This window comes from Lysobacter sp. SCRH-1R, from assembly GCF_057747855.1.
Genome location: NZ_CM173227.1, coordinates 1129974 through 1245066, shown reverse-complemented (window position 1 = coordinate 1245066; position 115093 = coordinate 1129974). Strand labels below are relative to the sequence as shown.

Annotated in this window: 94 protein-coding genes, 1 tRNA gene and 1 pseudogene (2 of these 96 only partly in view); 46 read left to right on the top strand and 50 right to left on the bottom strand. The window is 68.6% G+C overall.

Annotated features, from left to right (window positions below):
* The 4 genes and pseudogenes from AC3ANK_RS05680 to AC3ANK_RS05665 form a co-directional block, all read right to left on the bottom strand.
* Positions 1-223 carry the beginning of a substrate-binding domain-containing protein gene (locus tag AC3ANK_RS05680; protein WP_484172354.1) on the bottom strand. 1082 nt of this gene lie to the left of the window's left edge, so only the first 223 of its 1305 coding nucleotides appear in the window; the start codon lies at positions 221-223; its stop codon lies beyond the left edge, outside the window.
* A gap of 143 nt (positions 224-366) precedes the next feature.
* Complete coding sequence (locus AC3ANK_RS05675) at positions 367-1230, bottom strand: sulfurtransferase (protein ID WP_484172353.1); 864 nt, start codon at positions 1228-1230, stop codon at positions 367-369.
* Positions 1227-2047 (bottom strand): annotated as a pseudogene (locus AC3ANK_RS05670) (CoA pyrophosphatase). The gene AC3ANK_RS05675 and the pseudogene AC3ANK_RS05670 overlap by 4 nt, the downstream one beginning before the upstream one ends.
* Before the next feature lie 317 nt (positions 2048-2364).
* Positions 2365-3048: an FKBP-type peptidyl-prolyl cis-trans isomerase N-terminal domain-containing protein gene (locus AC3ANK_RS05665; protein WP_206859486.1), complete on the bottom strand. Its 684-nt coding sequence runs from the start codon at positions 3046-3048 to the stop codon at positions 2365-2367.
* 219 nt (positions 3049-3267) lie between these two features.
* Here AC3ANK_RS05665 and AC3ANK_RS05660 point away from each other — a divergent pair, with 219 nt between their 5' ends.
* From AC3ANK_RS05660 to AC3ANK_RS05645, 4 genes are all read left to right on the top strand, one after another.
* Positions 3268-4050 (top strand): enoyl-CoA hydratase/isomerase family protein, encoded by a 783-nt coding sequence (locus AC3ANK_RS05660; RefSeq protein WP_484172352.1) that lies wholly within the window; start codon positions 3268-3270, stop codon positions 4048-4050.
* The gene (locus AC3ANK_RS05655) at positions 4050-4442 is read left to right on the top strand and encodes a hypothetical protein (protein WP_484172351.1); all 393 of its coding nucleotides are present in this window, start codon (positions 4050-4052) and stop codon (positions 4440-4442) included. The genes AC3ANK_RS05660 and AC3ANK_RS05655 overlap by 1 nt, the downstream gene beginning before the upstream one ends.
* Entirely contained in the window at positions 4439-5155 is a 717-nt protein-coding gene (gene nth, locus AC3ANK_RS05650) for an endonuclease III (protein WP_484172350.1), read from the top strand. The genes AC3ANK_RS05655 and nth overlap by 4 nt, the downstream gene beginning before the upstream one ends.
* Before the next feature lie 235 nt (positions 5156-5390).
* On the top strand, positions 5391-6551 hold the full coding sequence (locus AC3ANK_RS05645; RefSeq protein ID WP_206859491.1) for an OprO/OprP family phosphate-selective porin: 1161 nt from the start codon (positions 5391-5393) through the stop codon (positions 6549-6551).
* A gap of 84 nt (positions 6552-6635) precedes the next feature.
* Here the strand turns inward: AC3ANK_RS05645 and AC3ANK_RS05640 are convergent, their stop codons facing one another.
* Positions 6636-7679 carry an acyltransferase family protein gene (locus tag AC3ANK_RS05640; protein WP_484172349.1) on the bottom strand — a complete coding sequence of 348 codons (1044 nt, stop codon included), beginning with the start codon at positions 7677-7679 and terminating at the stop codon, positions 6636-6638.
* A gap of 228 nt (positions 7680-7907) precedes the next feature.
* Here AC3ANK_RS05640 and pstS (AC3ANK_RS05635) point away from each other — a divergent pair, with 228 nt between their 5' ends.
* The 12 genes from pstS (AC3ANK_RS05635) (at position 7908) to AC3ANK_RS05580 (ending at position 19374) form a co-directional block, all read left to right on the top strand.
* Positions 7908-8927 carry a phosphate ABC transporter substrate-binding protein PstS gene (gene pstS, locus AC3ANK_RS05635; RefSeq protein ID WP_484172348.1) on the top strand — a complete coding sequence of 340 codons (1020 nt, stop codon included), beginning with the start codon at positions 7908-7910 and terminating at the stop codon, positions 8925-8927.
* Positions 8928-9250: 323 nt separating this feature from the next.
* Positions 9251-10345, top strand: a complete 1095-nt coding sequence (pstS, locus tag AC3ANK_RS05630; RefSeq protein ID WP_484172347.1) for a phosphate ABC transporter substrate-binding protein PstS — start codon at positions 9251-9253, stop codon at positions 10343-10345.
* Positions 10346-10649: 304 nt separating this feature from the next.
* Positions 10650-11621 carry a phosphate ABC transporter permease subunit PstC gene (pstC, locus tag AC3ANK_RS05625; RefSeq protein WP_206859496.1) on the top strand — a complete coding sequence of 324 codons (972 nt, stop codon included), beginning with the start codon at positions 10650-10652 and terminating at the stop codon, positions 11619-11621.
* Entirely contained in the window at positions 11621-12520 is a 900-nt protein-coding gene (pstA, locus tag AC3ANK_RS05620; protein WP_484172346.1) for a phosphate ABC transporter permease PstA, read from the top strand. The genes pstC and pstA overlap by 1 nt, the downstream gene beginning before the upstream one ends.
* Positions 12521-12560: 40 nt before the next feature.
* Positions 12561-13376: a phosphate ABC transporter ATP-binding protein PstB gene (gene pstB / locus AC3ANK_RS05615; RefSeq protein WP_484172345.1), complete on the top strand. Its 816-nt coding sequence runs from the start codon at positions 12561-12563 to the stop codon at positions 13374-13376.
* Positions 13377-13493: 117 nt separating this feature from the next.
* Positions 13494-14198, top strand: a complete 705-nt coding sequence (gene phoU, locus AC3ANK_RS05610) for a phosphate signaling complex protein PhoU (RefSeq protein WP_206859499.1) — start codon at positions 13494-13496, stop codon at positions 14196-14198.
* Positions 14199-14703: 505 nt separating this feature from the next.
* A complete protein-coding gene (locus AC3ANK_RS05605; protein WP_206860382.1) occupies positions 14704-15060 on the top strand; it encodes an EF-hand domain-containing protein in 357 nt (118 codons plus the stop codon).
* A 72-nt stretch (positions 15061-15132) separates the two neighbouring features.
* Entirely contained in the window at positions 15133-15996 is an 864-nt protein-coding gene (locus AC3ANK_RS05600; RefSeq protein WP_484172344.1) for an HvfB family MNIO-type RiPP peptide maturase, read from the top strand.
* The gene (locus AC3ANK_RS05595) at positions 15983-16756 is read left to right on the top strand and encodes an HvfC family RiPP maturation protein (RefSeq protein ID WP_484172343.1); all 774 of its coding nucleotides are present in this window, start codon (positions 15983-15985) and stop codon (positions 16754-16756) included. The genes AC3ANK_RS05600 and AC3ANK_RS05595 overlap by 14 nt, the downstream gene beginning before the upstream one ends.
* An 83-nt stretch (positions 16757-16839) precedes the next feature.
* Positions 16840-17484, top strand: coding sequence for a ribonuclease T (gene rnt, locus AC3ANK_RS05590; RefSeq protein WP_206859511.1), 645 nt, complete (start codon positions 16840-16842; stop codon positions 17482-17484).
* Positions 17481-18041, top strand: a complete 561-nt coding sequence (locus tag AC3ANK_RS05585) for a sugar O-acetyltransferase (protein WP_206859514.1) — start codon at positions 17481-17483, stop codon at positions 18039-18041. Before rnt ends, AC3ANK_RS05585 begins: the two co-directional genes overlap by 4 nt.
* 274 nt (positions 18042-18315) lie before the next feature.
* Positions 18316-19374, top strand: a complete 1059-nt coding sequence (locus AC3ANK_RS05580; protein ID WP_484172342.1) for a lipid A deacylase LpxR family protein — start codon at positions 18316-18318, stop codon at positions 19372-19374.
* A gap of 8 nt (positions 19375-19382) precedes the next feature.
* Here the strand turns inward: AC3ANK_RS05580 and AC3ANK_RS05575 are convergent, their stop codons facing one another.
* The 20 genes from AC3ANK_RS05575 to AC3ANK_RS05480 all read right to left on the bottom strand — a co-directional run bounded on the left by AC3ANK_RS05575 (position 19383) and on the right by AC3ANK_RS05480 (position 43031).
* On the bottom strand, positions 19383-20279 hold the full coding sequence (locus tag AC3ANK_RS05575) for a DUF6999 family protein (protein ID WP_484172341.1): 897 nt from the start codon (positions 20277-20279) through the stop codon (positions 19383-19385).
* A complete protein-coding gene (locus AC3ANK_RS05570; RefSeq protein ID WP_484172340.1) occupies positions 20276-22168 on the bottom strand; it encodes an iron-containing redox enzyme family protein in 1893 nt (630 codons plus the stop codon). The genes AC3ANK_RS05575 and AC3ANK_RS05570 overlap by 4 nt, the downstream gene beginning before the upstream one ends.
* Entirely contained in the window at positions 22168-23070 is a 903-nt protein-coding gene (locus tag AC3ANK_RS05565; RefSeq protein ID WP_484172339.1) for a fatty acid desaturase, read from the bottom strand. The genes AC3ANK_RS05570 and AC3ANK_RS05565 overlap by 1 nt, the downstream gene beginning before the upstream one ends.
* Entirely contained in the window at positions 23067-23822 is a 756-nt protein-coding gene (locus tag AC3ANK_RS05560) for a sterol desaturase family protein (RefSeq protein ID WP_484172338.1), read from the bottom strand. The genes AC3ANK_RS05565 and AC3ANK_RS05560 overlap by 4 nt, the downstream gene beginning before the upstream one ends.
* A gap of 98 nt (positions 23823-23920) precedes the next feature.
* Positions 23921-24238 (bottom strand): quaternary ammonium compound efflux SMR transporter SugE, encoded by a 318-nt coding sequence (sugE, locus tag AC3ANK_RS05555; protein ID WP_206859533.1) that lies wholly within the window; start codon positions 24236-24238, stop codon positions 23921-23923.
* A 120-nt stretch (positions 24239-24358) separates the two neighbouring features.
* Positions 24359-27373: a diguanylate cyclase gene (locus AC3ANK_RS05550; RefSeq protein ID WP_484172337.1), complete on the bottom strand. Its 3015-nt coding sequence runs from the start codon at positions 27371-27373 to the stop codon at positions 24359-24361.
* A 53-nt stretch (positions 27374-27426) separates the two neighbouring features.
* Positions 27427-28173, bottom strand: coding sequence for a 23S rRNA (guanosine(2251)-2'-O)-methyltransferase RlmB (gene rlmB, locus AC3ANK_RS05545; protein WP_206859536.1), 747 nt, complete (start codon positions 28171-28173; stop codon positions 27427-27429).
* A gap of 313 nt (positions 28174-28486) precedes the next feature.
* Positions 28487-30946, bottom strand: coding sequence for a ribonuclease R (gene rnr / locus AC3ANK_RS05540; protein WP_484172336.1), 2460 nt, complete (start codon positions 30944-30946; stop codon positions 28487-28489).
* 137 nt (positions 30947-31083) lie between these two features.
* The gene (locus AC3ANK_RS05535) at positions 31084-31851 is read right to left on the bottom strand and encodes a TIGR04290 family methyltransferase (protein WP_484172335.1); all 768 of its coding nucleotides are present in this window, start codon (positions 31849-31851) and stop codon (positions 31084-31086) included.
* A 2-nt stretch (positions 31852-31853) separates the two neighbouring features.
* A complete protein-coding gene (locus tag AC3ANK_RS05530) occupies positions 31854-32132 on the bottom strand; it encodes a hypothetical protein (protein ID WP_206859547.1) in 279 nt (92 codons plus the stop codon).
* Entirely contained in the window at positions 32129-33289 is a 1161-nt protein-coding gene (locus AC3ANK_RS05525; protein ID WP_484172334.1) for a CgeB family protein, read from the bottom strand. The genes AC3ANK_RS05530 and AC3ANK_RS05525 overlap by 4 nt, the downstream gene beginning before the upstream one ends.
* Positions 33286-34380 carry a CgeB family protein gene (locus AC3ANK_RS05520; RefSeq protein WP_484172333.1) on the bottom strand — a complete coding sequence of 365 codons (1095 nt, stop codon included), beginning with the start codon at positions 34378-34380 and terminating at the stop codon, positions 33286-33288. The genes AC3ANK_RS05525 and AC3ANK_RS05520 overlap by 4 nt, the downstream gene beginning before the upstream one ends.
* Positions 34373-35509 carry a CgeB family protein gene (locus AC3ANK_RS05515; RefSeq protein WP_484172332.1) on the bottom strand — a complete coding sequence of 379 codons (1137 nt, stop codon included), beginning with the start codon at positions 35507-35509 and terminating at the stop codon, positions 34373-34375. The genes AC3ANK_RS05520 and AC3ANK_RS05515 overlap by 8 nt, the downstream gene beginning before the upstream one ends.
* A complete protein-coding gene (locus AC3ANK_RS05510; RefSeq protein ID WP_484172331.1) occupies positions 35506-36645 on the bottom strand; it encodes a glycosyltransferase family 4 protein in 1140 nt (379 codons plus the stop codon). Before AC3ANK_RS05510 ends, AC3ANK_RS05515 begins: the two co-directional genes overlap by 4 nt.
* On the bottom strand, positions 36635-37648 hold the full coding sequence (locus tag AC3ANK_RS05505) for a Gfo/Idh/MocA family protein (RefSeq protein ID WP_484172330.1): 1014 nt from the start codon (positions 37646-37648) through the stop codon (positions 36635-36637). The genes AC3ANK_RS05510 and AC3ANK_RS05505 overlap by 11 nt, the downstream gene beginning before the upstream one ends.
* The gene (locus AC3ANK_RS05500) at positions 37645-38604 is read right to left on the bottom strand and encodes an MDR/zinc-dependent alcohol dehydrogenase-like family protein (protein ID WP_484172329.1); all 960 of its coding nucleotides are present in this window, start codon (positions 38602-38604) and stop codon (positions 37645-37647) included. The genes AC3ANK_RS05505 and AC3ANK_RS05500 overlap by 4 nt, the downstream gene beginning before the upstream one ends.
* On the bottom strand, positions 38601-39704 hold the full coding sequence (locus AC3ANK_RS05495; RefSeq protein ID WP_484172328.1) for an SDR family NAD(P)-dependent oxidoreductase: 1104 nt from the start codon (positions 39702-39704) through the stop codon (positions 38601-38603). The genes AC3ANK_RS05500 and AC3ANK_RS05495 overlap by 4 nt, the downstream gene beginning before the upstream one ends.
* Positions 39701-40858 carry an NAD-dependent epimerase/dehydratase family protein gene (locus AC3ANK_RS05490; RefSeq protein WP_320415135.1) on the bottom strand — a complete coding sequence of 386 codons (1158 nt, stop codon included), beginning with the start codon at positions 40856-40858 and terminating at the stop codon, positions 39701-39703. Before AC3ANK_RS05490 ends, AC3ANK_RS05495 begins: the two co-directional genes overlap by 4 nt.
* Complete coding sequence (locus tag AC3ANK_RS05485; RefSeq protein ID WP_484172327.1) at positions 40845-41882, bottom strand: UDP-glucuronic acid decarboxylase family protein; 1038 nt, start codon at positions 41880-41882, stop codon at positions 40845-40847. Before AC3ANK_RS05485 ends, AC3ANK_RS05490 begins: the two co-directional genes overlap by 14 nt.
* Positions 41883-42431: 549 nt before the next feature.
* The gene (locus tag AC3ANK_RS05480) at positions 42432-43031 is read right to left on the bottom strand and encodes a histidine phosphatase family protein (RefSeq protein WP_484172326.1); all 600 of its coding nucleotides are present in this window, start codon (positions 43029-43031) and stop codon (positions 42432-42434) included.
* 55 nt (positions 43032-43086) lie between these two features.
* Here AC3ANK_RS05480 and AC3ANK_RS05475 point away from each other — a divergent pair, with 55 nt between their 5' ends.
* Complete coding sequence (locus AC3ANK_RS05475) at positions 43087-44157, top strand: polysaccharide pyruvyl transferase family protein (RefSeq protein ID WP_484172325.1); 1071 nt, start codon at positions 43087-43089, stop codon at positions 44155-44157.
* Positions 44158-44216: 59 nt separating this feature from the next.
* On the top strand, positions 44217-45524 hold the full coding sequence (locus AC3ANK_RS05470) for a Coenzyme F420 hydrogenase/dehydrogenase, beta subunit C-terminal domain (RefSeq protein ID WP_484172324.1): 1308 nt from the start codon (positions 44217-44219) through the stop codon (positions 45522-45524).
* Here AC3ANK_RS05470 and AC3ANK_RS05465 read toward each other — a convergent pair.
* From AC3ANK_RS05465 to AC3ANK_RS05455, 3 genes are read right to left on the bottom strand one after another with little or no spacing between them, the layout of a single operon-like run.
* Positions 45502-46434: a glycosyltransferase family protein gene (locus tag AC3ANK_RS05465; RefSeq protein ID WP_484172323.1), complete on the bottom strand. Its 933-nt coding sequence runs from the start codon at positions 46432-46434 to the stop codon at positions 45502-45504. The genes AC3ANK_RS05470 and AC3ANK_RS05465 overlap by 23 nt on opposite strands.
* A gap of 9 nt (positions 46435-46443) precedes the next feature.
* Positions 46444-47328: a glycosyl hydrolase gene (locus AC3ANK_RS05460; RefSeq protein ID WP_484172322.1), complete on the bottom strand. Its 885-nt coding sequence runs from the start codon at positions 47326-47328 to the stop codon at positions 46444-46446.
* Positions 47329-47348: 20 nt separating this feature from the next.
* Complete coding sequence (locus AC3ANK_RS05455) at positions 47349-48674, bottom strand: inositol-3-phosphate synthase (protein WP_484172321.1); 1326 nt, start codon at positions 48672-48674, stop codon at positions 47349-47351.
* A gap of 118 nt (positions 48675-48792) precedes the next feature.
* Between AC3ANK_RS05455 and AC3ANK_RS05450 the strand changes: the two genes are divergently transcribed.
* The gene (locus tag AC3ANK_RS05450) at positions 48793-48954 is read left to right on the top strand and encodes a hypothetical protein (protein ID WP_206859570.1); all 162 of its coding nucleotides are present in this window, start codon (positions 48793-48795) and stop codon (positions 48952-48954) included.
* 264 nt (positions 48955-49218) lie between these two features.
* On the opposite strand, the gene AC3ANK_RS05445 is transcribed toward AC3ANK_RS05450, so the two are convergent.
* Positions 49219-49303: transfer RNA gene (locus AC3ANK_RS05445), tRNA-Leu, on the bottom strand.
* 253 nt (positions 49304-49556) lie between these two features.
* Between AC3ANK_RS05445 and rnk the strand changes: the two genes are divergently transcribed.
* The 3 genes from rnk (at position 49557) to AC3ANK_RS05430 (ending at position 53148) form a co-directional block, all read left to right on the top strand.
* Complete coding sequence (rnk, locus tag AC3ANK_RS05440; RefSeq protein ID WP_484172320.1) at positions 49557-49970, top strand: nucleoside diphosphate kinase regulator; 414 nt, start codon at positions 49557-49559, stop codon at positions 49968-49970.
* 81 nt (positions 49971-50051) lie between these two features.
* On the top strand, positions 50052-52295 hold the full coding sequence (parC, locus tag AC3ANK_RS05435) for a DNA topoisomerase IV subunit A (protein ID WP_484172319.1): 2244 nt from the start codon (positions 50052-50054) through the stop codon (positions 52293-52295).
* Between the two features lie 193 nt (positions 52296-52488).
* Positions 52489-53148, top strand: a complete 660-nt coding sequence (locus AC3ANK_RS05430; RefSeq protein WP_484172318.1) for a thiopurine S-methyltransferase — start codon at positions 52489-52491, stop codon at positions 53146-53148.
* Between the two features lie 202 nt (positions 53149-53350).
* Here the strand turns inward: AC3ANK_RS05430 and bfr are convergent, their stop codons facing one another.
* The 3 genes from bfr to asnB all read right to left on the bottom strand — a co-directional run bounded on the left by bfr (position 53351) and on the right by asnB (position 56864).
* A complete protein-coding gene (bfr, locus tag AC3ANK_RS05425; RefSeq protein ID WP_206859578.1) occupies positions 53351-53839 on the bottom strand; it encodes a bacterioferritin in 489 nt (162 codons plus the stop codon).
* 96 nt (positions 53840-53935) lie between these two features.
* Positions 53936-55105: a threonine aldolase family protein gene (locus AC3ANK_RS05420; protein WP_484172317.1), complete on the bottom strand. Its 1170-nt coding sequence runs from the start codon at positions 55103-55105 to the stop codon at positions 53936-53938.
* A 67-nt stretch (positions 55106-55172) separates the two neighbouring features.
* Positions 55173-56864: an asparagine synthase B gene (gene asnB / locus AC3ANK_RS05415; protein WP_484172316.1), complete on the bottom strand. Its 1692-nt coding sequence runs from the start codon at positions 56862-56864 to the stop codon at positions 55173-55175.
* A gap of 331 nt (positions 56865-57195) precedes the next feature.
* Here asnB and AC3ANK_RS05410 point away from each other — a divergent pair, with 331 nt between their 5' ends.
* On the top strand, positions 57196-59544 hold the full coding sequence (locus AC3ANK_RS05410) for a penicillin acylase family protein (protein ID WP_484172315.1): 2349 nt from the start codon (positions 57196-57198) through the stop codon (positions 59542-59544).
* Between the two features lie 211 nt (positions 59545-59755).
* On the opposite strand, the gene dapE is transcribed toward AC3ANK_RS05410, so the two are convergent.
* The 5 genes from dapE to map form a co-directional block, all read right to left on the bottom strand.
* Complete coding sequence (dapE, locus tag AC3ANK_RS05405) at positions 59756-60904, bottom strand: succinyl-diaminopimelate desuccinylase (protein WP_484172314.1); 1149 nt, start codon at positions 60902-60904, stop codon at positions 59756-59758.
* Positions 60897-61262 carry a Spx/MgsR family RNA polymerase-binding regulatory protein gene (locus AC3ANK_RS05400; protein ID WP_484172313.1) on the bottom strand — a complete coding sequence of 122 codons (366 nt, stop codon included), beginning with the start codon at positions 61260-61262 and terminating at the stop codon, positions 60897-60899. Before AC3ANK_RS05400 ends, dapE begins: the two co-directional genes overlap by 8 nt.
* 98 nt (positions 61263-61360) lie before the next feature.
* The gene (dapD, locus tag AC3ANK_RS05395) at positions 61361-62257 is read right to left on the bottom strand and encodes a 2,3,4,5-tetrahydropyridine-2,6-dicarboxylate N-succinyltransferase (RefSeq protein ID WP_484172312.1); all 897 of its coding nucleotides are present in this window, start codon (positions 62255-62257) and stop codon (positions 61361-61363) included.
* A complete protein-coding gene (gene glnD, locus AC3ANK_RS05390) occupies positions 62258-64894 on the bottom strand; it encodes a [protein-PII] uridylyltransferase (protein ID WP_484172311.1) in 2637 nt (878 codons plus the stop codon). It abuts the gene before it with no gap.
* The gene (map, locus tag AC3ANK_RS05385; RefSeq protein WP_425492461.1) at positions 64891-65685 is read right to left on the bottom strand and encodes a type I methionyl aminopeptidase; all 795 of its coding nucleotides are present in this window, start codon (positions 65683-65685) and stop codon (positions 64891-64893) included. Before map ends, glnD begins: the two co-directional genes overlap by 4 nt.
* A gap of 335 nt (positions 65686-66020) precedes the next feature.
* Here map and rpsB point away from each other — a divergent pair, with 335 nt between their 5' ends.
* On the top strand, positions 66021-66827 hold the full coding sequence (gene rpsB, locus AC3ANK_RS05380; RefSeq protein WP_206859594.1) for a 30S ribosomal protein S2: 807 nt from the start codon (positions 66021-66023) through the stop codon (positions 66825-66827).
* Between the two features lie 135 nt (positions 66828-66962).
* Positions 66963-67844 (top strand): translation elongation factor Ts, encoded by an 882-nt coding sequence (gene tsf, locus AC3ANK_RS05375; protein ID WP_206859595.1) that lies wholly within the window; start codon positions 66963-66965, stop codon positions 67842-67844.
* Between the two features lie 618 nt (positions 67845-68462).
* Here tsf and AC3ANK_RS05370 read toward each other — a convergent pair.
* From AC3ANK_RS05370 to AC3ANK_RS05350, 5 genes are all read right to left on the bottom strand, one after another.
* A complete protein-coding gene (locus AC3ANK_RS05370; protein WP_484172310.1) occupies positions 68463-71303 on the bottom strand; it encodes a TonB-dependent receptor domain-containing protein in 2841 nt (946 codons plus the stop codon).
* A 144-nt stretch (positions 71304-71447) separates the two neighbouring features.
* Entirely contained in the window at positions 71448-72425 is a 978-nt protein-coding gene (locus AC3ANK_RS05365; protein ID WP_206859598.1) for a FecR family protein, read from the bottom strand.
* Positions 72422-73291 carry an RNA polymerase sigma factor gene (locus AC3ANK_RS05360; protein ID WP_484172309.1) on the bottom strand — a complete coding sequence of 290 codons (870 nt, stop codon included), beginning with the start codon at positions 73289-73291 and terminating at the stop codon, positions 72422-72424. The genes AC3ANK_RS05365 and AC3ANK_RS05360 overlap by 4 nt, the downstream gene beginning before the upstream one ends.
* 54 nt (positions 73292-73345) lie before the next feature.
* On the bottom strand, positions 73346-74893 hold the full coding sequence (locus tag AC3ANK_RS05355; protein WP_484172308.1) for a sulfotransferase family protein: 1548 nt from the start codon (positions 74891-74893) through the stop codon (positions 73346-73348).
* A gap of 64 nt (positions 74894-74957) precedes the next feature.
* On the bottom strand, positions 74958-77897 hold the full coding sequence (locus tag AC3ANK_RS05350; RefSeq protein ID WP_484172307.1) for a TonB-dependent receptor: 2940 nt from the start codon (positions 77895-77897) through the stop codon (positions 74958-74960).
* A gap of 422 nt (positions 77898-78319) precedes the next feature.
* Here AC3ANK_RS05350 and pyrH point away from each other — a divergent pair, with 422 nt between their 5' ends.
* The 13 genes from pyrH (at position 78320) to rnhB (ending at position 92103) form a co-directional block, all read left to right on the top strand.
* Positions 78320-79045, top strand: coding sequence for a UMP kinase (pyrH, locus tag AC3ANK_RS05345; protein WP_206859603.1), 726 nt, complete (start codon positions 78320-78322; stop codon positions 79043-79045).
* A gap of 141 nt (positions 79046-79186) precedes the next feature.
* Positions 79187-80146 (top strand): cation diffusion facilitator family transporter, encoded by a 960-nt coding sequence (locus AC3ANK_RS05340; RefSeq protein ID WP_206859605.1) that lies wholly within the window; start codon positions 79187-79189, stop codon positions 80144-80146.
* Between the two features lie 105 nt (positions 80147-80251).
* A complete protein-coding gene (gene frr, locus AC3ANK_RS05335) occupies positions 80252-80809 on the top strand; it encodes a ribosome recycling factor (protein ID WP_484172306.1) in 558 nt (185 codons plus the stop codon).
* A gap of 21 nt (positions 80810-80830) precedes the next feature.
* Positions 80831-81598 carry a polyprenyl diphosphate synthase gene (gene uppS / locus AC3ANK_RS05330; RefSeq protein ID WP_206859612.1) on the top strand — a complete coding sequence of 256 codons (768 nt, stop codon included), beginning with the start codon at positions 80831-80833 and terminating at the stop codon, positions 81596-81598.
* Positions 81595-82446, top strand: coding sequence for a phosphatidate cytidylyltransferase (locus AC3ANK_RS05325; protein ID WP_206859613.1), 852 nt, complete (start codon positions 81595-81597; stop codon positions 82444-82446). The genes uppS and AC3ANK_RS05325 overlap by 4 nt, the downstream gene beginning before the upstream one ends.
* A gap of 47 nt (positions 82447-82493) precedes the next feature.
* A complete protein-coding gene (locus AC3ANK_RS05320) occupies positions 82494-83660 on the top strand; it encodes a 1-deoxy-D-xylulose-5-phosphate reductoisomerase (RefSeq protein ID WP_206859616.1) in 1167 nt (388 codons plus the stop codon).
* Positions 83661-83687: 27 nt separating this feature from the next.
* Positions 83688-85052 carry an RIP metalloprotease RseP gene (rseP, locus tag AC3ANK_RS05315; RefSeq protein WP_484172305.1) on the top strand — a complete coding sequence of 455 codons (1365 nt, stop codon included), beginning with the start codon at positions 83688-83690 and terminating at the stop codon, positions 85050-85052.
* Between the two features lie 86 nt (positions 85053-85138).
* Entirely contained in the window at positions 85139-87622 is a 2484-nt protein-coding gene (bamA, locus tag AC3ANK_RS05310) for an outer membrane protein assembly factor BamA (protein ID WP_206859622.1), read from the top strand.
* Positions 87623-87633: 11 nt separating this feature from the next.
* A complete protein-coding gene (lpxD, locus tag AC3ANK_RS05305; RefSeq protein ID WP_206859624.1) occupies positions 87634-88650 on the top strand; it encodes a UDP-3-O-(3-hydroxymyristoyl)glucosamine N-acyltransferase in 1017 nt (338 codons plus the stop codon).
* A 138-nt stretch (positions 88651-88788) separates the two neighbouring features.
* Positions 88789-89244, top strand: coding sequence for a 3-hydroxyacyl-ACP dehydratase FabZ (fabZ, locus tag AC3ANK_RS05300; protein WP_484172304.1), 456 nt, complete (start codon positions 88789-88791; stop codon positions 89242-89244).
* Between the two features lie 4 nt (positions 89245-89248).
* The gene (gene lpxA / locus AC3ANK_RS05295; RefSeq protein WP_484172303.1) at positions 89249-90034 is read left to right on the top strand and encodes an acyl-ACP--UDP-N-acetylglucosamine O-acyltransferase; all 786 of its coding nucleotides are present in this window, start codon (positions 89249-89251) and stop codon (positions 90032-90034) included.
* A gap of 187 nt (positions 90035-90221) precedes the next feature.
* Positions 90222-91424, top strand: a complete 1203-nt coding sequence (gene lpxB / locus AC3ANK_RS05290) for a lipid-A-disaccharide synthase (protein ID WP_484172302.1) — start codon at positions 90222-90224, stop codon at positions 91422-91424.
* 25 nt (positions 91425-91449) lie between these two features.
* The gene (gene rnhB / locus AC3ANK_RS05285; RefSeq protein ID WP_206860384.1) at positions 91450-92103 is read left to right on the top strand and encodes a ribonuclease HII; all 654 of its coding nucleotides are present in this window, start codon (positions 91450-91452) and stop codon (positions 92101-92103) included.
* 7 nt (positions 92104-92110) lie between these two features.
* Here the strand turns inward: rnhB and AC3ANK_RS05280 are convergent, their stop codons facing one another.
* Together AC3ANK_RS05280 and AC3ANK_RS05275 are read right to left on the bottom strand one after the other, a co-directional pair.
* Entirely contained in the window at positions 92111-92572 is a 462-nt protein-coding gene (locus AC3ANK_RS05280) for a hypothetical protein (RefSeq protein WP_206859632.1), read from the bottom strand.
* A 55-nt stretch (positions 92573-92627) separates the two neighbouring features.
* Positions 92628-94853 (bottom strand): tetratricopeptide repeat protein, encoded by a 2226-nt coding sequence (locus AC3ANK_RS05275; RefSeq protein WP_484172301.1) that lies wholly within the window; start codon positions 94851-94853, stop codon positions 92628-92630.
* 141 nt (positions 94854-94994) lie between these two features.
* On the opposite strand from AC3ANK_RS05275, the gene AC3ANK_RS05270 reads away from it, so the two are divergent.
* The 3 genes from AC3ANK_RS05270 to dnaE all read left to right on the top strand — a co-directional run bounded on the left by AC3ANK_RS05270 (position 94995) and on the right by dnaE (position 100350).
* The gene (locus AC3ANK_RS05270; RefSeq protein WP_206859636.1) at positions 94995-95633 is read left to right on the top strand and encodes a DUF1232 domain-containing protein; all 639 of its coding nucleotides are present in this window, start codon (positions 94995-94997) and stop codon (positions 95631-95633) included.
* 363 nt (positions 95634-95996) lie between these two features.
* Positions 95997-96623, top strand: a complete 627-nt coding sequence (locus tag AC3ANK_RS05265) for a YkvA family protein (RefSeq protein WP_206859638.1) — start codon at positions 95997-95999, stop codon at positions 96621-96623.
* A 148-nt stretch (positions 96624-96771) separates the two neighbouring features.
* A complete protein-coding gene (dnaE, locus tag AC3ANK_RS05260; RefSeq protein ID WP_206859639.1) occupies positions 96772-100350 on the top strand; it encodes a DNA polymerase III subunit alpha in 3579 nt (1192 codons plus the stop codon).
* Positions 100351-100520: 170 nt separating this feature from the next.
* Here the strand turns inward: dnaE and AC3ANK_RS05255 are convergent, their stop codons facing one another.
* Positions 100521-102977, bottom strand: a complete 2457-nt coding sequence (locus tag AC3ANK_RS05255) for a glycoside hydrolase family 31 protein (RefSeq protein WP_484172300.1) — start codon at positions 102975-102977, stop codon at positions 100521-100523.
* A gap of 180 nt (positions 102978-103157) precedes the next feature.
* On the opposite strand from AC3ANK_RS05255, the gene AC3ANK_RS05250 reads away from it, so the two are divergent.
* Positions 103158-104117 carry an acetyl-CoA carboxylase carboxyltransferase subunit alpha gene (locus tag AC3ANK_RS05250; RefSeq protein ID WP_484172299.1) on the top strand — a complete coding sequence of 320 codons (960 nt, stop codon included), beginning with the start codon at positions 103158-103160 and terminating at the stop codon, positions 104115-104117.
* Positions 104118-104241: 124 nt separating this feature from the next.
* Here AC3ANK_RS05250 and AC3ANK_RS05245 read toward each other — a convergent pair whose 3' ends face one another.
* Positions 104242-105303: an NADH:flavin oxidoreductase/NADH oxidase gene (locus AC3ANK_RS05245; RefSeq protein WP_484172298.1), complete on the bottom strand. Its 1062-nt coding sequence runs from the start codon at positions 105301-105303 to the stop codon at positions 104242-104244.
* Between the two features lie 115 nt (positions 105304-105418).
* Here AC3ANK_RS05245 and tilS point away from each other — a divergent pair, with 115 nt between their 5' ends.
* The 3 genes from tilS to AC3ANK_RS05230 are packed head-to-tail and all read left to right on the top strand — an operon-like array spanning position 105419 to position 107937.
* The gene (gene tilS, locus AC3ANK_RS05240; protein WP_484172297.1) at positions 105419-106738 is read left to right on the top strand and encodes a tRNA lysidine(34) synthetase TilS; all 1320 of its coding nucleotides are present in this window, start codon (positions 105419-105421) and stop codon (positions 106736-106738) included.
* A gap of 31 nt (positions 106739-106769) precedes the next feature.
* On the top strand, positions 106770-107069 hold the full coding sequence (locus AC3ANK_RS05235) for an exodeoxyribonuclease VII small subunit (protein ID WP_206859650.1): 300 nt from the start codon (positions 106770-106772) through the stop codon (positions 107067-107069).
* Entirely contained in the window at positions 107062-107937 is an 876-nt protein-coding gene (locus tag AC3ANK_RS05230) for a polyprenyl synthetase family protein (protein WP_206859651.1), read from the top strand. Before AC3ANK_RS05235 ends, AC3ANK_RS05230 begins: the two co-directional genes overlap by 8 nt.
* Before the next feature lie 427 nt (positions 107938-108364).
* Here AC3ANK_RS05230 and AC3ANK_RS05225 read toward each other — a convergent pair whose 3' ends face one another.
* Positions 108365-108709, bottom strand: coding sequence for a DUF4870 domain-containing protein (locus AC3ANK_RS05225; RefSeq protein ID WP_206860385.1), 345 nt, complete (start codon positions 108707-108709; stop codon positions 108365-108367).
* Positions 108710-108899: 190 nt separating this feature from the next.
* Complete coding sequence (gene pmbA / locus AC3ANK_RS05220; protein ID WP_206860386.1) at positions 108900-110285, bottom strand: metalloprotease PmbA; 1386 nt, start codon at positions 110283-110285, stop codon at positions 108900-108902.
* 154 nt (positions 110286-110439) lie between these two features.
* On the opposite strand from pmbA, the gene yjgA reads away from it, so the two are divergent.
* Positions 110440-111015: a ribosome biogenesis factor YjgA gene (gene yjgA, locus AC3ANK_RS05215; protein WP_206859652.1), complete on the top strand. Its 576-nt coding sequence runs from the start codon at positions 110440-110442 to the stop codon at positions 111013-111015.
* A 149-nt stretch (positions 111016-111164) separates the two neighbouring features.
* Here yjgA and tldD read toward each other — a convergent pair whose 3' ends face one another.
* Positions 111165-112607 carry a metalloprotease TldD gene (gene tldD / locus AC3ANK_RS05210; protein ID WP_484172296.1) on the bottom strand — a complete coding sequence of 481 codons (1443 nt, stop codon included), beginning with the start codon at positions 112605-112607 and terminating at the stop codon, positions 111165-111167.
* A gap of 189 nt (positions 112608-112796) precedes the next feature.
* Positions 112797-115093, bottom strand: partial view of a YhdP family protein gene (locus tag AC3ANK_RS05205; RefSeq protein ID WP_484172295.1) — the 3' portion only. 1564 nt of this gene lie beyond the right edge of the window; 2297 of the gene's 3861 nt are visible here — the last part of the coding sequence; the start codon falls outside the window, past its right edge — the gene reads right to left on this strand; the stop codon is at positions 112797-112799.

The following is a 115093-nucleotide window of genomic DNA, read 5'->3' as shown; positions in this document are numbered from 1 at the left end:
TCGCCTGGATTTCCACGATCAGCGGCATGCCGTCGCGCTGCGCGTGGATCTCCGTCAGCGTGGGGCTCGGCTGCTGGCGACGGATGTCCTGGTAGCCGATATCGCGCAGCCACGACTCCGCCACGGCCGGCACCAGCCGCGCGGCGATGCTCTGCGATCCGTGGATGCGGACGCGTTCGGCATCCACCTGGGCGTGCGCGTGCGCGCTCGCGACGAACAACACAACTGCAACAAACCAACTAGCGACGCGTGACATCGCGCACGCCCCCTGTGCGAAATCGCGCAAGGATCGGGGACGTAAATGACGCGCAGGTTACCGCCCGCGCTTCATGGCGGCCGGAGCGTCGAACCGGCCGGATCGGAACATCAGGACCCGCGCGCGACCGGTCGCGACGGATCGTCGATCCAACCGCTCCACGAACCGGTGAACAGTCGCGCACCCTCCAGGCCCGCATGCTCCAGCGCGAGCAGCAGGTGGCACGCGGTCACGCCGGAGCCGCACATCGCCACGACGTCGCGCGGGTCGCGCCCCTTGAGGACGTCGGCGAACTCGCGTGCGAGTTCCTGCGCGGGACGGAAACGGCCGTCGCGCATCGTCATCGCATAAGGACGGTTGATCGCGCCGGGCACGTGGCCGGCGACGCGGTCGATCGGCTCGACGTCGCCCCGGAAACGTTCGGCGGCGCGCGCATCGACCAGCACGCCGCCGGCATCGAGATGCGCCTGCACCTGCGCGGCATCGAGCAGTCGATTTTCGTCGAACGTCGCCGGATACGGCGGCGCGGGTTTCGCGACCGGCCGGTTCGCATCGACCGGCAGGCCGAGCGTCTGCCAGCGCTGCAGGCCACCGTCGAGCACGGCGACACGCCGGTGCCCCAGCGCGCGCAGCAGGAACCACATGCGCGCGGCGGCGAGCGCGCCGTCGGCGGCGTCGTACACCACGACCTGCGTTTGCGGAGTCACGCCCCAGCGGCCGAGCGCGGCGGCGAAGTCCTGCAGTTCCGGCCATGGATGACGTCCCGCATGCGCCTTGCGGTGATCCGACAGCTCGCGATCGAGGTGCGCATAGAACGCGCCCGGAACATGCGCGGCGTCGTAAGCGGCTTCGCCCGCTTCGGGTTCGGCCAGGCTGTGCCGCGTGTCGAAGATCGCCAGGTCTTCGCGGCCGAGCGCGGCGGCCAGGTCCTCGGCGGACACCAGCGTGGTCCACGTTGCATTCGGATCGCTCATCGGATCGCCTCCAGGCGTTGGCGCAGGTTGTAGAGCATCGAGGCGGTCGCGCCCCAGATGCGCTGCGCGGGATAGCGGTACTCGAAGACCTGGCGCGGTCGGCCGCGGAAATCGAGCGTGTGCGTGGCGAGATTGGCCGGATCGAGCAGGAAGGCCAGCGGCACCTCGAACACGTCGGCGACTTCGTTCGGATCGGGTCGCGCGACGTAGTCGTTCGCGAGCACCGCGACGACCGGCTGCACGCGGTAGCCGGTGATCGTCGCAAGCGGGTCGAGATAGCCCAGCGGCTGGATCTGCCCCGCGCCGACGCCGATCTCCTCGTGCGTTTCGCGCAGTGCGGCGGCGACGGCGTCGGCGTCGTCGGGTTCGACGCGACCGCCGGGGAAGCTCACCTGCCCCGCATGCTGGCGCAGCGCGTCGGTGCGGCGCGTGAGCAGCACCTGCGTGCCGGCGTCGCGCGGAACCAGGCCGACCAGCACGGCGGCTTCGATGCTGACCGCATCGTCGGGCACCAGGTCGTGCAGTTCGGCGAGGTTCCAGCCGGGACCGGGCGGCGGTTCGGCCAGCGGATGCAGCGCGGACGCGAGGCCGGGCCAGTCGGGAAGCACGATGGGCATGGCGGCCGTCCGGTTCACCGGCGGCGCGACTCGCGTTCGGGCAGGACGGTTTCCATCAGGCGCAGGCGTTCGTCGTCGTTCATCTGCGACCAGCGTGCGATTTCCGCGGTCGTGCGATGGCAACCGGTGCAGAGGCCGTCGTCGTCGAGCGAGCAGATGCCGATGCAGGGACTCAGCACGGCGCGGAAGAAGGTGTTCATGGATCGATCAACGTAAGGCGGGAGTGCGTGGGATTCAACCTGTCTCGGTGCGGCGCTTCGCAAGCGCTTCCCGTCATCGCGGCGAAGGCCGGGATCCTGGCCGATGCCGTTTCAGCGGTGATGTTGGACGTACGCGATCGCGATCACTCGGACGTACAAGCCAAGTCTCTGGTGATCGGGTCGCAAAACACATCGAGCCGGCAGTGCCGGCTCGATGGGTGATACACGTCTTCAGGCGTTACGGCCCCGGATCCCCGCCTTCGCGGGGATGACGGTCCGGCAAAGCCGCTCGCGCCATGCGCGAGCGGGCCGGAACGTCACTTCACGCTGACCAGCTTGACTTCGAACTGCACGGCGACGTTCGGCGGGAACGGCGTGCGCGGGTCGGCGCCATAGGCCTTGTCGGCCGGCAGGGTGATTTCCCACTTCGAACCGGCCGGCATCTGCAGCAGCGCTTCGCGCATGGCGGCCATCTCGATGTCGCTGACCTTGATCGACGGGATCTGCTGCGCCGGACGCGCCTGCTGCGGACGCTCGCCCCACGCGTAGGGACCGGCGACTTCCAGCTGCACGGTGCTGGCCTGGGTCGGCTTGGCGCCGGTGCCCTTCTCGATCTCGCGGTACTGCACGCCGCTCGGCAGCGACTTCACGCCGGCCTTGGAACGGTTGGCGGCGATGAACTGGTCGCTCTTCGTCTTGTTCTCGGAAGCGGCCTTGTCCCACGCGGCCTTCGCCTTGGCCTGCTGGCGCTGCTGCATGTTCTGCACGGCGGTGCGCAGCTGGTCGACCGGCACCGACGGCTGCTTCTTGCCGTAACCGTCCTGCAGGCCCTTGATGATGGTGTTGACGTCGACCTGCTCGCCGCTTTCGATGGCGTTGCGGCCCAGGTCGTAACCGAGCGCGTAGCTCAGCTTGCCCTGCTCGGTCGAAGTGTTCTGCGCGGCGGCAGTGCCGGTCAGGGCCAGGGCCGCGACGGCGGCAGCGATCAAACGCAACTTCATTCGAATGGATCTCCGTAATGGATCGGGGCGGGACTACCGCTCCTTAGTGATAAGGCCCGCACCGGTCGAATGGACCCGGATGGACGCGCTAGGATACCGGCGCCCGTGCTTAATCGCCACTGACGCCGACCGGCTCAGACACCGCCTCCCGGCCGAAGTTCCGCGCCTGCCGGGACGACAAATTCCACCCTTTTTCCCGTCTCCTGGACCGCCCCTTTCATGTCCGAAACGCCCGTCATCACCGCCGACCGCGGCGCCGTCCGCGTCATCACCGTCAACCGCCCCGACAAGCTGAACGCGCTCAACGCCGCGACCCTGGACGCCCTGCTGGCGGCGTTCGAGGCGGCTGCGGCCGATCCGGCGGTCCGCTGCGTGGTCCTGACCGGCGCCGGCCCGAAGGCCTTCGTGGCCGGCGCGGACATCGCCGAGATGAACGGGCTGACGCCGGTCCAGGGTCGCGACTTTTCGTTGCGAGGCCAGAAGCTGATGCGGCGGGTCGAGAAAATGCCCAAGCCGGTCGTCGGAATGATCAACGGCTTCGCGCTCGGCGGCGGGCTGGAGCTGGCGATGGGCTGCCACCTGCGCATCGCGGCCGACACCGCCAAGGTCGGCCAGCCGGAGATCAACCTCGGCCTGATCCCCGGCTTCGGCGGCACCCAGCGCCTGCTGCGGCTGGCCGGCCGTGCGGCGACGCTGGAGCTGTGCCTGGTCGGCGCACCCATCGACGCCGGCCGCGCGCGCGAACTGGGCATCGTCAACCGCGTGGTCCCCGCAGCGGAGCTGGAAGCCGAAACGATGAAGCTGGCCGACCAGCTCGCGAACTCCGCGCCGCTCGCGCTGCGCGGCGTGCTCGACTGCGTCAACGTCGGCGGCGAATGCGGTATCGAGGAAGGGCTGGAATACGAGACCGCGCAGTTCGGCCTGATGTTCGCCACGCAGGACATGCGCGAAGGCACGAGCGCGTTCCTCGAACGCCGCAAGCCGGCCTTCAGCGGTCAGTGATGCACGGCGCGCCCGACGCCTGCGTGTGCGGTTGCGCCGATCCGCGCGGCGACGCGGCACACGCGATCAACGCCGCGCTGGCCGTCGGCGACGTGGACGCCGCGATCGGGCTGGGCCTGCTCGAACGCGCCATCGAATGCGCCTCGTGCGATGAAGCATGCCGCGCGCGACTGTCGGACGCGCGACGCGAACGGGAAACCGCGCTCGCCGCGCGCGAACGCTACCGCGCGCGCAATGCCCGCCTCGAACGCCGCGCGCGCGAACGCGCGGAAACGCGCATGCCGCCTCCGCCGAGCGACGTCGCCGCGCCTCCGCCTTCCGCCCTGCCCTCCGCCGCCGCCGCCGCGCTCGCACGCGCGCGCGAAAAGGCCGCGCAACGCCACAAGCCATGACGCCCGCCGCAACGAAGAAGAAGGCCGCGAGCAAGCGCGCGCGGCGCGTGAGCCGCCTGTCCGCGGTGGAAATCGAGACGATGTTCGCGCGCTTGAAGGCGCTCAATCCCAAGCCTTCGACCGAACTGGAATTCTCCACGCCCTACGAGTTGCTGGTGGCGGTGACGCTGTCGGCGCAGGCCACCGACGTGGGCGTCAACAAGGCCACGCGCAAGCTGTTCCCGGTGGCGAACACGCCGCAGGCGATCGCGAAGCTCGGCGTCGAAGGCCTCAAGCCGTACATCTCCACCATCGGCCTGTACAACACCAAGGCGGCCAATGTCGTCGCGATGGCGCAGCAGTTGATCGAACAGCACGGCGGCGAGGTGCCGCGCGATCGCCAGGCGCTGGAAGCGTTGCCGGGCGTCGGGCGCAAGACCGCGAACGTGGTCCTCAACACCGCGTTCGGCGAACCGACGATGGCGGTGGACACGCACATCTTCCGTGTCGCCAACCGCACGGGCCTGGCGCCGGGGAAGACGGTGCGCGCGGTCGAGGACGGCCTGCTCGAGGTCGTCCCGCCCGGATACCTGCACGATGCGCACCACTGGCTGATCCTGCACGGCCGCTACGTGTGCAAGGCGCGTCGGCCGGACTGCCCGCACTGCGTCATCCGCGACATCTGCCGCTTCCCCGACAAGACGCGGGGCGAGCCGGACGCGATCGCGACCTGAGCGTTCGCCAGCCGTCGCGACCGGCCCTTGTAGCCCGGGTAAGCCAAGCGCACCCGGGGTGAGAGGTCGTCGGGTTCCCCGGGTGCGCTTCGCTTACCCGGGCTACAAAGGCGGATGCGAACACCGTCATCGCCCGGTCATCGCAGCGAAATAAGTCAGCGCTGTCACATTTACGCAACTTTCACACCCTAGCCTGCGCAGCGTTCCTTCACCAACGCCTCCAAGGGCTACGTCCATGAAACTGTCCCGCAGCACCCTGTCCGTCGCGCTGCTCGCCGCCCTCGTCGCGCCGGCCGCGCACGCCGAAATCACCCTCGACGTGATCGGCGGTTCGGAAGTCTCCTTCGAAGGCCTGGTCCAGGCCGACTTCTACAAGTTCGACACCGACACCATCGACTACGGCGCGGACTCCTCGTCCGACCTCGACGGCGACGACTACCTGAACGAACTGCGCCGCGCCGAACTGGTGCTCAAGGGCAAGGGCCCGGGCAACGTCGAGTGGGTGCTGGGCTACGACGCCAAGGACGACAAGTTCCTCGACGTGAACGCCAAGTACAAGTTCGGCAACAACTCCAACCACTTCATCCAGCTCGGCCAGTTCAAGCAGCCGGGCGCGACGATGGAAGAGCTGTCGTCGACCAAGAACAACGACTTCATTTCCAAGTCGTCGATCACCAACTCGATCGGTACCGCGCGCCGCCTGGGCATGCAGTACAACGTCGGCGATTCGAACTGGGGCCTGACCGGCAGCTACTTCACCCGCGAACTGACCCGCAACCGCGAGCACGGAAACGGCTACAGCGTGCGCGGCTACTGGGCGCCGATCAACGAGCAGGGCAACATCTTCCACATCGGCGCGTCCTACACCGACAAGGACACCGATGGCGATGCGATCCGCCTGCGCGCGCGCCCGATGGCCGACATGGTCTCCACCCGCTTCGTCGACACGCGCACCCTCGAAGATGCCGACCGCAACAGCGTGATCGGCGCCGAGGCCCTGTGGGTGACCGGCCCGGTCAAGCTGCAGGCCGAGTACATGACCACCGACGTCAAGCGCTACGGCACCTCCGACGATTTCAGCGGCGACGGCTTCTACGTCTCGGGCCTGTGGAACATCACCGGCGAGACCTGGGGCTACAAGGGCGGCGTGCCGACCACCGGCCTGCCGGACAACCCCGGCGTCGGCATGTGGCAGCTGGGCCTGCGCTACGACACGATCGACCTGACCGACGGCGACGTCGTCGGCGGCGAGATGGACAGCTGGACCGCCGGCGTCAACTGGTACTGGCGTTCCAACTTCAAGTTCATGCTGAACTACGTCGCGGTGAAGCAGGAGAAGGGCGAGCTGAAGGACGACCCGAACATCCTCGAAGCCCGCATGCAGTTCTTCTGGTAATCGCAACGCGACACCGCTTCTGTTTCCTCCCCCTCCGGGCGCGACGCGAGTCGCGCCCTTTTTTTGCCCGACGCGGACGCAACGCTAGGCGGCGGCGCCCTCTTCCGTCGCACGCGAAGGAGCGCGCGAGAGGAACAGCGAACGCAGCCAGGCCGTCATCGGCAATTCCAGCAGGCGGTACAGCACGACCGCCACCGTGCAGCACAGCGCGACCTTCAGCAGCGCGACGGCGTACGTCTCGTGCACGCCGATGGCGCGGAGCACGCGGTTCGCGACGTTCAGCACGTAGGGATGGAACAGGTACAGCGAATAGCTCGCATCGCCGACGAGCACCGCCAGCCGCGGCAGGCGCCGGTTCGACAGCGCGCGCACCAGCAGCAGGAACGCCAATGCCGCCGGCAGTCCCCAGGCGACGAGCCTTCCGAGGTCCTTCGCGTCATCGGCCAGCACCGGCATGCATGCGATCAGCGCGATCCCCACCACGCCCATGACCGTTCGCGCGATCCTCCCCGGGCCCTGCGGTCGCGATTGCCGGAGCAGCGCGTGGATCCGGTAGCAGGCCATGCCGAACGCGAACTCCACCAGGATCGGCGCGGTATAGAACTCGAACACCACCGACGTGGAATCCACCGCCCACCCGATCAGCGCCAGCGCCACCAGCAGCGCCGAACAGATCGCCGCCCGATACGCATGGCTGATCGCCATGGACAGGGCGAACAGCAGGTAGAAGAACATCTCGTAGTTCAGCGTCCAGCCCAGGAACATGATGGGAAAGACGTTGTCGCCGTTCCGGTACGGGATGAAGAACAGCGACTTCAGCAGCTGCAGCAGGTCCGGTCGCGTCTCGCGCAGGAAGCCGGGCAGGAACACCGCCACGCAGAACAGGCCGATCGTCCCCGCCCAGTAGAGCGGCACCACGCGGATCACGCGCTTGGCGAAGAAGTGCCGGCCGGAGTTCTCCGTGACGAAGCACATGATGAAGCCGCTGATCACGAAGAACAGGTCGACGCCCCATGCCCCATTGCCGAACAGGCTGATGTGGTGCGTCACCACCGCGACCGCGGCCAGCGCGCGGAGCACCTGCACGCTGTCGAGCTTCTCGACGGGACAGAACGGCGCTGCGGGCACGGTTCGGCTCCTTCATGGGGCGATCCGTCGCCAGTCGGAAAGCAAACGCAACAGCCGGGCTCAGGCGGCCATACACGCCTTGCGCCGTGAGGGCCGCGTGACGATCGCGTGCCACGCCGGCGGAAGCCACGTCATGGCACTGACACATGAACGACGCGGCGCTGTCATCCAACGGTTATCAAATGCGCCACGCACGGGCACGGCCCGTCGTCACTCCAGGAGAGCATCGTGTTCAAGTCCATCCAGTTCCGCATCGCCGCGCTCGCGGTCGCCGGCACCTTCGCGATCAACGCGCAGGCGGCCGACGTCACCGGCGCCGGCGCGTCGTTCGTCTACCCCGTGATGTCGAAGTGGTCGGCCGACTACGCCAAGGCCAACGGCAAGAAGGTCAACTACCAGTCGATCGGTTCCGGCGGCGGCATCGCGCAGATCAAGGCCGCGACGGTCGACTTCGGTTCCTCCGACGCGCCGCTGAAGCCGGAAGAACTCGCGCAGCACGGCCTTGCGCAGTTCCCGTCGGTGATCGGCGGCGTGGTGCCGGTCATCAACGTCCCGGGCGTCGCCTCCGGCGCGCTTAAGCTGGACGGCGAAACGCTGGCCAACATCTTCCTGGGCAAGATCAAGATGTGGAACGACCCGGCGATCGTCGCGCTGAACGGCGGCGTGCAGCTGCCGGAGCGCAAGATCACCGTCGTGCACCGCTCCGACGGTTCGGGCACCACGTTCAACTTCGTCAATTACCTCTCGAAGGTGTCGCCGGACTGGAAGAGCACGGTCGGCGAAGGCACGGCCGTGAAGTGGCCGGTCGGCATCGGCGGCAAGGGCAACGAGGGCGTGGCCGCGTACGTGAAGCAGATCGTCGGCGGCATCGGCTACGTCGAGCTGTCGTACGCGCTGCAGAACAAGATGGCCTACTCGCGCCTGAAGAACGCCGCCGGCAACTACGTGCTGCCGTCGGACGAGACCTTCTCGGCCGCCGCCGCCAGCGCCGAATGGGGCAACGCGAAGGACTTCTACCTGGTGATGACCAACGCCCCGGGCGCGAACTCCTGGCCGATCACCGCGACCAACTTCATCCTGATGTACAAGCAGCCCAAGAACGCCGACGGCGCGAAGAACGCCAAGGAATTCTTCCGCTGGGCCTACGCCAACGGCGACCAGCAGGCCAAGGCGCTGGACTACGTCCCGCTGCCGGACACGCTGGTGCAGCAGATCGAGACCTACTGGTCGACGAACATGAACTACTGATCCGCCCGCGGATTCAGGTGCCACGAAAGGCGGGCCGCGAGGCCCGTCTTTCGCTTTTGGGGAGGGGCGCCGCGCATTTGCAGCCCGGGTAAGCGGAGCGCACCCGGGGTGCCGCAAGCTCCGGAGAAGTCGCATCCCCCCGGGGTGCGCTTCGCTTCCCCGGGCTACAACAGCTTAGCCGCACCACAACAGCCTCGACAGCTCCCGCCCGCCCACGCCCCATTGCAGAAATGTGACGACTGGATGTCATAGCGCTGTAACAAAAAGATCATCAAATGGCGCAGCCCGGCACGCAGCCGGATCCACCACACCTGGAGTTGCGCATGAACCCGTCGTCGGCCCGCATTGCCGCCCTCGCCTTCGCCATCGCCCTGACCGTCGCCGCGTGCAAGCCGGCCGGCGAGAACAACGCACCGGCCAGCGCCGCCGACGCGGGCGCGGGCGCCGCCACGCAGGCCGGCGACAAGGTCGCCGCGCAGATCACCGGCGCCGGCGCGACCTTCATCTACCCGCTGATCTCGAAGTGGTCGGACGACTACAACAAGGCCACCGGCGCGAAGGTCAACTACCAGTCCATCGGTTCCGGCGGCGGCATCGCGCAGATCAAGGCCGGCACGGTGGACTTCGGTTCGTCCGACAAGCCGCTGCCGTCCGACGAGCTCGCCACCGCGGGCCTCGGCCAGTTCCCGTCGGCGATCGGCGGCGTCGTGCCGGTGGTGAACATCGAAGGCATCGAGCCCGGCAAGCTGCGCCTCACCGGCCCGCTGCTGGCCGACATCTTCAGTGGCAAGGTCGCGACCTGGAACGATCCGGCGATCGCCGCGGTGAACCCGGGCCTGGCGCTGCCGTCGACCAAGATCAACATCGTCCACCGCTCCGACGGTTCGGGCACCACGTTCAACTTCACCAACTACCTCTCCAAGGTCTCGCCGGAGTGGAAGTCGAAGGTCGGCGAAGGCACCTCGGTGCAGTGGCCGGGCGGCGTGGGCGGCAAGGGCAACGAAGGCGTCGCCTCCTACGTGAAGCAGATCAAGGGCTCGATCGGCTACGTCGAACTCGCCTACGCGCTGCAGAACAAGATGGCCTTCGCCTCGCTGCAGAACGCCGCGGGCAACTGGGTGCAGCCGAGCGCCGAAACCTTCCAGGCCGCCGCCGCGGGTGCCGACTGGGCGAGCGCCAAGGACTTCAACCTGGTGATCACCAACGCGCCGGGCGACCAGGCGTGGCCGATCACCGCGACCAATTTCATCCTGATGTACAAGACGCCGAAGGACGCCAAGCGTGCGGCCGACACGCGCGAGTTCTTCAAGTGGGCCTTCGAGAACGGCCAGTCGCAGGCGCAGGCGCTGGACTACGTCCCGCTGCCGCCGGCGCTGGTGCAGCAGGTCGAGGCTTACTGGGCGGCTGAGTTCAAGTGACGATTTGCGCCTGCGCGCTTCGCGCGCAGGCCTTTGCCAAATCGTCATCCCCCCGAACGCGGGGCTCCACCGTTCCGGCACTTCAAGCTCCACCCACGCGCAAGCGAAGCAACGATCACCCGCGTCACCGTCATCCCGCGAAGCGGCGAACCCATGAACGCAGCACCGGCCCGCACTCCCTCTCTCCCGGCGAGTCGGCGAAACGTCCATGGATTCCCGCCTTCGCGGGAATGACGAGCCACACCGGACCCGCTCCGGTTCACGAATCCCCAACGCGGCACCACCACGCGGCCACGACCTCCGGATGAACGCCACCACCCTCCCCGCCGTCGAAGTCCCCGCATCGCGCGACCACAAGGACGCGCGCAACGACCGGCTGTTCCGCTACGTCCTCACCGGCACCGTGGTCTTCGTGCTCGTCGCGCTCGCCAGCGCGGCGCTGTCGATGCTGTGGGGCGGGCGCCACGTCCTCGAGAGCGAGGGCCTGAGCTTCTTCTTCAGCGCGCAATGGAACCCCGTCGAGGACCAGTACGGCGCGCTCGTTCCGATCTATGGCACCGTCGTCACCGCGCTCATCGCGATGCTGATCGCGGTACCGGTGAGCTTCGGCATCGCCTTCTTCCTCACCGAAGTCGCGCCGCGCTGGGCGCGCGGCCCGATCGGCACGGCGATCGAACTGCTCGCCGGCATTCCCTCGATCATCTACGGCATGTGGGGCCTGTTCGTGCTCGTGCCGGTGATGACCGAATACGTCACGCCGTGGCTCAACGACCACGCCGGCACGCTGCCGGTGATCGGCGCCCTGTTCCAGGGCCCGCCGCTGGGCATCGGCATGCTCACCGCCGGCATCGTGCTGGCGATCATGGTGATCCCGTTCATCTCGTCGGTGATGCGCGAGGTCTTCCTCACCGTGCCCACGCGCCTGAAGGAATCGGCCTACGCGCTGGGTTCGACCAAGTGGGAAGTGAGCTGGGACATCGTCCTGCCGTACACGCGCTCGGCGGTGATCGGCGGCATCTTCCTGGGCCTGGGCCGCGCGCTGGGCGAGACGATGGCGGTCGCCTTTGTCATCGGCAACAGCGTGAACTTCTCCGCGTCGCTGCTCGAACCCGGCACGACCATCGCCGCGCTGATCGCCAACGACTTCGGCGAGGCGACCGAAACCTACCGTTCCGCGCTGCTGCTGCTGGGCTTCGTGCTGTTCATCGTCACCTTCGTGGTGCTCGCGATCGCGCGCTTCATGCTGCTCAAGCTCGCGCGCAAGGAGGGCAACTGATGAGCGCCCCCACCGTGTCCGTGAAGACCGAACGCGAATTCAAGGTCGCCGACGCGCTGTACCGCCGCCGTCGCATCATCAACGTCGTATCCCTCGTGCTGGCCTGCGCGGCGGCGCTGTTCGGCCTGTTCTTCCTGGGCTGGATCCTGTGGACGCTGATCGCCAAGGGCATCGGCGGCATCAATTGGGCGCTGTTCACGCAGAACACGCCGCCGCCGATGCAGGAAGGCGGCCTGATGAACGCCTTCTTCGGCAGCGCCGTGATGTGCGTCATTGCCATCCTGATCGGCACGCCGCTGGGCATCGCCGCCGGCACGTGGCTCGCCGAATACGGCCACGCACGCAGGTTCGGCACGGTGGTGCGTTTCGTCAACGACATCCTGCTGTCGGCGCCGTCGATCGTGCTGGGCCTGTTCGTCTACACGCTCGTGGTGATGCAGACCGGCGGCAACTTCTCCGCGCTCGCCGGCGCGATCTCGCTGGCCTTCATCGTGCTGCCCGTGGTGGTGCGCACCACCGACGAGATGCTGCGCCTGGTGCCGGCGCAGATGCGCGAAGCCGCGCTGTCGCTCGGCGTGCCGCAGTGGAAGGTGATCGTGCAGGTGCTCTACCGCAGCGCGTCGGCGGGCATCGTCACCGGCGTGCTGCTCGCGCTGGCCCGCATCTCAGGCGAAACCGCGCCGCTGCTGTTCACCGCGTTCGGCAACCAGTACTGGTCCACCAACGTGCTGCAGCCGATGGCTTCGGTGCCGGTGGTGATGAACCAGTTCGCCGGCAGCCCGTACGAGTCGTGGCAGGTGCTGGCCTGGGCCGGCGCACTGGTGCTGACCGTCTTCGTCCTCCTCATCAGTCTCGTCGCGCGCGCCATCGTGCTGCGCAACCGGATCAGCCATGACTGACCTTTCGAACCTCTCGGGCCTTTCGCCCCGGACCACCGCCATGAACGACGCCCGCATCGCCCTCGCCACGCCGGAGCGCAACACCGTCGCCGCTGCCGCGTCGCCGGTGAAGCTCGCCGCACGCGGTCTGAACTTCTACTACGACAAGTTCCACGCGTTGAAGGACATCAACCTGGAGGTCCCCGAGAAGCGCGTGACCGCGCTGATCGGCCCCTCCGGCTGCGGCAAGTCCACGCTGCTGCGCATCTTCAACCGCATCTATGCGCTGTATCCGAAGCTGGAAGCGCGCGGCGAGGTGCTGCTGGACGGCGAGAACATCCTCGATGCGCGCTATCCGATGAACCGCCTGCGCAGCAAGGTCGGCATGGTGTTCCAGAAGCCGGTGCCGTTCCCGATGACGATCTACGAGAACGTCGCTTACGGCATCCGCCACCACGAGAAGCTGTCGAAGTCCGAGATGGACGCGCGCGTCGAGCACGCGCTGCGCCAGGGCGCGCTGTGGGACGAGGTGAAGGACAAGCTCAACGCGAGCGCGCTCGGCCTGTCCGGCGGCCAGCAGCAGCGTCTGTGCATCGCGCGCGCCGTCGCGCTGCGCCCCGACGTGCTGCTGCTCGACGAACCGACCTCGGCGCTCGATCCGATCTCCACCAGCCGCATCGAGCAGCTGGTCGAGGAGCTGAAGAAGGACTACACGATCGTCATCGTGACCCACAACATGCAGCAGGCCGCGCGCGTGTCGGACTTCACCGCCTTCATGTACCTGGGCGATCTGATCGAACACGGCACGACGGACACGATCTTCTCGAATCCGACGAAGCAGCAGACCGAGGATTACATCACCGGCAGGTTCGGATAAGCCGGGAACGGGGAATGGGGAATCGAGAGTCGGAAGAGCTCGTCTCCTCACTCCCTCCCGCCCTGCCGCTTCTGCGATTCCCCATTCCCCATTCCCCATTCCCGGTTCCCAAGACAGATGACCATGCACGACCACATCGTCAAGAGCTACGACGACGAGCAGCGCCGGCTGCTCAACGAGACCCTGCGCATGGGCGAGATGGCCGCCTCGCAGCTGGAGGCCGCGCTCGACGTGGTCCAGCGCCGCGACGACAAGGCCGCCGAACGCATCATCGCCAACGATGAAGCCATCGACGCGCTGGAGCAGGAAGTCAGCCACGACGTGATGAAGCTCGCGCTGCGCGGACCGATGGCGCGCGACCTGCGCGAGATCCTCGCGGCGATCCGCATCGCCTCCGACATCGAACGCGTCGGCGACTACGCGGCCAACGTCGCCAAGCGCTCGCTCGCGCTGAACCTGTCGCCGCCGCTGCCGCACGTGAGCGGGCTGCATGCGATCGGCACGCTGGCCGTGCAGCAGGTGCGCGACGTGCTGGTGGCGTATCGCGACAACAACGTCGAACTCGCCCAGCGCGTGCGCGCGCGCGACGCCGACCTGGACGTCGCCTACACCGCGCTGTTCCGCGAACTGCTCACCTACATGATGGAAGACGCGCGCGCCATCACGCCGTGCACGCATCTTCTGTTCATGGCGAAGAACATCGAGCGCATCGGCGACCACGCCACCAACATCGCCGAGAACGTGTGGTTCCTCGTGCGCGGCGAGGAAGCCCTCCCGCCGCGCGAGAAGCGCGACGGCAGCAGCACGACGGCGGCGCCGTAACGCTTCTGTAGCCCGGGTAAGCGAAGCGCACCCGGGGCGAACGAAGCAGCAAGCGTCAACGACGCGGCAAGTTCACAAACACCGTCATCCCCGCGCAGGCGGGGATCCAATCCTGCGAACTTCATGCGCTCCAGATGAGGTGACGCGTTCACGGTCGGATTCCCGCCTGCGCGGGGATGACAGGCTGCGCTTGGGCCAAACCGCCCCGGGTGCGCTTCGCTTACCCGGGCGACAAACGCCCGGCATTCATTTCACCGCGTATCCCGCCCGCCTCGGCGCATTCACCGCCGCGGCCCACGACTCATGGCCTATGACGCGACGCGCCGGATTGCGCAAAGTCGCGCTGCGCGGATGCGTTCGCGCGGAAACCGCTTCCATCACGTGCTGCACTGCGTCACGTGAAGCGGATTTCACCGGTCGCTATCCTTTGCCCTGTCATCGTTCCCAGGCCTGAAACCGGGCCATCCTCCGCGGGGTCCCCCGCATCGCGCACAGGAGTTCACTCATGTCCAGCAAGACCAGCAAGACCGTCGTCCTCGTCGCCGGCGCCGCCCTGGCCGGTGGGATCGCCCTTTCCGGCTCGGCGTTCGCCATGACCGACCTGGCCTCGGGCTACATGCTCAGCGCCGGCGAAGGCAAGAAGGCCGGCGAAGGCAAGTGCGGCATGGAAAAGATGGACGCCGACAAGGACGGCAAGGTGTCGCAGGCCGAATTCGGCGCAGCGCACAACGGCGACACCAGCAAGTTCGCCACGCACGACGCGAACCAGGACGGCTTCCTCTCCGCCGACGAACTGAAGGCGAAGAAGGGCGACAAGATGGAAGGCAAGTGCGGCGAGGGCAAGTGCGGCGGCATGCATTGAATGCGAGTCCCTCGCAAAAGCCCGCACATCCATGTGCGGGCTCTTCAATAGTGCGTCGCTCATGGACAGGCAATGAGCAGCCTGGCTGACACTTCGGTCGGACTCGGACTGCGGCGGGCCCTGCTGGGCCCGCTGCGGGACGCCGCCGCGGGCGACTTCGATTTCCTCGAATGCGCCCCGGAAAACTGGATCAGCGTCGGCGGCAAGCTCGGCGAAGCGCTCGACGAACTCGCCGCGCGCCATGCGATCACCTGCCACGGCCTCTCGCTTTCGTTGGGAGGTTTCGCGCCGCTGGATGAAACCTTCCTCGCGCGGGTGCGCCGGTTCCTCGACCGCCACCGCGTCGCGCTGTACAGCGAACACCTGAGCTACTGCGCCGACGACGGCCAGCTCTACGACCTGCTGCCGCTGCCCTTCACCGACGAAGCGGTGCACCACGTCGCCGCGCGCATCCGCCAGACGCAGGACATCGTCGGCCGCCGCATCGCGGTGGAGAACGTCTCCTACTACGCGACGATGCCGGTGGATCGCGATCAAACCGCGCTCGACGAGGCGGCCTTCATCAACGCGGTGCTGGACGAGGCCGACTGCGACCTGCTGCTCGACGTCAACAACGTCTACGTCAACGCGATCAACCATCGCTACGACCCGCACGACTTCCTCGCCGCGATGCCGGCGCAACGCATCGCCTGTTTCCATGTCGCCGGCCATTACGACGAAGCCGACGACCTGAAGGTCGACACCCACGGCGCGCCGGTGAAGGACGCCGTGTGGTCGCTGCTCGGCGAGGCGTATCGGCGTTTCGGCGCGCGCCCGACGCTGCTGGAGCGCGATTTCAACATCCCGCCCTACGCCGAACTGCTCGGCGAACTCGACATCGTGCGTCGCCTCATGCGCGAACACGCGCCCGCATCGATCACGCATGCGCACGCCTGACGCACCGCCGCGCCTGCGCGTGCAGCAACTCGCGCTGACGCGCCACCTGCGCGATCCGCAGGCCGCGCCCGCGCCGGACGGGGTGGAAGACCGGCGCCTGTCGATCTATCGCGACCTGGTCTACAACAACGTCGAAAGCCTGCTGGCCGGCAATTTCCCGGTGCTGAAGCAGGTGCTCGGCGATGCGGACTGGCGCGCGCTGGTGCGCGGTTTCTTCCGCGTGCATCGCGCGCAGACGCCGCTGTTTCCCGAGCTCGGCCGCGAATTCCTGCGCTTCCTCGACGCGCGCGAAGACCTCGCGCCCACGCTGCCTCCGTTCGCCGGCGAACTGGCGCATTACGAATGGGTCGAACTCGCGCTGCAGATCAGCGACGCCGAACTGCCTTCGTCCGACGCGCGCGGCGACCTGCTCGACGGCGTGCCGGTGCTGTCGCCGCTGGCCTGGCCGCTGGCGTACGCATGGCCGGTGCATCGCATCGGGCCGGATCATCGCCCCGCCATGCCGCCGCCGGAACCAACGCTGCTGCTGGTGCGCCGCGTCGCCGATGGCGAAGTGCGGTTCTCGCAGCTGAGCCCGCTGGCGTTCCGGTTGTTGCAGCGGCTGGACGAGTCGCCCGACCTGACCGGCCGCGCGCAGCTGGAGGCCTTGGCGTCGGAAGCCGGACACGCGGATGCCGCCGCGTTCGTCGAACAGGGCCGCGCGTTGTTCGAGCAGATGCGCGGCGCCGGCGTGGTGCTGGGGACGCGCACCGCTGCATAGCGCACGCAGCGGCTTCCAGGCAGACCGCGGACGAGCCCGCCAACGCGCAGGCCGCACTGGCCCCGTCTGCTACCCTTTCCCGCATGCAGAACGCCGACGCACCCGCCCCGCCCACCCGCCTTTGCAACCGGTTCCGGGGCTTCCTGCCCGTGGTGGTGGACGTGGAAACCGGCGGCTTCGACTGGAACCGCCACGCCCTGCTCGAAATCGCCGTGGCGCCGATCGACATGGACGAGAACGGCCTGCTCGTCGTCGGCGAGATCACCAGCAGCCACGTCGTGCCGGCCGAAGGACTGGACATCGATCCCAAGTCGCTGGAAGTGACCGGCATCGTCATCGACCACCCGTTCCGCGATGCGAAACCCGAGCGCGTGGCGCTGGAAACCGTGTTCGCCCCGGTGCGCGCGGCGCTGAAGAAGCACGGCTGCCAGCGCGCGATCCTGGTCGGACACAACGCGCACTTCGACCTGAATTTCCTCAACGCGGCCGTCGCGCGCAGCGGGCACAAGCGCAATCCGTTCCATCCCTTCAGCGTGTTCGACACGGTCAGCCTGGCGGGCGTCGCCTACGGGCAGACCGTGCTGGCGCGCGCCGTGCAGGCCGCCGGCCTGCAGTGGAACAGCGAGGAACAGCACTCGGCCGTGTACGACACCGAGCGCACGGCGCAGCTGTTCTGCCGCATCGTCAACGCGTGGCCGTCGCCGGTGCCGCCGGTGGTGGCGCCATGAGCGCGACGCCGATGCAGCGCATGCTCGCCGGCGAGCTGTATCGCGCCGACGACGCGGAAATCCAGGCTGCCCAAGCCGCGACCCGCGAATGGCTGGTGCGCTACAACGCGGCGCTGGGGATGACGCCGGCGCAGCGCCATTCGCTGTTGGCCGAACGCCTGGGCGCGGCCGGCGAAGGCAGCGAGATCCGCCCGCCGTTCCATTGCGACTACGGCTTCAACGTGCATCTCGGTCGCGGCGTGTTCCTCAACTTCGACTGCGTGATCCTGGACGTGGTCCGCGTGGAGATCGGCGACGGCACGCAGATCGGCCCGGCGGTGCAGATCTACACCGCCGACCACCCGCGCGATCCGGCGGTGCGCCGCGAAGGCTGGGAGTTCGGCAAGCCGGTGGTCATCGGCCGCAACGTGTGGATCGGCGGCGGGGCGATCCTGCTGCCGGGCGTGACCGTGGGCGACGATGCGCTGATCGGTGCCGGAAGCGTGGTCACGCGCGACGTCCCGGCCGGCGCGACCGTGGCTGGCAATCCCGCGCGCATGGTGTCCAAGGGCCCGTAGCCAGCCCGCGCAGTGTTTCGCAGCGCGCAACGCGTTGTCGCCCCGGCGGGGCGTTCCACCTGCGTGCTCGCGCACCGAGAATGCTCCGCCGATGCCGCGTGGCACCGGATGCGAGAGAGCGCCGTGATGGCTTAAAACCGTTTTAAAGAACCGCTGCTGGAATGCTCCGTCGCAGGCGGCGCATCGCGGCGACACGAACCTCGATGCGATCCTTTCGCACCCCACCGTCGGCCCCGCGCGTGTCCACGACCGCGCCGGCCGTCGCCCAGACTGGATGTCCCCCATGAACCGTTCCGGATGGCTGTTTCCGGCCGTCTTGCTGTACGCCATCGCCGGCGCCGCGCAGGCCGACGGCCGCGCCGACTGCACCCACGGCCCCACGCGCCTGCCGCCGATCGTCAATCTGCGCGTCGACAACGACCTGCTCGGCGGCCAGGACCAGGGCTACAGCAACGGCGTGCAGCTCACGCTGGTGTCGCCGAACCTGCGCGACTACACCGACGATCCCTGCATCCCGCGCCTGGCGCGCTGGGTGAACCGCCATCTCGAAGCGCTGCAGCCGGCGACGTTCGAGCAGCAGAACATGATCGCCACCTTCGCGCAGGGCATCTACACGCCCACCGATTTCAGCCGTAGCGACCTGATCGAGGACGACCGCCCCTACGCCGCCGCGCTGCTCGTCGGCCTTGGCTACAACGCGCGCGAAGGCGACCGCCTGCGCACGACGCAGTTGCAGTTCGGCGTGGTCGGGCCGGCCGCGCTCGGCAAGGAAGCGCAGGACGCCGTGCACCAGATCACCGGCAGCGAGAAGTTCCGCGGCTGGGACAACCAGCTGGAGAACGAGCCGGTCTTCCGCATCGTCCACGAGCGCATGCGGCGGTTCTCGTCGAACGACGGCATGCCGGGCTGGGGCTGGGACACGATCGCGCACTACGGCGGCAGCTTCGGCAACCTGGCGACGTACGCCAACGCCGGCGCCGAATTCCGTTTCGGCCGCAACCTGCCCGACGACTTCGGCAGCACCCCGCTGCGCCCCGCCGGCGAGAACACCGCCCCCACGCGCGAACCGCAGAGCCAGTACACGCCGGGTGCGCACCTGTTCCTGACCATGGATGCGCGCTGGGTGCTGTGGGACATCACCCTGGACGGCAACACCTTCCGCGACAGCCACAGCGTCGACAAGCGCCACGCCGTGGCCAACGTCGGCTACGGCGTGGCGGTGATGTTCAACCGCTGGAAGTTCGCGCTGGCGCGCTACCACGGCACGCGCGAGTTCGACGGGCAGAAGGAAACGCCGGTGTTCGGGAGCTTCACGATCAGCCGGGCGTTCTGAGACCCGCGTCAGGCCACGGTGGCCGTCCTCGCCCGGGCTTCCGATTGCCGGCGCAGGTCGAGCAGGAACGCGTGCAGCATCTCCGTCGACAGCCCGTGCAGCGTCAGGCGGAAGCCGGCGCGCAGCGTCGACATCGGCACCAGTGGGTGGCGGTTGTTGAGCAGGATCAGGTGCGCGTGCGCGTCCAGGATCGTCGCGGCGTACAGGCCGATCGTCTCGTCCAGCTGCAGCGAATGCGTGGCGCGCCAGAAGTCGCTGTCGGTGAGCAGCAGTTGGTAGATCGGCGTGAACAGCTCGATCGAACTCTGCAGGTCGAGGAAATTGCGGCGCCGCCGCGGCATGTCCTCCAGCCGCAGCGACGGCTGTTCGATCATCGACAGGTCCGCGTGCTCGACGCGTTGCAGCCGCTGCCCCGATTCGCGCAGCGCCTGGTTGAGGCGGATCACGAAATTGAACAGGTTCAGGTCGTGGATGAGGAACATTTCCTCGCGCACGTCCTCGATCCTGGCCGGCTTCAGCGGATTCGTCGGCACCTCGACCGGCGCATTGGCGGCGATGAACTGCAACACCTGCGACCCCAGGTGGAAGTGGCGCAGGATCAGCCAGTTCGCTTCGGGACGGATGAAGTTCTCCATGCCCCATGCCAGCAGGCGGTGCAGCGCGCGCGAGAAGGCGAGCCTGCGCGGCAGCACGACCTTGAGCACCTGGAACAGCACGATCAGCGTGCGCGCGAACGGCCGCATGAACGGCAGGATGAACTGGCGCGATCGCGAACTCGAATCGGCGAGCCACGCGCGCTTGACGTCCTCGTCCAGCGGCGTGCTCAGGTCCAGGTACATCGCCAGCCACGGGCTGGGATCGCCCGTGTCATGGCCTTTCGACAGGAAATGGGGATCGCGCTTCATGGCTTCACCACGTGGTCGAACTGCATCAGGTAGAGCTCCGCCGTCCGCCGCGCCGTGTCGACGATGGACCGCGCGCCGGTGCCGTCGCGATCGTGCTGCAGGACGATCTCCACCGCGCGCAGCCAGCGCAGCAGGTGATGCTCGTCGTTGGCGCCGTGGTACTCCAGGAAGCGGAACGCATCGGCCGGCAGCTCGAGGCTCGCCTTCATCAACGGGAGTAGCGCCGGAATGATGCGCTGCCCGGTGCCCTCGATGATGTAGATCGCACCGAGCAGGCCCAGTGGATTGGGCGTGGCGGCCAGCGCATGCAGGTAGGCGTTGAGCGCCTCGCCGCCGGGATTGCGGCGCAGGCGATCGATGTCGGCGATCTCGCCGCCAGCCTTGCGGTAATCCTCGAACAGGATGAGGAAATCGCCCTGTTCGTCGCCCGCGTGCGTTTCGATGAGCGCAGCCAGTTCGCCGTACGGCGCCTGCACCGACGCGGCACCTTCGCGCATCCAGCGACTGCCTTCGCGCACCTGCGGGATCCAGTGCTGCATCCATTGCAGGTAATCGTCGCGGTCGAAGCGGCGATCGCGCAGCTTGCGGATGACCGGCGTCCGCCACGCGCGCGAACGGTAGTCGTGCCAGATCGATGCGAGTTCGCCCAGCAGGTGCTGCAATCCGGGCGCGGCGTGGGCCGGATCGTGCGGCGGCGCGATCGCCTCTTCGTCCGGTTCCGGCGCGGCAACGCGGGCCGGAACGGGCGCGGCTCGAACCGGCGCATCGGCCGCCTCGACCTCGATCAGCGCGAACGACACGGTGAACCGGCCCGATTCGGGGACGAAGCACAGGATGCGTTCGCCCGGCTTCGGCGCGTGCGTGCGCAGGAACTCGTCGAGCATGATGAAGATCGACGCCGCGCCGGTGTTGCCGCGAACGGTGAGGTTGCTGTACCAGCGCTCGCGCGGGATCGCCAGGCCGGCCTTGTGCATCAGCTCGTCGACCACCGGCGCGAAACGTTCCGACGAGTAGTGGCAGAGGAAATGGTCGATCCGCGGCACGTCGATCCAGCCGGCGTGCGCCAGCTCCGCGTACTCGTGGACGCCGATGTCGAACAGGTGCGGCAGCAGGCGGATGTCCTGCCGCAGGAACAACGCGCCGCTCTCCTCGGCCTCGCGCCAGGAGGCGAAGTCCAGGTGCGAGCGATCGCGGTCGGGCGTCAGTCCCAGCTGCATGCAGACCGGGTAATCGCCGGAGAACGAACGCTGGTGGATGAAGCGCAGCCGCAGGCGCACGCCGGTGCTTTCGCCGGGCGTACTGGTGAGCAACAGTGCGCCGGCGCCGTCGGACAGCATCCAGCGCAGGAAATGCGCGTCGAAGTCGGCATCGTAGTCGCGGGCGGCATAGCGCGAGCGCTTGAACAGGCGCGACGGCATTTCCGCCGCGGCGACCAGCGCATTGCGATGCGAGCCCAGCTCCAGCGCGGCTGCGGCGCTCTCCCACGCGCCCACGCCCGATGCGCAGATGCCGTGGCTTGAGAAGGTCTGCATCGGCGGTGCGCCGAGTTCGCCCTGCACCATCGACGCGAAGCCCGGCATCAGCGCATCGCCGCCCGACGTGCCGCAGGCCAGCAGGCCGACGTCGTCCAGCCGCAGGCCGCCATCGTGCAGGCAAGCGCGGATCGCAGCCGCGGCCATGCCTGCGCAGGAGTGCACGGTGCGTCCTTCGGTATCGACCGCGTAGTGGCGCGAGCGGATGCCGTTCTCGGACAGGATGCGCCGCTTGATGCGGCCGGAAATCCGGTTCAATGGCGCGATGTAGGCGTCCATTGCCTCGTTGTCGATGGCCGGGCCCGGCAGGAATCGGCCGCTGCCCGGTATCCAAACGCGCTCGAACTGGGTAGGCATCAAGTCTCCGGAAGGATGGCGCCCGCCGGCGAACGTATCGACTGCGTGCGGAAGCGGGCAATGCAGGCGCCGAGCACGAACACGCGCCCGACGTAGAGGAAGAAGCCGCGCTCGACCAGGCGCTCGTCCACGCGCGGGCGATAATGCGCGTGCAGTGCCGGCAGCTCCGACCAGTGCGCGCGGGCATGTTCGTGGTGCGCGGTATGCAGGCCGATGTTGAACAGCAGCGGGTTGATGGCGCCTTCGAAGTTGCGCGCGTAACCGTAGCGGGCGCGATCGTCCGCATGCGCGTGCTGCAGGTAGTTCGCGCCCAGCAGCCAGTGCAGTCCGACCAGCTGCGGCACGATCACCAGCACCAGCGCCTTGCCCGCATCGATCCACAGCAGCAACGCCCACGACGACAGCCACAGCACGTACTGCAGCACGTACCAGCGGAACACGCGCGGTGCGCGCTTGTGGATGCCTTCGAGCCAGCGCGACACCAGCGGATAGACCGCGAACGCGGCTTGGAACGGATGCAGCATCCAGCCGGCCAGGTGGTTGTGGTCGCCGAACCGCCACGTTCGGCTCACGTCGCCCGGGCCGTGCCGGTGGCGATGATGGTTGCGGTTGTGCGCGGGATGGAAGACGAACGTCGGATGCCCCTGCAGCAGCGTGATCGCCAGGTCCGTGGCGCGATTCGCCAGGCGGCTTCGCCACAACGGCAGGTGCGCGTGGTTGTGATGGATCACGCTGATGGCGACCGCGAGGAACAGGCTCGCCGCGAGCAGCCATGCGTCGAAGCCATGGAGCCACTGCCATCCCATGAGCATGGGCTGCATCGAGAGATAGGCCAGGCTCTGGATGTCGCGCCAGTGGCGCAATGCGCCGAGGGAGGCGGGTCGACGTGTGGGCGGCGTCATGCGCGATCCCCGTCGCGGTCCTGCGGGCGCTCCGCCGCGGATGGAATCGCCGATCCGAACACGCGATCGAACACCCCCAGCAGGAACCCGAAATTCCCCCGGCTTTGCGCATGGTGCAGTTGGTGGCGACGACTCGCGCCGAGCCAGCCGCGCGCCGGCTCGTTTGCGCTGAACTCGTAGTTCGCGTGCCCCAGGTTGTTGAGCACGATGCTGATCACCGGAAGCGTGGCCAGCGCGGCGAAACTGACGTCGTGCAGCAGCATCGGGATGAGCGGCACGCTCCCCAGCATCAATGCTTCCACCGGGTGGAACGCGTAGGTGGAAAACGGCGTGGCGACGGTGGAACGGTGGTGCGCGGCATGGAAACGCCGCAACCGTCGCGTGTGCAGCAGGCGATGGTTGACGTAGAAGTGCAGCTCGTTCCAGAGGAAGAGCGCGACGATCTCGATGGCGATGCGCCAACCCGGAGGATCGACCGCAAGCCCCGCCCAGCCCAGCCGCAGCAGTCCCCACGGCACGACCAGCCCGAGTCCGAACACCAGGATCGAACGCGACGAAGCGGCGACTTCGCGGCGCAGCTGGCCCGGCGCTAGGCGGCGCGTATCGATCGTGCGTCCGAATCCCAGCGCGGGGCACAGCCGGCGCACGAGCCACCATGTCGTTGCACCGGTCACGAAATACAGCGCCGCGAAATACGCGACGCCCACGGCCATGACCTGCCACGCATCCAGCGCGACGAACCAGTGTTCCATTGCTCCCCCGGGCACGGCGATGGCGAACGGTAGCATCGCCGGGGGCGGGTCGTCCTACGAAAGATTCGGGAGGTCGCCGGCCCGGCAACGCGCCCCGATCAGGGGCTGGCCAGCTTCAACCCCACCAGCCCCGCCACGATCAGGCCCACGCTCACCAGGCGCAGCGGGTTGGTCGGCTCGTTGAACAGCACGATCCCCAGGATCACCGTGCCGACCGCACCGACGCCGACCCAGATCGCATACGCCGTGCCCACCGGCAGCGATTTCATCGCGATGCCGAGCAGTCCCAGGCTGATCGCCATCGCCGCGACGGTGCCGACCGTGGGCCACGGCTTAGTGAAGCCGTCGGTGTACTTGAGGCCGATCGCCCAGCCCACTTCGAACAGGCCGGCGAGAACGAGGATGATCCAGGACATGACAGTCTCCAATCGGATGGGGCCGTCCCCGGGCGGATGGAGCGGCGGGGTCGTCCCCGCTTCCTGAAGAAACCGGATTGTTTCACACGATGCGAGGCGCCGGCTTAACGCCGCGTGCCCTTACAGGCGCGCTTCCGGCGGGTTCGCATCCACGCAGATGATGTTGCGGCCCTGGTTCTTCGCGCGGTACATCGCCGCGTCGGCGCGTTCGAGCAGCCGCGCGGGCGTGTCGTCGAACCGGCATGCGGCGACGCCGACGCTGAAGGTCACGCGCAATCCGGCAACGCCCGCCCACGTCGCGTGCCGTTCGAAGGTTTCCTGCAGGCGCTCCAGGATCGTGATCGCCTCGTCCAGCGTGGTGTCGGGCAGCAGCAGCGCGAACTCCTCGCCGCCCAGGCGCGCGAGCAGGTCGGCGGCGCGGCTGCCGCCGGCGAGCCGGATCGCCGCCTCGCGCAGCACCGCATCACCCACCGCGTGCGAGTGCGTGTCGTTGATGCGCTTGAAATGGTCCAGGTCGATGAGCGCCAGGCACAGCGGATGCCCCGCGCGTTGCGCCACGGCCATGTCGCGCGTGAGCACCTCGTCGAAGCGACGACGATTCGGCAGGCCGGTGAGCGCGTCCTCGCGCGCCTGGCGTTCGTACGCCACGGCCTGGCGGCGCACGCGTTCGAGCAGCTGCGCACGTTCGCGATCCACGGCGAGCAGGCGTTCGGCCTGCGCCTGCAGGTCGCGCGTGCGCTCGTTGACCAGCCGGGCCAGTCGCAGGTTCTTGGTGCGATAGCGATGCAGCAGGTAGCGGTACAGCGCGAACAGGCCCGCGAGCAGCAGCAGCGCGGCGACCACGCGCGCGTCGGTGCGCTGCCACCACAGCGGCTTGATCGTGAACGCCCAGCTCGCCACATCCTGCGTCCACGCGCCGCCCGGATGCGCCGCGGCGACCTGCAGCACGTAATCGCCGGGCGGCAGGCCCATGTATTCGACGGTGCGCTGGCGACCGCGTTCGACCCAGTCCGCGTCGAGCCCGATGAGCCGCGTGCGATAGCGGATGCGATCGGACATCACGTAGCTCAGCCCGACGTACGACACGCCGATGCGCTTGCCGCCGGGCAGCGCGGCGCGTGCGTTGAACGGCACGACGCGGCCGTCGAGTTCGACGCGTTCGATCACCGTCGGCGGCGCGCGGCGGTCGAGGTAGCGCTGCAATCTCGCCGGATCCACCGCCGCGACACCGGCCGCGGTGGCGATCCACACGCTGCCGTCGCGGCGCAGGATCGCCGACGGCGAGGAGCTGCCGTTGCCCTGCGCGCTGGGCAGGCCGTCGGCCTCGGTGTAGTGCTCGACCGGCACCGGCGTGCTCTGGCCGTCGGCCGCGGCGTCGAGCGCGTCCATGCGGATGCGCAGCACGCCGCGATTGCTGGTCACCCACGCATTGCCGAGGCGATCGGGAACCAGTTGGAACACCGCATCCACGGGCAGGCCCTGCTCCAGGCCGACGCGCGTGAGCTTGCCCGCGCGATGGCGATACAGGCCGCGATCGGTGGAAATCCACACGTCGCGACCGACGCCCTGGAAACCGAACACCGAACGCGCGCCGCCCATCGCGTCGACGTCGATGCGTTCGACGCGATCGCCGCGCAACACGTGCGCACCTTCGACCGAGCCGATCCACAGCGCGCCGTCGATGCTCGCCAGCGCGGTGATCAGGCCCTGCGGCAGGCCGGGAATCGACGGCACGCGCGCGCCCTCGCCGCCCAACACGACGAGGCCGCGGCGCGTGCCGGCCCAGACGGTGCCGGCGTCGTCGACGGCGATCGCGCGCACGTGCCCGCTCGGCACGCCTTCGTCCTGCGCGTAGCGTTGCCGCAGGCGGCCCTCGTGCAGGCGGAACACGCCGTCGGCATACGTGCCGACCCACACGTCGCCGTCCGGCCCCTGCGCGATGCTCAACACCGACAGCGCATCCGGGCTGCGGCCACGCACCTCGATGTGTTCGATACCTCCGTCGTTGCCGAGCCGGTCGAGCCCGCCACCGCCGCCGATCCACAGGTTCCCGTCGCGGTCCTCGAGGACCGCGCGGACGTACTCGCCGGACAGCCCGTCGCGCCGGGTGATCGCACTGAAGAGGGTTTCGCGCAGGCGGAACAGGCCGCCGTTCGCGCCGACCCAGATGCTGCCCTCGGCGTCCTCGAGCAGGCTGGCGATGCGCCCGTTCGGCAGGATTTCGCCGGCCGGCAGGCGTTCGACGCCGTGCGATCCGATGCGCAGCAGGCCGTGGTTCTCGGTGCCCAGCCACAGGTCGCCGTTGCGGTCGCGCAGCATCGCGGTGAAGTGGCCCATGCCCGGCAGACGGCGCACCAGCGTCGCTTCGCCGCCCTGCACGCGATGGATGCCCTCGCCCGCCACCACCCATCGCGAACCGCCGGCGCCGCGATACGGCCAGGCCAGCCCGCGCGGCAGGTTCCAGCGCGGCGGCGCGCGTTCCCAGCGGCCGTCGGGCTGGCGGATCACCAGCCCGTCCATGGTGCCGACCCAGATGCGGTCCTCGGGGTCGATGACCATGCGCGGGTAGCTCGCCGGCAACGGGATGCCCGCCGGCGGCGGGAAGTAGGCGAAGCGCTCGTCGGGATCGAGCCGCCCCATGCCATGGTTCTCGAACAGCAGCCACAGGCGGCCGTGGCTGTCCATCGCCATGTCGTGGATCAGCGCCTGCGGCCAGTCCTTCGTGCGTTCCAGGAAACGCCATTGGCCATCGGGCTGCTGGCGCCCGAGGTTGCCGCGCGAATCGCTCAGCCACAGCCGGCCCTCCGGATCGACGTAGAGCGAACCCACGCCGTTGTCGCGCAGCGCGGGCGTGGTGCCGCGGTTGATCACGGTGAAGTCGATGCCGTTGTAGCGGACCGCGCCTTCCCAGGTGGCGAACCACAGGTGGCCTTCCGGCGTCTGCGCGATGTCGCGCAGCGAGTTGTGCGGCAGGCCGTTGCGCGTGGTCCAGGCGTCGACGACGTAATCGCGCAGCGGTGGCGGTCCCACGACCGGATGGGCGTTCGCAATGCCGCACGCCGCCACCCACGACGCGCACACGACGAGCCATCGCCGCCAACCGCGGCGTTCTCCCCGTGTCTGCGTAGCCCCCATCGCGATCCCGGTTCCGTCGTCCCGCAGGCGTTATCGGCCCTTTGCCCCCACGCTCAACCCCGCTGGCGTACCGCTTCGAACAGCGTCACGCCGGCGGCCACCGACACGTTGAGGCTTTCGACGCTGTCGCCGCCCGGCATCGGGATGCGCACCAGCTGGTCGCAGTTCTCGCGCGTGAGCCGGCGCAGGCCATCGGCCTCGCCGCCGAGCACGAGGCCGACGTTGCCCTTGAGGTCCAGCGCGTACAGCGAGCCTTCCGCCTCGCCGGCCAGGCCGTACAGCCACACGCCCATCTTCTGCAGATCGCGCATCGTGCGCGCCAGATTGGTCACCGGAATGACGGCGACGCTGTCGGCCGCGCCCGCGGAGGTCTTGCGCACCGTGGCATTCACCTGCACCGACTTGTCCTTCGGGATGATCACCGCCGTCGCACCCGCCGCCGCCGCGCTGCGCAGGCACGCGCCGAGGTTGTGCGGGTCCTGCACGCCGTCGAGGATCAGCAGCAACGCACGGCCTTCCGCGCTTTCGACGAGCGCTTCGAGTTCGTTCTCGTTCCACGTCTTCGCCGCGGCATAGCGCGCGACCACGCCCTGGTGGCGCAGGTTGCCGACCACGCCGTCCAGCGCCTGCGTGGCGACGCGGCGCACGTCGATGTCGAGCCGGCGCGCGTTGCTCTCGATCTCGGTGATGCGCGGGTTCTTCGCGCCGGCCTCGATCAGCACCTCGCGCACGTGTTCGGCGTCGTGTTCGAGCGCCGCCGACACAGCGTTGATGCCGGCGATCCATTGTTTCTGGCTCATGGGAATTCCGGGATTGCGGGGCGCCGGGCGGGCGCCAGAAGGTCCGTATCGTCGGGCCGGCCGGGGGCGGCGGTCCAGTGTTTTGTGCGGGAGGTCGCGGATTGGGGGCCTGGGTGGCGCACCAACCCGGTATTCCTGAACGGATCGGCCCGATCAGGCAAGGCGTGCCGAGGCGCGCCGCTTACCGCATTTGTAGCCCGGGCAAGCGAAGCGCACCCGGGGAAGCGCACGTCCACAGCAAGCGCAATCGCGCGGCACTTCACCCCTCCCCTGCATTCGCAGGGAGGGAGCAATTCCGTGGGCTAACCGCGCCTCAATACTTCTGCTTCACCCGGCGCGCCGGCTGCCCGCGCGGCGGCAGCGATTTCGCGCCGCGCTCTTCCACCAGCTTGAAGTCGATCTTCCGGTCTTCGACGCTCGCCTTCATCACCACGATGCGCACGCGGTCGCCCAGGCGGAACTCGCGTCCCGACCGCTCGCCCGACAGCGTCTTGCGGATCGGATCGAACTGGTAGTAGTCGTGCGGCAGCTGGGTGACGTGGACCATGCCGGTCACCTTCGACTCCACCAGTTCGACGAACAGGCCGAAGCTGGTCACGCCGCTGATCACGCCATCGAACTCGCCGCCGACGTGCTGTTCCATCCACGCGGCGCGGTAACGCTCGTCGACCTCGCGCTCGGCCTCGTCGGCACGACGCTCGCGCTCGGAACACTGCAAGGTGAGCGCGGCCATTTCGCTGGGCGAATAGCGGTACTTCTCCGGCCTGCCACCGGTGAGCGCGTATTTGATCGCGCGATGCACCAGCAGATCGGGATAACGACGGATCGGCGAGGTGAAGTGCGTGTACGCCTCCAGCGCCAGGCCGAAATGGCCGACGTTCTCCGGCGAATACACCGCCAGCGACTGGCTGCGCAGCAGCACCGATTCGATCAGCGCGGCATCGGGACGCTCGCGGATCTTCTTCAGCAGCGCGGTGAAATCGCGCGGTTCGACGCGGCCCCATGCCGGCATGCGCAGCTTGAACTCCTTGAGGAACTCCAGCAGGTCGGCGTACTTCTGCTCCGGCGGGCGCTCGTGGATGCGGAACGGCGACGGCACGTGCCTGGCCATCAGGTACTTCGCCGCCTCCACGTTCGCGGCGATCATGCATTCCTCGATCAGCTTGTGCGCGTCGTTGCGCTGGAGCATGCCGGCCTGCACGACTTCGCCCTTCGGGCCGAGCACGAAACGCACTTCGCTGGATTCGAATTCGATCGCGCCGCGACGCTCGCGCGCCTTGGCGAGGATCTGGTACAGCTGGTGCAGCCGCTCCACGTTCGGCATCAGCGACCCGATGCGTTCGATCGCATCGCGCTTGTCTTCCTCGCGCACGTCCTCGCCCACCGCGTTCCACACCTGCGTGTAGGTGAGGCGCGCGTGCGAGTTCATCACCGCTTCGTAGAACTTCGACTTCGTGACCTCGCCTTCGCGATCGATCTGCATGTCGCAGACGAAGCACAGGCGGTCGACCTTCGGATTCAGCGAGCAGATGCCGTTGGACAGCGTCTCCGGCAGCATCGGCACGACGAAGCCTGGGAAATACACCGACGTGGCGCGCTTCTGCGCCTCATCGTCCAGCGGCGTTCCGGGGCGCACGTAATGCGAGACGTCGGCGATGGCGACGACCAGGCGGAAGCCGTTGCGGTTGGATTCGCAATACACCGCGTCGTCGAAGTCCTTCGCGTCCTCGCCGTCGATGGTCACCAGCGGCAGTTCGCGCAGGTCCACGCGCTGCGCGGCGATCTCCTCCGGCACGGTGAGCGGCACGTCGCTGGCTTCGTCGAGCACCGCCTGCGGGAATTCGTGCGGGATCTCATGCCCGTGGATCGCGGCCTGCACCGCCAGCGATGCGGTGAGGCGATCGCCGAGCACCGCGAGCACGCGGCCGATCGGCGTGCGCTGCGGGCCGTGTTCGTCGGGCGCCTCGATCAGCTCGACCACGACCAGCTGGCCGTTCTGCGCGCCCAGGCGCTCGTCCGGCGGCACCTGCACGTTGCGCTGGATGCGGCGGTCGTCGGGCACCACGTAGCTGATGCCGGCTTCCAGGCAGAAGCGGCCGATCAGGCGATTGAGACGTCGTTCGAGCACGCGCAGGACCGCGCCCTCGCGGCGGCCGCGACGATCCACGCCGGTGACGCGCGCGAGCACGCGATCGCCGTGCATCGCCTTGCGCATTTCCATCGGCGGCAGGAACAGGTCGTCGCCGCCGCCGGATTCGGGACGGAGGAAACCGAAGCCGTCGGGATTGGCGATCACCACGCCGGGAATCAGGTCGAGCTGCTGTGCCGGCAGGAACTCGCCCATGCGGTTACGCAGCAGCTGGCCGTCGCGCACCATCGCGCCCAGGCGCTTGCCCAGCGCGTCGAAGCGGCTTTCCTCGGTGAGGTCCAGGCGCTGCGCCAGATCGTCGGCGGACAGCGGACCATCGGCCTGCACGAGCAGCTGCAGGATCATCTCGCGGCTGGCGATGGGCTGCTCGTAACGGGCGGCTTCGCGCGCGGCGTAGGGATCGTGGAAGGCCGGGGCGGCACCGCCGCGCGCGCGGCGCACGGGGGGCGGCGATTCGGGCATCCACGCGGGAAGCTTGCGACCGCCGCCTGCGGACCTGGCGGATTTCGCGGGTTTTCCGCTGTGCGAAGGGGCCTTGCGGGAGGCGTTCTTGCCGGACTTGGCAGCGGACTTGGCGCCAGGCCTGGCGCCGGACTTGGACGAGCCGGAGGCTTTACGTTTCATGCCACGCATGGTCGCACATCCGCATGAATACGGCGTCTTGGCGGCGCGACGGGCGCGGGAGCCGGCGACGAAGGGTGCGATGCCTTCGACGCGGATCAGAGCGGATCAGGGGCACGCATGAAAGCGATGTGCATACATCACCGCCGCGCCAGGATCGCCTCCAGTTCACGCCGGACGAACGCATCCGGCTCGCCGCTGGCCCGGCAGATCCACGTCTCGTGCGTGAGCTGGCGTTCGATCGAGAAGCCCGAACTGCGCAGCATCGCCAGCACGCAGGCATCGTTGGGCGCCCACCAGTTGGTCGGATCGCCGGCGAGGCGATGCTCGATGAAGGCCATGCGCGGCCAGCCGCGCGCACGCAGGCGGTCGCGATCGTCCAGGCCCACGTCGGGCGGCGTCACGACGTGCTCCGTCTCCGGCATCGTCATCGTCTGCAACACCATCCGGTCGCGCGCCTTGCGCCGCACCAGGTCCAGCGCGAGCAGCGGATGGCGCAGGTGGTACAGCACGCCCATCAGCCACACCCAGTCGAACCGGCCCGGCAGATCGGCCACCTCGTAGACCTGCATGCGCCGGAACTCGATGCGGTCGTGCAGGCCGTACTGCGCCGCCGCCCAGCGGGCCTGGTCGAGGTAGTGCGGGTCGATGTCGATCGCCGTCACGCGCGCGCCCCGCCGGGCCAGTTCGAAACTGTAGAAACCCGCGTTGCAGCCGATGTCGAGCACGGTCGCGCCGTCGAGATCATCGGGAATGTGCGGCGCGATCTGCCGCCACTTGAACGCCGGGAAATCGCCGTACTCGTGCTGCGGCGCGGTTTGCACGCCGCCGGGGAGATGCAGGTTGTGGAACCACGGACCGAGCTCGCGGATCGTCGCCTCGACGCCGCCCGTCGCGCGCGCATCCATGTTCACTCCCGCTGCACGAACTTGAAGAACCGGCTCACCTCGCCGTCGGCGGTCTGGTCCTGGTAGAGGAACGCGAGCTTCTCCTCGTCGAACTTCTCGAAGAAGTCCTCCCACTCGATCGCCTCCAGGTCCTCGTCGTCGCGGAACATGATGCGGAGCAATCCCGCTTCCTCGCCGCGATCGGCGGTACCGCGCACGGTCGCGGGGCGGCCATCGCGTTCTTCGGTCCAGCGGCGGATCTCGTCGTGGTTGGTGGTCCGATGGGACGAATGCGTGCTCATGCGATGTCCTCCTTCCTTCCGGCATGTGCGTGCACGACGTGCGCGTCGTTGGACACGCGCGTCGATGCGGCGTTGGCGCGCCGTGAGGCGGCCCGTTCGAAATACGAATGCAATGCCTGCGCGCGATGCGCCGGCGTGTGCTCGGCGAGAAAGCGCTCGCGCGCGGCGCGGCCGATGCGTCGCCGCATCGGCTCGGGAACGCGTTGCAGCCAGTGCACGACCTGCGCGCCCGAATGCGCGACCAGGATTTCCTTTTCCGGCTCGAACAGCGCGTCGAGCCCGGTCCAGTGATCGGACACGATCGGCGTTCCGCAGGCGGCGGCTTCGAACAGCCGCACGCTCGGCGAGAACCCCATCGCCACCATGTCCGCGCGCGTGACGTTCAGCGTGAAGCGTTGGCGGTTGTAGAACGCACGATGCGCCGAAGGCGGCAGGTGTTCGATGCGTTCGACGTTTCCCGGCCACTCGATCGCGTCCGGATACTGCGGCCCGGCGACGACGAACCGGCCGTCCGGCCATTCGCGCGCGGGCCGCATCAGCAGGCGTTCGAGCACGGGCTGGCGGTCGTCGCTGTAGGTGCCCATGTAACCGAGGTCATGGTCGGCTTCGCGTTCTTCGGGGAAATAGCGCTTCGGATCGGCCGAGCAGTACAGCGGCGCGGCGATGGGCGCACCGTAGCGCTGTTCCAGCGTTTCCAGCGCGGCGCCGCCGCTGAACGAGAGATAGAGGTCGTAGCCGCGAATCGTGTCCGCATCGACGTATCCACACCGCTCCTGCGCGAGCGCCGCCAGCGTCACCGGCGTGTCGATGTCGTAAAAGGCCACGATGCCGCGCGCGGTGCGCTGCGCCCATCGTCCGACCTCGATGCCCTGCGGCACGTACGAGCCGACGATCACCAGATCGGCGTGCGCGACCTCGTCCGCGTGCCGGTCCTGCAACTCGTCGAGCCCCGAATACAGCGCGAGCCGTCCCGGCCACTCGCCCGCCTCGTCCTGGTTCTGTGCGTACCACGGCACGTCGCGCTCGAGGAACCGCACGCGATCGCCACGCGCTTCCAGCGCGCCGAGCAACGCGCGATACGTGGTCGCGTGTCCGTTTCCCCACGCCGAACGCAGGCTCAGGCCGATCACCACGATGTCGAGCGGCGCGCGCATCATGCCGCCGCGCGCAGGCGCGCCTCCAGCAACGATTCCAGCTGCACCACGCGATGCGCGTAGGTGTGCTCGCGCAACATCCGCGCACGCGCGCGTTCGCCGATCTGGCGCGCGAGCACGGGGCCGATCGCGCGAAGGTGCTGGTTCACCTGCTCGGCGCTGTCGGCGATCAGCACCTCGCGGCCGGGTTCGAGGAACATGTCGATGCCGTCCCACGCGTCCGTCATCAGGCATGCGCCCGCGCCGGCCGCCTCGAACACCCGCGTCGGCGGCGAGAAACCGAAGCGCGCCATGCTGTCGCGATTGATGTTGAGGACCATGCGCGCGCTTGAATTGAACGCGTTGTGCTCGCGCGTGGACACGTGGCCGAGCCGGGTGACGTTGCTCGGCAGTTCGACGTCGTCCCAGCCGCTGCCGCCGAGCAGGTAATCGAACTCCGGCGCCTGCCGCGCGGCATCGAAGAAAAAGCGTTGCACGCGCGCCTCGCGGTCCGGCAGCCGGTTGCCGAGGAAGGCGAGGTCCACGGCAAAGCGGTGGTCGCGCTCGACCGGATGGTGCGTGTCGGGATCCAGCGCGTTGTAGATCGGCACGCATTCGCGCGCGCCCAGGCTGCGATACGCATCGACCACGCGATCGCCGCCGCCGTAGGTGAGCACCAGATCGTACCTGGGCACCTGCGCCCGCAGCGGATCGGCGGGATCGCCGAGCATGCGCTCCAGCGTCGCCGGCGCATCGACGTCCCAGAACGCCACCCACGTCGATGGGGAACGCAACGCCAGCACTTCGCGTTCGAGGAACTCGTCGAACACACCCACGCCGCTCGCCTTCACGACGAGATCGGCGCCGCGCGCGCGTTCGAGCGCGCGTGCCGCGTCGTCCTCGCCATTGGCCGGATAGACCACGACCTGCGCCCACCCGGGATCGTCGATATCGCGATGCTGCTGCCGCTCGAACGCGTCCGGCTCGAAGAACGTCACGCGGTGCCCGCGCTGGTGCAACGCTCGCACGATGCCGCGGTAGTACGTGGCCGCGCCGTTCCAGTACGAGGACACGAGGCTGGAACCGAACAAGGCGATGCGAAGGGGGCTAGGCATGGGAGAGGCTCCGGACGTTGGGCGTGGCGCGGTCCTTCGCGGCGGAATCCATCGAGGACACGATCGAAAGCAGCTCGTCGACGCGATGCGCGCAGGTGTGGCGCGCGAGCACGGTGGCGAGGCCGTGCGCGGCAATTCCGGATGCGTAGTCGGCATCGTTCACGATCGCGCGCAGCTGCTCGCGCATCTGCGCGCCGTCGCGCGCGACGAGGAAATCGCGGCCCGGCGAGAACAGATGCTCCGCGTCGTCCCACGGCGCGCTCACCAGCGTGATTCCGCAGGCCAGCGCCTCGAACACGCGGATCGTCGGAATACCGGGCAGCAGGCGCACGTAAGGCCGGCGCGGCACGTGGACGGTCGCCCTGAAGCGCGCGAACACCTCCGGCGCGCGCCAGTTCGGCAGCCATCCGCGGTAGTCGATGCCGGCTTCCTTCAGCATCGCCAGCGCATCGGCCGGATAGCGCACGCCGTGCAGCCGCGCACGCAGGCCGAGGTCGCGCACGGGCTCGACCAGGAATTCGCGCAGTTCGGCGGCACGTTCGCCGTCGCCCCAGTTGCCGATCCACACCAGATCGCCGTCGCGGTCCTCCGGTCGTGGCAGCGGATGGAAGACGCGCGTGTCGGCGGCTTCGTGCCAGACCCAGGCACGCGCGCACCAGCCGTGTTCGAGATAACGCTGGCGTACCGCCTCGCCGAACGCGAGGACGCCATCGTACCCGCGCAGGTCGTAACGCGCCATGTCATCGGGCGCGCTGACGCTGCGATGGTGCGTGTCGTGGAACAGCACGCGGCACGACGCCGGCGCGTGTTCGCCGACCGACGCCACCAGCGCGGGCTCGTTCCATTCGTGCACGATCGCGACGTCGGCGCCGTCCAGCGCCTCGTCTAAGTCGAAGCCCTCGCGCCGATAGCGATGGCTGCGCAGGTCCGGGTAGCGCGCCTGCCATTCCTCGATCGCGGATGCGCCATGATCGGCGACGAGCTGGCGGACGCTCCACGCGTCGTGCGGCTCGTACACCGCCACCTCATGACCGCGCGATTGCAGTTCCGCGACGATGCCGCGCAGGAAATGCGCGTTGCCGTGGTTCCAGTCGGACACCAGCGAGTGATAGAACAGGACGAACTTCACGGATGGACTCCTGCGTTGGCGGCCTCGGGCATGACGAGACGCGTGTCGGTGCGATGTCGTGCGATCAGCTCGACGTACGCGGCGCGATAGCGCATCGTCATCGCTTCCGGCGTGTAGCGCGCGGCGTGCAGGCGTGCACGCGTGGCGAAGTCCTGCCGCAGCGCGTCGTCGCGGATCAGCTTGAGCAACGACGTTTCGAGAAGACCGGCCTCGTCGGGCGGCACGAACAGCGCGGCATCGCCCCACACTTCGCGCAGACTCGGGATGTCGCCGAGCACCAGCGCGCAGCCGGCCTGCGCGGCTTCGAGGACGGAAAGACCGAACGGTTCGTACCGCGCGGGCAATGCATAGATGGATGCGTGCGCCATCTGCTTCCGCACTTCGTCGCTGTCGAGCTTGCCAAGCGCATGCACGCCGTCGAACGCCGCGTCGCTCCCGTCGCCGGGATGCCGTGCATCGCCGGCGATATGCACCGGCCATGGCAATCCCGACGCAACAGCGGCAAGCGAGCTGAGGTTCTTCGCCTCATCCCACAGCCGGCCCGCCGCGAACACGAACGGCTCCTTCGCGGTTTCGCCGGCGATCGCGCCGCGACCGTTATGGACGACCAGCGTCGACGCCAACGCACCATGCTCGCGCATCAGCGCCGTCAGCATCGCGCGCGAAGGCGTGACGACGCGATCCGCCGCGTGCAGCGTCGCGGCCACGGTGCGGCGGTAGCGGTTCCATCCCGATGGCGCCGCTTCGCCGTGCACGGCCCGCCACCACGAACACACGCACGAATGCGCGGTGAGCACAACCGGCGCCGTCCAGCGAAGCTGGGCATGCGACAGGTCGTTCAGATGCACCACGTCGGGGCGAAACCCGCGCGCCAGCGCATGCAGCCACTCACCCGCTTCGCGCAGGTCGCGCCATGGGTCCGGCATCCACACCAACCTGTACGGCCGCGCGTCCAGCGTGAGTCCGGGGATCGCCTCCGCCTGCGCACGCTGCGCCTGGTCGGGCTCGCGTCCCATCGCCGCGAGCAGCACGCGGTCGCCGCATGCGGACAGTTGAGCGCACAACTCCATCGCGAACGGCCACACGCCGCCGAGCGTGTCGGCCGTCATCAGCACGCGCAGGCGTTCAGCGGCCATAGATCGCATCCACCGTTCGCGCCACGTCGAGCAGCGCCTGCGCCTGCGGATCGAAGCCGGTGCCTTCGCGCAGGCGCCGCGCCCATTCCACCAGTGCGCGTCCGCCCCATGCGTCCGGCGGCGACGCGATGCGCGTGGCGCGCGTTCCATCGAACACGTCCACGGCGAAATCGTAGAATGAGCCGTCCACGTTACGGATCGCCGCGCCGCCGCGCGTTCCGTGGAATGCGGCCTCGATCACCGCGTCGCGCCCGGCGTGGAGCCGCCACGAACACGCGATGCGCACGCCAGTGCCATTGTCGAGTCGCCATTGCGCGCACGCGTGATCCTCGATCTCGGTCACAGGGCGCGACAGCACGTGCCCCCCCGCATGCAGCGTCGCGTTCAGGTCCGCATGCCCCGTCGCACCGCACATCCACTGCGCCAGATCGACCAGATGGATGCCCAGGTCCATCACGCAACCGCCGCCGGATTGGGCGAGATCGTAGAACCACGGTTTGTCCGGCCCGTAGGCGTTATGGAAGACCAGGTCGATCGCGAAGATTTCGCCGAACGCGCCGCTGCCGATGCGTTCGCGCAGTTCCGCGACGCCGTTCAGATGGCGGTAGCTGAAATCGACGTCGAGCAGGCGGTCCGCGCGACGCGCGGCGTCGATCACCTGTCGCGCCTCGAGCGCGGTGCGCGTGAGCGGCTTCTGGCAGAACACCGCCAGGCCGCGATCGAGTGCCGCCACCGCCTGCACCGCGTGCGCCGCGCTGGGCGTCGCGATGACCACGCCATCCAGTTCGTCCATCGCGAGCAGCTCGGCGATGTCGCCACAGCGGCGCGCCTGTGGCGCATGCACCACGGCACGATCGAGGCACTCCGGATTGCTGTCGGCGATCGCGGTTACCTGCGCGATTCCGCTGTCGGCCAGCACCTGCATGCGCTGTCCGCCGATCCAGCCCAGGCCAAGGAAGCCCAGCCGCGGCGCGTCGGTCGAAGGTCGCAGTCGCGCGTTCATGCGAGCACCATCGCCTTGAGGAAACCATCCGGACGGGTGGAGAGCGTGTGGAACGCATCGCCGATGCGGTCGAGCGGAAACCGGTGCGTGAGCAGCGGGAACGGATCGATCGCGCCGCGCTCCACCGCGTCCATCGCCTCGCGCAATCCACGCAACGCCACGACGGGATCGCGTTCGTGCGCGTTGATCACGTCGAGTCCGCGCCAGTTCCACTGCTGCATGTCGACCTGGCGGGGGCCGTCCTGGTGATAGCCGGCGATGATCAGCCGCCCACCTTCGGCGCTGATGCCGCTGGCGATGTCGAGCGTCGTCTGCTCGCCCGCTGCTTCGATCACGCGCGCGCAGCCGCCAACGCTGAGTTCCTTCACCGCACCGATCCCGGCATGCACGTCTTCCGTGGACAGTACCTCGTCGGCACCGCACGCGCGTGCGACATCGAGTGCGAAAGGACGTCGCGACAGCGCGATCACGCGCGCGCCGGCGCGGTGCGCCAGCTGGATCATCAAGGCGCCAATGAAGCCGACGCCGACGATGGCGACGACATGTCCCACACGGATGTCGCTGCGCCGCCAGATGTTCATCGCACAGGCCAGCGGCTCGCCCGGCAGCGGGCGCGTTGCCGCGTTCGAAGGCAGGCGCGCGAGCGAATCGACGCCGGCCACGTCGTACTCCGCATATGCCCTGCCCGACAGCAGGGCGACGCGGTCGCCGACGTGCCAGCCATCGACGCCATCGCCGACCTCGTCGATCTCGCCCCAGCCTTCATGCCCCGGCGCACCGGGTTCGAACGGATAGCGGAACCACGGCCGTCCGGCCCACACCGGCAGGTTCGACGCGCACACGCCGCAGCCATGCAATCGCACGCGCACTTCGCCGCTCGTTGGCTGCGGTCGCGACGTGCGCTCCACGTGGATGCGTCCGTCGCCGTCGAACACCGCCGAGCGCATCGTGTTCATGCGGCGTGCGTCCGTGTGTTCGCCGTCGTCGCGGGGGCGCGGGTGGGAACGCCCGATTCGATCATCCAATCATGCAGCCGCGCGATGCCTTCGCGCGCGTCGACCACCGGCGCCCAGCCGGTGGCGAGCCGGAACGCGTGCGTGTCGGACACGTAGTAACGCTGGTCGCCGACGCGCCAGGGGCCGTATTCCGTGCGCGGCGCGCGGCCGACCAGCGCGGCGATGACCGCGAGTACCTCGCGCAGGCTCAACGCATTGGCCGGTCCACCGCCCATGTTGAACGCGCGGCCGGCGAGCTCGCGCATCTGCGCCTGGCAGCGCACGAACGCGTCCACCAGATCCTGCACGAACAGGATGTCGCGCACCTGCCGGCCGTCGCCATAGATCGTGATCGCCTCGCGGCGCAGCGCGCGGCGCAGGAAATGCGCGACCCAGCCCTGGTCCTCGTTGCCGCACTGGTGCGGACCGTAGATGCAGCTCATGCGGAACAGCGCCGCGGGAAGACCGAAACTGCGCGCGTAATCGAGCACGTACTGGTCCGCCCCGCCCTTCGAACAGCCGTAGGGGCTGTGGAAATCCAGCGGCCGGGACTCGCCCACGCCGCGCTCACGAAGCGTCGCATCGCGCGGCTGGTAGCGCTCGCCCGCGATGTCCAGCGCGATGTCGTCCAGCGCGCCGTACACCTTGTTGGTGGAGGTGAACACGAGCGTCGGCGGCGCATCGAGCCCGCGCATCGCCTCGAGCACGTTGAGCGTGCCGCCGAGGTTGGTCTCGAAGTCGTCGCGCGGATCGAGCAGGCTCGACGTCACCGCGACCTGCGCGGCGAAATGGAAGATCTGCGATGCATCCGACACGGCTGCCCGCACGCGTGCGGTGTCGCGCACGTCGGCGACGTCGATGCGCGCCCGCTCGCCGAAGCGCTGGTGCAGCCAGCGCGCGTTCGCCTCCACGCCGGGACGCGACAGGTTGTCGTAGAGCACGACACGATGGCCTTCTTCCAGCAACCGCGTCGCCAGGTTGGTGCCGATGAAACCGGCGCCACCGGTGATCAGCACCGGACCCTCGCGCCGCGGATGCCGCGCGTTCGCACGCGCGCTCATCGCTGCAATCCCCGCCGGGAGAGCTCCGCCGTGGCGGCGTCGACGCGATCGATCGCCTGCTGCCCCTGCATCCAATCGACCAGTTCCGCCAATCCCCGCTCCAGCGTCATGCGCGGCGCGTAGCCGAGCAGCTCGCGCGCCAGCGTGATGTCGGCGAAGCAGTGGCGGATGTCGCCGACGCGGTATTGCCCGGTGATTTCCGGCTCAATACCCTCGACGTCCAGCGCCCGCGCCATCGCGTGCGCGACCTCTGCGATGGACAGGGACACGCCGCTGCCGACGTTGATCGCACGGCCCGTGGCGGCGTCGGATTCCAGCGCCAGCCGGCACGCGCGCGCGACGTCGCTCACGTGCACGAAATCGCGACGCTGCCGGCCATCCTCGAAGATGCGCGGCGGTTTGCCGTTCATGTAGCGCGCGGCGAAGATCGCGAGCACGCCGGTGTACGGATTCGACAACGCCTGCCGCGTGCCGTAGATGTTGAAGAAACGCAGCGCCGTGGTCGGGATGCCATAGGCCTGTCCGACCATCAGGCACAAGCGCTCCTGGTCGAGCTTGGACAACGCATACACCGATGTCGGCATCGGCGGCGTGCCTTCGTGCGTGGGCACGGGCGTGAGCGGCTCGCCGTCGAGATGCAGCTCCCAGCTGCCGCCGTGGCGCAGGGCGTGCGGATCGCGTTCGGGTGGCGCGACGGCGCGGCCTGACGCGTCCGTGTACAGGCCTTCGCCGTACACGCTCATGCTCGACGCGACGACGAGCCGCTTCACCGGTGCGCGCGAGAGTGCTTCGAGCAATACCGCCGTGCCGCGGTTGTTCACATCGGTGTAGTGCTCGATCTCGTACATGCTCTGCCCGACGCCGACCGCCGCCGCGAGGTGGAACACGCGGTCGACGCCGTCGAGCGCCTCACGCACCGCATGCGCGTCGCGCACGTCGCCCTGCATGCGTTCGACTTCGCCGGACAGGTACTGCGGCCACTGCGCGGACTCACCGTGCACCTGCGCCGCGAGTGCATCGAGTACGCGCACCTGGTAGCCTTGCGCCAGCAGTTCGTCGGCCAGGTGCGAGCCCACGAAACCCGCGCCGCCGGTGATGAGCACGCGTCCACGTGCGGCGGAACCGCCGTTGCCACGGGTCTCATGCGCAGTCACGATCCACCTCCATCGCGCGCGCGTTGCGCGAGGCCTCCTGCGCTGCGAACCAGGCGATGGTGCGACGCAGGCCCTCATCGAGTGGAATGCGCGGTTCCCAGCCCAGTTGCGTGCGCGCGAGCGAGATGTCGGGGCAACGCCGTGTCGGATCGTCCGTGGGCATCGGCTTGCGCACCAGCCGCGAATGCGAGCCGGTGAGCGCGAGGATGCGCTCGGCCAGCTCCAGCACCGTGACTTCGACCGGATTTCCCAGATTCACCGGACCGGTGAAGCCGGGCGGCGTTTCCATCAACCGCATGATGCCCTGCACGAGGTCGTCGACGTAGCAGAACGAACGCGTCTGCCGGCCTTCGCCATAGATCGTCATGGGCTCGCCACGCAGCGCCTGCACGATCAGGTTCGACACCACGCGCCCGTCATCCTCGCGCATGAACGGGCCGTAGGTGTTGAAGATGCGCGCGACCTTGATCTGCACGCCATGCTCGCGGCGGTAATCGAAGAACAGCGTTTCGGCGCAACGCTTTCCTTCGTCGTAGCACGCTCGCGGGCCGGTGGTGCTCACCGCGCCGCGATAGGCTTCCTTCTGCGGATGCGTCTCCGGCTCGCCGTAGACCTCGCTGGTGGACGCCTGGAAGATGCGCGCGCGATTGCGGTGCGCGAGTTGCAGCAGGTTGAGCGCGCCCTCCAGGCAGGTCTTCAACGTGTGCACCGGCTGCGCCTGGTAATGGATGGGCGAGGCGCAGCATGCGAGGTTGAACACGATGTCCGCGATCGGATCGAAGGGCGCACCGTCGAACGACTCGGTCACGTCATGGCGCACGAAGCGCAGGCGGTGGCCGTTCGCGGTGTCGTCCATCAGCCCGCTCAGGTTGGTCAAACGCCCCGTCACGAGGCTGTCGAGCGCGACCACCTCGTACCCCTCTTCGACGAGGCGCCTGCACAGGTGCGCCCCGAGGAACCCCGCGCCGCCAGCGACCAGTGCGCGGCGACGCCCCTTGTGTTTCGACCGTTCAACGCCGTCCATATCCGTTCCCTATGTGCTTCGGGAATGCGCGCGCGTGGTTCGCATGCGTCGTCCCGGTGATCTGGGGGAGCCGAACGGAACCGCCGCAGGATCGACCTGCGTACGTCGTTCGGGCTGGTTGATCCGCCGGCGCGGACGGGACTCACACGTCCTGACGCCGGCGGGTAACGGGCGGCTGTAGCGTTCTTGTCGTCGCCGGGCGCCCGCCCGGCTGAAGCTCAACACCAGCCTCGTCCATACGAGGCGACGGTTCTTCGTCCGATTCGATGCGTTGTTGTTGCTTCTTCAACGGATCGACGCCAACCAGGAACCGTCTTGCGACACAAACCATCTTGGGGTTGGAGAAAAAGGGATTCGATGCCGTGTGATCTCGCCGGTCCACCTCCATGACCTGAGTGGATGGACGACCGTACGTTGTCACGTCATCGGTTCCGCTTCGTGACTCCACGCTTCGTAACGCAGGGGTCGCCCCTTCAGGTTGGAAGCGAGTGTCCCATGCCTGGTTTTAAACCGGCGAGAAGAAACAGATGGGCTCGACCGACGCGGCTTTCACACTCTGGCGTCCGCTTCGTTGATCCGAAGGATGCGGACATTGTCTTCGTCGAGTTCGATCTCGCTGAGGGAGCCGGTCGAGATCTCGATGCGCTGGAACAGGTCGAGCGCGATGCCCGCGTAATGCGCGATCGCCGCGCGGATGAGGTCGCCGTGACTCACCACGACGACACGTTCGTGGGCGTGTCGCGCGCGCACCAGCGACAGTCCCGCGATCATGCGTGCCTGCGCCTGCAGCATGCTTTCTCCACCCGGCACGTCGGCGCAGCTGCGGAACGCGTTGAAGCGGCGAAACCGCACGTCGCGCGCGAGTTCATCGAAGTCGAGCCCGCTCCAACGGCCGAACTCGATTTCCAGAAACTCTTCACGAGGCTCGACATCGCAACGCACTACCGTCGCAATCGCTTCGGCGGTTTCCATCGCCCTGCGCAGCGGGCTGCTGTACACCCTGGCGACCGGGAGGCGCGCCAGGCCCGCGGCCAGCCACTGCGCCTGCTTCCGCCCTTCCGGGTCGAGTCCGATGCCGGCATCGCGCCCGGACAGGCGCTTGCCGTTGGCTTCGGTGTTGGCGTGCCGGACGAGCAGCAGGCGGGTCATGGCGGCATGAGCGGACGCGACCGTTGAAGCTTCGACACTTCGCATGGACGGGCCCGTGAAGATCGGCGTACTCACCTTTCATCGCTGCATCAATTACGGCAGCTACTGGCAGGCGCGATGCCTGGTGGAAGGCCTGGGCGCGCTCGGACACCACGCCGAACTGCTGGATCATGCGAGCGCACGAGTCGATCGCGCTGAATGGCGATGCGCGCTGCGTCCGGTACCCGGGCAGACGGGCGATCGCGCGGCATATCGGCGGAAGATGCTGCGGTTCTTCGAGGCGTTCGCGACGCTGCCGCTGTCGCCGCGCTTTCCGCTCGACGCGCCGCGGTTCATGGACGAGTACGAAGCGATCGTCGTCGGCAGCGACGAAGTGTGGAACCTCTCGCACCCATGGTACGGCGGCGTTCCGCTGTTCTATGGGCAGGGACTGCGGACGCAGCGGGCGCTCGCGTATGCGGCGAGTTTCGGCCATCACGACACATCCAGCGGGCTCGATCCGGCATGGGCGCGACGCCTGCGCGATTTCGAGGCGATTGCCGTGCGCGACGAAGCGTCGCGCGCGCTCGTGGCCGCCGCGATCGGCGCGGATGTCGACGTCGTGCTAGATCCCTGCCTGGCATTCCCGCCGGGATTCGATGCTTACGAAAGCGGTACGGAAGAGCACGCTTACGTCGCGCTGTACGGCCACGGATTCTCGTCCGGTTTCGCGAACGCGGTTCGCGGTTGGGCGCATCGACGCGGCCTGCCGATCGTCAGCATCGGTTATCGCAACGATTGGGCGGATCGCCAGTGGATCGAGGCGGGTCCCCTCGAGTTCGCTCCGTTCATCGCGAACGCCGACGCCGTCGTCACCAACTTCTTCCACGGCTGCGTGTTCGCGCTGCGCCATCGGCGGCCGTTCGTCTGCGAGGCGTCGTGGTACCGCGGAACCAAACTTCGCTGCCTGATGCAGCAGGTCGGCGGCGAGCGGCATCTTCTTGCGCCCGCCATGACGCCGGATGACATCGCGGGCGTGCTCGACGTGCCGATATCCGCATGTGTCGATGCGCGTATCGAACGGTTGCGGTTGGCGTCCCGGGAGTTCCTGCGCGAGGCGGTGCGGGCGCAGGCGGCCGTGTCGTGAACGCGCCAACGCCCCAGGCCATGGTTCGCGCGGGCCGCTGCATCGGATGCGGCGGATGCGTGGCGCAGTCCGAAGCGGGCGCGGCCGTGATGCGATTCGATGCGTATGGACAGCTGAAGCCCAGTGGCTCACGGGCGTGGAATCGCAACGCTGGTTCCATCGTCGGGAAAACCTGTCCGTTCTCGTCGGATGCAGCGGACGAGGACGAGCTCGCGTCGGCGCTGTTTCCCGATGCTCCGGCGCACGATCCGGCGACCGGCCGCCATGTCACCGCCTACGTCGGCCATGTGATCGAAGGCGACTACCGGCAACAAGGAAGTTCCGGCGGGCTGGCCAGCTGGATGGCGTCGGAGCTGTTGCGCAGCGGGCGCGTGGACGCCGTCGCGCATGTGCACGCCTGCGAGGATCCGGGGGCGAGCGGGCGCCTGTTCGAATACCGCCTTTCGCGCACCGAAGCCGAAGTGCGCGCCGGTGCGGGTTCGCGCTATTACCCGGTGGAGATGTCCGGGGTGTTGCGCACGATGCTCGACCAACCGGGGCGCTATGCGATCGTCGGGATTCCTTGCTTCGTCAAGGCCGTGCAGCTGATGCGGCGGTGTCATCCGCGCCTGCGCGAACGCATCGTCTGCACCATCGGCCTGTTCTGCGGGCATATGAAGAGCGCGCGCTTCGCCGAGAGCCTTGCATGGCAGATGGGCGTCGACGCGCGCGAGGTGCAGCGCATCGATTTCCGCAAGAAGCATCCCGACCGCCCCGCGAACTGGTATCACGCCGCGATCGCATTGAAGAACGGAGAGGCGCGCGGTCACGACTGGTGGCCGCTGGTGGATGGCGACTGGGGCGGGGGATTCTTCATGGATTCGGCGTGCAATTCCTGCGACGACGTGATGGCGGAAACCGCCGATGTGTCTTTCGGCGACGCGTGGGTCGAGCCGTATGCATCGAGCTGGCAGGGCCATAACGTCGTGGTCGTGCGTACGCCGGACCTCGATGCCCTGTTGCGCGAAGCCAGCGAGGCCGGGCGCATCGAACTCACGCCGGTGGATGCGGCTTTCGTGGCCGCGACGCAGGCGGCGGGTCTGCGGCAACGTCGCGAAGGACTGGCCTTCCGGCTCGCACGTTGTAGCGATCCACCGCGCAAGCGGGTGCAGCCCGACGCGCTCGCGCCGACGCCGCAACGACGGCGGATCTACGCGCTGCGCGCATCGATCTCGCGCTGGAGCCATCGCATGTTCCGCATCGCCCGTGCGCTTCGCATCCGCACGATCTACCTGCTGTGGGCGCGCGCCGCACTCACCATCTACCACGCCTTCGCATACCGGCGCGGGCGCCTTGGTGCGCTGGTCAACCGGCTCGGGCTTGGATGAACTTCGGCAGGCGCGCGGCGACGCGATCGACCACGTCGTCCCATGCGCCGGGTTTCGCCTGGCGGAACAGGCGCATCGTCGGATACCACGGACTGTCCTCGCGTTCGCGCATCCAGCGCCAGTCGGGATCGTGCGAGAGCAGCGTCCACACCGGAACGCCAAGCGCGCCGGCCATGTGCGCGGGCATCGAATCGATGGTGACCAGCAGGTCCATCGCACGCACCGCGCGTGCGTAGGAAGCGAGGTCGAGTTCTCCCGGGAACGTGCCCGACTCGCCATCCCATCCCGCGTCGATCGCGTCGGGCTGCAGGATGAACCAGTCGATGCCGCGCAGTTCGAGCAGCCGTCGTACACGGGCGAACCCGATCGAACGCCGCGTGTCCCACGCGCCGGAGCGCCACACGAGCCCGACTGCCGGTCGTTTCGGATCGACGCGCAACGGCAGCGGCTCGGCGTGAAGGTATGGCGCTCCAGCTGGAATCGTTTCGATCGTCGTGCGGAACACGTGCGCGAGTTCCATGATCTCGGCGTCGACGTCGTACCGCACATCAGGCACGCCATCGTGCAACGGGAGAACATGATCGATGCCGTCCGTGCGCGCGAGCAGCGGAACGAGTCCTGGCTGCGCCCACACGATCACCTCGCGCGCACGCGTGCGTAGCAGCGGCATGTAGCGGACGAACTGGATCGTGTCGCCGAGGCCGTGATAGCAGCGCACCAGCACGCGCCGATCGTCGACGGGCTCGCCCTTCCACACGTACTGTTCGTGTCGCGGCCAATGCCAGCACGATGCACGACGACGCTGCGGCAACTGCGCGTCCGTGACGCGCCACGCTTCTTCCCAGCGCCCATCGCGCATGTGGTCGAGCCATGTTTCCAGTGGCGTGGCGGCGGGCGCGCCGGCGTTCATGTCATCGGCTCAGGAATAACGACGCATCATCTCGACGCAGAAGTCGGCGAACTCTCGAGGTTCCTGCGGCGGACTGGTGTGGTGCGGGCGCAGACCCTTCGACTCGGGCGTGAAGCAGAACGTCACGGTGAGATCGAAATCCTCCAGCGACAGCATCATGCGATCGAACCAGCGCTGTGCATCCGGGCGCAGGTGGTCGGCCCAGCTCAGGCCTGTCCGAAGGCGCCTCACGCCCAGCCGTTTCAGCCACTCCACGGCGGCGTCCAGCCGGTGATCCTCGAAGTGGAACCACTGGCAGATGCCCAGTTCCGGCGTGTACTGCGCGAACTGTTCCAGCGCGCGCTTGGGCGTGCCGTCCTCCAGCAGCAGGCCCATGTGGAAATGCCGGTAGTACGACGAACCTTCGGCTTCGCGATGGCGGGTGGTCGCTTCCCATGCGCGCGGCAGGTCGTAGAGGCTGTACCAGTGGATGCGATCCACGCGTCCGCACAGCAGCTCGGCCGTGCGACGCAGGCCGAACTCCTGCACTTCCTCGGCGCCGAAGCTGGACACGCCCACTTCCGTCACCCACACCGGAAGCTGGGTGACGGCCTCGATCTCGGCGACCTTCCCGCGCCAGTCGTGGATCGGCCACAGGTTCCAGTCGAGCGGAAAGCCGTGCACGGCGACGGCATCGAGGTCGGCGACGGCATCGAATTCCTGCAGCCGCAACATGAAACCCGGATCGATCGGCGAAATGCCGCCCAGCACGCGCAGCACCTGCGGACGTTCGGCCTTCACCGCCAGCGCGGCGGTCTTCACCATCTGCGCGTACAGGCGCCACTCGGGGTCGAGTTCGAGGTCCCAGTGCGATTTGTTGTTCGGCTCGTTCCAGAAGGTGACCGCTTCGATCATCGCCGCACGTCCGCAGTTCGTCAGAGCGCTTCCACCAGTTCCTGGTAGTAGTCCAGGCCCAGGTGGGTGATGAGGTCCTCGCCCATCAGGTGGCGAAGCGTGTTCTGCAGCTTGATCAGCTGGCGGAAGATGTCGTGTTCCGGCCGCAAGCCGGGCGCCGCCTGCGGCGACTTGAAATAGAACGACAGCCATTCCTGGATGCCCGACATCCCCGCGCGTTTGGCCAGATCGATGAACAGCGCAAGGTCCAGCACGATCGGCGCGGCGAGGATCGAATCGCGGCACAGGAAGTTGATCTTGATCTGCATCGGATAGCCGAGCCATCCGAAGATGTCGATGTTGTCCCAGCTTTCCTTGTTGTCGCCGTGCGGCGGGTAATAGTTGATGCGCACCTTGTGGTACAGGTCGCCGTAGAGCTCCGGGCTCAGTTCCGGACGCAGGATGGCCTCGAGCACACCGAGTTTCGAAACTTCCTTGGTACGGAAGTTGTCGGGATGATCGAGCACCAGCCCGTCGCGGTTGCCCAGGATGTTCGACGAGAACCAGCCGCGGATGCCGAGCGCGCGCGCCTGCAAACCTGGCGCGAGGATGGTCTTCATCAGCGTCTGCCCGGTCTTGAAATCCTTGCCGCCGATGGGCGTGCCGGTCTTCAGCGCGAGTTCGACCATCGCCGGGATGTCGCACGTCAGGTTCGGTGCGCCGTTGACGAAGGGAATGCCCTGAGAGATCGCGGCGTAGGCGTAGATCATCGACGGCGCGATCGCCGGATGGTTGTCGCGCAGGGCCTGCTCGAATGCGTCGAGCGTGGCGTGCACGTCGTGGCGTTCGAGGTATTTCTCGGTCGATCCGCACCACACCATCGCCATGCGCGAGCAATCGTGTTCGCGGCGGAAACGCCGCAGGTCGTCGGCGACGGCTTCGACGCGTTCCATCGCATGCGTCTCGCGCTTGACGTGACGACCTCCAAGGTTCGGCACGAACGCGGGATCGAACACCGCCGGCATGGGCCGGATCGCGTCGAGTTCGTCCTTCACCGAATCGAGCAGCGCCGCGTCGAGCACGCGTGCGTTGCGCGCGGACTCGTAGACGCTGTCGTCGTAGACGTCCCAGCCGCCGAACACGATGTCGTCCAGCGGCGCGAGCGGCACGAAGTCGCGCACGCGCGGGCAGCGGTTCTCGGTGCGTTTGCCGAGGCGGATGTTGCCCATCTGCGTGAGCGATCCGATGGGCTGCGCGCCGTGCTTGCGGATCGCCTCCACGCCGGCGATGAAGGTCGTGGCCACCGCGCCCAGTCCCGGCATCACGATGCCGAGGCGGCCTTCGGGCGTATCGATTCCAGTACGCATGAGGGTGCCGTTCGATGGGACGGAACCAGCTTGCGGACGCAGGGGTATGTGGCTGTGAAGTGGATGTTCGGGGACGTTCACGCGTGTGCGCGGTATGGCGCACGCTTGGGCGTTGCTGATGAAGAAGAGGAAGAAGCTGCGGGACGGGATGGTGAAGCGAAGGGATGAAGATGAAGAAGAAGAAGCGGACTTGGGGCCGTCCGTGTTCTTGCTTTCACTCCTGCTTGTCATTCCCGCGTTCGCCGGGCGATTCACGCTGCCCGCGCCGAAGCTGTTGTAGTCCGGGTAAGCGAAGCGCACCCGGGGTGTCACGTCTCCGGTGACGCTGTCCCGGGTGCGGCCTGCGGCCTTACCCGGGCTACACAGGCAGAGGTGCTGCACTTCAGCCCTCCCCAGCATTCGCGGGGAGGGAGTGCCTGCCCTCGGCATCGCAAGGACCACCGCAGGCTCACCGCAAGCCGATTCGCCAGCCGCAGAAAACAAAAAACCCGCGCAATGCGCGGGTTCTTGTGCCGGGCCCGAAGGCCATTCAGCGTGAATCATCTGGTGCCCAGGAGAGGACTCGAACCTCCACGGTTTTACCCGCTAGTACCTGAAACTAGTGCGTCTACCAATTCCGCCACCTGGGCATCGCTACGGTGTTTCGCCGTGCGAGGCCGCGTATGTTGCGGTGCGACGGGCGGCTTGTCAACGCCCCGTCACGAAAATTTTCCCCTTCGATGCAGCCTGGGACGGCGGCCGACCGCCAGAGCCCCCCCGCGCCCCGCCCGGTCCGGCATTGTCGGCTTGAAAGCCCGACCCGCTCGGGGCTATGGTCGCCGGACATTTTCGTCTGCGGGCGGCGCATCCGGTGCGGCGCCCGCGTTGCTTTGGAGAGCCGCAATGTCCGAACCCAAGCCCCCGCTGCTGATGTCGCGCCTGGATGTGGAGCGCATCGAGTCGCTGCTGGAAACCCCGGCCGCCCAGAACGTGGACACGTCCGCGCTGGAGGCCGAACTGGAGCGCGCGACCATCGTCGAGCCCGCGCAGATGCCGCCGGACGTCATCACCATGAATTCCACCGCCCGTTTCCTCGACGAAACCAGCGGCGAGGAGCGCGAACTGACGCTGGTCTTCCCGCGCGACGCCGACGGCAGCGCGGAGAAGGTGTCGATCCTCGCGCCGGTCGGCAGCGCCCTGCTCGGCCTGCACGTGGGCGATTCCATCGAATGGCCGCTGCCCGGCGGTCGCACGATCCGTCTGCGCGTGCTGTCGATCCGCTACCAGCCCGAAGCCGCCGGCGAACTGCATCGCTGAACCGTGCCGGCGCGCCGGCCGCTTCCCGCGCGCGCCGCTTAGAATCACCGCATCCCCGACTCACCTGGCCCGTACCGCTACATGAACGATACCGTCCGTCCGGCATTCCACGGCTTCGAACAGATCCCGCTGCGCGAGTACGCCGAGCGCGCCTACCTCGATTACTCGATGTACGTGGTGCTCGACCGCGCCCTGCCGTTCCTCGGCGACGGGCTCAAGCCGGTGCAGCGCCGCATCATCTATTCGATGAGCGAGCTGGGACTGAACGCGGCGTCCAAGCCGAAGAAGTCCGCGCGCACCGTAGGCGACGTGATCGGCAAGTACCACCCGCACGGCGACAGCGCCTGCTACGAGGCGATGGTGCTGATGGCCCAGCCGTTCTCGTACCGCTATCCGCTGATCGAAGGCCAGGGCAATTTCGGTTCCAGCGACGATCCGAAGTCTTTTGCCGCGATGCGCTACACCGAAGCCAAGCTGACGCCGATCGCCGAGGTGCTGCTGGGCGAGCTCGGCCAGGGCACGGTCGACTGGACGCCCAACTTCGACGGCACGCTGGAAGAGCCCTCGTGGATGCCGGCGCGACTGCCGCACCTGCTGCTCAACGGCACCACCGGCATCGCGGTCGGCATGGCGACCGACGTGCCGCCGCACAACCTCAATGAAGTCGTCAGTGCGTGCGTGCGCCTGCTCGACGACCCCGACGCCACCACGCGCGACCTGTGCGAACACGTGCGCGGCCCGGATTACCCGACCACGGCGGAGATCATCACGCCGGCGGCGGACCTCATCCAGATGTACGAAACGGGCCTGGGCAGCGTGCGTGCCCGCGCCGTCTACGAGAAGGACGGCCCGAACCTCGTCATCACCGCCCTACCGTACCAGACTTCGCCGGGCAAGGTGATCGAGCAGATCGCCACGCAGATGCGCGCGAAGAAACTGCCGTGGCTGGAGGACATCCGCGACGAATCCGACCACGCGAACCCGACCCGCATCGTGCTCGTGCCGCGCAGCAACCGCGTGGACGCCGAGCAGCTGATGGGCCACCTGTTCGCGACGACGGACCTCGAGAAGAGCTATCGCGTCAACTTCAACATCATCGGTCGCGACGGCCGGCCGCAGGTCAAGGGCCTGAAGGCGCTGCTGACCGAATGGCTGGCGTTCCGCACCGAAACGGTGACGCGCCGCCTCAAGCATCGCCTGGACAAGGTCGAGCGCCGCCTGCACCTGCTGGAAGGCCTGCTGGTCGCGTTCCTCAACCTCGATGAGGTGATCCGCATCATCCGCACCGAGGACGAGCCCAAGCCCGTCCTGATGAAGCGCTTCAAGCTCAGCGAGGAGCAGACCGACTACATCCTCGAAACCCGGCTGCGCCAGCTGGCGCGCCTGGAAGAGATGAAGATCCGCGGCGAGGAAGACGAGCTCAAGGCCGAGCGCGAACGCATCGTCGCCACGCTGGAAAGCCGCGCCAAGCTGAAGAAGCTGGTGAAGGACGAACTGCTGGCCGATGCGAAGAAGTTCGGCGATGCGCGCCGCTCCCCGCTGGTCGCGCGCGGTGCCGCGCAGGCGCTGAGCGAGACCGAGCTGGTCGCCAGCGAGCCGATGACCGTCGTGCTCAGCGAGAAGGGCTGGGTGCGCGCGGCGAAGGGCCACGACATCGACGCCGGCGCGCTCAACTACCGCGAAGGCGACGAGCTGCTGGGCGCGGTGAAGAGCCGCAGCACGCAGCAGGTCGCGTTCCTGGATTCGACCGGCCGTGCGTACTCGACCGTCGTGCATTCGCTGCCGTCCGCGCGCGGCAACGGCGAACCGCTGACGGGCCGCTTCTCGCCAGCACCGGGCGCGTCGTTCCAGGCGCTCGCCAGCGGCGACAACGACACGCGTTTCGTGCTCGCGTCAAGCCATGGCTACGGTTTCGTCACCCGCTTCGAGAACCTCACCGGCCGCAACAAGGCCGGCAAGGCGATGCTCTCGCTCACGCCGGGCGCGAAGGTGGTGCAGCCGGCGCCGGTGAACAGCGTCGAACAGGACCGCATCGCGGTGGTGACCAACGTCGGCCACCTGCTGGCGTTCCCGGTCGGCGAGCTGCCGGAACTCGACAAGGGCAAGGGCAACAAGCTCATCGACATCCCGAAGGCGAAGCTCGGCACCGAGCGCGTGGTCGCCGTCGCGGTCGTGTCGCCGGGCGGCACGCTGGTGGTGAAATCCGGTGCGCGCACGATGTCGATCACGTTCAAGGACCTGGACACCTACCTCGGCGCACGCGCGACGCGCGGCGGGTTGCTGCCGCGCGGGTGGCAGAAGGTCGAAGGCCTGGCGGTCGAGTAAGGCGCAGCGAGCGCCTCGCGCTCGCTGCGACGTACCCACCCCATCCCGTCATCCCGGCGAAGGCCCGGCCAGGCCGGCAACCATTACGAACGCGACGACACCGACGCTGGTACCGTGACAGCCTGGATTCCGGCCTTCGCCGGATGACGGGACGGTGCGAAGCGTTGTCGCTGCTCCAGCACAAGGACGAATCATGCACCCCGACTTCTGGCATCAACGCTGGGCCGACAACCAGATCGGCTTCCACCAGGACGCGCCGACACCGCTGATGCTCAAGCATTGGCCGTCGCTCGGCATCGTGCCGGGCACGCGCGTGTTCGTGCCGCTGGCGGGCAAGTCGCTCGACATGGCGTGGTTCGCCGCGCAGGGCTATCGCGTGCTGGGCGTGGAGCTGTCGCGCATCGCCATCGAGGCGTTCTTCGCCGGGCACGGCGTCACGCCCGAGGTGAGCGAATCGAAGTACGGCACGCACTACCGCGCCGGCGACATCGAGCTGATCTGCGGCGATGCGTTCGGCCTGGACGAAGCGGCGCTGGCCGATTGCGGGGCGGTGTTCGACCGCGCGGCGCTGATCGCGCTTCCCGCCGACCTTCGCCGCCGCTACGTGCACGAGCTCTACGCCCGCCTGCCCTCGCACAGCCGTGGCCTGCTGATCACGCTGGAATACCCGCAGCATGAGAAGGCCGGCCCGCCTTTCAGCGTGGTCGAGGACGAAGTGCGCGTGCTCTACGGGCGCGACTGGAACGTCGAAACGCTGGAACGCCGCGACATCCTCGAATCGCAGCCGAGGTTCGTCGAGGAAGGCGTGACCGCGCTGCATACCTCGGTGTATCGGCTGGACCGGAAGCGCTGACCTTCAAGCGAGGAACGGGAAAGAGTCGGGAACGAGAAACGAGCTTCTGTAGCCCGGGTAAGCGAAGCGCACCGCCCCCCCCGGGTAATTCAGTCATGTCGACGATGACCGCGCCGCAGCGCGTTACATCGTTCAAGCAGCCGTTCTTTGGATCTGCGCGATCCCCGGGTGCGCTCCGCTTACCCGGGCTACAGGAGCGTCGTCACTCCGCGGACGCGGACTTCTGCGCCAGCCGCGCCGTGAGGTAGTTCTGGATGCCCAGGCGGCGGATCAGCCCAAGCTGCTGCTCCAGCCAGTGCGCATGATCTTCCTCGGTGTCCTGCAGCTGCACGCGCAGGATTTCGCGGCTGACGAAATCGCCCTGCTGCTCGCACAGCGCCATGCCCTGCGCGAGCGCGGCGCGCACGCGATACTCGACGTCGAGGTCGCGCTGCAGCATTTCCTCCACCGTATGACCGGCGACGAACGGTTCCGGACGCATGTCCGGATCGCCTTCCAGGAACAGGATGCGCCGCAGCAACGCGTCGGCGTGCTCGGTTTCTTCCTGCATCTCGTGGTCGATGCGCTCGTACAGCGACTGCAGGCCCATGTCCTCGTAACGACGGGAATGGATGAAGTACTGGTCGCGCGCGGCCAGTTCGCCGCGCAGCAGCATCTTCAGGTAATCGACGACTTCGGGATGGCCTTTCATGGGGGGACTCTCCTTGCCAGGCGCATAGGGTGCCCGATCGAAAAGCACCGCGTCCGAATCGGAATCACTCGCAGTCGCATGCGCGCGGGCCGCGCATCAGGCCTTCACGGCCGCCATCAGCGCCTGGGCGATGGTATCCGGCGCCGCGCGCAGCACGCTCGGGTTCACCTGCATGGCGAACTCGCCCGTGTCCGGATCCGGACGTGGCAGCCACACGCCGCGCTGGCGCGTGCGCGTCCGGAATGCCGTCGCATCCACGCCCGTGACCGACAGGAAGAACCGGCTCGTGCCCATCGGTACCCTGCGGACCTTGAAGCGCCGCTCCGGTTTGAGCAGCGCGAGCACCCGGTCCGTCGCCTCCCACGCACGCGCATAGTCCGCCTCGTAGGAATCGACGAACTGCGTCGCCACCGCCGCCACCGGCCACGCCTGCGGCAACGAACCGCCGAACATCCGCCGCATGTGGTACAGCCCCTCGATGAACGACGAATCGCCCGCAAGGATGGCGCCCGACGCCGCATTGAAGTGCTTCCACAGCGACACGAACACCGTGTCGAACAGCGCGGCGTACTCCTGCACGCCGCGCCCGGAGTGGTACGGCAGGTTGAACAGGCGCGCGCCGTCCAGGTGCAGGCGGATGCCCTGCTCGCGCGCGTACCGGGACACGCGCTGGAGTTCGTCGAAATCGACCATCGCGTGATCGCAGCGACGCACCGGCGATTCGATCGACAGCACGCCGACCCTCATCGGCACGCGCCCGCTCGCCGAGAGCCCGACCCAGCGCTTCACCTCATCCAGCGCGAGCGTGCTTTGCCCTTGTGCGAGCGGGATCAGGTTGAGGCCGCTCAGCACGTCGCCGGCATCGCCGCTGTCGGCGTAGAAATGGCTCTCGGCCTGCACCAGCACGCGGCGGTTCTCGCCGGCGAGCTTGCGCAACGCGATGTGGTTGGCGAGCGTGCCGGTCGGCACGAACATCGCCGCCTGCTTGCCGAGCTTCTTCGCGAAGGCGGTTTCCAGTTCCTCCACGACACCGCCGTTGGAGTAGTTGTCCGCGGGCAGGTCGCGCTTCGATGCCGCCTCGTCCAGCAACGTCGCGTATTCGCGCGGCGACAGGCCGAGTCCGTCGTGGACGAAGTTCACCTCGCGGAACAACGCCGGGTCCGCAGCGAGGCCACCGCCGGTGGCCTGCGCGGCCGACGCGGGCGATGCAACGGCCAGGCCGCCCGCGACCAGACCACCCGTGGCTAGGAACCGGCGACGATCCATCGGCGCACCTCATCGGTTGGAGAGCGCCCAAGGTATCCGTTGCCGCGCGCGCGTGCACGGCGTCGCGTCACGCGTTCGCCGCCTCGTGGACGTCCGCCACCGCCCGCCCGGACGGGTCGGCCATCTTCGCGAAGGCCGCATCCCACGCGATCGCCACTGGCGACGAGCACGCGATCGACTTCCCGCCCGGCACCGTCTGCGCGCAGGCCACGCCCGGGAAGAACTGCTCGAAGATGTGGCGGTAGAGGTACGCCTCCTTCGTCTGCGGCGGGTTCACCGGGAAGCGGCTGGCCGCCGCCGCGAACACGCGGTCGCTCACCTGCGCTTCCGCATGCGCCTTCAGCCCGTCGATCCAACCGTAGCCGACGCCATCGCTGAACTGCTCCTTCTGCCGCCACAGGATCGAATCCGGCAGGTACCCCTCGAACGCCTCGCGCAGGATCGCCTTCTCGATCGAGCGGCCGTTCGGCCCCTTGCGCACCATCTTGTGCACCGCGTCCATGCGCATGGCGACGTCGAGGAATTCGACGTCGAGGAACGGCACGCGCGGCTCCACGCCCCACGCCATCATCGACTTGTTCGCACGCAGGCAGTCGTAGTTGTGCAGCGCGTCGAGCTTGCGCACGGTTTCCTCGTGGAATTCGCGCGCGTCCGGCGCCTTGTGGAAGTACAGGTAACCGCCGAACACCTCGTCGCTGCCCTCGCCCGAGAGCACCATCTTCACGCCCATCGCCTTGATGCGTCGCGCGAGCAGGAACATCGGCGTGGACGCACGGATCGTCGTGACGTCGAAGGTTTCGATGTGGCGGATCACCTCCGGCAACGCATCGAGGCCTTCCTCGAAGGTGTAGGTGAAGCCGTGATGCACGGTGCCCAGCGCCTTCGCCGCGATTTCGGCGGCGGCCAGGTCGGGCGAACCCTCCAGTCCGATCGCGAAGGAATGCAGGCGTGGCCACCACGCTTCGGTGGTGTCGTCGTCCTCCACGCGCTTGCGGGCGAAGCGCGCGGCCACCGCCGCGACAAGCGAGGAATCCAGGCCGCCGGAGAGCAGCACGCCATACGGCACGTCGCTCATCAGCTGGCGATGCACGGCGCGTTCGAAGGCTTCACGCAGCTCCTGTTTCGACACCTCCACGCCTTCGGTCGCCGCGTGGTCGCGCCAGGGGCGCTGGTAATAGCGCACGGGTTCGCCGCGTTCGCTGTCGTAGTAATGCCCGGGCGGGAACTGCGCGACGTCGACGCAGGTGTCGGCCAGCGCCTTCATCTCGGAGGCGACGCACAGGCGGCCGTCGCGATCGTGGCCCCAGTACAGCGGGCACACGCCGATGGGATCGCGTGCGATGAGGAACCGTCCGCGTGTGCGGTCCCACAGCGCGAAGGCGAAGATGCCGTTCAATTCGCCGAGCCACTCGCCCACGTCCTCGCGCTGGCGGTACAGGGCGTTGATGACCTCGCAGTCCGAACCGGTCTGGAACGCGTACGGCTGCGCCAGCGCCTGCTCCAGTTCGCGGTGATTGTAGATCTCGCCGTTGACCGCCAGCGCGAGTTCGCCGTCGGCCGAGCGCAGCGGCTGCGAACCACCGGCGGGATCGACGATGGCCAGCCGCTCGTGCACCAGGATCGCGCCGTCGTCGAGGTGGACGCCGCTCCAGTCGGGGCCGCGATGGCGCTGGCGTTGCGAGAGTTCCAGCGCACGGCGGCGCAGGGCCTGCACGTCGTCGCCGGGTTGGAGGCCGAAGATGCCGAGGATGGAACACATGACGATGACTCCTGGGGTCGGGGGTGGGTTTTCGGGAGGACAAAAACAAAAAACCCGCGCTTTGCGGCGCGGGCTTCGTGGGTGCTCAGTGCGGTTACAACGCGCTAATCACCGGCCCGCGGGAGGCTGGCGTTATTGCGGTTGTTGTTGTTCAGGCCCTGCGCGGGCGCGCCGCCGCGCAGGGCGGCAGTGGCGGCGTAGGCGGTGGCCTGGACGAAGGTCATGGGTCGATCGTGCAAGAGGTCGGGCCCGCTTGCAAGGGGACATCCGCCCGCCGGTGCCGCCGTTCATCGGATAAGCTCGGCGCGGGGACACCACAGGCGACAGGCCCATGACGAAGTGGATCAGGCGCGTGCTCGTCGCGCTGGTACTGGTACTGCTGGCGGCGGTGCTCGCCGGCTGGTGGCTGATGCGCGGCAGCCTGCCGCGGCTCGACGGCGAACTCGCCCTGCCCGGCCTGTCGGCCCCGGTGACGATCCAGCGCGATGCGAACGGCGTGGTCACGGTCGATGCGGCCAACGAGAACGACGCCATGCGCGCGCTCGGCTACGTGCACGCGCAGGAACGCTATTTCGAGATGGACCTGCTGCGACGCACGGCCGCGGGCGAACTGGCCGCGCTGTTCGGGCCCGTCGCCATCGGCACGGACAAGCGGCACCGCGTGCACCGCATGCGCGCGCGCGTGATGCAGCACATGGACGCGATCCTGGGCGACAAGCGCGGGATGGCGCAGGCGTACGTCGATGGCGTCAACGCCGGACGCGCCGCGCTGAAGGTGCGGCCGTGGCCCTACCTGCTTCTGCGCACGCAGCCCGAGCCTTGGACGCTGGCCGACTCGGCGCTGACCGGCTACGCGATGTATTTCGACCTGCAGGACGCGCAGAACGAGCGCGAACTGGCGATGTGGCGCCTGCGTCCGCATCTGCCGCCGGCGCTGTTCGCGCTGCTCGCGCACGACGGCACGAGCTGGGACGCGCCACTCGCCGGCCGCCCGCGCGGCGACGCGATGCTGCCCGACGCCTCGACCGTCGACCTGCGCACGCTGCCGATGCGGGAAGGGTCGCGCCCGGCCGACGTACCCGAACGTTCCGATGTCGGCAGCAACAACTTCGCCGTGTCCGGCCAGCTCACCGCCGACGGCCGCGCGATCGTCGCCGACGACATGCACCTGGGCCTGCGCGCACCGAACATCTGGTTCCGCGCGCGATTGCGTTACCCCGATCCGCGCGCCGACGGCGGTCGCGTCGATGCGAACGGCTTCACCCTGCCCGGCCTGCCGGCGCTGGTGGTCGGCAGCAACGGGCACGTCGCGTGGGGTTTCACCAACAGCTACGGCGACTGGCTCGACTGGAAGCGCGTGGCCGATTGCGGCGAGAAGACCTGCGCGGGCGCGACGCGCAACATCGAGATCATTCGCGTGGCGGGAAGCGACGACGTCGAGTTCCCGGTGGACGAAACCGCGTGGGGCCCGATCCTGCACCGCGAACGCGACGGCAGCGGCCTCGCGCTGCGCTGGATCGCCCACCGGCCCGGCTCGATGAACCTCGGCCTTTCCGAATTCCTGCACGCGCGCTCGCTCGACGACGCGCTCGCGATGGCCGATCGCACGGCGATTCCCGCGCAGAACCTCGCCATCGGCGACTCGCAGGGGCGCATCACCTGGCGCCTGCTCGGCCCGATTCCGCAGCGTGGGGCCGGTTGCGATGCGACGCAGGTCGTCGAACCCGACGCCTGCGCGCCGTGGCCGATCACCACCGCGCACGGCACCGCGCTGCCGATCGGCACGGTGCAGCGCCTGTGGACGGCGAATTCGCGCGTGGTCGATGGAACGCTGCTGTCGCGCGTGGGCGATGGCGGTTACGCCAACGGCGCGCGCGCGAAGCAGATCCGCGACGGCCTGTTCGCGAAGGATCGTTTCGCCGAACGCGACCTGCTCGCGATCCAGCTCGACGATCGCGCCCTGTTCCTGCAGCGGTGGTGGACGTTGCTGCGCGAACGCGATGGCGTTGCGAACACGCCCGCGCTACACGAACTCGCGGTCGTCGCATCCACGTGGCAGGGTCGCGCGAGTGCGGACTCGACGAGTTACCGCATCGTGCGCGCGTGGCGTCTCGCGGTGCACGACCGCCTGCTCGACGGCCTGACCGCGCCCGCGCATGCCGCGCTGGGTGAGGCGTTCGAAATGCCGAACCTTTCGCATTTCGAAGGCGTTGCGTGGCCGCTGGTCACGCAGCGTCCGGCGAACCTGCTGCCGCGCCGGTTCGCGTCGTGGGACGCGTTGTTCGAGGACGCCGCACGCGAAGTGCGCAACGAACTGGCGAAGAGCGGCCCGATCGCGCAGCGCACCTGGGGCGAGCGCAACACCGCGCGCATCTGCCATCCGCTGTCGCGTGCGTTGCCCGGTTTCCTCAAGCCGCAGCTGTGCATGCCCGCCGACGAACTGCCCGGCGACAGCGCCATGCCGCGCGTGCAGGGACCGGAGTTCGGCGCCTCCGAGCGCATGGTCGTCGCGCCGGGCCACGAGGCCGACGGAATCATCCACATGCCGGGCGGACAGAGCGGGCATCCGATGTCGCCGTTCTGGGGCGCGGGGCACGAGGATTGGGTGCAGGGACGGCCGACGCCGTTCCTGCCGGGCGAGACGCGTTACACGATGAAGCTGGTGCCGGGGAACGGCTGACGTTCCCGCACCGTGCTTTTGTAGCCCGGGTAAGCGAAGCGCACCGCGCCCCCGGGCAATACGGTCGTGTCAACGATGACCGCGCCGCAGCGCGTTATCTCGTTCGAGCAGTTTTCTGTCGCCCGGGTAAGCGAAGCGCACCCGGGTTCAGACGTGACAGCCCCCCTCGCGTGCGTTTCGCTTGCCCGGGCTACCCCCGCTATCGCGATACTCAGTCGAGCAGCATCCGCTCGATCAACTCCCGATACAGTTCCGGCAACCGCTGCAGATCGGAGACGGACACGTTTTCGTCCACCTTGTGGATGCTCGCGTTCACCGGTCCGATCTCGATGCACTGTGCGCCAAGCGGCGCGATGAAACGCGCATCCGACGTACCGCCGCCGGTGCTCTCCTCCGGCGCGCCGCCGCAATAACGGCCGAGCACCGAACGCGCCGCCGCGCGCAGCGGGCCTTCCGGCGTATAGAACGGTTCGCCGCCGCGATGCCAGCGGATCGTGTAGTCCAGGCCGTGACGACGCAGCACGTCCTCGCACTCGCGTTCGAGCTGCTCGGCGCGCCAGTTCGGATTGAAGCGCAGGTTGAACAGCGCCTGCAGTTCGCCCGGAATCACGTTGTTCGCGCCGGTGCCCGAGTGGATGTTGCTGATCTGCAGGCTCGTCGGTGGAAAGGTTTCGAAGCCGTCGTCCCAACGCCGCGCGGCGAGCTCGCTCAGCGCCGGCATCGCGAGATGGATCGGGTTGCGCGCCTTTTCCGGATACGCCACGTGGCCCTGCACGCCGATCACGTTGAGCGTCGCCGACAGTGTGCCGCGACGTCCCACGCGCAGCAGGTCGCCCAGCGTCGCCTTCGACGACGGCTCCCCGGTAATGCACCAGTCGATGCGCTCGCCGCGCTTGCGGAAGACCTCGGCGACCTGGCGCACGCCGTCGACCGCATCGCCTTCCTCGTCGGACGTGACCAGCAGCGCGACGCGGCCCGGATGGTCCGGATGCGCGGCGACGAAACGCTCCAGCGCGACGACGAACGCCGCCACGCTGCCCTTCATGTCGGCCGCGCCGCGCCCGTAGAGCACGCCGTTGCGGATCTCCGGCACAAACGGATCGCTGCTCCACGCCTCGCGCGGCCCCGGCGGCACGACGTCGGTGTGACCCAGCAGCACCAGCGTCGGGCCTTCGCTGCCGTGCACTGCCCAGAGGTTGTCGACGTCGCCGAAGCGCAGCGATTCGCAGCGGAAACCCGCGGCCGCCAGGCGACGCGAGATCGACGCCTGGCAGCCGGCGTCGTCGGGCGTGACCGATGGACGCGCGATCAGGTCCAGCGCCAGCGCCAGCACCTCGTCGGCAGCGGATGCATCAGCCAAGGGTGCCCACTCCGAAGCGCTTCTTGAAGCCGTTGTCGCTGAAGCCCTGCGCGATCGCACCGTCCCCGGTGATCACCACCGGGCGGCGGATCAGCTGCGGATACTCCTTCAGCAGCAGCTTCCATTCCGCGTCAGAGCCCGGCGTCTTGCGGTTGTCTGGCAGGGTGCGCCACGTCGTGGACGACTTGTTGATCATCGCGTCCCAGCCGCCGAGCCGGTCCTTCCACTCCACCAGCGTGTCCGGCGCCTGGCGCTGTTCGCGGTAATCGACGAAGGAATGCGCGACGCCGAAGCGATCCAGCCACTTGCGGGCCTTCTTGCAGGTGTCGCAATTGTTGAGTCCGTAGAGCGTTGTCATGGGAGTAAGACTCGAGAGTGAGAAGTGAGCGCAGGGTGCAGTGTGATATCGGAAGGCGGAGCGAACTCACTCCTCACTTCCTCAACCCCACTCCCGCATCACTCCGCCAACCCGCGCAACAGATCATTGATGCTCGTCTTGCTGCGCGTCTTCGCATCCACCTGCTTCACGATCACCGCGCAATACAGCGAATGCGAGCCGTCCTTCGCCGGCAGCTGGCCGGAGACGACGACGCTGTACGGCGGCACGAAACCGTAGGAGATCTCGCCCGTCGCGCGGTTGTAGATGCGCGTGCTCTGGCCGAGGAACACGCCCATGCCGATCACGCTGTGGTGGCCCACGACCACGCCTTCGACGACTTCCGAACGCGCGCCGATGAAGCAGTGGTCCTCGATGATCGTCGGGCTCGCCTGCAGCGGCTCCAGCACGCCGCCGATGCCCGCGCCGCCGGAAAGATGGCAATGCTTGCCGACCTGCGCGCACGAACCGACCGTCGCCCACGTGTCGACCATCGTGCCCTCGCCCACGTGCGCGCCGATGTTGACGAAGCTCGGCATCAGCACGACGTCCTTGCCGATGTGCGCGCCGCGACGCGCGACGGCGCCCGGCACGACGCGCGCGCCCAGCTTGCGGAAGTCCGACTCGCCATAGCCGGCGAAACGCGCCGGCACCTTGTCCCAGTACGGCGCGGGATACCCGTCGACGACCTGCATGTCGTTCACGCGGAAGTACAGCAACACCGCCTTCTTCAGCCATTCGTTGACCGTCCAGCCGCCCTTGCCGTCCGGCTCGGCGACGCGGAATTCGCCGGTCTCCAGGCCGGAAATCACGCGTTCCACCGTCGGGCGCGTGGAGCCTTCGATCTCGTCCAGCGTCAGCATCGCGCGGCGCTCGAAGGCGCTGTCGATCATGAACTTCAGCTCGTCCACGCCCGGCCCGGCGGGCACGGCCTTCTTGCGCGCGGTCTTGCGGACGGTTTTCTTCTGCAGGGCCATTCAACAGTCTCCTTCGAGGCAGGCGAGCAAGGCTTCGCGCAGCGCCTGCCGCCTTGTTTCATCGAGCGCGCCGTCGCGCCCGTCGTGATGGGGATGGGTGATCTGGAACACGTCCTCGGCGCGTTCGCCGAAGGTCGCGATGCGCGCATCGTGCACGCGCAGACCCTGGCTGCGGATCGCGTGCGTCACGTCCGCAAGCAGGCCGGGGCGGTCGGTGCACACCAGGCTGAGCATCGTGCGCGTGCCGGCGTCGCTTTCCAGCGTGTCGAAACCGATCTGCGGCGCGATGCGGAAATGCCTGAGATGACGCGGCTGCGCGCGACGCGCCGGCCGGATGCGATCCAGGTCGCCGGCGAGCGCGGCGCCCAGGCGCTGTTCGACCTCTTCGCTCGTCGGCGGGCAACGCGGATCGATCGGCACGACTTCGAAGCTGTCGAACACCATGCCGTTCGGGCCGTCGAGCACCCGCGCCTGCTGAATTGCCAGGCCCAGGCGGTCGAGCGTGGCGACGATCGCGGCGAACAGGCCGTCGCGATCGGGCGAATGGATGAAGACTTCCAGCGCACCGGCATGCTCGCCTAGCGCACGAGCGCGAACGCGCGTCTGCCCCGGTTCGACGCCGCGCAGCGAAGCGGCCTGCCACGCGATCTGGTCGGGACGTCCGCGCTCGAAACCGATCTGCGGCATGCGCGCGTACAGCGCATCGACCTGTTCGTCGCCGATGCCCATCGTGGCGAGCATCGCGCGCGCGGCGTCGCGCGTTTCGTTCGCGCGTTCGTCGCCGGCGACGGGATGTTCGAGCCCGCGTCGCAACGCCAGGCGCGTGGCGGTGTAGAGATCGGCTAGCAGCCGGTCCTTCCACGCGTTCCACAACTTGGGCGACGTGCCGGCGATGTCGGCGCAGGTCAGCAGGTAGAGATGATCGAGGCGTTCGCGATCGGCGACCTTGCCGGCGAAACGGTGGATGACTTCGGGATCGGCGATGTCCTGCTTCTGCGCGGTCACCGACATCAGCAGGTGCTGGCGGACGAGCCATTCCACCAGCGCACCGTCGGCCTGCGACAGGCCCATGGTGCTGCAGAAGATGCGTGCATCCTCGGCGCCGAGTTCGGAGTGATCGCCGCCGCGTCCCTTGCCGATGTCGTGGAAAAGCCCGGCGAGCAGCAGCAGTTCCGGCTTGCGCAGGCGCGGCCAGACCTCGTGCGCGATGCTGAAGCGCTCGTCCGCGATACCCGATGCGAAGCGCGCGAGATTGCGCAGGACCGCAAGCGTGTGCTGATCGACCGTGAATACGTGGAACAGGTCGAACTGCATGCGGCCGGAGACTTTCGCGAACGCCGGGATCCAGCGTCCGAGCACGCCCAGGCGCGCCATGCGTTCGAGCGCGTGCACCGGATGCGGGCCGCGCAGCAGCGCCATGAAACGCTCGCGCAAGGCCGGTTCGGCCTGCTGGAACGCCGGCACGCGCGACAGCGATTCGGCCAGCGCGCGCGCCGTGCGCGAATGCAGTCCGCGGACGGCATCGTGCGAAGCCCACACCGCGAACAGCGCGAAGACGTCGTAGGCGTCGCGCGGCCAGTGCGGATCGCGTGCGCACAGGTAATCGCGGCGCAGCTCGAACGCGTGGTCGATCGCGACCGGCGTGCTTTCGCCTTCGATCTGTTCCTCGAAACGCTGCAGCAGCCGCTCGCCGATGCGCAGCACCAGCGCGGCGCTGCGATAGAACCCCTGCATCATCTGCTCGACGGCGAGGTTGTCGGCGTTGTCGACGTGGCCCAGGCGTTCGGCCAGCACTTTCTGGTAATCGAAACGCAGCCGTTCCTCGCGCTTGCCGGCGACCAGGTGCAGGCCGAAGCGCAGGCGCGACAGCGCGCGGCGTTCGCGTTCGAGCGTGGCGAGTTCGTCCGCGCCGAACTGGCCGATGGCGACCAGCGACTCCAGATCGCCCGTGCCGACGATGCGCAGCGCCATCCAGCGCAGCGTCTGCACGTCGCGCAGTCCGCCGGGGCCTTCCTTCAGGTTGGGCTCGAGGTTGTCGGCGGTGTCTTCGTAGCGCGCGTGGCGCAGGCGCAGTTCCTCGCGCTTGGCGGCGAAGAACTCGCGTGCCGGCCACACCAGGCTGGGCGCGATCGCCGCCTGCAACGCGTGCAGGTGTTCGACCTGCGCGACCAGCGGACGCGCTTCCAGCATCGCGGTGAGCACGGTGATGTCGGCCGCCGCTTCCGTGCACTGCACCGGCGAGCGCACCGCATGGCCGACCGGCACGCCGCCGTCCCACAGCAGCGCGACGAAACGCGACAGCGCTTCGGCGTGCGCGGCCTGCGCGTCGGGTTCGGCGAGCACGAGCAGGTCGACGTCGGATTGCGGGAACAGTTCGGCGCGGCCGTAGCCGCCGACGGCGAACAACGCCAGCGGGGCGTCGGCAGGAAGGCACGCCTTCCACGCGGCGCGCACCTGCGCATCCATCGCGCCTGCACGCGCGGCGAGCAGGCGGTCGATGTCGGCGTTGGGGTCGCCGTCGAAGGCCTTGGCGAGGCCGGCGTCCACCGTGGCGAGGGCCGCGCGGATCGCCGCGGCCGGGTCGGCACTGCCCTGCGCCGCCGAAGGCTCATCGACGGCGGCGGAGCGGTCGCTCATAGGTCGTTGTCGTCACCCGGCACGCGGGTGAGGATCTCCACGCCGTTCTCGGTCACCGCGACGGTGTGCTCCCACTGCGCGGACAACTTGCGGTCCTTGGTGACCACGGTCCAGCCGTCGGGCAGCAGCTTGGTGTAGCGCGTGCCCTCGTTGATCATCGGCTCGATGGTGAAAGTCATGCCCGGCTTGAGCACGAGCCCTTCGCCGTTGCGGCCGTAATGCAGGACCTGCGGATCCTCGTGGTAGATCCGCCCGATGCCATGGCCGCAGTATTCGCGCACCACGCTGAAGCGCTCGGCTTCGGCGTACTGCTGGATCGCCGCGCCGATGTCGCCCAGGGTCGCGCCCGGCTTCACCGTGCGGATGCCTCGGAACATCGCCTCGCGGGTCACGTCGACCAGGCGCTTCGCCATGACCGACGGCGTGCCGACGACGTACATGCGGCTGGTGTCGCCGTGCCAGCCGTCCTTGATGACGGTGACGTCGATGTTGACGATGTCGCCGTCCTTCAGGACCTTGGCCTCGCTCGGGATGCCGTGGCAGATGACATTGTTGACCGAGGTGCAGACGGTCTTGGGGAATCCCTTGTAGCCGACGTTGGCCGGGATCGCCTTCTGCACGTTGACGATGTGATCGTGGCAGATGCGGTCCAGTTCCTCGGTGGTCACGCCCGCCTTGACGTGCGGGGCGACGACCTGGAGCACCTCGGCGGCCAGGCGGCCGGCGACGCGCATCTTCTCGATCTCTTCGGGGGTCTTGATGGTGATGGGCATGGCGGCATTATGGCCCATCCGCGGTCCGTTCAGGCTTTCCCGACGCCCGAAGTTGCCCGTAACGCACTGTTACGGCTACAATCCCGCGGCTCAGCGACCGGCTCCGTCCGATCCTGACCGCCCACGCCAGGGCGAGAGCGCACCGGCCCCGTCCGGAACGCAGGCGAATACACACCCGCAGCCACACGTCGTGCCGGGGTGCCGGACGTCCACCAGGACGCCTGGTTCGGCCACGAACGCTGCGGGGAGGCCCAACCCCGGAACCCCTGCCCCCGGCCCCTGCCGGCGGTACCGCCCTTCACACCGTGCTTTGTTCACGCGGGCGGCCGGTTCCACTGCCTGGAGTCAAAGCAATGCCCCAGATCACCATGCGCCAGATGCTCGAAGCCGGCGTCCACTTCGGCCACCAGACCCGCTACTGGAACCCGAAGATGGGTCCGTACATCTTCGGCGCGCGCGGCAAGATCCACATCATCAACCTCGAGAAGACCGTTCCGCTGTTCAACGACGCGATGAACTTCATCTCGGGCGTCGCCCAGAAGCGCGGCATGATCCTGTTCATCGGCACCAAGCGCAGCGCGCGCGAGGCGATCAAGGAAGAGGCCGAGCGTTGCGGCATGCCGTACATGACCCAGCGCTGGCTGGGCGGCACGCTGACCAACTTCCGCACGGTGAAGCAGTCGGTGCAGCGCCTGAAGGAGCTGGAAGCGGCCGAGACCGACGGCACCTTCCAGAAGCTGGTCAAGCACGAAGTGCTGGGCCTGCGCCGCGAGCGCGAGAAGCTGGAAGCCTCGCTGGGCGGCATCAAGGACATGAACCGCCTGCCCGACGCGCTGTTCGTGATCGACATCGGCCACGAAGACATCGCGATCAAGGAAGCCAAGAAGCTCGGCATCCCGGTCATCGCCGTCGTCGACACCAACTACGACCCGGCCCTGGTCGACTACGCCATCCCGGGCAACGACGACGCCATCCGCGCCGTGCAGCTGTACGCCCGTGCCGCCGCCGACGCCGTGCTGGAAGGCAAGGCCGCCGCTCCGTCGGCCGCGTCGGTTCGCGAGGAAGACTTCGCCGAAGCCGCCGAGGGCGAGGAAGGCAAGGCTCCGCGCCGCGCCCCGGCCAAGAAGGCCGCCGGCAAGAAGGCCGAAGCGGCCGAGTAAGGACCGCGTCATGTGGCCGCGCCAAGCTGCGCGGCCACGTCCGAAGTTTCTGCGTCGCGCGGGCCAGGTCCCGCCGCGATGTCCGGAATCGCAAAAGGCGGGTCGCGACCCGCCCTACACCATAGAGGTACCCCCATGGCAGAAATCACCGCTTCCCTGGTCAAGGAACTGCGCGAGCGCACCGGCGCCGGCATGATGGAGTGCAAGAAGGCGCTCACCGAGAACAACGGCGACATCGACGCCGCGGCCGAGTGGCTGCGCAAGTCGGGCCTGGCCAAGGCCGACAAGAAGGCCGACCGCGTCGCCGCCGAAGGCCGCATCGCCGTCGCCCAGAACGGCGGCAAGGCCGTGCTGGTCGAGATCAACTCCGAGACCGACTTCGTCGCCAAGGACGAGAACTTCCTCGCCTTCGCCAACGCCGTCGCCAACGCCGCGCTGAGCTCCGGCGCGACCGACGTCGAAGGCGTCAAGGCCGCCAAGCTCGCTTCGGGCGAGACGGTCGAGGAAGCCCGCGCCGCCGCGATCGCCAAGCTCGGCGAGAACATCCAGGTGCGTCGCCTCGCTCTGGTCGACGGCAACAACAACGTCGCGGCCTACGTGCACGGCGGCAAGATCGGCGTGCTGGTCGAGGTCAAGGGTGGCGACGCCGACCTGGCCCGCGGCCTGGCGATGCACGTCGCCGCGATGAACCCGCCGCACATCAAGGCGTCGGACGTCCCGGCCGACTTCGTCGCGAAGGAAAAGGAAATCGAGCTGGCCAAGATGTCCGACAAGGACAAGGCCAAGCCGGCCGACATCCTCGAGAAGATCATCAGCGGCAAGATCGCCAAGATCGTCAACGAGGTCACGCTGTACGGCCAGCCGTACGTGCTGGACACCAACCAGACCGTCGAGCAGGTCCTGAAGGCCGCCGGCGCCGAAGTGGTCGGCATGCAGCGCCTGGCCGTCGGCGAAGGCATCGAGAAGGTGGTGGAAGACTACGCCGCCGAAGTCATGAAGCAGGCCGGCCTGGCGTAAGCCTCCGGTCCCTTCGGACAGAGAAAAGGCCGCGAGCGATCGCGGCCTTTTCCTTTTCTGCGGCGCGAGGGGAGAGAGGAGCGCGCCGCGGGGGAAGGTCTGGAGAAGCCGTCCGGGGCTTCTCCAGAAGGGATCTCCGCGGCAGGGTCCGCTTCGATCCGCAGGCGAGTCCCGTGGTTCCCGCCAGGTACGCACCCTCCTGGTACGCATGAAACGTGGCTGCCCGGATGGACCGCCGAAAAAGTGCGCCATCCATGGCGCGGAGACATCCGTATCCGTCGTCCTGATCCCGTTACGACCTCCATAACGGGGGCGGGGCGCCTCCCCCCTACCCCCGGCGGACATATTTTTTCCGGGCTCGTCATGGGCGGGCTTCCCAAGCCCTTCTCCCATCGGCGACCGGAGGGAGTGCGGAGGGGTTGGGGCAGCGGAGGGTCAGCGCGCGAGAAAGCCGAAGCGCCCAGCTGTTGCAGTCCGGGTAAGCGAAGCGCACCCGGGGACGCGGCCGTCTCTCCGAGCCGGGTGCGCTTCGCTTACCCGGGCTACAAGAGCTACAAGCGCTTGGCCCCCGCCGGCGGGGAATGACGAATCGAACGGCGAGCGACGTACGTCCCCGCCTCAGAACCGGTACGTCGCACTCACCAGGTAATAGCGCCCGCGCGGGTCGTCGTAGGCGATGTCGTAGCCGCCCTTCAACGGGTCGTAGTTGCGCGGTTCGCGGTCGGTGACGTTGTCGATGTTCAGCGACAGGCGCCAGTGTTCGAAACCGACGTACGCCAGGTACACATCCGCCGTCGTCGAAGCCGGGGTACGGCATTTCCCCGCCTCCGCGTTCGGGGCCGGACAGGGGCGGCCGGGCGATGCGATCTCCACCGGGCCGAGCTGGTGCACGTTGAGCGTGGAGATCCAGTCGCCGTACAGCCATTCGATCCCCGCCAGCACCGAGCGTTTCGGCGAACCGTGGCCGGCGTAATCGAGCACCGGCGCATCCGGACTCGCCTGCCGCTCCAGCGACGACAGATAGCTCGCGGCGAGGCGGAAGGTGAAACGTCCGGCGTCGGCAGTGTCGAGGCGGTACTCGGACTGCAGTTCCCAGCCTTCGGCCTGCGTGCGACCGACGTTGGTGAAGTAGTCGTTGATCGCGATCAGCCCACCCTGGGCGTCGCGTTGCCAGGACAGCGGGAATGACTCCGGATCGGACAACGCATCGGTGGTGACGATCTCGTTGCGGCGGCGGATGCGGAAGCGGTCGAGGCTGACGTCGAACGACGCCGTCGGCGCCCACACCAGTCCCAGCGTCTGGCTGCGCGAGGTTTCCGGCTGCACGTCGGGATTCTCGATCGCGCCATGCGTGACGAGGCAGTAATCCACGCCCATGAAACTGACCGGCACGGCGCAGGGCGCCAGCGCAGGCGTGGCTTCGACCACCTCGAACGTGCCGCCGCCGATGCTCGGGCGGCGCAGTTCGAACAGCGACGGAGCGCGATAACCGGTCGCCGAGGTCGCACGCACCGTCAACGTATCCAGCGGCATCCACTTCAGGCCGAACATCGGCGAGGTTTCGCTGCCATATCCCTGCCGATGATCGATGCGCCACGCGGCATCGGCATGCAGCCAGGTCGTGATGGGCAGGCTCATCTCGGCATAGAACGCCGAGCTGGTCCGATGATCGTCGAGCCGGCTCTTCTGCGCGCCCAGTGCCACGTCGCCGTCGAGCATGCGCTGGTCCGGCGCGTTGCGCAGCGCATCGCGCGACCACTCCACGCCCAGCGCGACCTGCGCCTGCCCGCCCGGCAGCGTGAACCACGCGCCGTTGGTGGCGAAGGTGACCTGGTCGAAACGCGCGTCGCCCTCCACTTCTATCCGGGGCGACATAACGCTGATCACCTCGGGCGGATTGTCCGGCGAGTTGAAGCGATAGCTGAAATCCGCCAGCGCCTGCGACAACGCCGCGGTGCTGATGAGGCCGTCGATCTGGTTGTCGACGCGGTTGCGATGATGCGACGCGCCCGCGCGCCATTCCCAGTCGCCCCACAGGCCGGACAGGCCGAGGTCGAGGTCGGCGCTTTGCGAACTGCTGCGGCTGCGGATCGGCCCGACGTCGAAGAACGCGTAGTCCAGCTGCACCGGCGTCTCGGGCGGAAACGGATTGTCCGGATGCACCGCCGGCAACCGGATCGATCCGTACAGCGGCGCGCCCTGCAGCCGCTGCTGCACCTGGCCCAGGCGCAACGAGCCATCGAACTCCAGCGTGCCGCCCAACGGCTGGCGCAGGCGCGCGTAGACCGCGCCGCTTTCCATTTCCGGTTGCAGCGTGAGGTACTGCGGCACGTCGAGGAAGCACCCGCCTTCGGCATCGCGCACCGCATCCGGGCAGGCCGGCTGCACGATCGTCAGGTCGATCAGGCTGAAGTACCCCAGCGGGATGCGGCGATCGGTTAGCCCCATGCGGCTCTGGTCCGCGGTGCGCCAGCCGCGCGCGTCGCCCTGCAGCGCGTCGCGATGGAAATAGTCGGCGCCGAGGAAGAAATTGCCGTCGTTCCTGGTCGCCTGGCCGTAGCTGAGCGACAGCCGGCGCTGCTCCGCATCGCCCTGCTCCGACAGCCCGTAGCGCGCGGTCACCTCGCCGCCCTGCTGTTCCTTGCGCAGGATGATGTTGATGACGCCGGCCATCGCATCGGCGCCGTAGATGGCCGACGCACCGCCGCGCATCACTTCGATGCGGTCGACCATCGTCAGCGGAATGCCGTTGAGATCGGTGAGTCCGCCCAGGTCCGCCGACGCGAGGCCGTAGTTCGCCACGCGCCGGCCGTCGATCAGGATCAGCGTCGCGCGCGGACCCAGTCCGTACAGGCTGGTCGTCGCCGCGGCGGCGAACGGCTGCTGCGAGTTGAAGCCGCCATCGGTCGCCACGTCCACCGGGTGGTGGCTGATCATGCCGGGCTGGTAGCTCAGCAGTTCGAACACCGTCTGGTAGCCGCTGGCCTCGATCTGCGCGCGGCTGATGCGCGTGAGCGGCGCCGGCGTCACCACGTCGATGGACGCGCGCGGGATGTGCGTGCCGGTGACTTCCACCGTCGCCAGTTCGACCGGCTCGCGCGAAACCACGGGCGTGGGCGGCGCGATGTCGGGCGTGGGCGCGCGTTCGATCAGGAACGTGTTGGGCGTGACCTGCACCGCCTGCAGGCCGCTGTCGCGCAGCAGTATTTCGAGCGCGCGCGCGGGCGGCAGGTCCGCCTGCATGCCGGACGAACGCCGCTGTGCGACGAGACCCGGCGCATACATCAGCTGCACGCGGCCCTGCGTGGCGAGCGTCTGCAATGCGTGGTCGAGCGTGCCCGCCGGGATGACGAAGCGCACGGCCGATGAAGCGGATTCGGCGGCGAGCGCCGGTGCGGCGGCGCAGGCGAGCGAAAGCGCACCGGCAATGGCGAGGGCGAGTCGGAACTTCCTGGCCATTGTTGCTTGCGCGAGTCAACGTGAAAGTTGCTCACACGATACGAGAGCGCGGCTCCGCCACGCAACGTTTGCTTAACGATCCGGCGCCATACCTTGCCGGATCTGTGGTTTCGCGCGGGAAAGATGCGACGCGCGGCCGACCGCTCAGCGATCGCGCCGATGCAGCACGATCTCGTCCGCGCCGCGACGTTCCGCGCGCAGCGACCAGCCTCGTTCGAGCACCGCGACCAGCGCGTCCTGGTCGCCGGCGTGGAACACGCCGCTGACCACCAGACCGCCCAGAGCGGGATCGGCCAGGCGCACCTGCTGCTTCGAATAGCGGTTCATTTCGATCAGCAACTCGTCGAGACGACGCTCCCTGAACACCAGGTCGCCCTGCGGCCAGGCGCGCGCGCCCGTCACGTCGAGCGGCGCCTTCGGGCCGATGCGGCCGTTGGCGTCCACGCGCACCTGCTCGCCCGGCGAGAGCGTGGCGACGTTGCGATCGCCCTTCGCGCTCACGTCGACGCGGCCTTCGAGCAGGCCCACGTCCACCGCGCCGTCGCGGTGCGCGACCTGGAACGTCGTGCCGATGTCGCGCACGGTGCTCGGCCCGGCCTTCACCCGGAACGGCCGCTGCTCGTCGTGCCCGACGACGAACTGCGCGCGGCCCTTCGCCAGTTCGACGAGACGTTCGCGCGAATCGAACATCGCGGTGAGCTGCGTGCCGGTATCGAGCAGCACGACGGTGCCGTCGGCCAGCGTGACTTCGCTCTGCTCGCCCATCGCGGTGGCGTAATGCTGCGGAACCACGGTGGATTCAGGCTCGTAGCGCCACCAGATCGCGGCCACGGCGACGACCAGCATCGCGGCGGCGGCGGCCGGGATCCACGCGCGCCGTGCGGTGATCGCCGGCGCGCGGCGCACCGCACGGGCGGCGGCGCGGACCATCTCGTCCGACTGCAGCTGCGCCGACAGCGCCTGCACGCGTTCGACCTCCAGCCAGGCCTCGATGTGCCGCGGCGATTGCGCCAGCCAGTCCTCGAAGGCCGCGCGGTCGGCCGGCGTGCAGTCGGGCGCCATCAGGCGCGCCATCCATGCTTCGGCCTGGCCGTCGGCGGGTTGCGACGTCCGTGTGTTCATGTGCGTTCCTCGCGATCGGCGCCCTCGTCGCGGAGCTTCGAACGAAGCAGCGACAGCGCCTTTCCGATGTGCTTTTCGACGGCCTTCACCGAGATTCCGCAGTGCTGCGCGATCTGGCTGTAACTCAGGCCCTCGATGCGGTTGAGCAGGTACACCTGGCGGCAGCGGTCGGGCAGCTGCAGGATCGTCGCGCGCACCAGCGCCAGCTCCTGTTCGTGCCCGATGCGCGTCTCGTGGCTGGGCTCCAGCGACGGCAGGCCGACGAAATCCTGGTCGAGGCTGACGTGCGCGAACACCTGCCGCGTCGAATCGCGCCGGCCGCGATCGTGGATCACGTTGATGGCGATGCGGTACATCAGCGGGCGCAGCTGTTCGACCGGCTGCTCGCGGTAGCGCATCAGGCGCACGAGCGCTTCCTGCGCCACGTCCTGCGCGTCGTCCTCGCCGATGCGTCGACTGAGCCAGGCGACGAGCATCGGCCGGTGCTCGCGCAGGAACCGGTCGAAGCCGTCCGCGCCCTCGCCCACGGCGGGCGGCACGTCCTCGTCCGGCGGGCTGGCGTGGGTCGTCGCGCCCGAGGGGGTCATGCCGATCGCCTCGCCCGTGGGCAGGGCCAGCCCGAAGGCCGAAAACGATTCGAACGCATGGTAGGGACCGGGGGCTCCTGCGGGGGCGGCATCGAGCTCGACGCGGTCCGGATCGCCCCACTCCAGGCCGGTTTCGTCCTCCGAAACCGAGCCGCAAACACCGGACTGCGCTTGCTGCAATGCGAATTTGTAGCACGCGCGCACGGTCCATGCGGAGCCCTCGCCGGCCAACGGGCCGACGGCATCCGTCGCGAGCGCGTGGTACGAGCGTCCGTCCATGCCTCATCAACGCAGGCGGCCGGCTTTACCCCACCCGGCGCGGCCGGCGTCCGTTCAGGACTGCAACGCGGTTCGCAGCGGCTCCAGCCAGGACGCGTACCGGCGCCACTTGGGCTCGGCGCGGGCGCGCACGCCTTCACGGACCTGAACCGCGCTGGCCGTCGCGACCCCGCGATCCCGCCCGCGCGTGTCCAGCATCGCCGGCGTGAACTCCAGCCCGCAGAACGCCGCGACCCGGCGCATTCCGACATCCGGCTGCGCGGTGAGCCCGGCGTAGTCCACGTCGAGCACGCGGCCCGGGAACCGCGCGTGCCAGTGCGCCATCAGCCGCCGGTACTGCGCGTGGTAATCGCCCAGTTCGTGCTGCCCGTATGAATGCGGATTCGCGTCGGAGAACAGCTCGCGCAGGTTGGAGAAGCACGTCTCCATCGGGTCGCGCCGCATGTGCAGGATCTTCGCGTGCGGCAGCGCGCGGCAGATGTGTCCAACGTGGAAGAAATTGGTGGGCAGCTTGTCGGTGAAGGCGGTTGCGCCCTCCAGCCGCCACGCGACTCCGTCGAGATAACCGCGCCCGACCTGCGCGAAATCGACCGCTCCCGCGCGCTCGACGACGGTCGTGTCGATCACGCCGCGACAGTGGCGATCGGTCGCCTCGCGCATGCGCGAGGTGAAGTCGTACAGCTCGCCCAGCGCGGCGACGCCGGGATGTCCGGCGAGCAGTTGCTCCAGCAGCGTGGTGCCGGAGCGATGCATGCCGACGATGAAGATCGGCGTGGGGCCTTCGGCATCGCGTTCCGCGGCGGCGGGCGTCGGCGCTGCGATCAGCGCGTCGACCACCGCACGCGTTTCGGACGCCGCGTAACGCAGCGTCGACCGCTTCGCACGGCAGCCCAGCTCCAGCGCCTGCCACGCGGCCGGCACGTCGCCGAGGTCGTCGAATTCCTTGTGCAGCGCGAAGGCGAGCAGCGCGACATCTTCCGCGCGGCGGCCCGGTCGCGAAAGCTGCGTGCGGATCGCATCGACGTGGTTGGACTCCGGCGTCTGCCTGCGCAGGCGCGACAGCGACCACCATGCCGAGGCCAGTTCCGGCGCGCGCCGCACGCAGCGCATGAGGTCCGCTTCGGCCTCGTCGAACCGTCCGAGATACGTGAGCACCTGGCCGCGCGAGGCCAGCGTCGGCGGGTAATCGGGATCGCCTCGATACGCCTCGTCGAGCAGCGCCAGCGCTTCTTCCTGGCGATTGAGGTAGCTCAGCTGCGCGGCGAAGGTCAGCAGCAGCGGGATGCTCACTTCACGCAACGGCGGAAGACGCTGCATGCATTCGCGAAGCGCGCCGGCTTCGTTGAACGTGCGCAGCCGGCGCACGAGTTCCTGCACGACGGCGTCGCCGCGCGGGCGCAGCGCATGCGCGCGGAGCGCGGCCTCGCGCGCGGCGCGGTATCGGCCATCCAGCGATTCGACATAGGACAACTGCAACGGCGCCCGCGCATCGTCCGGCGCGAGCGTTTCGGCGGCCTGCAACGCCTGCCGGGCGTGGGCGAAATCGCGCGTGGCGGCGAGGCCTTCGGCGCGTTCCAGCAACGAATCTATGTTCTGGTCCATTTCATCCGGAAGGCCGCGACCGCCCCGTGCTTCCGCACGGGACGGCCACGGCGTGCTGCGGTTGTCACCAGTCGTACTGCACCATGAAACGCACCGCGCGCGGCGCCTGGTACACGGTCGGCGTCAGGTAGGTGATGCCGAACAGCGGATTGCCCGTGCTGTCCTCGCCGAACTCGTCCACCGCCAGCGCCTTCTGCCGGTTGAACACGTTGAACACGTCCATCTTGAACGCCAGGCGGCCCTCGGCGAACGACGGCCGGTAGGCCACGTTCAGGTCGACGTTCCAGATGTCCGGCGTGCGGCCGGCCGAGCCGCGGCGCACGATCGTCGTGCCGTTGCTGCCCGTCTCCGGATCCACCGGGCCGGTATCGCAAGAGAAGTAGCTCGCGCCATAGCCGGTGGGATCATCGGCGTACACGCCGAAGCAGTTGATCGGGCGACCGCTCTGGAACAGGAAGTTCGCACCCATCGACCACTGGTCGCTGAACTCGTAGTTGCCGAACAGCTTCAGCGTGTGGCGGCGGTCGTTCGGCAGGTAGCCGTCGGCGCCGACCATCAGCTCGGGGTAGTCGAAGTCCTGGGTGACGCCGGTGTCATCCTGGCCGATGTCGGACTTCACGCCGCCTTCCGCGTTGCCCTTGTTCTTCGACCAGGTGTAGGAACCCTGCAGGAAGAACTTGTCGGTCAGCTGGCCCTCGGCGAACAGTTCCACCGCCGTGTAGGTGCGCTTGGCCTTCGGGCCGAGCTTGTCGGCGGGGATCACCACGTGCTCCAGCGTGCCGTCGGCGTCGATGTCGATCTGCACGTCCAGGTCGCTGCCCGGGTTGTAGATGTGGCAGTAGGTGAACGCCGGGTTGTAGGAGTCGATCGCGTAGCCGTTGTCGGACGCCCACTCCTCGAACACGCGGTAATCGCAGTGGTCGTCGATGCCGCGCTTGAGCTCGCGGTAGATCGCGCGCACGCCGCCGGAGAAGTTGTCGGTCAGCGCCTTCTGGAAACCCAGGATGTATTCGTCCTGGTACTGCGGGTCCAGGTTGTTGGACGCGATCGTGCGCGGGTCCTTCGCGGTGCCGAACTCGTTGTTGAGGTACGACAGTTCGTCGCGCGCGTCGCCCGTGGCGGTCGGGTTGATCGGTGCGCCGGTCACCGGATCGACGCCGTCGTAGTGCAGGTATTCCTGGCTGTACAGCGACGGGCTGGAGCCGCGCACCGCCACGTTGGCGGCGATCGGCAGCGCGTAGCGGCCGGCGTTACCGAAGATCTTCAGCGACGAATCGCCGTTGACGTCCCACGAGAAACCCAGGCGCGGGCCGAACTGGTCGTCCTGCTTGACGTAGGTCTGGCCCTCGCCGTTCTTGTTCTCGAAGCTGTCCCAGCGCAGGCCGACGTAGGCGATGAAGTTGTCGGTGATGCTCCAGCTGTCCTCGATGTAGAACGCCTCGGATTCGACCTCGACGTCCGCACCGGTCTGGAACACGCGGCGACGCACCATGTCCTCGCCGCGACGGGTGACGTAGCGCCACGCGACGCCGCCCTCGCTCGCCTCGCCGTCGCGCGACTTGAACGTGTCGGTGTCGTAGCCGAAGCGCAGCAGGTGCGAGCCCAACTGCCATTCGGCGTCGATGCGGAACTGCTCGCGCTTGTCGCGCGCGTCGGCCAGGCCGAGGTTGCGCGCGGTGTCGGACGAACCGGTGAGGAAGGCGCACGAACTCGTGTACGCCGGGATCAGGCCGGCGACCGCGTCCGGACGGCCGTCGGTCACCACCGGGCAGCCTGCGGCGCCGATGATGCCGGTGGCGTTGTCCGGGCTCACCTGGCCGTCGTACACCAGGCGCTGGCCGTCGGCGTTCACCGCGTAGTTGTTGCGCTTGTATTCGCCCATGCCGTACAGCGCGCTGAGCGTGAAGGTATCGGTGAGATAGCCGGTGTACTTCAGGACGTAGTTGTCGCCGCCGGTCTCGTCGTGGACGGTGCCCAGGAAGTTCTGGCGCTCGCTCACGCCCTGCGGGTTGGCGTAGACGTCGCGCTCGGATTCCTCCTTGTCGGAGAACGCGGTGAATTCGAGCAGGTTGAAGTCGTTGATGTTCCAGTCCAGCTTGACCAGCCAGTTCGGGTTCTTGGAGGTCGTGCTGTCGTTGGCGACGCTGAGGTTGTTGCCGAAGCTGCGCTGGCCGCTCTCGCGGCCGTACTGCACCAGCGCGTAGCCGAACAGCGTGTCCTTCACCAGTGCGCCGCTGGCCCACGCGGAGACGATGGTCTCGGTCGGGTCGCGGTCGCGCGAGTTGTCGGAGATCAGCTGGCCGTCGGGCGAATAGATGTCGCGCCCGGTCGCACGCAGGCTGCTGGCGGTGTAGAAGATGTTGCCGCCGGCGTGGAACTCGTTGGTGCCGCGCTTGGTGATCAGGTTGACCACGCCGCCCAGTGCGCGGCCGAACTCGGCGCCGTAGCCGCCGGTCTTGATCTGCTGCTCGCCGATCGCCTCGAAGGGGATCGTGGCGAAGTTCAGGCCCTTGAACGAGTTGGTGATGTTGAAGCCGTTGACGAAGTAGGCGTTCTCGGCCACCGACGCGCCGCCGAACGACGCCAGGTTGCCGAAGGCCGCATCGCCCTTCACCGTGCCCGGCGCCAGCAGCGCGACGCTGGTGACGTCGCGCGGCACCGGGATCTTGGCGATCTGCTCGGCCGTCAGGATCGTGGTGGACTCCACCGAGGACACGTCGATCGGGTTCACCATCGCCGCGGCGGTGACCTGCACCGCGTCCAGCGTGGTCGCCCCCGCGGAGGCCGCCGCGAAGTTCACCGAGGTGCCGGTGCCGACGTTGACGGTGACGTTCTCGCGTACCGAGGTCGTGCCGTCGGCACGCTGCAGGGTGACGCGGTAGCTGCCGGTCGGCAGTGCGGAAGCGCGATACGAGCCGTCGTTGCCGACGCGGATCTCGCGTTTGAAGCCGGTCGAAGGACTCTCGACCACCACGGTGTCGCCGGCCGCTGCCTGGCCGAACACGGCACCGGCCGTGTTCGACTGGGCGTGAACATTCGTCGCAAAACAAAGGCCAAGCGCTACCGTCAGCGCGCTGCGTCGCAGCGCACGATTCATCGTTGTTCTTGCCACGTTTTGGATCCCCTAATGGAGTTGGGTGCCTTCCCCCCGAAGGCGAGCCGAATATGACTTTCGGCATCCCGCCCGTTCAATCCACGCGACGTGAAATTGTCTTAATCGAGCCATAACCGGCGGATCTGGAAAGATCTGAAGGCAAAGTCAGCAAAGTTCACAATGGCCATCCGGTCAAAAACGCACTTGCCCGTACGTTGCGATTGCATTACCGCCTCTCGATCGGGTCCGGGCGCGTCCCGTCGCCGCGCCTGCGGGCCTCACCCCCGATCCCGTACAATTCCGCCGTTTGCCCACTCTCTTCCGAGGCCCCCATGTCCCAGCTCGCCTATCGCCGTGTCCTGCTCAAACTTTCCGGCGAGGCGCTCATGGGGGACGAGGATTACGGGATCGACCCGAAGATGATCGGCCGCCTCGCCCGCGAGGTGATCGAGGCGCAGCAGGCCGGGGCCGAGGTCGCCCTGGTGATCGGCGGCGGCAACATCTTCCGCGGCGCCGGCCTGGCCGCCGGCGGCATGGACCGGGTGACCGGCGACCAGATGGGCATGCTCGCCACGGTCATCAACGCGCTCGCCATGCAGGACGCGCTGGAGAAGCTCGGCGCCAAGTGCCGGGTGATGAGCGCGATCAAGATCAACGACGTGTGCGAGGACTACATCCGCCGCCGCGCCATCCGACACCTGGAAAAGGGCCGCATCGCGATCTTCGCCGCCGGCACGGGCAACCCGTTCTTCACCACCGATTCGGGCGCGGCGCTGCGTGCGATCGAGATCGGCGCGGACCTGCTGCTGAAGGCGACCAAGGTCGACGGCGTGTACGACAAGGATCCGAAGAAGCACGCCGACGCGGTGCGTTTCGAAAAGCTCAGCTACGACGAGGTCATCGCCCGCGACCTGCAGGTGATGGACACCGCCGCCTTCGCCCTCTGCCGCGACAGCGACCTGCCGCTGCGCATCTTCGACATGGGCCAGCCGGGCCAGCTGCTGAAGATCCTGCGCGGCGAGCACATCGGAACGCTGGTGCAAGGACGTAACGGCTGAGGAACGAGGGAAAAGGAACGAAAGAACGGGGGGTCAGGCCCGCTCCAGGCCGGCGTGTCCCACTGTTTTCCCGTTCCTCGCCACTCGTTCCTCGCTTTGCGTAATAGCGTCCGCCACAACGCCCATGCCACCATCCGCCGCATGGGCCACGGACATCACCACCACCACGCCAGCAGCACGCGCGCCTTCGCCGCGGTCACGCTGATCAATCTCGCCTACACCGCGCTCGAAGCGGGCTACGGCTTCGCGACCAATTCGCTGGCGCTGCTGTCCGATGCGCTGCACAACCTCGGCGACGTGCTCGGCCTTGGCCTGGCCTGGGGCGCGGCGGTGCTCGCCCGGCGCGCGCCGACCGATCGCCACACCTACGGCTGGCGCCGCGCGACGCTGCTTTCGCCGCTCGCCAACGCGCTGCTGCTGGTGGGCTTCTCCGGCGCGCTGATGTGGGAAGCGGTGCGCCGTTTCGATGCGCCGCCGGAAATCCCCGCGCTGCCGGTGATGGTCGTCGCGGCCGTCGGCATCGTCGTGAACCTCGGCGCGGCCTGGCTGGTGCGCGAGGGCCATGAGCACGACCTCAACCGGCGCGGCGCGTTCCTGCACCTGATCGCCGACGCCGCCGTCTCGCTGGCCGCGGTGCTCGCCGGCATGGGCATGTGGTGGCTGGGGTGGGAATGGCTGGATCCGGCGATCGCGCTGCTGATCAGCGTGGTGGTCGCGGTCGGCGCCTTCGGCCTGCTGCGCGATGCGTTCAATGCCGCCATGGACGCCGTGCCGCCGAGCATCCGCCAGGCCGACGTGCAGGCTTTCCTCGCGTCCCAGCCCGGCGTGCAGGCGGTGCATCACCTGCATATCTGGTCGCTGGGCGCGGGCGAGATCGCCATGACCGCGCACCTCGTGCGTCCGACCACGGCGTCCGACGGCGGCGACCACGACGCCTTCATCGACCGGCTGAACCGCGAGCTCGACCAGCGTTTCGGCATCAACCATCCGACCCTGCAGGTCGAACTGGGCCGCGCCTGCGAACACGATCGCCACGATCGCGCGCCGCACGGCGGCCACGACCACGATCATGACCACGACGGCCACCGTCACGCCCACTAGGCGGGTCTGAACGCTACGCTCCCGGCGCCCGGCCCCCGCCCCGGGCGGGGACGCGCGCCCTGCCTATATAATCCCGCGATTACCGCAACAGGACCGGAGCCGGCGATGCTCAACGACATCAAGAAAGACGCACAGACCCGCATGGCCAAGAGCGTCGAAGCGTTTCGCCACGATCTGATCAAGATCCGCACCGGGCGCGCTTCCACCGCGCTGGTCGACCACCTCAAGGTGAACTACTACGGTTCCGACATGCCGCTCTCGCAGGTCGCCACGGTCGCCGTCTCCGACGCGCGCTCCCTGACGATCACCCCGTGGGAGAAGCAGATGGTCGGCGCGGTCGAGAAGGCGATCCTCGCCTCCGACCTCGGCCTCACCCCGAACACCGCCGGCACCGTGATCCGCCTCAATCTCCCGGCGCTGACCGAGGAGCGCCGCAAGGAGCTGTCCAAGCTCGTGCACTCGGAAAGCGAGAACGCCAAGGTGGCGATCCGCAACATCCGTCGCGACGCCAACCACCAGGTCAAGGAACTGCTGAAGGACAAGCAGGTGACCGAGGACGACGTGGCGCGCGCCGAAACCGAGATCCAGAAGATCACCGACGCGGCGATCAAGGACGTCGACGAAGTGGTCAAGGCCAAAGAGCAGGAACTCATGGCCGTCTGACGGGTCAGACCCCGTCGCGCCATGTCATCCGAACCCGCCACCGCAGACGCACGCGTCCCGCGCCACCTCGCCGTCATCATGGACGGCAATGGCCGCTGGGCGGAGCGTCGTCGTCGCCCGCGCGCGATCGGCCACCGCGCCGGCGCGCGCGCGGTCAACGTGTGCATCGACTTCTGCCTCGAACGCGGCATCGAGGCGCTCACCCTGTTCGCGTTTTCCAGCGAGAACTGGGGCCGCCCCGAGGATGAGGTCGGCGCGTTGATGAAGCTGTTCCTCGGCGCGCTGGAGCGCGAGGTCGACGAACTCGACCGTCGCGGCGTGCGCGTGCGCTTCATCGGCGAACGCGAACGCTTCAGCGAAGCGATCCGCAACCAGATGGGCGCCGCCGAGGACCGCACGCGCGCCAACACTCGCCTGCACCTGACCATCGCCGCCAGCTACGGCGGTCGCTGGGACATCGCACAGGCCGCGCGCTCGCTCGCGCGCGACGTCGCCGCCGGCCACCTGGATCCGGACGAGATCGACGAACGCGCGCTCGCCTCGCGCATGTCGCTGGCCGAACTCCCGCCGCCGGATCTGTTCATCCGCACCGGCGGCGAGACGCGCGTCAGCAACTTCCTGCTCTGGCAGCTGGCATACACCGAGCTGTGGTTCACGGACCTGTTGTGGCCCGAATTGGATGCGGCCACACTGCAACGCGCCCTGGACGACTATTCCGGCCGCCAGCGCCGCTTCGGCCTCACTGGCGCGCAGGTCGCGCCGGCCCCGACCAACGAGATTTCCGAATGACCCGAACCCGCCTGCTCGCCGCACTGGTGATGGCGCCGGTCGCGATCGCCGCGATCCTGCTGCTGCCCACCCCCTGGATGGTCGCGGTGGCGGCGGTGCTGTTCCTGGCCGGACTGTGGGAGTGGTTCGACCTGGCCGAGATCGACGACACCCTCGCCCGCACCGTGCTGCTGGTGGCCAACCTGGCGGTGATGGTCGCCATCGTGTGGGCGTCGCGTTCGAGCACCGGCTACAGCATGGTGCTGTTCCAGCTCGCCTGCGTGATCGGCGTGGTGTGGTGGCTCCTCGCGCTCGCGTGGTTGGGGCGGTACGGGTTCGCCAGCGACCACGACACCTACGCGCGTGTCTTCAAGCTCGCCGCCGGCGCGCTGAGCGTGATTCCCGCGTGGTGCGCGCTGGCCTGGATCCACGCCAGCGAACCCGCCGGCCACCGCTGGCTGCTCACCGCGCTGGCGATCGTCTGGGCCGCCGACAGCGGCGCCTACTTCGCCGGCCGCAAGCTCGGCGGCAAGCTGTTCGGCGACCGCAAACTCGCGCCGCGCATCAGCCCGAACAAGACACTGGAAGGACTGCTCGGCGGCGTGGTCGCCGGCATCGCGGTGGGCATCGCGTTCGCGCTGATCGCCGGCGCTTCGCCGAACCAGCTGCCAGCGGTCGCGCTGGTGGCGCTGGTGGCGGTGCTGTTCTCGGTGATCGGCGACCTGTTCGAGAGCCTGCTCAAGCGGCACGCCGGCGTGAAGGACTCGGGCAACCTGATCCCCGGCCACGGCGGCATCCTGGACCGCATCGACGGCGTGCTCGCGGCGTTGCCGGTGTTCGCCGTGGGCAAGGCCATGTTCGGTTTCTGATGATCGGCCTGCGATGAAACGTGCCCTGCACATGAGCGTGAACTGACATGCGTCGCGTCGCCGTCCTCGGAGCCACCGGCTCGATCGGCACGTCCGCGCTGGACGTGATCGCGCGCCATCCGCAGCGCCTGCGCGCCACGGTGCTGGCCGCCGGCAGCAATGCAGGCGCGCTGGTCGAACTGTGCCGCCGCCATCGTCCCGAGCACGCCGTGATCGCCGACGAGGCCTGCTTCGCCGCGCTGCGCGACGGCCTGCGCGATGCGGAACTGCCGACGCAGCCGCATTGCGGCGACGACGTGCTGCAGCAGCTCGTCGCCGGGGATGCCTGCGACATCGTGGTCGCGGCCATCGTCGGCGCGGCCGGGCTGCCGTCCACGCTCGCGGCCGCGCGCGCGGGCAAGCGCATCCTGCTGGCGAACAAGGAATCCCTCGTGCTCGCCGGCGAACTGCTGATGCAGGCCGCGCACGCCGGCGGCGCGACCATCGTGCCGGTGGACAGCGAGCACAACGCGATCTTCCAGTGCCTGCCCGACGCGCACGCGCACGCGGGCCTGCGACGCATCCTGCTCACCGCTTCGGGCGGGCCGTTCCGCGGTCGCCGTCGCGAGACGCTGGGCGATGTGACGCCCGAGCAGGCCGTCGCCCATCCGAAGTGGTCGATGGGGCCGAAGATCTCGGTCGATTCGGCCACGCTGATGAACAAGGGCCTGGAGGTCATCGAGGCGCACCACCTGTTCGGCGTCGACGGCGGCCGCATCCAGGTGCTGGTGCATCCGCAGAGTCTGGTGCATTCGCTGGTGGAATTCGTCGACGGTTCCACCCTCGCCCAGCTCGGCCTGCCGGACATGCGCACGGCGATCGCCGTGGGCTTCGGCTGGCCCGAACGCATCGAGTCCGGCGTGTCCGGGCTGGACATGCTGGCGCACGGCCGGCTCGATTTCGAACCGCCGGACCTGGACGCCTTCCCCTGCCTTCGCCTCGCGTTCGAGGCGTTGTCGGCGGGCGGCACCGCGCCGGCCGTCCTGAACGCCGCCAACGAAGTCGCGGTTTCAGCGTTTCTTCAGCGCCGCATCGGTTTCCTAGCGATACCCGCGCTGGTCGAGGACACCCTCGCCGCGCTTCCTTCCACCCCGGCGACGTCGCTGGCGGCCCTGCGCGATGCCGATGCCCAGGCACGACGCCACGCCGCGCAGGCCGTCGCCGCCCGTGCATGATCACCGCCCGCCTGAGCCCGCATCGTCATGAGTGAGTTCCTCGGCTCCATCTGGTGGTTGATCGTCGCCCTCGGCGTGCTGGTCACGTTCCACGAATTCGGCCATTACTGGGTGGCGCGCCGCTGCGGGGTCAAGGTGCTGCGCTTCTCGGTCGGCTTCGGCAAGCCGCTGTGGATGCGCCGCGGCAAGGACGGAACCGAGTACGTGATCGCCGCGATCCCGCTCGGCGGCTACGTCAAGATGCTCGACGAGCGCGAGTCCACCGTGCCGGCCGCGCTGCTTGCGCAGGCGTTCAACCGGCAATCGGTGTGGAAGCGCATCGCGATCGTCATCGCCGGCCCGATCGCGAACCTGATCCTGTGCGTGGCGCTGTTCTGGGCGATGTTCGTGGTCGGCCGCGCCGACTACGCGCCGGTCGTCGGCCACGCCACGGGCATCGCCGCCTCCGCCGGCCTGCGCCAGGGCGACACGATCCTCGCCGTGGGCGAACGCGACACGCCGACCTGGAGCGAGGCGGTGCTGGCGCTGATCCCCGCCGCGCTCGACCACGCCGACACGAAGGTCCGCGTGCGTACCGCCGCCGGCGACGAGGCCACGCGCCAGTTGCCCCTGTCCGACCTGCCCGCCACGTTCGACGAGCGGCGCGCGGTGGAGGTCATCGGCCTGACGCCGCGCCACATGCTGGTGCCGGCGCTCGTGGGACGCGTCGTGCCGCAGACGCCCGCCTGGGGCGTGCTCGCCGAAGGCGACCGCATCACCGCCATCGACGGCCAGCCGATCGCCGCGTGGGACGACATCGGCCCGCGCGTGCAGACGCTCGGCGCGCGCAACGGCCCGGCGATGATCGAGGTGGAGCGCAAGGGCGACCGCCTCGCGCTGGAGATCACCCCGCAGCGCATGAAGCAGCCGGAGACCGGGCAGGAATACTGGGGCCTCGGCGTGGGCGCGGCGCGCCCGCCGGAACCGGCCAAGGACGCGGTGCTGCGCTACGGCCCCGTCGCCGCGGTCCCGGCCGCGTTCCGCGAAAGTGTCCACCAGGCGCACGAATTGTTCGCAATGATCGGCCGCGCCTTCACCGGCCGCGTGTCGGTGCAGAACACCGTCGCCGGCCCGATCACCATCGCGCGCGCAGCGAACATGTCGGCCCAGCACGGCGCGGCGTGGTTCCTGCAGATGCTCGCGATGCTCTCGCTCAGCCTGGGCATCCTGAACCTGCTGCCGATCCCGATCTTGGACGGCGGTCACCTGCTGTATTACCTTATCGAGCTGGTCAAAGGCAGCCCGGTCAGCGAACGAGCGATGGCCGCCGGGCAGTACGTGGGCCTGGCGCTGATCGCCGGCCTGATGGGCCTGGCGTTCTACAACGACATCATGAACAACCTGGTGCGCTGATGCCGGACACCTGCTTGCGCAGACTCGCTTCCGCCTCGACCCGACGCCCGGACCCGGGCCTCCACGACCCCCAACCGGACGTATCAATGACGCCAACGCCGACCCGCCGCCTGCTCGCCCTCGCCCTGATCGCGGCGATGGGCACGACCGCCCTGCCCGCGCTGGCGCAGTCGGCCGATCCGTTCGCGCTCGCAGGCTCGCCGCAGACCACGGCGATCGGTTCCTTCACCGTTCGCGACATCCGCGTGGACGGCCTGCAGCGCATCGCCGCCGGTACGGTGTTCACCTACCTGCCGATCGAGCGCGGCGACACCATCGACGCCTCGCGCGTCGGCGATGCGATCCGCGCGTTGTACCGGACGGGCTTCTTCGAGGACGTGAACATCGGCCGCCAGGACGACATCCTCGTCGTCACCGTCACCGAGCGTCCGGCGATCAACAAGCTCACCCTGACCGGCAACAAGGACATCAAGACCGAGGACCTGCTCAAGGGCCTCAAGGAAGCCGGCCTGTCCGAAGGCGACACCTTCGACCGCCTCGCGCTCGACCGCGTGACGCAGGAACTGACGCGCCAGTACAACAACCGCGGCAAGTACAACGTCGAGATCAATCCGACGGTCTCGCGACTGGACCGCAACCGCGTCGACATCACCATCGCGGTGAAGGAAGGCAAGGCGGCCAAGATCCGCCACGTCAACCTGATCGGCAACGAGAAGTTCGGCGACGAGGACATCCTCGACACCTGGGAGTCGAAGGAGCACAACTGGCTGAGCTGGTACCGCCGCGACGACCAGTACTCGCGCGAGAAGCTCTCCGGCGACCTGGAAAAGCTCAACTCCTGGTACCTGGACCGCGGCTACGTCGACTTCAGCGTGGACTCCACGCAGGTCGCGATCAGCCCGGACCGCCAGGACATGTTCATCACCGCCGGCGTGACCGAAGGCGAGCAGTACAAGATCGCCAGCGTGCAGGTCACCGGCGACACGGTCCTGCCGAAGGAGCAGATCGAGCGCCTGGTGCTGGTGAAGCCCGACCAGATCTTCTCGCGCCGCCTGCTGGAGATCAGCTCCGACGCGATCATCAACACGCTCAGCAACGTCGGTTACGCGTTCGCGCAGGTCAATCCGATCCCGGACGTCAACCGCGAGGACAAGACCGTCGGCATCAACATGCAGGTCGTGCCGGGCCCGCGCGTCAACGTGCGCCGCATCACCTACAAGGGCAACAGCCGCACCAGCGACGAAGTGATCCGTCGCGAGATGCGCCAGTTCGAAGGTTCGTGGTACTCGCAGGCCGCGATCGACCGCTCGAAGATCCGCCTGCAGCAGCTGGGCTACTTCGAGACCGTCGACGTCGAGACCGTGCCGGTGCCGGGCACCAACGACCAGGTCGACGTGGTCTACAACCTCAAGGAAACCACCTCGGGCAGCTTCGTGTTCGGCCTGGGCTTCTCGCAGCTGTCGGGCCTCACCGCGCAGATCCAGCTGTCGCAGTCCAACTTCCTGGGCAGCGGCAACCAGGTGTCGGTGCAGGCGCAGCGCAACGACTACATGCAGCGCTACGACTTCTCGTTCCGCAATCCATACTTCACGGACAACGGGCTGTCGCTGGGCTACAACCTGTGGTGGCGCGAACTCGACTACTCCGACTTCAACACCGCGCAGTACTCGACCAACAGCGGCGCCGCGCAGGCGGTGTTCGGCCTGCCGATCACCGAGACCGACACGGTCACCGCGATGCTCGGCATCGACACCAACGAGATCCTGGTCTTCCCGGGATCCACGCCGCAGAGCATCGTCGACTACATCCTCGCGATGGACCAGCAGACCTTCCACGCCTGGCGCGCGGAAGTGGGCTGGGGCCGCAACTCGCTGGACAGCTACCTGACCCCGACGCGCGGCATGCAGCAGCGCGTGTGGCTGGAAACCACGCTGCCCGGCTCGACCGCCGAGTACTACAAGCTCAACTACAACATCTCCAAGTTCTGGCCGCTGTCGCGCCACTTCGTGCTCAACACGCGCGCCGAACTCGGCTACGGCGACAGCTACGGCAACGACAAGACCCGCAATCTCTGCAGGACGCCGGGCAACTACAGCTGCGTGGAAGGCGACGACGACTTCATCCGGACGATCACCGCGACGGGCCTGCCGTTCTTCGAGAACTTCTACGCCGGTGGCGTGCGCTCGGTGCGCGGCTTCACCGACAACACGCTGGGTCCGCGCGACTCGCCGGCCGGCAACCCGAACTACCAGCAGCCGATCGGCGGCGCGTTCAAGACCGTGGGCTCGCTGGAAATGTACTTCCCGACCCTGCTCGACACGCCGGCCGCGCGCGTCTCCGCGTTCTTCGACGTCGGCAACGTCTACAAGGACTACGACGCCTTCGACGCCGGGGAGCTGCGCATGTCGACGGGTATCGCGCTGATGTGGCGTTCGCCGATGGGCCCGATCTCGATCAGCTACGCGTTCCCGATCAAGAAGCAGGAGACCGAGTACGCCCCGAACGGCGCGTTGCTGCGAGAAGGCGACGAGCTGGAGCGCCTGCAGTTCACCTTCGGCGGTACGTTCTGACGGCGCCGCCGATGGCGTCCGTCGCGTACACGGCCGACGAACTGGCGCAGCGCTTCGGCCTGCGCCTCCACGGCGATGGCGCGCGCCGCGTGGACGGTGTCGGCACGCTCGCGCGCGCCGGCGCCTCGCAGCTGGCGTTCCTCGCCAATCCGAAGTACCGCGGCCAGCTGGCGCAGAGCCAGGCCGGCGTCGTGGTCATGCGCGAGGACGACGCGGCCGGCCTTGATCGCACCGCGCTGATCGCGCGCGATCCCTACGCCGCGTTCGCGAAGATCTCCGCCCTGTTCGAAACGCGCCCGGTGCGCGACGCCGGCGTGCATCCGTCGGCCGTCATCGATGCCTCCGCGAGCGTCGATCCGTCCGCGCACGTGGGCCCCTTCGCCAGCATCGGCGCGCGCAGCCGCGTGGAAGCCGGCGCGATCGTCGGGCCCGGCAGCGTGATCGGCGAGGACTGCGTCGTCGGTGCCGGCAGCGAACTCATCGCGCGCGTCACGCTCGTCGCACGCGTGCGGCTGGGGAAGCGCGTGGTGATCCATCCCGGCGCGGTGCTCGGCGCCGCGGGCTTCGGCCTGGCGATGGAAGCCGGACGCTGGCTCAACGTGCCGCAACTGGGCGGCGTGGTGATCGGCGACGACTGCGAGATCGGCGCCAACACCTGCATCGACCGCGGCGCGATCGAGGACACCGTGCTCGAAGAGGACGTCCGCCTCGACAACCAGATCCAGATCGGCCACAACGTCTTCATCGGCGCGCACACGGCCATCGCCGGCTGCGCGGCCGTGGCCGGCAGCGCGCGCATCGGCCGCTACTGCCTCATCGGCGGCAGCGCCGGCGTGGTCGGCCACCTGGAAATCTGCGACAAGGTCGTCGTCACGGCGATGAGCCTGGTCACCAGTTCGATCCGCGAGCCGGGCGAATACTCCTCCGGCACGCCGCTGATGGACAACCGCAGCTGGCGCAAGAACGCCGCGCGCTTCAAGCAGCTCGACGCCCTCGCCCGCCGCGTCGGACGCGGCGGAACCGACTGACCGTACCCGGCAGTCCGGGCGTCGGCGCACCAGTCGCGGTACGATTCGGTCTTCACGAAGGCCGGCCGACGCCGGCACCGGACACGCCGCGCACGAGGCGCGGCCCTTACGCGCGGGATGCGCTTGCCAGGATTTTCCATGAGCCACAACGTGCAACTCCCGCTCGACGTCACCGAGATCCAGAAGCTGCTGCCGCACCGCTATCCGTTCCTGCTGGTGGATCGCGTGGTCGAGTTCGAGCCGCACAAGCGCGTGCTGGCGTACAAGAACGTCACCTGCAACGAGCCCTTCTTCCAGGGCCATTTCCCCGGCCACCCGGTGATGCCGGGCGTGCTGGTGGTCGAGGCGCTCGCGCAGGCCGGCGGCGTGCTCACGCAGCTGTCGAACAACGCCACCGCCGATGGCCGGCTGTTCTACCTGGTGAAGATCGACAACGCGAAGTTCTCCAAGATGGTCGTGCCGGGCGATCGCCTCGACCTGGAAGTGTCGATCAAGCGCGTGATCCGCAACGTCGCCATCTACACCGGCGTCGCGAGCGTCAACGGCGAGCAGGTCGCCTGCGCGGAAGTCGTCTGCGCCGAAGCGAAGGGCTGAGGCCATGACCGCGCCGCGCATCCATCCCAGCGCCGTCGTCGAAGCCGGTGCCCGCCTGGGCGACGGCGTGGAAGTCGGCGCGTTCTGCTACATCGGCGCGGAGGTCGAGGTCGGCAACGGCACCACCTTCGGCCCGCACTGCAGCGTGCACGGCCCGACCCGCATCGGCCGCGAGAACCGCTTCATCGGCCACTGCGCGATCGGCGGCGAGCCGCAGGACAAGAAATTCCGCGGCGAACGCGTGGAGCTGGACATCGGCGACCGCAACCTGTTCCGCGAATTTACCACGATCAACCGCGGCACCGGAACCGGCGGCGGCGTCACGCGCATTGGCCACGACAACTGGTTCCTCGCCTACACGCACGTCGCGCACGACTGCATGGTCGGCAGCCACTGCGTGTTCTCGAACAACGCCACGCTCGCCGGCCACGTCACCATCGGCGACCACGTGATCCTGTCCGGCTTCGCCGGGGTGCACCAGTTCTGCCGCATCGGCGCGCATGCGTTCGTCGGCATGGGCGCGCTGGTGAACGGCGACGTGCCGCCGTTCCTGATGGTCGCGCAGGACGGCTACGGCCGGCCGCGCGGCATCAACAGCGAAGGCCTGAAGCGTCGCGGTTTCGACGCCGACCGCATCAGCGCGATCAAGCGCGCGTACCGCGCCGTGTACATGTCCGGCGGTTCGCTGGACGACGCGCGGGCGAAGCTGGCGGAACTGGCGCAGGGCAGCGAGGACGCGCGGACGTTCCTGGCGTTCATCGAGGGCAGCGAGCGTCCGCTGTTGCGCTGATCGGTTTCGTAGCCCGGATAAGCGAAGCGCATCCGGGTTGGAGGAGTGATCGTGTCCCGGGTGCGCTCCGCTTACCCGGGCTGCAGGGGCTGACTTCGTTCGGGACGCCGCTTCAGGCCAATCGCGCCCACAGCCGCTATCATCCCGACGTGATCGCGGCGCCGCCGCGCACCATCGTCCGAACGCCTTGAACCGCTCCGAATCTCCCGCTCCCGTCGACCGCCCCGTCCGCATCGCCCTGTGCGCGGGCGAAGCGTCGGGCGATCTGCTCGGCGCGGGCCTGATCGCCGAACTGCGCGAGCGCTTCCCCGACGCCGAATTCGCGGGGATCGGCGGCGACCAGATGCGCGCGGCCGGATTCGACAGCTGGTTCGACGCCTCCGAACTGGCGGTGATGGGCCTGGCCGAAGTGCTGCGCCACCTGCCGCGCCTGCTGCGCCTGCGCCGCGAGTTCCGCGAACGCCTGCTGGCGTGGAAACCGGATGTGTTCATCGGCATCGACGCCCCCGACTTCAACCTCGGCGTCGAACGCTGGCTGCGCGAACGCGGCCTGCGCACCGTGCATTACGTGAGTCCGTCGGTGTGGGCGTGGCGCGAGAAGCGTGCCGGGAAGATCGGCCGCTCCGCCGACCGCGTGCTGTGCCTGTTCCCGATGGAACCGGCGATCTACGCACGCCACGGCGTGGACGCGCGTTTCGTCGGCCATCCGCTCGCCGACGAGATGCCGCTGGAACCCGACCGCGACACCGCCCGCCATCGGCTCGGCCTCGATGCGGCACGCCCCCTGCTCGCGCTCCTGCCGGGTTCGCGGGTGGGCGAGATCGAGCGGCTCGGCCCCGATTTCCTTTCCGCCGCCTCGCAATTGCTCGCGCAGGATCCGGCGCTGCAGGTCGTGGTGCCGATGGCGAACGAGCATGCGCGCGCGGCCTTCCAGCGCGTGCTGGCGGCGCATCCGGACAGCCTCTCGCTGAGCGCATCGCTGCAGGTGCTGGACGGCCAGGCACGCACGTTGATGATCGCCAGCGACGCGATCCTGCTCGCCTCCGGCACGGCCACGCTGGAAGCCATGCTCGCCAAGCGGCCGATGGTCGTCGCCTACAAGGTCGCGCCGCTGACCTATTCGCTGGTGAAGGGGCTCGGCCTGTTGAAGGTCGACCACTACTCGCTGCCGAACGTGCTCGCGGGCGAGCCGCTCGTGCCCGAGCTGATGCAGCACGACTGCACGCCGGACAAGCTCGTCGCCGCGATCGCGCCGTTCCTGCGCGATCCCGCCGCCGGCGCCGCGCTCGAACCGCGTTTCCGCGAACTGCACGAACAACTGCGGCAGGACGCGTCCGCGCGCGCCGCCGATGCGGTCGCCGAACTGATCGGAGCGCGCCATGTCGCATGACGACGTCTCGCAGCCGGGTCCGCAGATGGCACTGGGACTCGCCGCACGCGACGGCGCGACGCTGCGCGTGGCGGGCGTGGACGAAGCCGGACGCGGCCCGCTCGCGGGGCCGGTGGTCGTGGCGGCGGTGGTCTTCGCGCCGGGACGCACGCCGATCAACGGGCTGGACGATTCCAAGCAACTCACCGCGCAGCGTCGCGAAGTGCTGTACGAGCGCATCATCGAGCGCGCGCTCGCCTGGCACATCGAGTTCGTCACGCATGAGGAAATCGACCGCCTCAACATCTACCACGCGACGATGGCCGGCATGAGCCGCTCCATCGCGTGCCTGCACCATCGCGTCGACGTCGTGCGCATCGACGGCAACGCGCTGCCGCGCGGCCTGCCGTGCGCCGCCGAGGCGTGGGTGAACGGCGACGCGCGCGATCGTTCGATCATGGCCGCGTCGATCCTCGCCAAGGTCGCGCGCGACCGCTACATGCAGTCGCTGCACGCGCGCTTCCCGCTGTACGGCTTCGACCAGCACAAGGGCTACAGCACGCCCGTGCACCTGTCGGCGCTGCGCGAGCACGGCCCCTGCCCGGAACACCGGCGCAGCTTCGCGCCGGTGCAGGCGGCCTGCCGCGGCGAGGCCGCGCCGCCGACCGTCGACGAACTGCCGCTGGCCGCGCTTACCTGACGCGCGGTTACTTGATGATCACGGCCGGATCGACGGTCTTGCCGTTGGCCTGGATGCCGTACTTGATCTCGTCGCCCGGATTGCCGGTGATCTCGCTGGAGAGCTTGTAGCGGGTGGTCGCCTTCGCCGACCTCAGGTTGGCGATCTTCCTTCCCGTTCTCCTCTCGCTGAAGACGAGATTGAACATCGTCGTCCGGTCCGGTGGATCGCGCCACACCACGATCGTGCCGCTGTCGATGAAGCACTTGTTCGGCTCGGCCGAAGGCGTGCCGTCGGCCGCGTATTTCACGTCGACGTAGACCGTCGGGCCGCCCTTGCCCTCTTTCTGGTCCGGACACAGCACGCCGTCGTCCGCGGGCAGCGCGGCGGGGCTGACGGACGCCTGCATGGCCGAGCTGGTGCTGCACCCTGCCGCGAACGTGAGCGCAGCGACGGCGGCGACCGCCAGCGCTGACGGGATCGTTTTCATTGTTCTTCTCCTTGGGGATGGCGCCCTGGGGGAACGGGCGGGGATCGACGGACGGCTACCGCGCCGCGCCGGGTTCGCGTTCGGATGACGGCTCCACCGTCGCGGTCAGCGATCGCAGCAGCGGCAACGCCTCGATGCGCTGCTGCGGAATGCCGTGCTTCCGTGCGAAATCGATGTGCCGGCGTGCGGCGGCCGGATCGCCCAGGCGCGCCATCGTCTGCGCGCCGAGCAGCGCGACCTCGCCGCGTTCGGTTCCCAGCGATTCGGCCTTGCCCAGCAGCGCGCGCGCCTCGCCCGCGCGATCGAGATTGGCCGCGTACCACGCCACCAGCGCCAGGCTCTGTGCGTCGTCGGACTTGAGTTCGAGATAGCGCCGGCCCAGCGTCGCGGCCTGCTCGTACTGCGCGCGCGTCTGCGCGGCCGTGCTGCCGCTGGCGGTCAGCGCATCGCCCAGATTGCCCCAGGTGCGGAAGTCGCCGGGATCGATCTCGCTCGCGTGGCGGAACAGCGCGGCGGCCTGCTCGTAGGCGCCCTGTTCGAACTTCAGCGAACCCAGGTTGTTCAGCGCCTCGTAGCTCGGTTTGATTTCCAGCGAACGTTCGTACGCCCGGCTCGCCTGCTGCGCCTCGCCGCTGATCGCGTACAGGCCGCCCAGGCTCGACCACAGGTCCGGGTTGTCGGGCGCGTATTCCAGCGCTTCGCGATAGGACGCGATCGCGCCGGCCAGGTCGCCGTTGACCATCAGGTGGTAGCCGCGCTTCTGCGCGACCCTCGGATCGCGCGGCGCCCATTGGCGCGCGCGTTCGAAGTACGCCATCGCCTGCTTGCCGTAGCCCTGCGTGCTCGCGACCGCGGCCAGGCCCAGGTACGCGTGCACGCGCAGCGCCGGATCGGACACCGCGCGCTCGTAGTAGCCGATGGCTTCCTTTGCGTTGCCCTGCGTGCGGTAGAGGTCGCCCATCGCCAGGCTGACCTCGCGCAGCGAGGGGTCCATCTTCGACGCCTGCTCGCACGCGGACTGCGCGCGCGCGAACGCGGCGCTGTCGCGCGCATCCTCGAACCGGGTGATTTCCGCCTGGCAGATGCCCGCCTGCGCGCGCGCGAAGCCCGGGTCGATCGCCAGCGCGCCGCGGTAGAAGTTGATCGCGCTGTCGGCGCCGCGCGCATCGCCGCCGGCCTGCTCGCGCATGCGCTGCTCGCCCTTGAGGTAGGCGTCGTAGGCGGCGACGTTGCGGGTCGGCGTCAAACGCCGTGCCAACGACTGGCGCGCGGCCTCGATCTCGCCCGCCGGCAGCACGCCGACCAGCGCCTGCACCACTTCGTTCGCGATGTCGCTCTGCAGTGCGAACACGTCGCCGGTTTCCCGATCGTAACTATGGGCCCACAACGTGAAACCCGTGCGCGCATCGGACAAACGCGCGCTGATCCGCACGCGGGAGCCCTCGCGGCGCACGCTGGCGCCCAGCACCGTCGCCACGCCGAGCTGCGCGCCGAGTCGCTTCACGTCGACCTCGCCCCGGCCGCCCGGACTCGGCGCGGCCACCACCTTCAGCCCCGGCACGCCGGCCAGGGCGTCGATCATCTCCACGCCAAGGCCCTCGGCGAAGTAGTCCCCGCCCTGCCGCTCGCCCAGGCTGGCGAACGGCAGCACCGCGACCGAAGCGGCGGAGGGCGCCAGCACGCCCGTATCGCGCTGGCCGAACCAGTAGCCGGCGGCGGCGATCGCGAGCAACGCGGCGACAGCCAGCCACCAGCGTCGCTGGTCGGAGGTCTTGCGGCGGGTGGTGAAGTCGGCGCCGGCGGTCGGAACGGGCGCGGCGAACGGCGCGATCACTTCGTTGGCGGCGACGGCCGCCGCCTCGGGCATCGCATGACGGAGCACGGCGACCTCCTCGTGCTCCTCCGGCTCGGCCGCTGGAACGGGCGCGACGGACTCGTGCAGGTCGCCGATGAACCGGTAGCCCAGCGCGTGCTGGGTCTGGATGTAGCGCGGGTGCTGGGAGTCATCGCCCAGGGCGTGGCGCAGCTGCGCGATCACCCGCGTCAGCACCCCCGGCGTGACGTGGCGATGGCCCCAGACCTGATCGAGCAGGTCGTCGCGGCCGACCAGTTCGCCGGCGTGGCGCAACAGGATCAGCAGGACCGAGAACGCCTTGGGTTCGACCGTCTGCGGCGCGCCGGCGCGGGACAGGGTGTGCGCGGCCGCATCGACGAGGATGTCGCCGAATCGATACCGTTCGCCGTTCGGCCCGCCGTGGCCTGCGTTCCCGTGGGGGGTCATCGGGAAAACCTCATGGTTCCCTCATCATCCGGAGCGGACGATGCGCAAAGGCGTGCACGGCCATCATGACTCATGGGAGGCGGGGGTGGAACCTGACCCCGCACCGGAAAAAACGGTGCCACCCTCCCCCGGAGTCCCGCCATGAACGCCCTGTTCTCCACCGCCAACCCGCTCCCGAAGATCCTGCTGACGCCGTTCGACGGCCCGACCCGCCGCCGCTCGATCAACGGTTTCCAGCTCAGCCCGGCCGAAGTGGATCGCTTCAACACCCTGCTGGCCCGCGTCGGTGGCCACGCGCTGGAGACCGACCAGCTCGCCTCCGCCGGTCGCGAACTGTCCCGCCCCGGCCGGACCGACGCGGCCCCGCCGTGCATCCGCCAGCGCCTGCGCTGGATCGCCGCGGTCGAGCAGCTCCTGGCTGATCGCCGCTGGCAGCCGGCGAACGATGCGGTCGATACCGCCGCCGCCATCGTCGGCTACGCGCGCAGCCGCGACGACCTGATCCCCGACTGGCTGCCGCAGGTCGGCCGGCTGGACGACGCGATCGTGGTCGAGACGGCCTGGCCGAAGCTGGCCGCGGAAGTGGACGACTACCTCGACTACGTCCGCGTGCGCAGCCACCAGGCGCACCGGCGCGACCGCACCCCGTCGGCGTTCGCCTTCTCGCGCGCCGACTGGGAAGAGGTCCGCTATGAGGAAGCCGTGCTCGCCCAGTACGAGAAGCGCATCCGCGAAACCAGCTTCCTGCCGGTCGCGGCGCCGATCTTCCGGGTGCATTGAGTGAAGCAGGTCGCCTGCGACGCACCGCCGCGTGACCCGCTGAACGCCCGGCCATGGATGGGTGAAGCGGGTCGCTTACGCGGCACTGCCGCGTGACCCGCTGAACGCCCGGCCATGGATGGCCGGGCGGGGCTTTCCGAAGCCCACATCGTCGCGCCATGGATGGCAACCACTTGCGCACCGCATCAGACGGATTCACCCGGATAAACACGCACATCAAGCGAAAACCACCGTTCCCCGCACCGCACCATCAGGCGCATCATTGCCCTGCATCCCGCCTTCCCTGCGGCGGGACGGCCCGCGCGACGTCGCCGGCCGCGGCGCGGGTCCGGCCCTGGCCGGCGAGCGAGGTGTGCCATGCGCATGTTCCATCCCACTCCCACCGCGCAGCCGCTGCCCTTCGACCACATGTACAGCGGCATGGGCGCGCGCGAGAACGCCGGCGCGATTCCGCTTTCCGACGCCGCCGTCGTCCAGTTCGACCAGCTCCTGCACGAGATCCACGCCGACGCCCCGCGCGTGAACGCCGACCGTCTCCAGCAGCTCGCCGCCTGGCTGCTGAAGCTTCCGACCGAACAGGCGCGCGAGGTGATCGAAAGTCGCCTCCAGAGCGTGCAGGAACTGCGCGCCCTGCTCGAGGACGAGGACTGGGACGCCGACGAAGCCGCGCATGCGCGCATCGGCAAGCTGCTGGCGTACATCGACCGCGAGGACGACCTGATCGCCGACCGCATCCCGGTGCTGGGCCAACTCGACGACGTGCTGCTGATCGAACTGGCCTGGCCGGCCTTCGCCGAGGAAGCCGAGGACTACCGCGACTTCACCGCCTACCGCTACGCCCACCACCCCGCCGGCCGCGCCGACGAACGCCGCGCCGCCTGGGTCCGCGAACGCCTGGACGAGGTCGCGCTGTGGCAGCACGCGATGTGGGTGCGCGAGCAGCATTACGCGCCGTGGAATCTGCCGCGGGGGTTGTTCAGGGTTTCATGAACCCGGACCGGGGACCGGGAACCCGGGACTGGTGGAAAGGCGAAAAGCGCGGCGCTCCTGATTCTTCCCGCTCCCCGTCCCGGGTCCCCGGTCCCGCGCAAATGCAAGTCTGCGCAGCACGCGCCGGTGCTGATAACCTGCCGTCAGCATGTCCGCAGTCCCCTTCGTCCACCTCCATCTCCACAGCGAATACTCGCTCGCCGACTCGACGATCCGGATCGGCGAGCTGGTGAAGCGCTGCGTCGCGCTTTCGCAGCCCGCGGTCGCGCTGACCGATCTCGACAACCTCTTCGCCGCGGTCAAGTTCTACAAGGCCGCCGAAGGCGCCGGCATCAAGCCGATCATCGGCGCCGATGTCGGCCTCGCCGACGGCAACGAAGCCGCCTCGCGCATGACGCTGCTGTGCCGCGATCGCGCCGGCTACCTCACGCTCTCGCGCCTGCTCACGCGCGCGTGGATGGAGGGCCATCGCACCGACGGCGTGGCGCTGCGCCCGGAATGGCTGCGCGAGGACAACGGCGGCCTGTTCGCGCTGGCCGGACGGCAGAGCCTTGCCGGACGCCTCGCGATCGGCAACCGCCACGAGCTCGCCGAAGCCTGGCTGATGGACTGGCGCGGCGTGTTCGGCGAACGACTGCACCTGGAACTCACCCGCACCGGCCGCGATGGCGAGGACGCGTTCAACGCGTTCGCGCTGCACGCCGCCGTCGCGCGCTCGATGCCGGTCGTCGCCAGCAACGATGTGCGCTTCATCGACGCCGAAGGCTTCGACGCGCACGAAGCGCGCGTGTGCATCGCGTCGGGCCGCGTGCTCGACGATCCCAAGCGGCCGAAGGACTACAGCGCCGAGCAGTTCCTGAAGTCCTCGCAGGACATGCAGGCGCTCTTCCACGACGTGCCCGACGCGATCGACAACGCGTTCTCGCTGGCGATGCGCTGCAACGTCGAGATGAAGCTCGGCGAATACGCGCTGCCCGCGTTCCCGGTGCCGAGCGAGCACACCATCGAGAGCTGGCTGCGTGGCAGCGCGCGCGACGGCCTCGCCCGGCGCCTGGAGAAGAACCCGCTCGCGCCCGGCAAGTCGCGCGAGGATTACGACGCGCGCCTGGAAATCGAGCTGGACGTCATCATCAAGATGGGGTTCCCCGGCTACTTCCTGATCGTGGCGGACTTCATCAACTGGGCGAAGGACCACGACATCCCGGTCGGTCCGGGCCGTGGTTCGGGTGCGGGCTCGCTGGTCGCGTGGGCGCTGGGCATCACCGACCTGGACCCGCTGCCGTACGACCTGCTGTTCGAGCGGTTCCTCAACCCCGAACGCGTGTCGATGCCCGACTTCGACATCGACTTCTGCATGGACCGGCGCGATGAAGTCATCGACTACGTCGCGCGCAAGTACGGGCGCGATCGCGTCTCGCAGATCATCACCTACGGCACCATGGCCGCGAAGGCGGTGGTGCGCGACTCCGGCCGCGTGCTCGGCCACCCGTACGGCTTCGTCGACGGCATCGCCAAGCTGATCCCGAACACGCTCGGCATTTCGCTCGACGACGCGCTGGGCGAATCGGATGCGGCGAAGTCCGACAACACGCTCGCTTCGGCCGACCTGATCCAGCGCTACCACGCCGAAGAAGACGTGCGCGACCTGTTGGACCTGGCACGCAGCCTGGAAGACCTCACGCGCAACGCCGGCAAGCACGCCGGCGGCGTGGTGATCGCGCCGAGCCCGTTGTCCGACTTCTGCCCGCTGTTCGCCGAACACGACGGCGAGGGCCGCGGTCGCAACCCGGTGACGCAGTTCGACAAGGACGACGTCGAAGCGGTCGGCCTGGTGAAGTTCGACTTCCTCGGCCTGCGCACGCTGACGATCATCGACTGGGCGGTGAAGGCGATCAACAAGCGCCTGGCCGATGCCGCGGCGAAGGGCATCGACGCCGGCCCGGCGATGAACCACACGTTCAAGAACGTCGCCACGCCGCAGTTCGACATCACCGCGCTGCCGCTCGACGACAAGCTGAGCTACGAGCTGTTCGCGCGCGGCGACACGGTGGCGGTGTTCCAGTTCGAATCGCGCGGCATGCGCGAACTGCTCAAGCGCGCCAGGCCCGACACGTTCGAGGACATCATCGCGCTCGCCGCGCTCTTCCGCCCCGGCCCGCTGGGCTCGGGGATGGATCGCGAATGGGTCGATCGCAAGCACGGGCATACCGAGGTCACCTACCCGCATCCGTTGCTGGAACCGGTGCTGTCGCCGACCTACGGCGTCATCGTGTACCAGGAACAGGTGATGCAGATCGCGCAGGTGCTGGCGGGCTACACGCTCGGCGGCGCCGACATGCTGCGTCGCGCGATGGGCAAGAAGAAGCCCGAGGAAATGGCGAAGGAGCGCGCCAAGTTCGAGGCCGGCTGCAAGGAGCGCGGCATCGATCCGAAGACCTCCTCGCCGATCTTCGACCTGATGGAGAAGTTCGCCGAGTACGGCTTCAACAAGTCGCACTCGGCGGCGTACGCGCTGGTCGCCTACCAGACCGCATGGTTGAAGGTGCACTACCCGGCCGAATTCATGGCCGCGGTGCTGTCGTCCGACATGGACAACACCGAGAAGGTCACCAGCTTCCTCGACGAATGCCGCGTGATGGGCCTGAACGTGCTGCCGCCGGACGTGGACGCGTCGGCGTACATGTTCGAGGCGAAGGACGCCGCCACGATCCGCTACGGCCTGGGCGCGGTGAAGGGCGTCGGCCGCGGCGCGTGCGAGGCGATCGTCGAGGCGCGCCGCGCCGGCGAATTCGCCGACCTGCTGGATTTCTGCAAGCGCGTGGACAGCGGCAAGCTCAATCGTCGTGCGCTGGAAGCGCTGACGCAGGCGGGCGCGCTCGACAAGCTCGGCAAGAACCGCGCGAGCATCATGCTGCAGCTGCCGGAAGTGCTGAAGGCGACCGACCAACTCGCGAAGGAACGCGAAGCCGGACAGGTGTCGCTGTTCGGCGGTTTCGAAACCGCCGCGCCCGCGCTGCACCTGGACCTGCCCGAAACCGACGAGTGGCCGCTGACGCAGATCCTGCACGGCGAGCGCGAAACGCTCGGCCATTATCTCAGCGGCCATCCGTTCGACCCGTATCGCGAGGAAGTGCGCGGGCTGATCGGCAACGACCTGAGCGCACTGGAGAAGATCTGGGAAAACCGCCCCGAACAACGCGGCGGCTGGCGCCAGGAAGTCGAGACGATCGTCGCCGGACTCGTCGTCGGCCTGCGCAAGAAGGGCGACAGCCAGATGTTCGTGCAGATCGAGGACGGTCGCGGTCGTCTGGAATGCGCGTTCTTCAATGAAAGTTACAGCGAGTACGCTCAGCTGCTGGTGCGCGATCGCCTGCTGGTGATCCAGGGCGGCCTGCGCGAGGACAGCTTCAGTGGCGGCTTCGCACTGCGCGCGTCGCGTTGCTGGAGTTTCGAGCAGATCTGCGAGAAGCACGCGCAGCGGCTGATGCTGCGCCTGGACCTGCGCGAACCGGGCACGATGCAGCGCGTGGACGCGCTGTTGTCGTCGTTCCGCCCGGGCTCGACGCCGATCCGGATGGATTTGCTGGTGCGCCGCGGCGCCGCCGGTTCGCTCGACCTCAACGGCACGCAGTCGATCCGCGCCGACGCGGAGTTACCCTCGCGCCTGCGCGCGACGCCGGGGGTGCGGGCGGTGAAGCTGGCGCTTTCCAAGCCTTGGGCGAATTGATCGCTAGCGGGAACGCGTGGTTTTGCCAGGACGCTTGAGCACCCGATATTGAGCCCCTCTCCCTCGGGAGAGGGGTTGGGGTCGGGACATGCGATGCAACGATGTGGCCGCGTGCGCTCGATGAAGCTTCGCAGCTCGTGTACGTGGCCTTCGCCGGACGTCGCAACCGCTCAGCGCAGAACCTCGACCGTCCAATCGCGCACCCCACCCCGCACTTCCAGCGTGACCGTCTTCGCCGACGCGTCGTGCTTCCACCCCGCGATCGCCCTCCCATCCACGCGCACGGCAGACGGCCGCTGCGGCACGCCGAACATCGTCACGCGCGTCGCACTCCACCAGGGCGTGAATCCGTCATGCGCGACCTGCGCGCTCACCGACGCGACCGCCGCCTCGGCCGAGCACGCATAGGTCACGCGAAGGAACTTCCCGTCGCGATACCCGAACGTCTCGCCATCGTCCTGGTACAACGCGCCCCGGCACTCCTCCGAACCCGCCTCCGGCAGATACACCTGCAATTCCAGCGGCCCCGCCGGCACCTCGCCCGTATGCTGCACCAGCGCCTGCATGGGCACGATCGCGCCGGCACGCGCATACAGTGGCGTGCGCGAGGGACGCGGATCGATCTTCACCGGCTCCTTCGAGGCGACGAATCGCTGCGAGGTCCCGAACGCATACCACGCACCCGGCGGCAACGACACCGCATGCGCATCCAGCCGTTCGTCCACCACCGGCGCGACGAACAGATCGCCGCCGAACAGGAAATCGCGATCGTTGCTGTAGAACGCCTCCGCCTGCGGATAACGCAGGAACACCGGCCGCATGATCGGCATGCCGGTGCGCGCGTTCTCCTCGGCCGCGGTGTAGAGATACGGCATCAGGCGGTAACGAAGCTCGATCGCCTCGCGCCGCAGCACTTCGTGTTGCGGGCCGTCGACCCATGCTTCGTGCGGGCGCGTGTCGGTGGCGGCGTGATTCCGGAACACCGGGTTGAACGCGCCCAGCTGGAACCATCGCGTCAGCAGGTCCGGCGGCGGCGAGCCGATGAAGCCGCCGACGTCGTCGCCAGCCAGCGCCATGCCCGACAACCCCAGGCTCAGCAGGTTCGGCGTGCTCTGCGCGAGGTGGTGCCAGCTCGCGGTGTTGTCGCCGGTCCACGTCGCCGCGTAACGCTGCGCGCCCGCATAGGCCGCGCGCGTGAGCACGAACGGCCGCCGCGCCGGCTGCAGTTCCAGCAACCCTTCGTAGGTGGCGCGCGCATTCAACATGCCGTAGACGTTGTGGATCTCGCGATGCTCGCGCGTCGTGCCGTCGTCCATGCGATGCGGCGTATCCAGCGGCATCGTGCCGCCGGGACCGTCGAACACCGCCGGCTCGTTCATGTCGTTCCAGTAGCCGGCGGCACCCATCGCGGCAAAATCGCGATACAGCCCGCCCCACCAGCCGCGCACGCGCGACAGCGTGAAGTCCGGGAACACCGCGTCGCCCGGCCACACTTCGCCGACGTACAGCGAGCCGTCGGGATTGCGGATGAACGCGTCCGCGCGCAGCCCCGAATCGAACGCCGCGTAGCCGTTGCCCGGATCGTGCTTGATGTGCAGGTCGGTGATGAGCACCGTGCGCAGCCCTTCGCCACGCAGGTCGGCGATCATCCGCTCGAACCCGGGGAACTGCGCGCGATCGACGGTGAACGGCGCGTAGCCTTTCTGGTAGTCGATATCGAGGTAGATCGCGTCCGCCGGAATGTGATGTTCGCGCAACTGCTTCGCGATTTCGCGCACCTTCGCTTCCGGGTTGTAGCTGTAGCGCGACTGCTGGAACCCCAGCGACCACAACGGCGGCAACGGCGTGCGGCCGGTCAGCGCGGTGTAGCGTTCGATCACCTGCGCCGGCTGCGGGCCGGCGATGAAGTAGTAATCGAGCGCACCGCCTTCCGCGCCGAAGGACAGCACGCCGTCGGATTCCGTGCCGAAATCGAAGCTGCTGCGATGCGTGTTGTCGAAGAACACGCCATACGCGATGCCGCCGCGCAGGCCGATGAAGAACGGGATCGATTTGTACAGCGGATCGGTATGGCCCTGCCACGAATACGCATCGCGATTCCACATCGCGAACGCGCGGCCGCGACGGTCGAGCGGCCCGGCCTTGTCGCCCAGGCCGTAGTAATGCTCGTCCTCCGGCATCGATTTCCACACGCGCACGCGCGTGCCGTGTTCGCCGGGCAGCCAGGCCAGCGGCAGCGACGCTTCGTCGGCGAGGAGAGTGCGGCCGTTGCCATCGACGAAATCCACCCGCAGCGGCGAACGGTGCACGATCGCGGCGACGCCATCGCCGACGACGCGGACGGCGGCGCGGGTTTCGTCGATCCGCACGCGCACGGGCTCGGCCCCCTGCACGACGGCCCAGGAGGGATCGGCGTCGAACCTGCCGTCCGGGGCGAGGCGGACGCGGAACACGCCGTCGGCATGGACCCTCACCTCCAGCCGCGCGGTGCCGCTGTGGACGACGACGCCGTCGGGGCGGCGCTCGACCCTGTCGGCATCGCCCAGGTGGCGCCAGCCGGCGGCGGCGGCCGGCCCGGCGACCGCGAATAGCAGTGCGGCGACGAGCGCCCAATGCGTGGCCTTCATCCCCTCTCCCCTCCGATGCCCAGCCCGGATTCAAGCACGCGGGTGGCGGGGCCGGTCCATGAAGTCGTTTTCAGTGGGCAGCGGTCGGCTTCTCCCGGAACTCCATACCAGCAACACACCTCTCGGTACGGTCACCCGGCCTCGGCTAGACTGTCCCACTTTCCGGCCACCGGCCCGAGCATGAATCCGAACTACCTCGACTTCGAGCAGCCCATCGCCGACCTGGAAGCCAAGATCCAGGAACTGCGCCACGCCAGCAACGGCCCGGCCGTGGACGTGGATGCCGAAGTGCACGCGCTGCAGGACAAGCTGCGCATCCGCACCGCGCAGATCTTTCGCGACCTGTCCCCGTGGCAGGTCTCGCAGTTGGCCCGCCACCCGGCGCGCCCGTACACCAACGACTACATCCGCGTGATGTGCGACGAGTTCCAGGAACTCGCCGGCGATCGCGCCTATTCCGACGACGCCGCCATCGTCGGCGGCCTGGGCCGTATCAACGGCCGCAGCGTGGTGATCATCGGCCACCAGAAGGGCCGCGACACCAAGAGCAAGATCAAGCGCAATTTCGGCATGCCGCGCCCCGAGGGCTACCGCAAGGCGCTGCGCCTGATGAAGCTGGCCGAACGTTTCCGCCTGCCGCTGCTGACCTTCATCGACACGCCCGGCGCGTACCCGGGCGTGGGCGCGGAGGAGCGCGGCCAGTCCGAGGCCATCGCCCGCAACCTGCTGGAGATGAGCGAGCTGAAGGTGCCGGTCATCTGCACCGTGATCGGCGAAGGCGGCTCCGGCGGCGCGCTCGCGATCGGCGTGGGCGATCGCACGCTGATGCTGGAATACAGCACGTATTCGGTGATCTCGCCGGAAGGCTGCGCGTCGATCCTGTGGAAGGACGCGGCCAAGGCGAAGGATGCGGCCGAACAGCTCGGCCTCACCGCCAAGCGCCTGCTCGGCCTGGGCCTGATCGACAAGATCGTGCGCGAGCCCATCGGCGGTGCGCATCGCAACCCGAAGCAGATGGCCACGCGCCTGAAGGCCGTGCTGCTCAACGAACTCGACGCGCTGGCGACGCTGCCGGTCGACGAACTGCTGGAACGCCGCTATCAGCGGCTGCGCAGTTACGGGGCGTACGAGGCGGCGTAAGGCTGGCTGTTGTTTGTAGCCCGGGTAAGCGCAGCGCACCCGGGTTGGACGTGACCGTCCCCGGGTGCGCTTCGCATACCCGGGCTACGAAAGCAGCTTTCGGTTCAAGCCGCCGGCGCGCGCTTCACCAGGCCCGCAAATACTGCTCCGGCCCATGCAGCTCGCCGGACAGCTCCTTCGCCGCACGCCGCGGGAAATACGGATCGCGCAAAAGCTCGCGTGCGATGAGCACGACGTCCGAGTCACCTTCCTCGATGATCGCTTCGGCGTGATCCGACTTCGTGATCAACCCGACCGCCCCCGTCGCGATGCCCGCCTCACGCCGGATGCGCGACGCGAACGGCACCTGGTAGCCCGGATGCAGCGGAATCTTCCCGCCCAGCGCGACGCCGCCGGTGGACACGTCGATCAGGTCGATGCCGCGCTGCTTCACGAGGCGCGCCAGTTCGACGCTTTCCTCGATATCCCAGCCGCCCTCGATCCAGTCAGTCGCCGACACGCGCAGCCACAGCGGCAGGCGCTCCGGCCACACCTTGCGCACGGCGTCGATCACTTCCAGCAGCAGGCGCGTGCGGTTCTCGAACGAACCGCCGTACTCGTCGGTGCGATGGTTCGACAACGGCGACAGGAACTGGTGCAACAGATAGCCGTGCGCCGCATGGATCTCGGCGATCTGGAATCCCGCTGCCTGCGCGCGCCACGCCGCACAGGCGAAATCGTCGACGACGTTGCGCAGCTCGCTGGTTTCCAGCGCGCGCGGATGCGGTGAGGTTTCGCTGAAGGCCATCGCGCTCGGCGCGACCGGCGTCCAGCCGCCGTCGTCCGGCGTCACCCCGATGCCGCCCAGCCACGGCGGCGCGACGCTTGCCTTGCGCCCGGCGTGCGCCAGCTGGATGCCCGGCACCGTGCCCTGGCACGCGACGAAGCGCGCGATGCGCGACCAGGCCTCGGCCTGGCGGTCGTTCCACAGGCCGGTGTCGGCCGGGGAAATGCGCCCTTCGGCCGAGACCGCGCTGGCCTCGGCGATGATCGCGCCCGCGCCGCCCACCGCGCGGCTGCCCAGGTGCACCAGGTGCCAGTCGTTGGGCACGCCGTCCACCGCGGAGTACTGGCACATCGGCGCCACCACCAGGCGATTGCGCAGGGTGAGCGAGCGCTGCTCGAACGGGGTGAAAAGCCGGGACACGGGCAACTCCTGTGAAGACCGATGCGGGGGATGGAGGAATGGTGCGTCCGCGACGCGGGCGATGCAGCCCCCATCGATGGGTTGCTGCATTCCACGACCGTGGCACCATCGCGCGATGCCCGCCCCGCTCGCCACCGCCCTGCACGACCGCCCGGCGGCGCCCGTCTGCGTGGGTTACAGCGGCGGCCTCGATTCCACGGTGCTGCTGCATCTGCTGGCGGGCACCGGGGCGGTGGACCGGCTGCGCGCGATCCACGTCCACCACGGCCTGCACGCCGACGCCGACCGCTGGACCGCTCATTGCGCGCGCACCTGCGAAGCGCTTGGCGTTCGGCTCACGGTCATCCGCGTGAACGTCGCGATGCGCGGCGACGGCCCGGAAGCCGCCGCGCGCGCGGCGCGCCACGACGCGTTCGCACGCGCGCTCGCGCCGGGCGAAGTGCTGGTGCTGGCGCACCATCACGACGACCAGGCCGAAACCTTCCTGCTGCGCGCCCTTCGCGCGTCCGGGCCGGACGGGCTCGCGGCGATGCGACGCTGGCGTGCGTTCGGGCCCGGGCATCTGTGGCGACCACTGCTCGAGGTCGACCGCGACGCGCTGCTCGCGTACGCACGGGCGCATGCGCTCTCGTGGATCGACGATCCCAGCAACGCCGACACCGCGTTCGATCGCAATTTCCTGCGTCAACGGGTGATGCCCCTGCTGCGCGAACGCTGGCCGCACGCCTCCGATGCGCTGGCGCGTTCGGCGATGCTGTGCGGGCAGGCCGACGCGCTGCTCGACGACGGCGATGCGCAGGCGTTCGCCGACGCAGCCACCGCCGATCCGCACTGCCTCTCGCGCACGCGCCTGCTCGCGCTGCCACCGGCGCGGCGTGCGCGCGTGCTGCGTCGGTGGATCGACACGCTCGCCCTGCCTCCGTTGCCGGGCAACGGTATCGAACGCGTCGAACGCGAGATCCTCGCCGCACGCGACGATGCCGATCCCGTCTTCCACTGGCATGGCGCCGTGCTGCGCGCGTGGCGCGACCTGCTGCATGCCGACGTGGCACGTCCGCCGCTGCCGGAGGAGTGGCAGATCGAATGGGACGGACGCGCGCCGCTCGCGCTTCCCGGCGGCGACGTGCTGATGCTGGAAGGGGCGACCGGATTCGACACCCCGCTGCGGGTGCACACCCGCCAGGGCGGCGAACGGCTGGTGCGCCCCGGCCGCACGCATTCGCACGCGCTCAAGCACGTGCTGCAGGAACTCGGCGTGCCGCCGTGGGAGCGGGAGCGCCTGCCGCTGCTGGGCGATCCGGACGGCGAACTGCTCGCCGCCGGCGACCTCGTCCATTCGGCCCGTTTCGACATCTGGCTGCGCGAACGCGGCGCGCGGCTCACCTGGCGCCGCCAAGACGCGACGCACGCCGCAACCGCCGTGGCCGGCAATTGACCCCCGCCGGGGCGGGTCGCACACTTCCCGCATGGCACGCACACCCGCCCAAGACGACACGCCGTCCACCTCGCCCGTCAGCGATTTCGAGCAGTCCCTGGACGCGCTCGAGCAGCTGGTCGAGAAGATGGAACACGGCGAGATGAGCCTGGAAGACTCGCTGGCCGCGTACGAACGCGGCGTCGGCCTGTACCGCCGCTGCCAGAGCGCGCTGGAGGAAGCCGAACTGCGCGTGCGCCTGCTCAGCGATCCGCAGAATCCGGCGTCCGGAGAACCGTTCTCCGCGCCGCCGCCGCAGGATGCCGGCTCGTCGAACCGCGGCGATGTCTGACCTCGCGCGCTGGCGCGAACGCGCCGACGCCGCGCTGCAACGCGCCCTCCCCGACCCGCATTCGCCGCCGCAGCGCCTGCACGCGGCGATGCGGCATGCGGTGCTGCTCGGCGGCAAGCGCATGCGCCCGCTGCTGGTGTACGCGGCCGGTTCCGCACTCGGCGCGGACGCCGACGTGCTGGACGCGCCGGCGGTGGCGGTCGAGCTGATCCACGCCTATTCGCTGGTGCACGACGACCTGCCCGCGATGGACGACGACGCGCTGCGTCGCGGCCAGCCGACGGTGCACATCGCCTTCGACGAAGCCACGGCGGTGCTCGCCGGCGATGCGCTGCAATCGCTGGCCTTCGAAGTGCTCGCCGATGCGGACGTCGCCGCGACCACGCGCGTGGAACTGCTGCGCACGCTGGCGACGGCGTCCGGCGCTGCCGGCATGTGCGGCGGCCAGGCGCTGGATCTTGCCGCGACGGGGAACGGCGGTTCGCTGTCGGTGCAGGCGCTGGAGCGCCTGCATTCGCTCAAGACCGGTGCACTGATCCGCGCGGCGGTGCGCATGGGCGCGCTGTGCGGCGGCGCTCGCGCCGATGAACTCGATGCCCTCGACCGCTATGCGGCGGCGCTCGGCCTGGCCTTCCAGGTGCGCGACGACATCCTCGACATCGAAGGCGACAGCGCCACCCTTGGCAAGACCGCCGGCAAGGACGTCGCGCAGGACAAGGCGACGTTCCCGGCGCTGATCGGCCTGGACGCGTCGCGTGCGCGGCTGGAAGAGCTGCGTCGCGGGATGGATGAAGCGCTGTCTTCGTTCGGGGAACGCACGAATGCGCTGGCGGCGCTGGGGCGGATGGCGATCGAACGGGATCGTTGAGGTCTGCTGCGCTTGCGTTGCGGCGGCAGCGATGGCGTCCGCGTTGGTGCTGCTGACGGCGTCGCCGTTGCTGTTGTAGCCCGGGTAAGCGAAGCGCACCCGGGGCGCGATCCCTTCTCCAAACCCGGGTGCGCTTCGCTTACCCGGGCTACAAGAGCGGCATCGCCTTCCGGAGAAGATCGTCATCCCGACGACGGGGATCCAGGCCACGTAACGCACGGGCACTTCCGCATCGGTGAACCACGTTCACCGCCATCCCGTCGAAGGCCGGGATGACGGGCAACAGCAACAGCAAAATGGGTTCCGGCTTTCGCTGGAATGACGGTGAGCCGGGGAACCGTCAATGGAGTGCCCGTGTGTTACCCAAGACAAAACGCCCGCTCACAAAGAGCGGGCGTCCTGCATCGCGAAGACCTCAAGGCGGGCGCTACTTCACCAGCCGCAGCGCGAACGGATACCGGTACGTCACCCCATCGTTCGCCTTGATCGCGGCGATGATCGTGAACACCAGCCACGCGATGCCGATGACGAACCACGCCGGGATCGCGATCAGCAATCCGATGCCCAGTGTCACGAACACCAGCACCCACAGCGCGAAGAACACGATCGCCACGGTGATGTTGAAGTTCAGCGCTTCCTTCGCCTGATCGTCGACGAAGGGCATCGTGTCCTTCTTGACCAGCCAGATGATCAGCGGGCCGAGGAACGTGCCCCAGCCGCCGACGCCGGAGGTCAGGACCGCGCCGGCGATCGCCGACAGGTGCGCGAACATGGCCCACTGGCGCTGGTCGGCGGCCACGCCGCTCGGATGGCCCGGCGGCGGCGGGGGTGCGGAGGACTGGCTCGGGTCGATCGGGTTCTCGCTCATGGCCTGGCTCCCAGGGGTTTCCTGAATGGACCAGGCCACTTTCCGCCGAGCCGTCGAGCAGGTCAAGCAAACCTGCGCGACAGCACCAAACCGATCAATCGTCCGATTCGGACTCGCCCGCCACGGTCATGCGGCCGATCAGGATCGAGCCGGTACGCACGTGCGAACGCGGGTCCACGTCGGTGCCGACCGCCTCGATCGCCGCGAACATCGACCGGAGGTTGCCGGCGACGGTGATGCCGTCGACCGGGTACTGGATCTGGCCGCCCTCGATCCAGAACCCCGCCGCGCCGCGCGAATAATCGCCGGTGACGTTGTTGACGCCCTGCCCCATCAGCTCGGTGACCAGCAGGCCGCGACCCATGCCGCGCAGCATCGACTCGAAGTCGCCGGCGTTCGCGGCGACCTGCAGGTTGTGCACGCCGCCGGCGTTGGCGGTGGTCTGCAGTCCGAGCTTTCGCGCGGAATAGCTGCCGAGGATGTACCGCTGCAGCACGCCGTCCTTCACCAGCGGCGATTCGCGCGTGGCCACGCCTTCGGCATCGAACGACGCGGAACGGAAGCCGCGCGGCAGGAACGGCAGTTCCTCGATGCCGAACCAGTCCGGGAACAGCGTCTGCCCGGCGCTGTCGACGAGGAAGCTCGCGCGGCGGTACAGCGCGCCGCCGGACACCGCGCCGAGCAGATGGCCGATCAGCGAACGCGCCATCTCGGCCGAATACAGCACCGGGTAGTCTCCGGTCGGAATCTGCCGCGGCGCCAGGCGCGAAGCCGCACGCGCGGCGGCCTTGCGGCCGATGCTCGCGGCCGGCTCCAGGTCGTCGGCCGACAGGCCGATGCTGTACCAGCCGTCGCGCTGCATCGCGTCGCCACGGCCGGCGATCAGCGCGCAGCCCAGGCTGTGCTGGGTGCTGCGCTCGCGGCCGATGAAACCGTGCGAATTGGCGTAGACGCTGATGCTTTCGCCGGTGCCGAGCGAGGCGCCGTCGGAGTTGCCGATGCGCGAATCCGAATCGCGGCCCGCCTGTTCGCAGGCCAGCGCGAGGTCCAGCGCACGGTCGGCGTCGATCGGCCACGGATGCCAGGAGTCGAATTCGCGCAGGTCCGTCGCCATCAGTGCGGCCTCGGCGAGACCGGCGGCGGCATCGTCCTCGGTGTGGCGGGCGATCGCGCAGGCCTGCTCGACCGTGGCGTCGAGGCTTTCCTCGCGCAGGTCGGCGGTGCTCGCGCTGCCCTTGCGCTGGCCGAAATAGACGGTGACGGAGATGCCGCGGTCGCGGGTGGACTCGACGGTCTCCACCTCGCCCATGCGGACGTTGACGTTGAGGCCCGACTCCTCCGAGCACGACACCTCGGCCTGCGTGGCGCCGCGCGCGCGGGCGCGCTCGAGCAGGCGTTGCGAGAGGTCCGCCAGCGCGTCCAGGCGCGCGTGGCTGTCGCCAAGGGAGGCGGCGTAGGCGGGGAGGTTCGGGGCGGCGATCTGGCTCACTGTCGTTCCTTGGGAATGCTTTCTTGACGCGGATCCATACGGATGAATGCGGATAATGCGGGAGCGGGATGGCGGTTCAAACGTGCTTTATGCGCGGGCATCCGCGAAAATCCGCGTCCGATCTTTTGTTTGCGGCAGGTGCGCCATGCGCGGTAGAGACGAGGAAACCGGCGAGTTCTTCAGCCCCAGCCGGAGCCAGAACCGGCGCGACGCGCTGGAAGTGCTGGCGCTGGGCGAAAAGCTGGTCGCGTTGACCGAGGCGCAGCTGGCGAAACTGCCGGTGCCCGAATCGCTGCTGCCGCACATCCGCGAATGCAGGCGCATCACCTCGCACATCGCGCACAAGCGCCAGCTGGCGTACCTGGCCAAGCAGATGCGCCGCGAGGACGACGAGGTGCTCGAAGCGATCCGCGACGCGCTGGACGAAAGCGGCGAAGCGGCGCGGCGCGAAGTCGCGGCGATGCATCGCGTGGAAGCCTGGCGCGAGCGCCTGCTCGCCGATGGCGACGCGGCGCTGGCGCAGCTGCTCGACGAACATCCCACCGCCGATCGCCAGCACCTGCGCGCACTGGTGCGCAGCGCGCTGGACGAACGCCGGAAGAACAAGCCGCCGCGCGCGTTCCGAGAGCTGTACCGGGCGCTGCGCGAACTGATCGTGGGCGGCGCGTCGGGGGACGACGACCTCGAGGGTGCGGACGAGACGTTCGACGACGCGCGCTGAGGCCTGCCCTTGCAGCCCGGATAAGCGCAGCGCATCCGGGGAACGCATTGCTCGAACGATGCACGGCGAGCCGCGGAAAGCACCCGGGTGCGCCGCGCTTACCCGGGCCACAAACGCTCGGATATTCGACGCTCCCGGTGTCCGCAGGCTCACGCCTGCGTCCCGCCCACCGTCAACTGGTCGATCAGCAGCGACGGCTGGCCCACGCCGACCGGCACGCTCTGGCCGTCCTTGCCGCACACGCCGACGCCTTCGTCCAGCGCGAGGTCGTGGCCGATCATCTTCACGCGCTGCATGGTTTCCGGGCCGTTGCCGATCAGCGTGGCGCCCTTCACCGGCGCGGTGATCCTGCCGTCCTCGATCAGGTAGGCCTCGGTCGCCGAGAACACGTACTTGCCGTTGGTGATGTCGACCTGGCCGCCGCCGAAATTCACCGCGTACAGGCCCTTCTTCACCGAGCGGATCATCTCTTCCGGATCGTGCGTGCCCGCCAGCATGTAGGTGTTGGTCATGCGCGGCATCGGCAGGTGCGCGAAGGACTCGCGACGGCCGTTGCCGGTCGGCGCCATGCCCATCAGGCGCGCGTTGAGCGTGTCCTGCATGTAACCCACCAGTACGCCGTCCTCGATCAGCGTCGTGCAGTTGCTCGGCGTGCCTTCGTCGTCGACGTTGAGCGAACCGCGACGTCCCGGCAGCGTGCCGTCGTCGACGATGGTCACACCCGGCGATGCCACGCGCTGGCCGAGGCGGCCGGCGTAGGTCGAGGTGCCCTTTCGATTGAAGTCGCCTTCCAGGCCGTGGCCGACGGCTTCGTGCAGCAGCACGCCGGTCCAGCCGTTGCCGAGCACCACCGGCATCACGCCGGCCGGCGCATCGATCGCCTCCAGGTTCACCAGGGCCTGGCGCAGCGCTTCGCGCGCGAGCGTTTCCGGCTTGTCGCCGTCGAGCAGTTCGGAATAGCTGTAACGCCCGCCACCGCCGGCGTAGCCGCTTTCGCGACGGCCGTTGTGTTCGACGATCACCTGCACGTTCAGGCGCACCAGCGGGCGCACGTCGGCGGCGAGCACGCCGTCGCTGCGCGCGACCAGGATCGTGTCGACGCCGCCGGAGAGCGACACCATCACCTGCTTCACGCGCGGATCGGCGGCGCGCAGCATGCGGTCGACGCGACGCAGCGCTTCGACCTTGGCTTCGTTCGCGTAGCCGTCGATGGGATCTTCCGGCACGTACAGCTCGCGACCGCCGCCGCGCACCAGCGAATGCGGCGCCTGCACCGAACCGTCGCGCGCGATGGCGCGCGCGGATTTCGCCGCGGTCAGCAGCGCCTGCGTGTTGATTTCGTCCGAATACGCGAAGCCGGTCTTCTCGCCGCTGATCGCTCGCACACCGACGCCCTGCTCGATCGAATGCGCGCCGTCCTTGACGATGCCGTCCTCGACCGTCCAGCTCTCGCGGCGCGCGTGCTGGAAATACAGATCGCCGAAATCCACGCCCGGGCCGAGCAGCGTGCCGAGGGTGCGTTCGAGGCCGCCCGCATCGAGGCCGGCGGGCAACAACAGGCGGTTTTCGGCGATCTGGATGGGAAGGGTCATGCGGGCTCTCTGGAGTGGAACGCCGGCCGGCAGCGGGCATGCGGCCGGCAATGGCACTGCGTGTCCAGCCGGGGAAATCCCCGGCGGCGATGGGGGGTGATCAGGAAGGAGATGGTGGCACAACGGGCGAACGCAACGGCTTGCGCGGCACGGCCGGGGCGGGATTCAGGCGCGTTCCGGCGGCGGGCCTCATGTTTCCGGCGGCGGTTCCTCGGCCTTCGCCTGGCCGGATTGCCCGCTCACCACCTCGACCTTCGGCTCCTTCCACGGCCCGGTCACGCGGTACGTGCGCGAGGCCATCTCGCCGATCGGCTTCTGCAGCACCGCATTCGCCGCCGCGCCGATCGCCGCGCCCACCGGGCCAGCCGCCAGCGCGCCGGCGACGGTGAGCAGGTTCGCGGCCTTCGGGCGCACCTCGATGGTCTGGTCGAACGTCTGCGCGCGCAGGTTCGCGGTGCCGCGGATGCCGATGGACGCGGCCGGCCCGTCGATGGAGAGGTTGTCGCTGCGCGCCATGCCGCCGGCGAAGTTCACCTTGCCGCCGGCGCGGTTGAAGGCGAAGCCCTTGTTGAAGAAGTCGCGGAAATCCAGCATCAGCCGGCGCGGCAGCTGGGCGAGGCTGAGCAGGCCGAGCACGCGTCCGGCGCCGGGTTCGACTTCGAGCAGGCGACCGTCGCGGATGTCGGCCTCCAGGCTGCCGTCGAGCGAGGCGACGTTGAACGCCGCCGGACTTCCCGCCCAGCCGGCGGCGAAATGCATCGTGCCGGTGCCGCCGCCGAGCTGCTGGCCCATGCCGAACCCGGCGAGCAGGCTGCCCAGGTCCTGGCTGTCGATCTTCACGTCCAGCTGCGTGCGCGCGGACGCACCGCGGCCGTGCCAGTCGCCGCTCGCGTCGATGCGCTGCTTCTGCGCGCGCATCTGCACCTGTTCGATGCGCATGCCGGTCGCGGTCGGTCGGGTACGCAGCTTCGCTTCGCCCAGGCGCGCGTCGGACACGTGCAGGTCGGCGATGTCGATGGTCAGCGGCGGGATCTTCGCCGGGTTGAACGCATCGTCCGCGGGCGCCGCGACCGGCGGCGCCGGCGACGCGGCACCCGGCGTGGCCCGCTTCGGCGCGCGCCAGTACATGCGGTCGAAACGCCCGGCGATGGTCGCGCCCTCGCCCGCGGGAACCAGCACCGCGCCCTGCAACGCGGCGCCTTCGGCCTGCACGGCGGTGGCGCCGTTCGCGGCCGGCACGACGACCAGATGCGTGTCGGGAAACACGCCGCCGAGCAGGTTCAACTTCTGCGCGGTGACGTCGATGCGTTGCAGCGAGAGGCCGTCGCCGCCACTGCCGCCGCCTTCCAGCAGCGCGATCCAGTCGATCGCGTCCAGCTGCGCCGCGCGCCCCGTCGCGACCAGCCCGTGCGCGGGCGGCACGTCGTCGACGCGGTTGGTGCCGAGCGCGAGTCGCACGCCGGTCTGGCTCTTGCCGGCCGCGTCGGTCGCCGTGCGCGCGCGCACCGCGATCACGTTGCCGAGGTTCACGCGGATGTCGCCGCCGCCCATCGGCAACGGGGTTTCGACCGACGTCGCGAGCGATTCGCCGGCCGGCTTTTCCAGCGGCTCGGGCAGCGTGAGCGCGGTGCCGACCAGGTTGGACTGAAGTTGCAGAAGCGTCGGCGCGGTCCGGCCCGGCGCGGCTTTCGGGATCGCGATGCCGACCGTCCACGCCGAACGTCCGTCGACATGCGGCTTCAGCCATGCCATTTCCGGCGCGCGGTCGAGCAGTTCCTTCGCCGACATCTGCGCATCGAGCCCGGCTTCGAACACGTTGCCCTTGTCGCGCACGAACTCGTTGCCCGCGCGCAGCGACAGCGCGCCGGGCTGGCCTTCGTGCAGCACCTTCAGGCCATCGGCGCGGAAGCCGCCGCGTGCGTATTCGGCCTTGCCGCTGACCTGTTCGAACGCGAGTTTCCAGCGCGGATCGGCGAGTTTCGCCCGTTCGAGCTGCACGGTGCCGGCGATCTTCGTGACCTGGTTCGGCCGCAGCGGCATCTCCATGTCGAAGCCGACCTTGGCCGGCCCGCTGGCGACGACGTTCTTCAACGTGTCGGCATGTTCCTTCTGCAACGGGCTGTGTCGCAGCAGGTTCAGCAGCTGCGCCGCATCGGCATTGCCCTGCGCCTGCACGGTCAGCGCGCCGCCCTTGTAGTGGTCGATGCCCGCGCGGATCTGCGGGATCGCGACGCCCGCAAGACGCCCCTGCCCCTGCACGGTGAAGCCGTCGGCGACGAAGGCGACATCGGCGTTCAAGCCTTCCACTGCCGGCCAGTCGGGCTGGAACTTGATGATGGCGTCGTCGAGTTTCGCGCTCGCTTCGAAAAGACCGTTGCGGTCGCGGAAGGGCCAGTCGTCCAGATCGCCCGACACCACCGCGCGGCCGTCGTGCAGGCGCCCGCCAAGCAGCGCGTTGTCGAGCCATGCCACGACTTTCGGCGCCA

What these genes read in the sequence shown, in the direction of transcription:
- AC3ANK_RS05675 (WP_484172353.1), bottom strand. Translation starts at nt 1,230, where the DNA reads ATGAGCGATCCGAATGCAACGTGGACCACGCTGGTGTCCGCCGAGGAC.
- AC3ANK_RS05665 (WP_206859486.1), bottom strand. Translation starts at nt 3,048, where the DNA reads ATGAAGTTGCGTTTGATCGCTGCCGCCGTCGCGGCCCTGGCCCTGACC.
- AC3ANK_RS05660 (WP_484172352.1), top strand. Translation starts at nt 3,268, where the DNA reads ATGTCCGAAACGCCCGTCATCACCGCCGACCGCGGCGCCGTCCGCGTC.
- AC3ANK_RS05655 (WP_484172351.1), top strand. Translation starts at nt 4,050, where the DNA reads ATGCACGGCGCGCCCGACGCCTGCGTGTGCGGTTGCGCCGATCCGCGC.
- nth (WP_484172350.1), top strand. Translation starts at nt 4,439, where the DNA reads ATGACGCCCGCCGCAACGAAGAAGAAGGCCGCGAGCAAGCGCGCGCGG.
- AC3ANK_RS05645 (WP_206859491.1), top strand. Translation starts at nt 5,391, where the DNA reads ATGAAACTGTCCCGCAGCACCCTGTCCGTCGCGCTGCTCGCCGCCCTC.
- pstS (WP_484172347.1), top strand. Translation starts at nt 9,251, where the DNA reads ATGAACCCGTCGTCGGCCCGCATTGCCGCCCTCGCCTTCGCCATCGCC.
- pstC (WP_206859496.1), top strand. Translation starts at nt 10,650, where the DNA reads ATGAACGCCACCACCCTCCCCGCCGTCGAAGTCCCCGCATCGCGCGAC.
- pstA (WP_484172346.1), top strand. Translation starts at nt 11,621, where the DNA reads ATGAGCGCCCCCACCGTGTCCGTGAAGACCGAACGCGAATTCAAGGTC.
- pstB (WP_484172345.1), top strand. Translation starts at nt 12,561, where the DNA reads ATGAACGACGCCCGCATCGCCCTCGCCACGCCGGAGCGCAACACCGTC.
- phoU (WP_206859499.1), top strand. Translation starts at nt 13,494, where the DNA reads ATGACCATGCACGACCACATCGTCAAGAGCTACGACGACGAGCAGCGC.
- AC3ANK_RS05605 (WP_206860382.1), top strand. Translation starts at nt 14,704, where the DNA reads ATGTCCAGCAAGACCAGCAAGACCGTCGTCCTCGTCGCCGGCGCCGCC.
- AC3ANK_RS05600 (WP_484172344.1), top strand. Translation starts at nt 15,133, where the DNA reads ATGAGCAGCCTGGCTGACACTTCGGTCGGACTCGGACTGCGGCGGGCC.
- AC3ANK_RS05595 (WP_484172343.1), top strand. Translation starts at nt 15,983, where the DNA reads ATGCGCACGCCTGACGCACCGCCGCGCCTGCGCGTGCAGCAACTCGCG.
- rnt (WP_206859511.1), top strand. Translation starts at nt 16,840, where the DNA reads ATGCAGAACGCCGACGCACCCGCCCCGCCCACCCGCCTTTGCAACCGG.
- AC3ANK_RS05585 (WP_206859514.1), top strand. Translation starts at nt 17,481, where the DNA reads ATGAGCGCGACGCCGATGCAGCGCATGCTCGCCGGCGAGCTGTATCGC.
- AC3ANK_RS05580 (WP_484172342.1), top strand. Translation starts at nt 18,316, where the DNA reads ATGTCCCCCATGAACCGTTCCGGATGGCTGTTTCCGGCCGTCTTGCTG.
- AC3ANK_RS05575 (WP_484172341.1), bottom strand. Translation starts at nt 20,279, where the DNA reads ATGAAGCGCGATCCCCATTTCCTGTCGAAAGGCCATGACACGGGCGAT.
- AC3ANK_RS05570 (WP_484172340.1), bottom strand. Translation starts at nt 22,168, where the DNA reads ATGCCTACCCAGTTCGAGCGCGTTTGGATACCGGGCAGCGGCCGATTC.
- AC3ANK_RS05565 (WP_484172339.1), bottom strand. Translation starts at nt 23,070, where the DNA reads ATGACGCCGCCCACACGTCGACCCGCCTCCCTCGGCGCATTGCGCCAC.
- AC3ANK_RS05560 (WP_484172338.1), bottom strand. Translation starts at nt 23,822, where the DNA reads ATGGAACACTGGTTCGTCGCGCTGGATGCGTGGCAGGTCATGGCCGTG.
- sugE (WP_206859533.1), bottom strand. Translation starts at nt 24,238, where the DNA reads ATGTCCTGGATCATCCTCGTTCTCGCCGGCCTGTTCGAAGTGGGCTGG.
- AC3ANK_RS05550 (WP_484172337.1), bottom strand. Translation starts at nt 27,373, where the DNA reads ATGGGGGCTACGCAGACACGGGGAGAACGCCGCGGTTGGCGGCGATGG.
- rlmB (WP_206859536.1), bottom strand. Translation starts at nt 28,173, where the DNA reads ATGAGCCAGAAACAATGGATCGCCGGCATCAACGCTGTGTCGGCGGCG.
- rnr (WP_484172336.1), bottom strand. Translation starts at nt 30,946, where the DNA reads ATGAAACGTAAAGCCTCCGGCTCGTCCAAGTCCGGCGCCAGGCCTGGC.
- AC3ANK_RS05535 (WP_484172335.1), bottom strand. Translation starts at nt 31,851, where the DNA reads ATGGATGCGCGCGCGACGGGCGGCGTCGAGGCGACGATCCGCGAGCTC.
- AC3ANK_RS05530 (WP_206859547.1), bottom strand. Translation starts at nt 32,132, where the DNA reads ATGAGCACGCATTCGTCCCATCGGACCACCAACCACGACGAGATCCGC.
- AC3ANK_RS05525 (WP_484172334.1), bottom strand. Translation starts at nt 33,289, where the DNA reads ATGATGCGCGCGCCGCTCGACATCGTGGTGATCGGCCTGAGCCTGCGT.
- AC3ANK_RS05520 (WP_484172333.1), bottom strand. Translation starts at nt 34,380, where the DNA reads ATGCCTAGCCCCCTTCGCATCGCCTTGTTCGGTTCCAGCCTCGTGTCC.
- AC3ANK_RS05510 (WP_484172331.1), bottom strand. Translation starts at nt 36,645, where the DNA reads ATGGCCGCTGAACGCCTGCGCGTGCTGATGACGGCCGACACGCTCGGC.
- AC3ANK_RS05505 (WP_484172330.1), bottom strand. Translation starts at nt 37,648, where the DNA reads ATGAACGCGCGACTGCGACCTTCGACCGACGCGCCGCGGCTGGGCTTC.
- AC3ANK_RS05500 (WP_484172329.1), bottom strand. Translation starts at nt 38,604, where the DNA reads ATGAACACGATGCGCTCGGCGGTGTTCGACGGCGACGGACGCATCCAC.
- AC3ANK_RS05495 (WP_484172328.1), bottom strand. Translation starts at nt 39,704, where the DNA reads ATGAGCGCGCGTGCGAACGCGCGGCATCCGCGGCGCGAGGGTCCGGTG.
- AC3ANK_RS05485 (WP_484172327.1), bottom strand. Translation starts at nt 41,882, where the DNA reads ATGGACGGCGTTGAACGGTCGAAACACAAGGGGCGTCGCCGCGCACTG.
- AC3ANK_RS05480 (WP_484172326.1), bottom strand. Translation starts at nt 43,031, where the DNA reads ATGACCCGCCTGCTGCTCGTCCGGCACGCCAACACCGAAGCCAACGGC.
- AC3ANK_RS05465 (WP_484172323.1), bottom strand. Translation starts at nt 46,434, where the DNA reads ATGAACGCCGGCGCGCCCGCCGCCACGCCACTGGAAACATGGCTCGAC.
- AC3ANK_RS05460 (WP_484172322.1), bottom strand. Translation starts at nt 47,328, where the DNA reads ATGATCGAAGCGGTCACCTTCTGGAACGAGCCGAACAACAAATCGCAC.
- AC3ANK_RS05455 (WP_484172321.1), bottom strand. Translation starts at nt 48,674, where the DNA reads ATGCGTACTGGAATCGATACGCCCGAAGGCCGCCTCGGCATCGTGATG.
- AC3ANK_RS05450 (WP_206859570.1), top strand. Translation starts at nt 48,793, where the DNA reads ATGAAGAAGAGGAAGAAGCTGCGGGACGGGATGGTGAAGCGAAGGGAT.
- rnk (WP_484172320.1), top strand. Translation starts at nt 49,557, where the DNA reads ATGTCCGAACCCAAGCCCCCGCTGCTGATGTCGCGCCTGGATGTGGAG.
- parC (WP_484172319.1), top strand. Translation starts at nt 50,052, where the DNA reads ATGAACGATACCGTCCGTCCGGCATTCCACGGCTTCGAACAGATCCCG.
- AC3ANK_RS05430 (WP_484172318.1), top strand. Translation starts at nt 52,489, where the DNA reads ATGCACCCCGACTTCTGGCATCAACGCTGGGCCGACAACCAGATCGGC.
- bfr (WP_206859578.1), bottom strand. Translation starts at nt 53,839, where the DNA reads ATGAAAGGCCATCCCGAAGTCGTCGATTACCTGAAGATGCTGCTGCGC.
- AC3ANK_RS05420 (WP_484172317.1), bottom strand. Translation starts at nt 55,105, where the DNA reads ATGGATCGTCGCCGGTTCCTAGCCACGGGTGGTCTGGTCGCGGGCGGC.
- asnB (WP_484172316.1), bottom strand. Translation starts at nt 56,864, where the DNA reads ATGTGTTCCATCCTCGGCATCTTCGGCCTCCAACCCGGCGACGACGTG.
- AC3ANK_RS05410 (WP_484172315.1), top strand. Translation starts at nt 57,196, where the DNA reads ATGACGAAGTGGATCAGGCGCGTGCTCGTCGCGCTGGTACTGGTACTG.
- AC3ANK_RS05400 (WP_484172313.1), bottom strand. Translation starts at nt 61,262, where the DNA reads ATGACAACGCTCTACGGACTCAACAATTGCGACACCTGCAAGAAGGCC.
- dapD (WP_484172312.1), bottom strand. Translation starts at nt 62,257, where the DNA reads ATGGCCCTGCAGAAGAAAACCGTCCGCAAGACCGCGCGCAAGAAGGCC.
- glnD (WP_484172311.1), bottom strand. Translation starts at nt 64,894, where the DNA reads ATGAGCGACCGCTCCGCCGCCGTCGATGAGCCTTCGGCGGCGCAGGGC.
- map (WP_425492461.1), bottom strand. Translation starts at nt 65,685, where the DNA reads ATGGGCCATAATGCCGCCATGCCCATCACCATCAAGACCCCCGAAGAG.
- rpsB (WP_206859594.1), top strand. Translation starts at nt 66,021, where the DNA reads ATGCCCCAGATCACCATGCGCCAGATGCTCGAAGCCGGCGTCCACTTC.
- tsf (WP_206859595.1), top strand. Translation starts at nt 66,963, where the DNA reads ATGGCAGAAATCACCGCTTCCCTGGTCAAGGAACTGCGCGAGCGCACC.
- AC3ANK_RS05370 (WP_484172310.1), bottom strand. Translation starts at nt 71,303, where the DNA reads ATGGCCAGGAAGTTCCGACTCGCCCTCGCCATTGCCGGTGCGCTTTCG.
- AC3ANK_RS05365 (WP_206859598.1), bottom strand. Translation starts at nt 72,425, where the DNA reads ATGAACACACGGACGTCGCAACCCGCCGACGGCCAGGCCGAAGCATGG.
- AC3ANK_RS05360 (WP_484172309.1), bottom strand. Translation starts at nt 73,291, where the DNA reads ATGGACGGACGCTCGTACCACGCGCTCGCGACGGATGCCGTCGGCCCG.
- AC3ANK_RS05355 (WP_484172308.1), bottom strand. Translation starts at nt 74,893, where the DNA reads ATGGACCAGAACATAGATTCGTTGCTGGAACGCGCCGAAGGCCTCGCC.
- pyrH (WP_206859603.1), top strand. Translation starts at nt 78,320, where the DNA reads ATGTCCCAGCTCGCCTATCGCCGTGTCCTGCTCAAACTTTCCGGCGAG.
- AC3ANK_RS05340 (WP_206859605.1), top strand. Translation starts at nt 79,187, where the DNA reads ATGGGCCACGGACATCACCACCACCACGCCAGCAGCACGCGCGCCTTC.
- frr (WP_484172306.1), top strand. Translation starts at nt 80,252, where the DNA reads ATGCTCAACGACATCAAGAAAGACGCACAGACCCGCATGGCCAAGAGC.
- uppS (WP_206859612.1), top strand. Translation starts at nt 80,831, where the DNA reads ATGTCATCCGAACCCGCCACCGCAGACGCACGCGTCCCGCGCCACCTC.
- AC3ANK_RS05325 (WP_206859613.1), top strand. Translation starts at nt 81,595, where the DNA reads ATGACCCGAACCCGCCTGCTCGCCGCACTGGTGATGGCGCCGGTCGCG.
- AC3ANK_RS05320 (WP_206859616.1), top strand. Translation starts at nt 82,494, where the DNA reads ATGCGTCGCGTCGCCGTCCTCGGAGCCACCGGCTCGATCGGCACGTCC.
- rseP (WP_484172305.1), top strand. Translation starts at nt 83,688, where the DNA reads ATGAGTGAGTTCCTCGGCTCCATCTGGTGGTTGATCGTCGCCCTCGGC.
- bamA (WP_206859622.1), top strand. Translation starts at nt 85,139, where the DNA reads ATGACGCCAACGCCGACCCGCCGCCTGCTCGCCCTCGCCCTGATCGCG.
- lpxD (WP_206859624.1), top strand. Translation starts at nt 87,634, where the DNA reads ATGGCGTCCGTCGCGTACACGGCCGACGAACTGGCGCAGCGCTTCGGC.
- fabZ (WP_484172304.1), top strand. Translation starts at nt 88,789, where the DNA reads ATGAGCCACAACGTGCAACTCCCGCTCGACGTCACCGAGATCCAGAAG.
- lpxA (WP_484172303.1), top strand. Translation starts at nt 89,249, where the DNA reads ATGACCGCGCCGCGCATCCATCCCAGCGCCGTCGTCGAAGCCGGTGCC.
- rnhB (WP_206860384.1), top strand. Translation starts at nt 91,450, where the DNA reads ATGGCACTGGGACTCGCCGCACGCGACGGCGCGACGCTGCGCGTGGCG.
- AC3ANK_RS05280 (WP_206859632.1), bottom strand. Translation starts at nt 92,572, where the DNA reads ATGAAAACGATCCCGTCAGCGCTGGCGGTCGCCGCCGTCGCTGCGCTC.
- AC3ANK_RS05275 (WP_484172301.1), bottom strand. Translation starts at nt 94,853, where the DNA reads ATGACCCCCCACGGGAACGCAGGCCACGGCGGGCCGAACGGCGAACGG.
- AC3ANK_RS05270 (WP_206859636.1), top strand. Translation starts at nt 94,995, where the DNA reads ATGAACGCCCTGTTCTCCACCGCCAACCCGCTCCCGAAGATCCTGCTG.
- AC3ANK_RS05265 (WP_206859638.1), top strand. Translation starts at nt 95,997, where the DNA reads ATGTTCCATCCCACTCCCACCGCGCAGCCGCTGCCCTTCGACCACATG.
- dnaE (WP_206859639.1), top strand. Translation starts at nt 96,772, where the DNA reads ATGTCCGCAGTCCCCTTCGTCCACCTCCATCTCCACAGCGAATACTCG.
- AC3ANK_RS05255 (WP_484172300.1), bottom strand. Translation starts at nt 102,977, where the DNA reads ATGAAGGCCACGCATTGGGCGCTCGTCGCCGCACTGCTATTCGCGGTC.
- AC3ANK_RS05250 (WP_484172299.1), top strand. Translation starts at nt 103,158, where the DNA reads ATGAATCCGAACTACCTCGACTTCGAGCAGCCCATCGCCGACCTGGAA.
- tilS (WP_484172297.1), top strand. Translation starts at nt 105,419, where the DNA reads ATGCCCGCCCCGCTCGCCACCGCCCTGCACGACCGCCCGGCGGCGCCC.
- AC3ANK_RS05235 (WP_206859650.1), top strand. Translation starts at nt 106,770, where the DNA reads ATGGCACGCACACCCGCCCAAGACGACACGCCGTCCACCTCGCCCGTC.
- AC3ANK_RS05230 (WP_206859651.1), top strand. Translation starts at nt 107,062, where the DNA reads ATGTCTGACCTCGCGCGCTGGCGCGAACGCGCCGACGCCGCGCTGCAA.
- AC3ANK_RS05225 (WP_206860385.1), bottom strand. Translation starts at nt 108,709, where the DNA reads ATGTTCGCGCACCTGTCGGCGATCGCCGGCGCGGTCCTGACCTCCGGC.
- yjgA (WP_206859652.1), top strand. Translation starts at nt 110,440, where the DNA reads ATGCGCGGTAGAGACGAGGAAACCGGCGAGTTCTTCAGCCCCAGCCGG.
- tldD (WP_484172296.1), bottom strand. Translation starts at nt 112,607, where the DNA reads ATGACCCTTCCCATCCAGATCGCCGAAAACCGCCTGTTGTTGCCCGCC.